The following is a 112789-nucleotide window of genomic DNA, read 5'->3' on the forward strand; positions in this document are numbered from 1 at the left end:
CGGCCGCGATGCCGCCGAGGCCGGACCACGCGCCGATCGCGCGGGCGCGGGCGTCGTGCGCGAAGGACGCCTGGAGGATCGCGAGCGACCCCGGCGTCAGCAGCGCGCCGCCGATGCCCTGCAGGATCCGCGTCGCGACGAGCATCTCGGTGGACGTCGCGGCGGCGCAGAGCCCGGAGGCGACGCCGAACCAGACGACGCCGACGAGGTACGTGCGGCGCCGTCCGTAGCGGTCGCCGAGCGAGCCGGCGACGAGGATGAGCGCGGCGAGCGCCAGCAGGTACCCGTCGAGGATCCATTGGAGCCCGGCGACGGAGGCGCCCAGCTCGGCGCCGATGCGGGGCAGGGCGACGTTGACGATGGTGCCGTCGAGCATCGCCATGCCCGACCCGAGGATGGTGGTGGCGAGGACGCCGCGCGCGGCGCGCGTCCCCCACCGGATCCCGGTGTCTTCGGTGGCAGTCACCCGGTCACTTCACCGCGACCGGGGACCGCCGTCAACCGGGCCGCTTACGGCAGCAGCGTGGTCACGAACTTGTAGCGGTCGCCGCGGTAGACCGAGCGGGCGAATTCGACCGGCTTGCCGTCCGTGGCGAACGAGTGCCGGGTCAGCATCAGCACCGGCATGCCGACGTCGGCGCCGAGCATCTCCGCTTCCTGCGGTCCGGCGAGCGACGTCTCGATCGTCTCTTCGGCGCGCTCGAGTTCGACCCCGTAGTGCTCGCGCAGAACGGCGTACAACGAGCCGCCCGCCGAGACGTGCTTGCGCAGTCCGCGGAAACGGCCGAGCGGGAGGTGCGTGGTCTCCAGCGCCATCGGCTGGGAGTCCGCGAGTCGAAGGCGTCGAAGGCGAAGAATTTTCGCACCCGTGCGGATTCCGAGGAGCTTCGCGAGGTCACCCTCGACCGGCAGCTCCTCGACTTCCAGGAGCTTCGACGACGGCTTCAGGCCCTGCTTGCGCATGTCCTCGGTGTACGACGACAACTGCAGCCGCTGCGCGAGCTTCGGCTCGGCCGCGAAGGTGCCTTTCCCCTGCACCCGGTGCAGGCGGCCCTCGGCCGTCAGGTCCGCCAGCGCCTGGCGCACGGTGGTGCGGGAGACCGTGAACTCCCCGGCGAGCGCGCGTTCGGTCGGGATCGGCGACCCGGGCGGGAGGACGTCCAAGAGGTCGAGGAGGTGCTGTTTCAGTGCCCAATATTTGGGTTCGCGCTGCCCGCGCATCCCGGCGACGGTGCCCGCCTCGCCCGTGGTGGTGGTCTCCAACATGCCCGACTCCCTATGCCTTCCCTCATCGCACGCCACGTCCCCGTATGAAACGTACCCTTTTCCACCGACGCGCCGCCCCACTAACATTGGTCTAGACCTGACCGACGCCGCCTGAGTCCGGTACATAATGCCGGAGGTGGAGAGGAAAATGATGACCCAACAACGGCCCGGCGAGCACATGGCCGCGGAGATCGCCCAGCAGCCGGACGTCTTGGCGGGACTGGTGCAGCGTCAGTCGGAAATCGCCGGGGTGGCGGAAAAGATCTCACAACGGCCCCCGCGGTTCGCTTTGCTCGCCGCGCGTGGATCGAGTGACCACGCAGCGTTGTACGCGAAGTACCTGATCGAGGTACTCCTCGGCCTGCCGGCCGGTCTGGTTTCCCCGTCCACGGCGACGCTGTACGGCGCCCGGCCCGACCTGCGGGACGTGCTGTTCGTCACGGTCAGCCAGAGCGGCGGCTCGCCTGACCTGATCGAGGTCACCGAAACGGCGCGGCGCCAGGGCGCGCTGACCGTTTCCGTGACCAACACCCCGGACTCGCCGCTGCGGGCGGCGTCCGAGCTCGGCATCGACATCGGCGCCGGCGTCGAGCAGGCCGTCGCGGCGACCAAGACGTACTCCGCGACGCTGATGGCGCTCTACCTGCTCATCGACGCGGTGCGCGGCGGCAAGGCGGCCGACGCCGAGAAGATCGGCGAGCTGGCGCAGCAAACCCTCGACGGCTCCACCGAGGGCGTCCAGCGGGCGGTCGACCGGTACCGGTTCGTGAACCGGGTCCTGACCGCCGCCCGCGGCTACTCCTACGCGACCGCGTTGGAGGCGTCGCTCAAGCTCGCCGAGACGAGCTACCTGGCGGCCCGCGCGTACAGCGGCGCGGACCTGCTGCACGGCCCGGTGGCGGCGGTCGACGACCAGACCGCGGTGCTGGCGGTGACCAGCGCCGGGCACGGTGCCGAAGCCATGCGCGACGTCATCGACGCCGTCGCCAAGCGCGGCGCGGACGTCGTCGCGGTCGGTTCGGCGTCCGCGGACACCCCCGCGGCACTGCGGATCGACGTGCCGCAGACCGTCGAGGAGCTGGCGCCGATCCTGGAGATCCTGCCCGTCCAGCAGATCGCGCTGGGCCTGTCGCTCGCCCGCGGCGGCGACCCGGACAACCCGCGCGGCCTGCTCAAGGTGACCAAGACCCGGTGACCTCCGCGATCGGCGTCGACGCCGGCGGCACGTCGACCAGGGCCGCACTGGTCGACGCCGCCGGCGTCGTGCTCGGCACCGGGCGCGGCGAAGGCGCCAACCCCAACGCGCACGCGCCGGAGGTCGCCGCGGGCCGGATCGCCGACGCGATCACCGCGGCGCTCGGCGGCCGCGACCCCGGCGCCGTGCGCGCGTGCGTCGTCGGCATGGCCGGGGTCAGCAAGCTGAGCGATCCGGCGGTGGCGGCGGTGTTCGACGCGGCGTGGGCGCGGATCGGGCTCACCGGCGTGGTGCGGACCGTCGCCGACGCCGAAGTGGCGTACGCGTCGGCGACGTCGGCTCCCGACGGGACGGTGCTCGTCGCGGGCACCGGCTCGATCGCGGGCCGCATCCGCAAGCGGCGGCTGGCCGGCACCGCGGGCGGCTACGGCTGGCTGCTCGGCGACGAGGGTTCGGCGTTCTGGCTCGGCCGCGAAGCCGTCCGTTCCACTTTGGAGGCTCTCGGCCGCGGCCTGCCCCTCGACGGACTGCCGTCGGCGGTGCTCGCCGCCGCGCTCGGACCGTCCGGTTTGGACGTCCGGACCGACGCGGACCGGCTCGCCGCGTCCCGCGCGCTCATCACGACCGCGAACGCCGAGGCACCGGTCCGGCTCGCCCGGTTCGCCCCGCTGGTGAGCGCGGCGCACGACGCCGGCGAGCCCGCGGCCCGGGAGATCGTCGGCCGCGCGGCCGAGCTGCTCGTCGCGAACGCCCTCGCGGCGCGCGAGCCCGGCGAGTCGACTCCCGTCGTGCTCGTCGGCTCGGTGCTCACCGGCGACAGCCCGGTCGGCGCGCTCGTCCGCCGCGGATTGTCCGGCCTCGAGGTGCTGACCAGCTCCGATGGCGTGCTCGGGGCGGCGTGGCTGGCCGCCGTGGACGCCTTCGGCGAGGGCGCACCGAGACCCACGTCACCGCCTGATTGAGCAAAACGCGGCGCGAAACCGCGAAAACGTCGACTGAACCCGGGTAGGCCGGGTACCGTAGGCAGTGGCCCCCGGACCCTCCCCCCTCGCCGGGGGCCGCCTTATGCCCCGGGTACGTCGTCCGAGCTGGTCTCCGGCGCCAGGCGCAGGCCGGGGTGCTCCGGCGGCAACGCGCGGTAGAGCACCCAGCCGCTCACCGCGACGGTCAGCGCCACGAGCGGCCACGACAGCACCGTGCGGGCCACGCCGAGCGCCACGACCTGACCGGCCCACCACAGCAGGCCGTAAACGACCACACGCAGCACGTACTGGAGCACCCACACCCAGCTCGCCCGCGAGTACGCCTTCAGCAGCACCGCGTCCCGGCGCCAGCGCGCCTTCTGCCCGAGCAGCAACCCGACGACGACCCCGAGCAGCGGCCAGCGCACCACGATGCTGGCCGCCCAGAGCAGCGCGCTGGCCACATTGGACATCAGCTGCAAGAGGAAGAAGTCCTGCGCGCGACCGGTGTGCAGGGCGATCAGCGCGGCCGCGACGACGGCGGCCAGGCTGACCACGAGCGCGCGGACCTTGCCGCCCCGGACGACCCGGTAGACCCCGAGCGCGACGGCGACCGCGATGGCGGCCCCGGCACCCCAGGCGATGGACTGCCCGGCCACGAGCCAGCCGACGACGAAACCGGCGGGCGGGACGCTGGCGTCGAGCGCGCCCCGGCGGCCGCCGAGGATCTGCGCGAGCGACTCACGGGGTTCTCCGGGCACGTGTCCAGCCTGCCGGAAAGCGCCCGGGACGCTCCAAGCAGGGAGATCTTCGCCACATCGGGTGCCGGGTTTGCCTCCGAGTGTGCTGTTTCACGGCATGCCGAAGGTGAAGACTGCGTAATAAGGGAGCGGAGAAGGCCGACAAGATAAGACACTGTTACTCCGGGCTGAACAGCCGGGGTGGCGCGGGGGTGAACCCCGATTGTTAGTTGTGGTGTACAACTACATGTCGGGGAGTCGGTCGCAGGATGGGAAGGGGACCCAACGTGTACGGATTCGACAGCTATGTAGCCATAGGAGACAGCTTCACCGAGGGCCTCAACGACGCCTTGCCGGACGGCTCGTTCCGGGGCTGGGCCGACCGGCTCGCGGAGATACTGGCGGCGGGCCGGACGGACTTCCGGTACGCGAACCTGTCGCTGCGGGGCAAGATGCTCGACGAGATCATGGAAGAGCAGCTCCCGATCGCCCTGGAGCTGAAGCCCGACCTGGTCACCCTCTGCGCGGGCGGCAACGACATCATCGTGCCGGGGGCGGACGTCGACGCGGTGGCGGAGCGCTTGGAGGAGGGCGTCGCCAAGCTGCGCGAGGCGGGCATCCCGGTGCTGATGTTCAACGGCCCGGACACGAAGGTCCTGTCGGTGATGTCGGTCCTGCGCGGCAAGGTCGCGATCTACAACACCCACCTGTGGGCCATCGCCGAGCGCCACGGCGCCCGCATGGTCGACCTGTGGGCGATGGCTCCGCTGCACGACCGCCGCGCCTGGAGCGACGACCGCCTCCACTTCTCCGCGGACGCGCACCGCCGCATCGCCCTGAAGTCGGCGGAGGTCCTGGGCATCCCCGTCGAGGGCGACTGGCGCGAGCCGTGGCCACCGGAGGCGGTGCCGAGCCGCTGGATCGACTCGCGGCGGTCGGACCTGACGTGGACGAAGGTGCACCTGCTCCCGTGGATCCGCCGGCAGCTGCGGGGCGAGTCGATGGGGGACGGGCTGTCACCGAAGCGGCCGCAGCTGGCGCCGTTGGCCCCGTTGACGCCGCTGGCTCCGCTGGACGTGCTCGAGGTGCCGGACAACGCCCAGCAGGCCAGCTAGGGGTTCTTTGCCCGTGAGGGGCACCTTCGTGGCTCTTACGTCCACGGGGGTGCCCCTCATGGCGTTCGGGGCGGGTGTCGGCCGCCGGTCGCAGGTCGCGAATGACTCATTCGGGACGTCGGAGGTCCCGAATGAGTCATTCGCGACCTCTCCAGCCGGGGCGCACGGGGCTCGCGGGTTTCGGCGGGTCTTGAGCGCCACAGCCCGCCCCAGCACAGCCCGCCCCAGCACAGCCCGCCCCAGCACAGCCCGCCCCAGCACAGCCCGCCCCAGCACAGCCCGCCCCAGCACAGCCCGCCCCAGCACAGCCCGCCCCAGCACAGCCCGCCCCAGCACAGCCCGCCCCAGCACAGCCCGCCCTCCCTGGGGGCCGCCCCGTCTCCAGCCTATCCGTCACCACCGACGGAAAGTGCCCGCGCGATCACTGTCCCCGGAGTTGTCCACATGTCGACTTACCTGGGGACAACTTGTGGACGGACCGCCCCAGCCGACTCGCCAACCCGTCCCGCCCGGCTTACAGTCCCCTTATGTCCGGTCGGCGTCGCTGGATCCTCCTGGTCCCGATCGCGGCGCTGGTCACGGCGCTGCTCGCGGGGGTCGTGACCTGGGCGCAGGCCGGGAACGTCCAGCGTGACCTCACCGCCCGGACGCAGGCCGCGCTCGCCGCCGCCGGGTTGCCCGCCGGAAACGTCAGCTTCGACGGGCGGGACGCCACCCTCAACGGGTTCCCGCCCGGTCAGGCCCTCCGCGCCCTCGAGGTCGTCCAGGGCGTCGACGGCGTCCGGGCCGCGAAGTTCGAGGGCGACGTCGTCCCCGTGGCCCCGAGCGCGCCGCCGAGCAGCACGCCGCCCAGCAGCAGCACCAGCGCCCCGCCGCCGACCACGACCACCACCGCGCCGCCGCCGACCGACAAGGCCGGGGTGCAGGCCGAGATCGATCGGCTGCTCGCCGAGGCGCCTGTGACCTTCGTGCCGGACACCGCGCGGCTCACGCCCGAAGGGGAACAGGCCGCCCGCGGGATCGCGATCGCGCTCGCCAAGTCGCCGGAGACCTTCCGGTACCGCGTCACCGGCCACGTCGCCCGCGGGCCCGGCGGCGAGGGCGCCGCGCTGAAGCTGTCCCGGGACCGCGCGCGGGCCGTCGCGCGGATCCTCACCACCAACGGCCTCACGACCAAGCGCGTGACCTACCGGGGCCTCGGCGACACCCGGCCGGTCAGCGGCGGCGAGGCGGACCGGCGGGTCGAGATCACGGTCATCTGAAGGGGTGGTGCCGATGTTGTGGCTGTTCGGGCAGATCTGGCTGTGGCTGATCGTCGCCTTCGCCCTCGGCGCGCTCACCTCGTGGCTCGTCCTGCGGACCTCGAAGCCCACCGAAGCCGCCGAAGCACCCGAAGCACCCGAAGCCCGGTACGAGCCGGAACCCGAGCCGCGGTACGACGAGCCGCTCGCCGCCGAGCAGACGCAGTTCATCCCCGCCGCGTGGGCGCAGGGCCCGCCCAAGGAGCACCACGAGGCCGAGGACGAGCCCGAGCCGGCCGGTCACCGCGAAGGGCACCTGCCGCTGCCACCGCAGCGCGGGGCCGAAGCCGAGGACTGGCCGACCGAGGAGGAACCGGCCTGGCCCGAGAGCGAAGAGGCCACCCCGCGGTGGCCGCAGCAGCCTGGGCGCGGTGGCTGACACCCATCCTGGTAAATTCGGCTACGCACTGTGAGCGAGGCTGAGGAGGGAGTGGCGTGGCGCTCCCCCATTGGACGGCGCAGCAGGTCCTGCCACCGGGCCGCCACGCGGGCGACCTCGCCGACGTCTACGAGCGCCTGGTCTTCGACGCGCCGCACCAGAACGAGCGCGAGATCCTCTTCAGCGCGCTCAACAGCTACCTCGGCGTGGCCCGCCGGATCATGCCGTCCGGCCGCGCCTGGATCGGCGGCGAGCTGATCATGCGCACCGCGCACCCACCGCGCGGCCTCGACGTCGTCCTCATCCCGGACGAGTGGGGCGCGCTGAAGCGGCTCGACGACGCCGGCCGGTCTGCGCTGTACGGCCTGCTCACGCTCCGCGGCGTGATCGTCGGGCAGCCCGCGATGTACCTCGACCAGGTGCAGCCGGTCGGCGGCATGCTGGACGGCTTCCTGTGCCGCCCCGGCGACGAAGACACCTGGGCCGAGGTCTGGGCCGAAGGCGGCAGGGGCTACCCGGAGATGATCTGGTGAGGAACGAGTTCCGGCGCATCGCCGACGAGATCCCCGGTGGCACCTGGCTCGACGACCTGGCGCGCGCCTCGGCGATGGCCGCGAACGCCAAGTTCGAGCGGACGTCCCGCTCGCCGCTGCTGCACGTGTCGGTGATCGGCGAGCAGACCATCGACGCCTACACCTTCTCCGACATCAGCCGCGCACTGCAGGACGCGACGGCGAAGATCGGGCACATCATCCGGAACCCGTCCGGCGAGGTCACCCAGGTCCAGCAGGCCGACCGCGACAAGGCGCCGCTGATCCAGCGCGGCCAGGCGGGCAACGCGATCTTCTTCGGCTTCCCGGAGCTCGACGTCTCCGACGACGCGCTCATCCTCGACGGCATCGAGACGCTTTCCGAGCGCGCCGTCAAGGAACTGTGCGACTTCCTGCCGGCGAACGGCTCGGACGACGGCGCGCTCGACGCCGTGCTGCTGCAGCGCGACACCGTCCGCAACGCGGTGAGCGACATCGTCAACGCCGTCGCGAAGAACGCCGGCATCGGGATGGCGCTGACCCCGACCGCGGGCGAGCAGGTCACCCGCAGCATGACCACCGAACAAGCCCGGATCCTCCAGGGCAGCCTCCGCGAGTCCCGCGAGGCGGTCGGCTACGAGACGGTGCGCGGGCGGCTCGACGGCGTCCGCACCCGGCGGCGCATCTTCTACCTCGACCGCGAGTCCGGCGGGACCATCCAGGGCGCGGTGGCGCCGGACCTGCTCGACCAGATCAAGGAGAACCTCGACCGCCCGGTGACCGCCCGGTTGCGCGTCGTGCGCACGACGACGATCGACGGCCGTCGCGGACGTCCGGTGTTCGAGCTCCTCGAAATCACCCCTGAAGTGAGCCTTTTCGACTGAAAAGTCCAGCTTGCGACTTTCGTCTTGAACACCGGTACCGACGGTCGTCGTAGGCCACCCGGCCACGAAAACAGTGGGAACACCGATATTCTTCCCATTGATCACCTCGTCACACCCTGCGCGCGTTGTCAGGAAATACCGGTACTTGGCGCGAAATGGTGGGACAATGACTTTTTCCAGAATGTAACAATTTCGTTCGTGGGCACTCTTATGGGTTAACGTCGTCGCACTCCCACCCGAAGGGGCCCGCATGATGACCGACCCGCAGTACCCGCCGACCACCGCGCGCCACGGCAGACCCGCGCCGCCGGTGACGGCCACGGAGCGTCGTCAAGCGAACGCGAAGCCCGGGCGGAACATCCTGGCGATCGTCGGCCTGCTCCTCGGCTTGGCGGCACTGGGTGTCGCGTTCGTCCCGGACATCGGATTCGTCGCGTGGCCACTGGCCGGGCTCGGGCTGATCCTCGGGATCGCCGGGTTGGTCCAGGTCAAGAAGGGCACCACGGGCGACCGCGGGGTGGCGATCACCGCCGCGGTCGTCTCGGTCGCGGCACTGCTGTCGACGGCGGGGATGCTGCTGTACTCGACCTTCCTCGGCGGCGGCGAGTCCGGGCTGCACCTGCCCGCCGTCGCGAGCGACAAGCACGCGGTGGTCTTCGAGGTCACCTCGGCGGGCGGCGCGACCGTGCGCTACGGCAGCCTCAGCGACCAGCGCACCGAAAACGCGCCGGCCAGCACCGACGCGTGGCAGGGCCAGGCTTCTTACAACAATGGTTCGTACCTGTTGACGCTCACCGCGGACACCCGCAATTCGAACGTCAACAACGAAATTCGCTGCGCCATTCTGGTCGACGGCAAGAAGGTCGCGGAAAACAGCGGGACGACCATCGCCCTGTGCACCGCCAACGTGGGCTGACCCAGCCTGGCGACCGGCCGGCCTACCCCCACCTCGGCCGGCCGGATCGCCACGAGCCGCTCCTGGCGGCTCCCGGCCCCGTCGCGGTTTCCCGCGCGGGGCCCGGCGCCGGCGTCTCAGCCTGCCCCTCCCCTAGGGCTCTGCCGGCACCGCCGAACCTACGCGGACGCCGCCCGCGCCCACTAAGAATCCACTAAGGATTCACGGTGCGCGCCCGGCCGTGACCCATTCGCAACCGGATCATCGCCATGAATGCACCGCACCGACACCGAGTTGTCGCAGCTCCAAAGCGCGGGCGAATCTTCACTGCAGTTCGGCGAGTTCGGTGCGAACCTCACCGACGAGCTTCGGGTGCACCCGCTCGTAAATGCGCACCGACAACGCGAGTTGTTCGCGCGCGCCGTCGATGTCGCCGCCGGCCCGCAGCACCCGGCCCAGCGTCAGCCGCAGCGCGCCCTCCCGCGCGACGAACTCGCGGCTGATCGCGAGGTCGATCGCTTCCCAGACGTACCGCTCGGCCGCCTCGAGGTCGCCGGCCCGCAGGCTGAGGTCGGCGAGCTTGTCGAGCGAGACGACGACCCGGTCGTCGTCGCCGAGTTCGCGGTCGATGCGCAGGCCGGCGATTTGGTGGGCGACGGCCTCGGCGAGCAGGCCCGCCCGCTTCTCCGCCTGGGCGCAGCTGCTGAGCGCCTGCCCGCGCAGGGTGACGTCGCCGGCCTCCGCCGCGGCCTTGCCCAGCCGCTCGATGGCCCGCTCGTGCTCGCCGAGCCGGCTGAGCGCGCGGCCGAGGTGCAGGTCGGCCGACGTCGTCAGCCGCTCGTCGGCGAGCCCGGTGGCCAGCTCCGCCGCCCGCTCGGCGTCGGCGAGGCCGAACCCCGGCAGCTCGAAGGCCAGCGCGATCTCGGACCGCGCGAGTCGCAGCCAGCACTGCCCGGCGACGTCGCCCGCGGCTTCGGCGGCCGCGACGCCGAGGTCGGCCATCCGCGTCCACTCGTCCAGCAGCGGGCAGGCGACGCGGTAGCCGTGCCCGAGCCGGGCCAGCCGCCAGGCGTCGTCGTGGCGGCCCGCGGCGAACGCGGCGTCGAGGACCGCGAGGAGGTTCGGCCACTCGGCCGCGAACCAGTCGTGCGCCTCGGCGAAGCCGCGCAGCGGGGGCATCGCGTCGTCGGCGAGCACGCCGGTGAAGTCGAGCGGGTCCGCGACCGGGCCCAGCCGGCGCCGCGCCCGGTCGGCGACGGCCTGGTAGTAGCGGATGGTCCAGCCGAGCGCCTCGTCCCGTTCCTTCTCGCCGAGTTCCTGCTCCGCGAGCTCCCGCAGGTAGAGCCAGACGAGGTCGTGCGGGACGAAGACGTCCCGGGCGGTCTCGGCGATGAGGTTGTGCGCGGCCAGCGCCCGCAGCCGCCGCCGCGCCTCGGTGACCGGGATCTGCGCGACCGCGGCCATCACGTGCGGCCCGACCAGCACCCCGGGCACCGCGCCGAGCTGCAGGAACGTCTCGGCGATCTCGCCGGGCAGGCCGCGGAAGGAGACGTCGAACGCGGCGCGCACGCCGTCTTCGGCGCCCTCGACCTGCAGGCCCGCCAGCCGGGTGCGCTCGTTGCCGAGCTCGTCGATCAGCTCCTCCGCGGTGCGCAGCGCGCTCGCCGAGAGCCGCGCGCCCGCGATCCGGAGGGCGAGCGGGAGGTAGCCGCAGAGCCGCGCGAGGGCGTGGTTGAGGTCTGCCGGGCCGGCGAGCTCCTCGATCAGCCGGACGGCGTCGTCGGGCGCGAGGGTGCCGAGCACGCGCTGCTTGGCGGCGTTCGACACGGCGAGCCCGTCGAGGCGCGACCGGCTGGTCACCACCGTCATCGTCCGGGCGCTGGGCGGCAGCAGCGGGCGTACCTGCTCGGCGGTGCGGGCGTCGTCGAGCAGCACCAGCATCCGCCGCCCGGCGATCAGCGACCGGTACAGCGCGACACGCTCGTGCAGCAGCTCGGGGATCTTCGCGGTTTCGACGCCGAGGCCGAGCAGGAACTGGGTGAGCAGCTCGGCCGGCTCCAGCGGCGGGTGGTGCGGGTCGAACCCGCGCAGCGACGCGAACAGGACGCCGTCCGGGAATCGCCGGGCCACCCGGTGCGCCCACCACACGACGAGGGTGCTCTTGCCGACGCCGGCGGTGCCGGTGACCACGGCGATCGTGGTCTCCCCGGCTTCGGCGCGGGTGACCAGCCCGTCGAGCCAGGCCAGCTCGTCCCCGCGCCCGGCCAGGCTCGGCACGGCAGCCGGCAACTGCGAAATCGGCTTCGCGTCCTCCTCGGCCGCACTTTCACGTGAAAGTGCGGCCCCCAGGTGGGCACTTTCACGTGAAAGTGCCGGCAGGTCGTCGTTGAGCACGCGCTCGTGCAGCCAGCGCAGCTCGGCGCCGGGCTCGACGCCCAGGTTGCCGAGGGTGGCGCGGGAGACGGTCCGGTACAGCTCGAGCGCGTCCCCGCGGCGCCCGGCGTGGTACAGCGCCCGCATCAGCTGCCCCGCCGTCCGCTCGGCCAGCGGGTCGGCCCGCACGATGGGGCTGAGCTCGACGATCAGCTCCGCGTGCCGCCCTAGTTCGAGGTCGGCGTCGACGCGGGCACCGTGCACGGCGAGGCGGAGGTCTTCGAGTTCGGGGGCCCGCAGCGAGTCGGGGACGCCGCCGAGCGCGGGTCCCTGCCACAGCGCGAGCGCCTCGGTCAGCAGCGCGGCCGCGACCTCGGGGGTGGCCACCGAGGCCCGGTCCAGCAGCGCGTGCGCGCGGTGGACGTCGATCCGGTCCGGGTCGACGTCGAGCCGGTAGCCCGGCGGGGTGGTGAGGATGCTGGGGCCGTCGATCTCCCGCAGGATCCGCCGCAGGTGGGAGACGTTGCCGTGGATGATCGTGCGGACGGTCGCGGGCGGGTCGTGCCCCCACAGCGCGTCGATGATCTCGTCGAGGCCGACGACCTTCCCGGGCTTGAGGGCCAGCAGCGCGAGCAGGCCGCGGACGCCGGGCCCGCCGATCGGGACCGGGTCGTCGCCGTGGACGAGCTGGACGGGCCCGAGCAGCTGGAACCGGATCGGGGCCATGCTCGCGCCCACCTCCCCGGGGTCCGCTTTGCCGCGGAAATCAACCTACCGTGGTGACAGGGTGTCGAGCAGGTCCGGTACCAGGAGTTTTAGCGGTTCTGCGAATTCCGCAGCGCGGGTGTCCGCCCCCTGCGACATCCCCCGGACGTGACACGACCCCGTACCACCGGTCCCGATCCGTTGGTACGGGGTCGTGCGTGGAACTTCCGGCCGGGCCGCCAGGGGGCGCGGTCCACCCGTCGTCTTCGGCGGCGATCAGGCGGGTGGGCTCACCCCGAGCGAAGCACCCGCTGCCGTTCGCCGTCGAAGACGTCTGTTGCGCGGACCACACGCCCGCGCGGTGGCGACACGGTAACAAAGCGCACCGGGTCGGTCACCGCCGGGCCTGCCCCCTCAGCGCGAGATCGGCGACGAGTCGCGGCCGGCGATGAAGGCCGGCCTCGGCGCGCTCGCCGCGAACGGCTCCTGCAGCGCGTTCTCCACGCTGTTGAACACCAGGAAGATGTTCGAGCGCGGGTACGGCGTGATGTTGTTCCCGGAGCCGTGCATGATGTTCGAGTCGAACCACAGGGCCGAGCCCGCCTGGCCGGTGAACTGGTCGATGCCGTGCTCGGCCGCCATCTTGGTGATGTCGTCCTCGCTCGGCACGCCCACCCGCTGGTCCTTGAGCGACGCCTTGTAGTTCTCGTCCGGCGTCTCGCCGGCGCACTGGACGAACGTCCGGTGCGAGCCCGGCATGATCATCAGGCCGCCGTTGAACGGGTAGTTGTCCGTCAGCGCGATGGAGCAGCTGACCGCGCGCGGGGCCGGCATGCCGTCCTCCGCGTGCCAGGTCTCGAAGTCCGAGTGCCAGTAGAACCCGGTGCCCTTGAACCCCGGCATGTAGTTGACGCGGCTCTGGTGGATGTACACCTCGGAGCCGAGCAGCTGCCGGGCCCGGTCCAGCACGCGCGGGTCGCGCACCAGTTCGGCGATCAGGTCCGAAATCTCGTGGACGTCGAAGATCGACCGGACTTCACCGGTCTTCGCCTCGGTGATCACGCGCTCGTCCCGGGCGAGCTCCTTGTCGGAGGACAGCCGCACCAGCTCCTGCCAGTACGTCTGGACCTCTCCGACCGAGAGCGCGTCCTCGACCACGGTGTAACCCTTGGTCTCGTGGTTCGCCAGGGCGGCGGCGTCGATCGGGCCGTCGGCTTCGGTACCCCACACGGTGGGGTGCACGCGCGGCAGGTGCGCCGGCGTACCGGTGATCCGGGTCGGGTAAGTGTCGTCGACCCGGGTGTCCATCAGCGTCACGGGCTTCGCCTCCTGTTGTCCTCTCCGGTTTCCCCGTTATTCGGTGATCAGCGGGTACACGCCGTTTTCATCGTGGACCTCGCGGCCGGTCACCGGGGGGTTGAACACGCACACGCACTTGATCTCGGTCTTCGGGCGGACCTGGTGCTTGTCGTGGTCGTTGAGCAGGTACAGCGTCCCCGGCTTGAGCTCGTACACCTTGCCGGTGGCGAGGTCCTCGATCTCGCCTTCGCCGGAGGTGATGAACACCGCCTCGATGTGGTTCGCGTACCAGAAGTCGTTGACCGTTCCCGCGTACAGCGTGGTCTCGTGCACCGAGAAACCGACGCCCTCCTTGGCCAGGATGATCCGCTTGCTGCGCCAGTTCGGGGTCTTGATGTCGGCGTCGGTGTCGGTGACCTCGTCGAGTGTGCGGACGAGCACGGGCGTACTCCTTTACTTCTTCAGGACGGCCTTGATGGACTCGTCGATGATCGACAGGCCCTGGGTGAGCTCGTCGTCGGTCAGGGTCAGCGGCGGCAGCAGCTTCATGACTTCGCCGTCGGGACCGGAGGTTTCCATCAGCAGGCCGCGCGCAAACGCTTCCGCGCAGACGCGGCCGGCCAGATCGCCGCTCTGGAACTCGAGGCCGCGCGCCAGGCCGCGGCCCTTGGCGAGCAGCTGCGCCTCGGGGTAGGCCTCGACGATGCCGGAGAACGCGGCGGCGATGCGCTCGCCCTTCGCCTTCGTCGACTTCTCGAGCTCGTCGTCGCTCCAGTAGACGTCGATCGCTTCCTTGGCGGTGACGAACGCCGGGCTGATGCCGCGGAACGTGCCGTTGTGCTCGCCGGGCTCCCAGACGTCGAGCTCCGGCTTGATCAGCGTCAGCGCCATCGGGATGCCGTAGCCGCCGATGGACTTCGACAGGCAGACGATGTCCGGCGTGATCCCGGCGTCCTCGAAGCTGAAGAACGGGCCGGTGCGGCCGCAGCCCATCTGGACGTCGTCGAGGATCAGCAGGATGTTGTGGCGCTTGCAGAGGTCGTCGAGACCCTTCAGCCACTCCAGGCGCGCGGCGTTGATGCCGCCTTCGCCCTGCACGCCTTCCACGATCACCGCGGCCGGCTCGTTGAGCCCGCTGCCGGAGTCTTCGAGGAGCTTCTCGAAGTAGAGGAAGTCCGGCATCGCGCCGTCGAAGTACTTGTCGTACGGCATCGGGGTGGCGTGCACCAGCGGGACGCCCGCGCCGCCGCGCTTCATCGAGTTGCCGGTGACCGACAACGCGCCCAGCGTCATGCCGTGGAAGGCGTTGGTGAAGTTGATGACCGATTCCTTGCCGGTCACCTTGCGCGCCAGCTTCAGCGCCGCCTCGACGGCGTTCGCGCCACCCGGACCCGGGAACACGACCTTGTAGTTCAGGTTGCGGGGGTCGAGGATCTTGTCGCGGAAGGTCTGCAGGAAGTCCCGCTTCGCCACGGTGAACATGTCCAGCGCGTGTGTGACGCCGTCGCGCTGGATGTAGTCGATCAGCGCCTGCTTCAGCTTCGGGTTGTTGTGCCCGTAGTTCAGCGCACCGGCCCCGGCGAAGAAGTCGAGGTAGGCCTTCCCGCTCTCGTCGTAGAGGTGGCTGCCCTGCGCGCGGTCGAACACGACCGGCCAGCCGCGGCTGTAGCTGCGTACTTCGGATTCGAGCTCTTCGAAGATGCTCATGACGTTTCTTTTCTCCTACTCGCCCGGATCTTTGCGTGGCGTCAGCGGACCGATGCGGTAAAGCTCTTCGGCCAGGTGCCCGGCTTCGGGGAAATCTTCCCCAGCGAACAGCACACTGGTTTCCATCGCGGCGTTCCACCGCTTCGCGAACGACGCGAAGAGCCGGATGGACGCCTCGTTGTCCGGGGTGATGGTGGTCTCGAGGTAACGCACACCGTCGGCGACGAGTCTCGTGTAGAGCGCGTCGAGCAGAGCCCCGGCCAGGCCCTTTCCGCGCTGCGACGCGTCGACCGCGACCTGCCAGACGAGCGCTGCCTCGGGCTCGTCCGGCCTGCGGTAGGCGATGACGAATCCGACCGCCTTGCCGTCCTCACGCGCGACCACCGAGGACTCGGCGAAATCGCGGCACCACAGCATGTATGCGTACGGCGAGTTGAGATCGAGCTTGGCGGAATCACGCGCGATTCGCCAAAGCTCCGCGCCGTCCGCCTTGGTCGGGGATTCGATCAAGTGCGTTACGGACATACTCAGGAAACGTAACAGAGAATTTTCGGCTCGCCAGCGACGCAGCTCACGACCCCCGTGATGACCTGCGGCGACGCCGGGTACCCGGTGAGGAGTCCCACAAACATGTTTGAAGTGGACGGTGCCTGGGCACACGCGCGCCTGGGTCGCTCGCGCGTGGCTCGCGACCTATCCGCACCATGAACCTTCGCGCCCGTGATCGCAAGGCGACGGGCCGATCACGCGCCGGCGCGGCCGCGAACGGTCAGGCGCCGGCGCCGGTCGCCACCGGAGTGCCGCCCGGCCCCGCTCGACGCGGCTCTCGTCAGCTTCCGCGCGGCCCGCCGGTGCGGCAGGCGCCGCACGATCCCGCTCACCGGCAGCACCGCCGCCGGCAGGATCAGCAGCCCCGACACGACCAGCCACCACACCGCGCCGTCCCCGCGGCGCCAGCCCGCGACGACCCCGCCGAGCCAGCCGAAGAACGGCTGGGCCAGCGGTGGCAGGAACGCCGCCAGCAGCAGCGCCGCGACCACCAGCACCCCCAGCGCGGCGAACAGCCGCCGCGCGAGGTGGCCCATCGTGAGCAGCGCCGTCGCCAGGTAGACGACCGCGCCCGCCAGCACCGGGAGGCCGATCCACTGCAGCACCGCGCCGCCGTTGTTGCCGAGCACCAGGCCGGCCAGCAGCGCGAGGACCCCGGCGGCGAGCGAGCCCGCGGTGCCGAGCCGTGACGCGCCCTGGGAGACCTTCGCCGTGCTCCTGGCCACCGTGCGCAGGATGCCCGCGACCGTCCGCGGCCAGCCGCCGGGCAGGTGGAACGCGACCGTCCCCGCGTTCACCGTCGCCGCGCCGAGCGCGACCAGCGTGCGGGTCAGCCGTGCGGTGCCCTGTTCGCCGGCGAGCTTTTCCGCCGAGACGCGGCAGGCCTGGAACCGCGCCTGCGCGCCGCCCACGTCGACCGGGTCGCGTTCCGCCGCCAAGGCGTCCCCGAGGCCCCGGCGGTCGTCGGCGTCGTAGCGCGAGGCGAGCGTGACGACCGGCAGCTCCTCCGCCGCGATCTCGGCTTGCCGCGCCCTGGCCAGCACCATCGCCGTGACCGGCAGGCCGATCGGCCGTTCGGTGCCGAACTCGGCCGGCTTCAGGTCGGCGTCGAGACCGAGGAAGGCCAGCTCGGCGGTCAGCTGGTCGCGCAGCTGCGCCGCCTCGGCGGGCGTGCAGCGGTCCCGCTCGTCCGGCGGGCGCCAGTCCGGGCCGAACGCGGTGACGAGCTCGTCGCGGAACCGCTCCCGCCCGAGGACGTCCCGCAGCGTCTCGAGGCGGACCGGGTCGAGCAGGCACTGGACGAGCCAGCCGGCGCCGTCGACGCGGCCCCACATCCAGTCGCTGGCGCGCCACGACGCCTTGTAGAACGCGCCGAAGTAGTTCGCCTGCATCCCGGTCAGCTTGTCCTCGGCTCGGGTGCGCGTCATGTCCAGCAACGTCCGCGAATCGGCGCTGACCTGCACGAGGTCGACCCGCTGGTCGACCGACGGCGCCTGCGCGAGCAGCCCGCGCGTCGCCACGTGCAGCGCCACCAGCCGGGCCTGGACCACGTCGTCGGCCACATCGGGCGCCAGCGCGAGCCAGTCCAGCAGGGTGGTCACCGTGCCGGCCTCGTCCCCGGCGGCGGTCAGCGCCCGCAGCGTCGGCGCGGCCGCGCGCAGGCCCGCGACCACGGCCGGCCACGCCTCGGCGACGGCGGCCGAGCGCCCCAGCCCGGCCCACTCCTCGGCCAGCTCGCGGATCCACACCTCGAGCGTGCTGCTCGCGCCGGGCCCGGCGTGCGCGGCCACCCACTGCCCGAGCCGCACCCCGCGCGAGGCCGTCGAGCGCGCGGCGTGCAGCTGGGCGCGAGCGTCGTTGAGCGCCTTCGCGGCGGTGGCGTCCGGCTGGAGCCGGAACCCGGCGTTGACGAGCTGCAGCCCGGTCGCGACGGCGTCGTCGAGCGCCGTCGTCCGGTAGCCGACCAGATCCGCGACCGCGAGGCTCGCGGCCGGCGGCCCGGCCGGGACACCGCTGCTCAGCCCGGTGACGGCGATCGCGCGCAGCTGCCGCGACATCCCGGACGCCCAGTCGCGGTCCGGGGTGTCCGCTTCGGACAGCGAGTACCGCCGGGCGGCGACCCGGACCAGCTCGGCGGCGTCCTCGGCGGTCCGCCGTTCCCGGTACGCGGTCGCGATCCGCGCGTCGACCAGGCACTCGGGCCCACCGCGCAACCCCAGCGCGGCCAGCGAAACCCGGGTGTCCCTGGCCCGCAGCACGGCGTCGTTGTGGCGGGTCAGGTCGTCCAGCTCGGCGCTGATCGACTGGCTCATCACGGTGTTGACGACCTTGGCCATCGCGTTCGACAGCAGCGGCGGGTGCGCCGGATCGCACTCGACGGCGTCGGTGACCTTTTCGCCGGTCGGCACGACGTAGAGCAGCAGCCGCCGGACGTCCGCGTGCGACGTGCGTTCGAAGATCTCGCGCAGCGCCGGCCGCAACGGCTTGTTCAGCAGCACACCGCCGTCGGTCAGCCAGTGCGAGCGGGTCAGCTCGGTGTAGGGCGTCATGTCGGGGTGCAGCCGGTCGGTGCCGTCGGTGCCGATCGGCATCCGGGACAGCTCGAACGCGCCCGGGAACGACGCGGTGGAGCGGGCCGCCAGCGCGAGCGGTCCCTCCACCCCGGTCGTCCACAGTGGACCGCAGAACCGGAACAGCATCCGGTGCTCGGTGTCCCGCACCAGGTTCCCGAGCGCGTCGTCGAACCGGGTGGTCTCCCCGTCGATCATGGTGCCGGTGAGCAGCACGGTGACGTCCGGCTCTTCGGCGGGCAGCGCGCCCGTCCCGGTGATCTCGCGCAGCACCTTTTCGAGGTCGTCGAGCAGCACGCGGTCCCCGTCGAGCACCGACCGCGGCTCCGCCTCGCGCGCGTCCCGGATCAGGTTCTCCAGCGAGGCGGTGCTGATCCAGGTGTCGCGCAGCACGCCCGGCGAGGAGCCGAAAGCTTCGGCGAGCCCCAGGCAGGCGGCGTTGATCCCGCCGGCGCTGGTCCCGGTCAGGACGTCGAGCGAAACGGTGGCGCGCAGGAGGTCGAGCAGCTTGCGGTAGCGCCCGGCTTCGGCGGTCCGGCGCGATTCCCGGAGCAGCTGCGAGGTCTCGGTGGCGACCCCGCCCATCCAGATCGCGAGGCTGGCACCCCCGGTCATGGTCACCGCCAGCCGGATCTCCTGCGGCCAAGGTTCGGCAGTCATGGGCTCCCCCGCCCGGTCGTGGTCCTGACGCAGAGTAGAGGCGCAAGGTGAGCACGGGGATACGTCCGGGTGTACGGCCGTTCGGGTGGACTTGCTCGCCCGCTCAGCCCCCTGCGCTGACCACCACCTTCCCGAACTGCCCGTTCGCTTCGAGGTACCGGTGCGCCGCGGCGATGTCGGCGAGGTCGAAGACGCGGTCCACGCGCGGCCGGAACGTCCCCGCCCGGACGCCGGCGCGGATGAAGTGCTCCGCGCGGGCCAGCCGTTCGGGGTCCAGGGTGAGGTCGAAGGCGTTGAACTGCCGCATCGTGGGCACGAACCACAGCGGGAACGGCGTTTCCTTCGTGTCGAGCGCGCCGTAGACGACGAGGGTGCCGCCCTTCGCGGTGGCCGCGGCCAGCTCGCGGACGCCCTCGCCGGCGATGGCGTCGAAGACGAACTCCGCGCCCCGCTGCCCGGTGATTTCGAGCGTGCGCCCGGTGATGTCTTCGTCGTCGGTGACGATCACGTGCGCGGCGCCGGCGTCGAGCAGCCGCTGCTTCTTGGCGGCCGTGCGCGTGGCGGCGATGGGGATGGCGCCGATGTGGTTGACGACGTCGATCGTCGCCAGCCCGACACTGCTCGAAGCGGCGGTGATCAGCACGAAGTCCCCGGGCCGGACGTTCCCTTCGTCGACGATCGCGCCGTACGCGGTGAGGAACGGCCCCCACAGCGCGACGGTTTCGGCGGCGTCGAGCCCTTCGGGGCGTCGCAGCACGGCGGACGCCGGGACGACGGCCGCCTCGCCGTAGACGCCGTAGTCCCGCATCGAGAAGCCGGCGATGGTGCTCACGGCGTCGCCGACCGCGAACCCGGTGACCCCGTCGCCGAGGGCTTCGACGATCCCGGACGCCGAGTACCCGAGCTTCGCGGGAAACCCGCCGGGGCGCTCGAAGTAGGTGCCGGAGCGGAACATCGCCTCGGCCCGGTTGAGCCCGATCGCCTCCACCCGCAGCCGCAGTTCCCCGGGCCCGGGCTCGCCGAGGTCGACGTCCACGAGCTCCAGCACATCCGGCCCGCCTTCGACGGCGAACCGCACTGTCTTCGTCATTCCAGGTTCCTTTCCGGTGCTTGCCGGAATCGATCGTGGACCGCCGGCGTTCCCGCAGGAAGACGGCACTTTCCTGGTACGACGGCACACCCCTGTTACGAACGAGGTCACAGCGATGGACAACGGCGAAGTTCTTCCGGCGGAGATGTGTTCCCTGCGCGAAGTCCTGGACCTGGTGGGCGACAAGTGGGCGATCCGGGTCCTGGTGCAGCTGGGCGACGGACCCCGCCGGTTCAGCGAACTGGAGCGCGCGCTGACCGGCGTCTCCCGGCGGATGCTGTCGCTGACGCTGCGGGGCTTGGAGCGCAACAGCTTGGTGACGCGGAAGGTGTACCCGGAGGTCCCGCCGCGGGTGGAGTACACGATGACCGCTCACGCGGCGGAGCTGGACGAGCCGTTGCACGCGCTGTCGGCCTGGGCGGCGAAGCACCGGGCGAAGGTCGCCGAAGCCCGCCGGGCCCACGACGTCGCCTAAGCCGCCAGGTGCTCCAGCACCAGCACCTGCGCTTCACCGACCGCGAAGCCCAGCACGGCGCCCGTCGCGATCAGGATCCACTCGTCCTGTTCGAAAGCCGGTCGCAGCAAGCGCTCGAACTCCTTCGGGGACAGCTGCTTCATCTTCGAGACCAGTACGTTCCGGATGTCCATCGCGTCCGTCGCGTAGTCCTCGATGTACCGCATCGTCTCCGGCAGCCGCGACATGATCTGCTCCGCGATCGCCAGCTTCACGTCCTGGTACTTGCGGCTCCCGACCGCGAACACCAGCAACGGCTTCGCGACGCTCCCGAGTTCCCGGTCCAGCTGGCGCTGGATCAGCGCCAGCACGCGGTCCGAGAGCGGCCCGTGCAGGATCGCCTCGATGACGTTGTGCGGGGTGATGATCTCCTTCGCGATCAACGACCCGTAGGCTTCCGCGACCTCCGCCCGCCGCTTCAGGAACAGGCCCTGCCACTGGACTCCGAAGTACCTGCGCGGCTCGATCGGGTAGAAGATCATCCGCAGCGCCAGCCAGTCCGTGAACCAGCCGGTGAACAGGCCGAAGACCGGCATGATCGGCGGGAACTTGAACAGCACCCACGCCACCATCTGGATGACGCCGATCGCGCCGCCGAAGACCAGGCCCGACCGCGCGATGAACTTGAACTCCTTGGCGCCGGCCTCCTGGAAGATCCGGTTGAGCAGGCGCTTGTCCTTGACCAGGCTGGTGACCACCATGCCCTTGAGGTCGAACACGCTGTCCACATCGGACTTGATCAGGTCGAGCACGGCCGCGACCATCCGCGGCGACTCGTGCTGGACGCGCTCGATCACCAGGCGCTGCACGCGCACCGGCAGCGACTCCCACAGGCCCGGCTGGTAGTGGCCCGCCACCTCGCGGACGATGTCCTCGACCCCGGCCAGCAGCGGTTTCTCGATCTCCTGGGCGATCCGGGAAGCGTCCAGCCGCGCGACGACCTCGGCCGGCTTGATCAGCTGCTCGGTCATCGTGTCGCAGGCGATGCTCGCCATCCGCGCGGCGCGCTTGGGCACGATGCCCTGCCAGCCCAGGAACGGCTTGACGCCGATGAACTCCACCGGCTGGAACATCATCCGGATCGCGACGAGCTTGGTGCCGTAGCCGATCAGCGCGGCGACGACCGGGATCGAGACGTAGAGGGGCCAGTGCTGCGCGAAGTCGGCGACGATGCCGGAGAGGAACGACCCCATCCGGTCAGCCGAGGCTCGGGTCGCAGGCCTGCCAGAACTGCGCGCCCAGGCGCGAGATGTGGATCGTGCGCCGGACGAACTTCGCGCGCTTGACGTGCTTCTCCGCGTCGCGCACGGTCTCGTCGGTCAGCAGGATTTCGTACTGCGTCTCCAGCGACGGCACCTCTTCGTCGAGGTCGACCAAGCCCAGCCCGATCAGCCGCGTGACGTAGCCGGGCACCTGGTCGGGCAGCGACACCCCGGCCGCCTTGCCGACCGTGGACGCGTTGCGCAGCGCGACGCGGCCGGTGCTGCCCAGGCCGGTGCGCTCGACGACGTCGACCGCGGGGAACGGCGAGCCGTCGGACAGCGCGGACAGGATGCGGGCCTCGTCCGGCGTCAGCTGGCGCAGGATGATCGCGTAGAAGTATTCGCGGGCCCGGTCGCGGCCGAAGCCGATGGAGTGGTTGAGCAGCTCGGCCATCGCGGCGCGCAGCGGCTCGACGGCGTTGTCGCGCGCGGGCACGATCGTCACGGTGGCTTCGACGGTCCCGGGCACCGAGGGGCGATTCATCGCCGACGCCGCGGTCAGCGCCGCGTGGTACGGGTCGTCCACCTCGTCGAGCCGGCGGCGCAGCTCGGTCAGCAGCTGCCGTTCCACCTGCCGGACCCCGCGTTCGGCGGTCTCCACGCCCGGGAGCTTGCGGCCGAGCGCGAACCCGGTGCGCGCGGCCCAGCCGGCCAGCTGACCGGCGCGGCGGGCCAGGTCGGCCACCTCGTCACCGGTACCCCGGCCGTTCGGTCGCTCTGCGTTCACGAGCCCACTCCCCTCTGCGTACGGGGTGATGCTACCTGCGGGTAGGCCGAATGACCCCATCCTGGGGGTCCGGGTGGCAGAGCCCCCGGCCCGGGGCGAAGCCCCGGAGCAACACGGTGTTTGGATGCCCACATGAGTCCGACGCGCTGGGGCCCGCCGATCGACGTCCTCCCGTACTTCTCGAAAGAGGAGCAAGCGCTGATGACGCTGCTCGGCGCGCTGACCGGCGAGGACTGGGAGCGCCCGACCGCGTGCGCGGGCTGGACGGTCAAGGACATCGCCGCCCACCTGCTGGGGGACAAGGTCGGCCGGCTCTCCCGAAGCCGCGACGGGCACGCGGCCGAAGCCCCCCGCGCGGGTGAGTCCTTCCCCCGCTTCATCGACCGGATCAACGACGAGTGGGTCGTCGCGTGCCGCCGCCTCTCGACGGACGTGCTGCTCACGATGCTGTACGAGTTCATGGGCCAGACGACCGAGTACTGGGCGAAGCTGGACCTCGACGCCGACGGCGACCCGGTGAGCTGGGCCGGCCCCGAGCCCGCGCCGCGCTGGCTGGACGCGGCCCGGGACTATTCGGAGTTCTGGGTCCACCACGTGCAGCTGCGCGAAGCGCTGGAGCACACGCCGCTGGAGGCGGAGTACGCCGAGCCGATCGCCGACACGTTCGTCCGCGCCCTGCCGCACACCCTGCGCGACGTCGACGCCCGCGTCGGCAAGCAGGTCGGCTACACGGTCACCGGGGCCGGCAAGTGGTACGCGCGCCGCGAGCGCGACGGCTGGGTGCTGGACCGCGGCGCACCGCCGTCACGCACCCCGCTGGCCACCGTGACGACGGACCTGGACACGTTCTGGCGGCTCTGCACCCGCAACACCGCCGACGTCGGCCGCGTCCGCACAACCGGAGACGAAAACGTTTGCGAGGTAATGCTCACCATGACCTCAATCATCGCCTGATCCGCACTTTCACGTGAAAGTGCGGGCCCCAGGTGGGCACTTTCACGTGAAAGTGCGGCTTCAGCGGCGGCGGGCCTGCTTGCGCAGTTGGAGGATCCGGGCGCCGCCGATCAGCGCGACCAGCACCGCGCCGCCGATGGCCGAGAACAGCATCGCGATGGCCAGCGGCAGGCTGCCTTCGGCGCCGAAGAAGTGCACCGTCGCGGGGTCGAGGTTCTGCAGGATGAAGACCAGCAGCACGATCAGCACGACCAGGCCGGCGATGACCGCGACCCAGGTGCCGCTGATCCGCGTCGGCCGGGCCTTGCCCACCGGTTTGGCGGGCGCCGGACGCACCGGCGTCGCCTCCTCCGCGCCCGGCCGGACGTCGCCGGCGCGCAGCTCGGCGGGCTCGAGGGCACCCTCGGGCACCTCGCCGCCGAGCGGTTCGTGGTTCGTCGGGCCGGTGGGGTGGCCGGCCGCGTCCCCGCGCGCGTGCGTCATGTGACCAGTGTCCGTCCGGCACGCGGGGAGCGCCGTGTCAAACCCCCTAACGGGCGAAGCCGTCAACCTCCCGGAGGACGCGGAGGGTGTTCTTGCCGGCCAGCTTCACGCAGTCTTCCTCACTCCACCCGCGCTCGAGCAGCGCCGCGAACAACACCGGGTACTTGGACGTGTCCTCCAGCCCTTCCGGCAGCGAGCCGACGCCGTCGTAGTCGCCGCCGAGGCCGATGTGGTCGACGCCGGCCACCTCGCGGGCGTGCTCGACGTGCGCGACGACGTCGTCGACCGTGGCCTTCGGCTTGACCGGGCCGTCCCACTCCTTCACGAACTCGCCGCGCTGGGTCAGGTTCCGGTACTCCCGGCCCGCGGCCTCCATGGCGGCCTTCAGCTCCTGGTCCCACGCCGCGACCTTCGGCGAGATGAACGCCGGCACGAAGGTGACCATCGCGACGCCGCCGTTGCCGGGCAGCTTCGCCAGGACGTCGTCGGGGATGTTGCGCGGGTGGTCGTTGACCGCGATGCACGAGGAGTGGCTGAAGATCACCGGGACCGAGCTGACCTCCATCGCCGCCCGCATCGTCGACGGCGCGACGTGGGAGAGGTCGACCATCATCCCGATCTTGTTCATCTCGCGCACCACGTCGCGGCCGAAGTCGGTGAGCCCGCCGTGGGCCGGCTCGTCGGTGCCCGAGTCGGCCCACGTGGTGTTGAAGTTGTGCGTCAGCGTCATGTAGCGGACGCCGAGGCGGCGCAGGATCCGCAGCACGCCGAGCGACTCGGCGATGCTGTGCCCGCCCTCGGCGCCGAGCAGCGACGCGATCCGGCCGTCGGCGAACGCGGCCTCGGCCTCGTCCGCGGTGTCGACCAGCCGGAGCCGGTCGGGGTAGCGCTCGGCGAGCTGGTGGACGACCTCGATCTGCTCGAGGACGGCGGTCACGGCGCTGTGGCCCTCGAACTCGCACGGCACGTAGACCGACCAGAACTGCATGCCGAGCTTCCCGTCGGCGAGCTTCGGGAAGTCGGTGTGCAGGGCCGGCTGCCGGACGGTCAGGTCCAGCGACGCGGCCGCCTCGACCGGGTTCGGGCCGCCGTGCTGCCGAAGCTCCCACGGCAGGTCGTTGTGCCCGTCGGCCAGGATGGCCGCGTCCAGCAGTTTGCCGGCACGCTGTAGTGCCTCGTTAGTCATCGCCCGATCGTAGGGCCGGCCGATATACGCTCCGTACAAACGTTAAGTCCTGATCCATTCGGCCGCGGCCCGGACACCGTCCACAGTGATCTGGTGACCACCGGGATGGCGCTGCGTGACGACGTCGGCACCGCGCTCGCGCAGCAGCCGGACCAGCTCCTCGGTGGAGGCCAGCGGCGCCATCGGGTCGCGTTCGCCGTTGACCAGGAAGACGCGGGCGCCGCCGAGGTCGTGCTCCGGGGGCTCCGGAACCGGCGACATCGACGCGAACAACACGGCTTCGCGCACGACTTCGGGCCGCAGCAGGACGACCGCGGCCGCGATGTTGGCCCCGTTCGAAAAGCCGACCGCGACCACGCGCCGGCCACCGAACCCGTACTCCTCGCGGGCTTCGAGCACGAAGTCGGCGAGTTCGTTCGCGCGCTTGACGACGTCTTCGTGGTCGAACACGCCCTCGGCCAGCCGCCGGAACCAGCGCGCGGCGCCGTGCTCCGACACCGGTCCGGCCGGGGCCAGCACCGCGGAGTCCGGGCTGAGCTCGCGCGCCAGGCCGAGCAGGTCGTCCGGGCCGCCGCCGGTGCCGTGCAGCAGGAGCAGCACGGGCGCGTCCGGCGCGCCTTCGACGTACTTGTGCCGCAGCGTCATCACAGCTCCGGGTTGTTCTCGGCGGGAAGGTTCAGCTTGGGCAGCATGTGCTGGATCTCTTCGCGGCGCGGCTCCAGCCACGGCGGCAGTTTGAGCGCCCGGCCGAGCTCCAGCAGCGGCTCGTCGATCGCGAAGCCGGGCTCGTCGGTGGCGACCTCCAGCAGCGTCCCGCCCGGCTCGCGGAAGTAGATCGAGCGGAAGTACTGGCGGTCCAAAATGGACGTCACGTGCACGCCCCGGTCGACCAGCTCTTCGCGCCAGGCCTTCTGGGTTTCTTCGTCGGGCGCGCGCCAGGCCACGTGGTGGACGGTGCCGGCGGCGACCAGCCCGCGCGGCGCGTCCGGCGTCACGAGGACGTCGACCAGCGCGCCCGGTCCGCCCGCACCGGCGGCGAAGCGCAAGCGATTGCTTTCCTGTTCGGCGAAGCTGAGGCCGAGGCCGTCGGTGAGCATCCCGGCGGTGGCGTCCTCCTGGTTCACCGAGAGCGTCACCGAGTGCAGGCCGCGGATGGCGTGCTCGGCGGGGACGAGCTCGGTGTCCCACGGGTCGCGCGGGTCGCCTTGCGGGTGCGCGACCAGTGCGAGCTTCAGGCCGTCGGGGTCGCGGAAGGTCAGCGTCTCCTCGCCGTCGGCGGCGCGGACCTCGCCGGTCTCGATCTTCTGCGCCGCGAGGTGCTGCTGCCACCAGCCGATCGAGGCTTCGGGCACGGAGAACGACGTGGTCGTCGCCTGGCCGGTGCCGTGGCGGCCGCTCGGCGCGTCGGGCCAGGGGAAGAACGTCATCAGCGAGCCGGGCTTGCCCGAGCTGTCGCCGTAGTAGAGGTGGTAGGTGCCCGGGTCGTCGAAGTTGACCGTCGTCTTGACCAGCCGCAGGCCCAGGGTGCGCAGGTAGAAGTCGGCGTTGCGCTGCGGGTCGCCGCCGATGGCCGTCACGTGGTGCAGGCCGGACGTCTTGATCGACATGGTTGCCTCCTGGGCTCAAGGTATCCCGATAACCTCTCGCGCGCAAGATATATTCCAGCGAGGTAAGGTGGGCTCCGTGGAAGCGACCGACGACGACGAGATCGTCACCTGGTGGGGCCTGGTGATCGAGGGCTACCTGGCCACGCAGGACAAGCTGATGGGCGAGATCGCCGACCGGTTCGGGCTCGCGCCGGCGTCGTTCGACATCCTGCTGCGGCTGGTCCGCTCGCCCGAGCACCGGATGCCGATGACGAAGCTGGCGACCGAAGCGGCGCTGTCCAGCGGCGGCTTCACGAAGGTGGCCGACCGGCTGGTGGCGGCGGACCTGATCTGCCGGATCCCGAGCCCGGACGACCGCCGCGTCACCTTCGCGTCCCTGACCGAGCACGGCCTCGAAGTGGCGAACAAGGCTCGTGAGGCGGCCGCGGACATCCTGCGCCGGATCGTGCTGACCCCGCTCGGTGACGACGCCCCGGCACTGGCGGAAGCGATGCGGACACTGCGCGCGTTCAACACCGACCGTTGAAAAAGTCGAGGTCACAGCGGTGCGCGCGACGGCGCACCATGGACCCATGCTGACCGAATCGACGATCACGACGATGCTCCCGGTGACCGACAGCGAACGCGCCGGCCACTTCTACGCGGACTCCCTCGGCCTGAAGCAGTCGGGGAAGGGCGAAGACGGAACGCTGTACTTCGAGGCGGGCGCGGGCTCGATCGGCCTCCGCGCCATGCCGGCGGGCGCGCAGAGCGAGAACACGGCGCTGAGCTTCGAGGTCACCGACCTGGAGGGCGAGATCAAGACCCTCGAGGGCCGCGGGGTCCGGTTCCAGGACTTCGAGATGGAAGGCCTGAAGACCGTGGCCCACATCGCGGAGCTGGGCAGCGAGCGGGCCGCGTGGTTCACCGACTCCGAAGGCAACGTGCTGTGCCTGCACCAGGTCCTAGGCTAACCCCGGCATCAGCTTGACCGCGTTGCCCGACAGGACTCCGGTCAGCACGTCATCCGGCAGGCCGAGGCCGATCAGCGTCCGCACGTTCTTCGCCACCGACGGCACACCGGGCCAGTCCGTCCCGAAGACGAACTTTCCGGCCAGCCGGGTGAAGTCGAAGCGCTGGTAGTACTCCTTCAGCTTCTTCGGCGGCAGCCCGGCGAGGTCGAGCCAGACGTTGTCGCGCGCCAGCGCCAGGAACGCGGCCACGTCGTACCACCACCCGCGGCCGCCGTGGGCGAAGACGAACTGCAGCGAAGGGAAGTCCTCGACCACATCGGACAGCAGCTCCGGGTTCCCGAAACTGGCCCGGGAACCCGGGAAGCTCGACGTGCCGGAGTGGAAGATCACCGGTACCCCGCGCTCGACGCACCGCTGGTAGACCGGGTAGAGCTCCTTCTCCGCCGGGGAAAACGCGCCGTGCACCGGGTGGATCTTCAGCGCCACCGCGCCCAGGTCCAGCTGCCGCTCGACCTCCGCCACCGCCGGGTGGTGCAGGTACGGGTTGACGTTGGCCACCAGCCGGAACCGCGTGGGGTTGTGCTCGACCAGCGGCAGGTTGTCCTCGATGGGCTGGATCCCGGTCGCCCGCGGGCTGTACTCGCAGAACAGCAGCACCCGGTCGACGCCTTCGGACGCCATCAAGTCGTCCATCGCCGCCGGGATCACCGTCCCTTCGGCGTCGTACACCGAACGCCACGGGTACGTCCCCGCGAAGTCGTGCGCCCACTGCAGCCAGGCGGGTTTCAGCGTCGGCAGCCGCGGCGCGTGGACGTGCGCGTCCACCACGAAGTACCCGTCGATCACGGACTGGGCACCACCCGCAGCACGTCGCGGACCTGCTCGCGGATCACGTTGCGGCGGATCTTGCCGGTCGCCGTCTTCGGCAGCTCGGCCAGCTCGACCACCCCGCGCGGCCGCTTGAACGCCGCGAGCCCCTCGCGGCAGAACTCGATCAGCTCCCCCGGGTCCACCGCGAAGCCGGGTGCGGCCACCACGCACGCGACCGGCTTGTCGAGGCCGTCGGCGTCCGGCGCGGCGACGACGGCGACCTCGGCGACCGCCGGGTGCTGCCGCAGCCGTTCCTCCACTTCGGACGGTGACACCCAGATCCCGCCCGCCTTGAGCATGTCCCCGAACCGGCCGAGGCAGGTGTACGTGCCGTCGTCGTTGCGCACGTAGCTGTCGCCGGTCCGCAGCCACTCGCCCTGGAAGACGAGCTTCGTCGCGTCGTAGCGGGCCCAGTAGCCGGTCGCCGTCGACGGCCCGGCGACGAACAGCTCGCCGGGCTTGCCGGCGGCGTCGATCACCGCGCCCGCCTCGTCGCGGATCTGCACGGAGTACCCGGGCACGGCGACGCCGGTGCTGCCGGGCCGCACCGAACCGGGCTGGTTCGACAGGAAGATGTGCAGGGCCTCGGTCGACCCGATGCCGTCGAGGATCTCCAGCCCGAAGCGGGCGCGGAACCGTTCGAACAGCGACGCGGGCAGCGGTTCCCCGGCCGAAACCGCGTGCCGCACCGAGGCGAAGGAGTCGTCCGGGACGTCGCTGGCGAGCAACGCCGCGTAGAACGTCGGTACCGCGAAGAAGAGCGAAGGCCGCTCCTCACGCGCGCGCCGGGCGAACAACGCGGGTGTCGGCCGCGAAGGCTCGAGCAGCACGGTGCCGCCCGCGCCGAGCGGGAAGAAGCAGGAATTCCCCAGCCCGTAGGCGAAGAAGAGCTTCGGCACGGACAGGAACCGGTCCGCCGGCGTGGTCGCCAGCACCGCACGGGCGTACGTCTCGCAGACCGCGCGGATGCTCGCGTGGCGGTGCATCGCGCCCTTCGGCTGCCCGGTCGTCCCCGACGTGTACAGCCACAGCGCGGGCGAGTCCTCCCACGTCCGTCCACTTCGGAACGTTCCGCCCAGCGCCGGCCACTCGTGCGTCCGGACGCCGAACTCCGCCGCGTCGGCCCGGTCGAGCAGCACGTCGGTGACCTCGGGGGCGAAGCCGAGGGCGGTGGCGGCCTGCTCGGCGAACTCCCCGGACACGCCGAGCACGCGCGCCCGCGAGTCGGCCAGCACCTTGCCCAGCTCGAGGCCGGTGACCATGGTCGACACCGGGACCGCGACGGCGCCGGCCAGCATCGCGCCGAGGATGCCGGTGAGCAGCTCGACGTCGTCGACCATGCAGAACATGACCCGCTCTTCGGGCCGGACGCCGAGCTCGAGCAGCCCGGCCGCGACCCGGCGGGACTCCGCCGCCAGCTCGGCGTAGGTCAGCGAACGGCGGGGCGACACGACCGCGGTCGCGTCCGGGTGGCCGGCGGAGAGCAGGTACTCCGCCGCGTTGAACGCTGTCGCCACCAGACCTCCTACGTGAGGTACACGTACTCGTAGTCGAAGGGCTTCCCGTTGATGCCCTGCCGCGGTGGCGCGACCCAGCTCGCGATCTTCCCCCGCTCGTACACCGGGTGCATCAGCGAGCGGACGAACGTCAGGTCCTCGGTGGTGGGCAGCCACTTCCGTTTGCCGGCCTCCCAGGTCGCCTCGTCGACGATGGTGCCGTCGGGAGTGACGTGGTGGCCGGAGTTTATGCCGACTTCGCGGTTGAAGCCAGGGTGCGGCAGGCGGAACGCGAAGTCGATGCCGGCGTCGGCGAGGATCTTGTTCCAGCGCTTCACGCCGGTCTGGCAGTCGGCCACGTACTCGCTGCGCAGGTCGAGGTTGAGCAGCAGGATCGCCTGCAGCTCCTCGGTCGTCCACGTGCCGTCGCCGGTGGGCCGCTCCAGCGTGCGGGCGTCCTCGGTGAGCTTGTGGTCGTCGCGGCGGCGGGTCTCCTGCCAGCGGCCCTTGAGCCCGGCGGTGTAGTAGTTCGCCGCGTTCGTCGACGTCTCGCTGCCGAACAGGTCGAGCGAAACGGTGTAGTGGAAGTTGATGTACTTCTGGATGAGGTCGAGCGGGACGCCGCCGTGCGGGCCGATGTCGAGCGTGTCGTGCTCGCGGATCAGCTCGGCGCTGCGGATCACCACGCGGTCGACGCCGGTGGTGCCGACCATCATGTGGTGCGCTTCCTCCTTCAGCATGAACTCGCAGGTGCGCGAGAGCGGGTCGAAGGAGGACTCCTTGAGCGTGCCGAGCTGGTACTTCCCGTCCCGGTCGGTGAAGTAGGTGAACATGTAGAAGGCCAGCCAGTCGGCGGTCTCCTCGTTGAACGCGCCGAGGATGCGGGGCGCGTCCGGGCTGCCGGAGTTGCGCAGCAGCAGCCCTTCGGCCTCGTCGCGGCCTTCCCGGCCGAAGTAGGCGTGCAGCAGGTACACCATCGCCCACAGGTGGCGGCCTTCTTCGACGTTGACCTGGAACAGGTTGCGCAGGTCGTAGAGGCTGGGCGCGGTCAGCCCGAGCAGTTTCTGCTGCTCGACCGACGCCGGTTCGGTGTCGCCCTGGATGACGATCAGCCGCTGCAGGTCGGCGCGGTACTCACCGGGCACCTGCTGCCAGACCGGCTCGCCCTGGTGCTCCCCGAACGCGATCCGCCGGTCCGGGTCGCGCTCGGCGAGGAAGATGCCCCAGCGGTAGTCGGGGACGTTGACGTGGTCGAAGTGCGCCCAGCCTTCGCGGCCGACGCTGACGGCGGTGCGCAGGTAGACGCCCTGGGTCTCCAGCGTCGGGCCCATCTCGCCCCACCAGTGCATGAACTTCGGCTGCCAGCCCTCCAGCGCGCGCTGGAGCCGCCGGTCCTCCGAGAGGTTGACGTTGTTGGGGATCTTGGCGTCGTAGTCGATCTTCTCGGGCATCTGCGCTAGACCCGCTTCCTGTCGAAGACGGCCTTCTGCCCCGTACCGTATCGGCGCAGCGCACCTTCCGGTCCGGCTGCGTTCGGCCGGGTGAAAATCCAGTTCTGCCAAGCCGCCAGCCGGCCGAAGATCTTGGTCTCGATGGTCTCGGGACCGACGAACCGGTGGTTGGCCTCCATCCCGGTGAGGGCGTCCGGCGAGAGCGACGCCCGGCCTTCGAGCGCGATCCGGATCTCGTCCTCCCAGTCGAGGTCGTCCGGGGCGTCGGTGACCAGGCCGAGTTCGACGGCTTCGGCGGCGCTCAGCTCGTGGTCCTTCTCCCGCGCGAGCCAGGCGAGGTGGTCTTCGTCGCCGTAGAAGCGCGTCTGCAGGCGGGTCAGGCCGTTGCCCATCGGGAACGGGCCGAAGTTGGCTTCGGACAGGCGGATCGTGGCGCGTTCGTCGCTGTCTTCGTCGTCGATCGGTGGTCCGTCGAGGATGTACTGGCGGTCGGCGGCGAGCGCGAGTTCCAGCAGTGACCCGGCGAAGCAGCTGCCGGGCTCGATCAACGCGATCAGCGTGCGGCTGGTGACGTCGAGGCGCTTCAGCGTGCGCTTGAAGTAGTGCGTGATTTCGTTGCCCAGCCAGTCCTTCGCGCCGAGAACGGCCTGTTCGTGCGCGAGCACCTTCTCCGGATCGCCGACGGTCTTGAGGATCCACGTGCCGGCCTCGACCTCGTTGGTGCGCAGCCGCAGGATGGCGTCGTCGAGCTCGCGGGTCATCGCGAGGAACCAGCCGTTCGCGCCCTCTTCGTGCAGGTCACCGGGGTCGTTTTCGGGGCCCTTGACGGTGATCGTGACCTGGCCTTTCGCCACTTCCATGTCGACATAGCGATGTTCGAGCGGCGTCAGCTCGATGCCGCCCTCGCCGGTCCGGTCGGATTCGCGCGCGAGCTCCCGGGCCCGCTTCTCCACGGCTTCGCGGAACCCCTGGCGCGGGACCAGTTCGTCGACCAGCCGCCAGTCGACCGCGGTCTTGCCCTTGACGCCGTCCGGGCGCGTGGCGAAGACGTCGGCGAGGTCCTTGCGCACCCGCCGCTTGTCGACGACCCGGGTCAGCCCGCCGGTGCCGGGCAGCACGCCGAGCAGCGGCACCTCCGGTAGCGCGACGGTCGAGGAGTTGTCGTCGATCAGCAGGATCTTGTCGCAGGCCAGCGCGATCTCGTAGCCGCCGCCGGCGCAGGTGCCGTTGACCGCGGCGACGTAGATCTGGCCGGAGTGCTCGGTGGCGTCCTCCATGCCGTTGCGGGTTTCGTTGGTGAACTTGCAGAAGTTCACCTTCCAGTGGTGCTCGGACGCGGCCAGCATGCGGATGTTGGCGCCGGCGCAGAACACCTTGTCCTTGGCGCTCGTCACGACCACCACGCGGACTCCGGGGTGCTCGAACCGCAGCCGCTGGGTGGCGTCGTAGAGCTCGATGTCGACGCCGAGGTCGTAGGAGTTGAGCTTGAGCTCGTACCCCGGGACGAGCCCGCCCTGCTCGTCGACGTCCAGCTCCAGCCAGGCCACCTCCCCGTCGACGCGGAGGCGCCAGTGGCGGTACTCGTCCGGACGGCGGTCGAAGGTCACCGGTGTGGTGGTGGTCACTCACCCGAGTGTCTACACAGGTTCGACGAACGTCAATGTTGTGTAGAAACTTGATCTCGCGAAGTCACCCGGTTGAGCACCGCCCACGCCCACGTCACGAAGACCCACAGGGCCAGCGCCGCCGCCGAGTCGGTGAAGATCGTGGCGAACCAGAACGCCGGGACCTGCGGGACGCCGGCCAGGAAGTGCCCGGCGCTGGCCAGCCCGGACAGCGAGTAGACCAGCAGGAACGCGAGCGCGCGCGGATAGCTCCCCCGCTCGTAGGCGCGGTAGCCGAGCCAGCCGAACACCGTGAACAGCACCCAGCCGAACGCGACCACGACCTGCGTGACGAGCAGGGGAACGCCGGGGAGCGGCGGGTAGTCCGCCGCCCGGATGACGTTGTGCGCGTAGTGCAGCGTGGTGGTGAGCAGCGAGAAGCCGAGGATCGCGCGAAGCGGCGTCAGCCCCTTCTCGTGCAGAACGTCCATCCCAGCCCCCTGGATTTGATAGATCGCTCTAGCGACGATACTGCCGCCTCTTTCATAGGGAAAGTGCCGGGCGGCACTTTCCCTATGAAAGAGACAACTCAGACCAGGTCGATGCGGTGCTGCGTCACCGGGTAACCCGCCTTCGCGAAGGCCTTGGCCATCGGGACGTTGCCGACGTCGGTGCCCGCGACGATCCGGTCGGCGCCGTGCCCGACCAGTTCGTGCGTGGCCTCGACCAGCAGGTCGTACGCGTAACCCCGCCCGCGGTGCTCCGGCACGACGGCGATGTAGCCGACCACCGGGTCGTAGGCGTTGCGGCTCGGCAGGCTGAGCCCGACGAGCTCGCCTTCGGGCGTGTACGCCAGCCGCCACCAGTCCCGCGGGGCCGGCATCCACTTCATGATGTCGAGGTCCTCCCGGGCCGCGGCGTCGAGGCCGTGCTCCTCGACCGTCTTCCGGACGTGCGCGTCGAGGCTGCCGACGTGCACCCGCTTGAAGACCTCGAGGATGACGTCGTCGTCCGGCTCGGGCCGGAAGACGAGCCGTCCGGGACGTTCCGGCAGGCCGTTTTCCGGCGTCCAGCGGAACCGGTAGCGCTCGACGAGCTTGCGGTAACCCGCCCGCTCCGCCGCCTCGACCCGCGTGGTCACTTCGTGGGCGACGTCCGGGTCGTCCTGCCACGCGGGCGGCGTGGTCAGCGCGTACTCCGTGCGCAGCGGCGCCGTCTTCAGCAGCTCGACGCCCGCGTCGAAGTCGGTGAAGTCGAACCAGTCCAGCGCGATCGGTTCGTCGTCCACCGGCCGGGCCCACCAGGCCGCCCGCGCCACGACGACGTCGTCGCGCAGCGCGACCCAGGTCCATTCGGGCCGGTATTCGCCCTGCTTCGCCATCTCGGTGAAGTCGTTGCCGAGCAGCGTGCGGCCGACGAGACCGCGGTCGGGCAGGGAGGTGAAAAGTGCTTCTTCGCCCGCTTCGAGCGGGCGCACGACCAGTTCGGTCATGGTGGTCCTTCCAGGAGTGCTGCGCGCTCCCGGTCAGACAGCCGGCACCCTCGCTGCGAGGTGGGAGCGCGTGATCGATTGGGTGATCATCGGTCCCACCTCCTTTCGCCCGGTCGAGGGTGCTTCCGCCACCCTAGGGGACCGGCCGGCGGTGATCAACGGATTTTCTGGAGGACGATCCGCGTGCTCAGCCGCGGCTCGGCGTAGGAGTGCGAAGCCGCCAGGACGTACTCGCCCGCGATGTGCTGCCAGCCGTCCCGCCAGACTTCGGCGGACCGCGGCGCGATGACGATGTCGGTCTCGACGGCTTCGCCGGGCCCGGCTTCGACGCTCGCGAACCCCGCGAGCCAGCGGTCGGGCCGGTCGCCGCGCTCGGTCGGAGCCAGGTAGAGCTGGACTACTTCGCGTCCCCGCCGCTTTCCCGTGTTGCGCACGCGGACCCGGACGCGGGCCCCGCCTTCCTCGTCCGGGTAGCCGTCCAGTTCCTCGTACGCCCAGGTCGTGTAGCCCTGGCCGTGGCCGAACCAGTAGGCGGGCGGCCGGTCGGCGCGGGCCCAGGCGCTGTAGCCGATGTGGACGCCTTCGCCGTATTCGAGCACGCCTTCCCGCGGGGTCACATCGGTGACCGGCGCGTCTTCGAGCTTCGCCGGCCAGGTCGTCGGCAGGCGGCCGCCGGGTTCTTCGCGGCCGAAGAGGACGTCGGCGAGCGCGTCGCCGCCGGCCTGTCCGGGGAACCAGGTGAGCAGCACCGCGGCGACGTCGGCGCGCCACGGCAGTTCGACCGGGGACCCGGCGTTGACGACGACCACGGTGTTCGGGTTGGCCTCGGCGACCCTCGCGACCAGCTCGTCCTGCCGGCCCGGCAGGGCCAGGGAAGTCCGGTCGAAACCCTCGCTCTCGACCTCGGCGGTGGTGCCGACCACGACGACCGCGACGTCCGACTTCCCCGCCAGCGCAACGGCTTCGGCGAGCGCGGCGTCCGGGTCGGGCACCGGGCCGCGGTGACCGAGCGCGAACGTCACCCAGGCGAAGCTGCCCCTGGCGAACTCCGCCATCTCCGACGGGATCCAGTACGTCAGGCTGACGTCGACGAGTTCGCCCGCGGTCAGTTCGATCTCCCGGCGCTGCTCGTTCACCTGCATGACCGACGTGAAGACGTCCCCGCCGGGCGGCAGGTTCACGCCGTCGAAGAGGGTCTGGCCGGCGACGGTGAGGCGGAGGTCGCCGGGGCCGGTGACGGCGAAGGTGTGCGTGCCGCCGCGCTCCGGCAGGTAGGTGCCTTCGATCTCGACCGACGCGAGGGTGCTCAGGTCGAGCCCCTCCGGCAGTTCTCCGATCCAGGTGATTTTGGCTTCCCGGAGCGGAAATTCAGCCAACCGGGTGCCATCGGCGGCTTTGGCGATCGCGCGGAGCCGGAAATTGTCGGTGGCCGGCGGTAGCGTCGTCCGCGGATCGGCACCGGTGGCGAACGCCAGGTCGGTGCCCCGGGGAAGGGCCTTGCGGAGGCCGTCGAGAGGGGAGACGACGTGATCGGGGAACACGGTGGCACTGCCGCCGCCGAGGATCTTCGGGTCCGCGGCCAGCGCGCCGATGAGCGCGACGCTCTGCGGTTCGCGCAGGGGCAGCAGGCCGGTTTCGTTGCTGAGCAACACGAAAGACCGGTGCGCGACCTCGCGCGCGGTCGCGTCACCGTCCACAGGGGAGTGTTTCGGGGCCGGTGCCGCGCCGAGCGCGCCGGCCCGGTGGGCGAGCAGGAGCACGCGGCGGACCATTTCGTCGACGACGCTCTCGTCGACTTCGCCACCACGCACGGCTTCGGCGAGCCGCGCGCCGAAAACCGTGCGGGGGCCGGGCATCGCCACGTCGAGGCCGCCGTTGGCGGAGGCGACGGTGTCGCGCGCGGCCAGCCAGTCGGAAACGACGAAGCCGTCGAAGCCCCATTCGCCGCGCAGCACGCCGTCGAGCAGTTCGGCGTGCTGGGTCATCGTGGTGCCGTTGACGCTGTTGTAGGCGGCCATGATCCCCCACGGCTTCGCGCGCCTCACGATGAGTTCGAAGGGCGCGAGGTAGAGCTCGCGCAGCGCGCGTTCGCCGACGTGGACGTCGGCGGTGAAGCGCTCGGTCTCGAAGTCGTTGGCGACGAAGTGCTTGACCGTGACGCCGACCCCGCCGTCCTGCACGCCGGTGACGTAGCCGGCGCCGATCATCCCGGTGAGGAGGGGATCTTCCGAGTAGCACTCGAAGTGGCGGCCGCCCAGCGGTGAGCGCTGGAGGTTGACCGTCGGGGCGAGCAGCACGTGCACGCCCTTGCGGCGGGCTTCCTGCGCGAGCAGGCGGCCGACGCGCACGGCGAGCCGCGGGTCCCAGCAGGCGGCGAGCGCCGTCGGGCTGGGGAGCGTGACGGAGGGGTCGTCCTGGCTCCAGCGGACCCCGCGGACGCCGACCGGGCCGTCGGAGAGGACGAGGGAGTCCAGGCCGATGTCCGGCAGGGCGGGCAAGCTCCAGACGTCCTGGCCGGCGAGCAGGCTCGCCTTGGCGTCCAGGTCGAGCTCGGCCAGCAGCGCGTCGACGTCGAAGCTCATGGGCCCACTCTACCTGGCGGTGAGTAGTGAAAGTTATGGTTCCGTGACAGCCTGTCCCGTAGGCTCGGGATCATGACCCGGGCCAGGGGCGCCGACCGCCGAGCGAGCATCGTCCGAGCGGCCTTCGAAGTGATCGCCGAACGCGGCTACCGCGGCACCTCACTGGCGGCGGTCGCCGAGCGCGTCGGCCTGACCCAGCAAGGGCTGATGCACTACTTCCCGACGAAGGAAGACCTGCTCACGGCCGTCCTGGAAACCCGCGACGAGTGGGACCTGCTCCACTTCGGCCACGCCCCACCGGGCGACGAGTCGGCGATGACGGTCAACCAGCTGGCCGACCTGGTCGACTACAACGCCACGCGGCCGGGCATCGTCCAGACGTACACGGTGCTGTCCGCGGACAGCGTCACCGAAGACCACCCGGCCCGCGCGTACTTCCACGACCGCTACACCCGCGTGCGAGCGGGCATGACGCAGATGCTGGAACGCCACCGCGACGAGCTCCCGCCGGGGACGACCCCGGAGCAACTGGCCCCGATCGCCATCGCCGTCCTCGACGGCCTCCAGCTGCAGTGGCTGCTGGCCCCGGACGAGGTCGACATGTCCACGAGCTTCCGCACGTTCCTGACGATGCTGGGCATCAAGCCCGACTGACCCACCCGCCGCCCGCGAGGTCATGAACGACCCTTTCACCTCGTCCGACGCCATGAAAGAGTCGTTCATGACGTCCGCCGAGCCCTCGGCCGCCTCACCGCAGCCAGGGCTGGGCCGCCAGCTCCCGCAAGCGCCGCAACGTGCGCAGCGTCGTCTCCAAGTCCTCCTGCGACACCTCCGCCGCCACCCCCTCGGCCCACTCGACCTGCGACCGCCCCAGCTCCCGCATCGCGGCCTTCGCCCGCCGCGTCAACGACAACAGCGGGGCACGCGCGTCCCCCGGGTTCGGCAGCCGGTCGAGCATCCCGTTGCGCAGCAACCGGTTCACCGTCTCCTGCACGCTCTGCCGGCGCAGCCCCCGCCGCCGCGCGACCTCCGCGGCGGTCGCCGGGCCGTCCTCCAGGAAGCCGAGCACCTGCCACTGCGCCGCCGTCAGACCGACCGGTTCGGTCAGGGCGTCGCCCGCCGCGAGGAAGCCGCCGTTGCAGGCGAAGACCGCGTCGATCACCCGGGTGAACGTTTCGGCTCGATGGGACCGCATGCGTGCTAGTCTCGCACAACGACAGGCACCTGTCGAAATGGAGACGACCATGGACATGCCCACCCCGGGTTCCGCCCACGACGCGCTGAAGGCCCTCGTCGGCGACTGGACCGGCACCGAGGAACTCGCCGCCTCGCCGTGGGCGCCGGCTTCGACCGCGCGCGCCGACTGCGGATACCGCTTGGCGCTCAACGGGTTAGCGGTGATCCAGGACTACCGCCAGCGCCGCGAAGACGGGTCGGAGTTCCTCGGCCACAACGTCTTCACCGCCGACCCGGCCACCGGCGAGACGCTTTGGTACGGCTTCGACAGCTACGGCTTCCCGCCCGATTCACCCGCCCGTGGCGACTGGACCGGCGCCACCCTGACCCTGGAGAAGAAGACAGCCCGCGGGGTGGCCCGGCACCGGCTCACCCCGGACGGGGACACGCTGACGCACGAAATCGACGTCAAGCTGGGCGAAGACCGCGAATTCAGCCCATTCCTGCGCGCCCGGTACACCCGCGCCGAGGGGTAGGAGGAAACGGGTGACACCCCTCCCCCCGTGCACGAGGACGTCACCCGTTTCCGGTCTCTGCCAGCACATCCGCGGCCCTGTCGACCCAGGACGATCCGCGGCGCGCTATTTCACAACAATGATTACTTATTCGGTGTTGCGCACTTTCGAGCCGTCCAGCGAGTGTGTCCTCCAATAGTGCCGGAGGCCCAGGGAAAACGATTACTTTCACCCGAACGGCCCAGCCTCGATCACCGCCCGCACCCGCAGCCGCACGCAGCGGGCTCCCGGAATTGTCGGACCCCCGGAGTACAGATGAGGGCGTGTCCAGACCCGCCGAACCGAAGCCGACGGACTCGCCCCCGCTGATCGGGGTCGAGAACGTGAAGATGCCCGAGTGGGCCCGCGTCGACGAGCGCGTGGCCTCCGCGGGCTTCGGCCAGGCCGTGCGCGCGCTGCCCACGGCGATCTCCGTCGTGCTGCGGCTGGCGTGGCGGACTTCACCGCGGCTGACGTTGCTGGCCGGCTTCGTGCACGTCGTTTCGGGCTGCGTCACGGCGTTCGGGCTGCTCGCCACCGCGAACGTCTTCACCGCGCTGCTCGAACAGGGCCCGACACCGGACCGGGTGCTGCAGTCGCTGCCCGCGATCGCGGTCGTCACCGGGTCGTACGCGGCGCGCGCGGCGCTGGACGCGGCGGTCGCCGTCGTCGAGGGTGCGCTGCGGCCGCGCGTCACCGCGGAGGCGGACGACGCCGTGACGGCGGCGGTGGTGCGCGTCGGGCTGATCGCGTTCGAGGACGCGGACTTCCGCGAACTGGCGCGGCAGGGCGCCCGGTTCGGCGTGCGGGCCATCGAGACGAGCCTGCGCCGGCTGGCCGACCTGACGTCCTCGGCGATCTCGCTCGCGGCGGCGATGATCACGGCCGGCCTGCTGAACCCGTGGCTCGCGCCGGTGCTCCTGCTCGCCGCGGCGGCCGACGGCTGGGCCGCCGCGCGCGTCGCGAAGCTGAACTACCGGCACTTCCTCGACACGGTCGGGCGCAACATCCGCAAGTCGGTCGTCGAGGAGGTCGCCACCTGGCGGACGATGGCCCTCGAGCGGCACGCCTTGACGCTGCAGGAGCCGTTGCTCGGCGAGTACCGGCGGATCTCGCGCAGCCTCGCGCGGGAGGAGATCCGGCTGGCGCACCGCAGCAACCTGGTGCGCACGACCGGCCGGGCGGCAGCCGGGCTGGGCACGGCGGTGGCGTACCTGGTGCTCGGCTGGCTGCTCTACAGCGGCGCGATGGAACTGGCGCTGGCCGGCACGGCGGTGCTGGCGATGCGCACGGCGTCGACGGCGCTGTCCAACACCATGCGCGCGGTCAATTCGCTGTACGAAGACTCGTTCTACATCGGCTTCTACAACCAGCTGCTCGCGGAATCGCGGAAGCGCCGGCCACCGGAGACGTCGCTGGCCGCGCCGCCCGACCCGGACGAGATCCGGCTGGCGGGCGTCACGTTCACCTACCCGGGCCGCGAAACCCCGGCCCTGCGGGACGTTTCGCTGACCATCCGGCGCGGCGAGGTGGTCGCGCTGGTCGGCGAGAACGGCTCGGGCAAGACCACGCTCGGCAAGCTCCTCACCGGCCTCTACCCGCCGGACGAGGGCACGGTCCACTGGGACGACGTCGACCTGGCCCGGGCCGACCCGGCGTCGGTGCACGCGAACATCGCGGTGATCGCCCAGGAACCGGCGGAGTGGCCGATGACGGCGGCGAACAACATCACGGTCGGCCGCCTCGGCCGCGCGGACCCGGACCGCCGCGCGTGGCGGGAAGCGGTGGGCTACTCGGGCGCGGACGAGGTGATCGCCGCCCTGCCCGCCAAGGAGAACACCATGCTGTCGAAGAAGTTCGACGAGGGCCACGACCTGTCGGGCGGCCAGTGGCAACGCATGGGCATCGCCCGCGGCATCTACCGCGACGCCTCGGTCCTGGTGGCCGACGAACCGACCGCGGCCCTCGACGCCCGCGCCGAAGCGCGGGTGTTCGCCGGCCTCCAGCACGCGAGCACGTCCCACCGCGGCCGCCGCACCACGGTCCTGGTCACCCACCGCCTGGCCAACATCCGTACGGCGGACCGGATCCTGGTCCTGGAGAAGGGCAGGCTGATCGAGGAGGGTACCCACGACGACCTGATCCGCGCCGGCGGGGTCTACCACGAGCTGTACGAGATCCAGGCCCGCGCCTACCGGAACGGCCCTGCGGTGACACGTGGCGGATCGGACGGCGCCGTGGTCTCCTGAAATCCCCGACCCCGGAGGCCCGATGACCGAGCTGTTCTCGCGCGTCAACGGCATCGAGCTCTGCCACGAGTCCATCGGCGACCCGGCCGATCGGCCCCTCCTGCTGGTCATGGGCCTGGCCGCGCCGATGATCTGGTGGGACGAAGAGTTCTGCGAAGCCCTGGCCGCCCAGGGCTTCCACGTGATCCGCTTCGACAACCGGGACGCCGGGCGCTCGACCCGGCTGCGCGGCCGGGCCAACCTGGCGCAGGCCTACCTGCTCCGCACGTCCCCGTACTCGCTCGCCGACATGGCCGACGACGCCGCCGGGCTGCTCACGGCGCTGGGCATCCCGGCCGCCCACGTGGTCGGCGCCTCCATGGGCGGGATGATCGCGCAGACCCTCGCCATCCGGCACCCTTCGCGGGTCCTCTCGCTGACGTCGATCATGTCCAGCACCGGCGGCCGGTTCGTCGGCCGGCCGAGCGCCCGCGCGATGTCGATGCTGCTCGCCGCGCCGCCGCGGGATCGCGAAAGCTACGTGGAAACGCTGCTGCGCACCTTCCGGCTGATCGGCTCGCCCGGCTATCCGTTCGACGAGGACCGCATGCGGCAGCGGGCCGAGCGCACCTACGACCGCGGGGTGCACCCGGGCGGCGCCGTCCGCCAGCTCGCCGCGATCGTGGCCGACCGCGACCGCGCCCCGCGGCTGCGGCGGACGACCGTCCCCAGCCTGGTCGTCCACGGCGCCCGCGACCCCCTGGTGCACGTCTCCGGCGGCCGCGCCACCGCGCGCGCCATCCCGGGCGCCGACCTCGACATCGTCCCCGGCATGGGCCACGACCTCCCCCGCGCCGTGTGGCCCCGCGTCATCCGGGGCATCGAGCGGATCGCGGTCAAGCGGACAGCGTGATCGACCCCAGGTGGGAGAAGTGGGCCGCGACGCGGGAGCCGCGGCGGAGCGGCACCGCGTCCGTCATGCCGCCGGTCAGCACCAGCCAGCCCGGCTCGAGGGCCAGGCCGCGGGCCGCGAGGGCGTTCGCGGCCAGGGCGAGCGCCTCCGCCGGGTGGCCCTGGACCGCCGCGCCGGTGGCCGTGTCGACGATCTGGCCGTCGACCTCCAGCAGCGCCGCCTCCAAGGACAGGTCCAGCGCGGCGGGCGGCAGTCCCACCGGGCCGACGCCGAAGTACGCCGACGAGCCGTTGTCCGCGACCGCGTCCGGGAGGGTGAAGCGGTAGTCCGCGTAGCGGCTGTCGATGACCTCGATGCCCCCGTACACGCGGTCGACCGCGGCCAGCGCTGTCGCCGCGGTGACGCCGGGGCCCGCCAGCCGCTTGCCCAGCACGAAGACCAGTTCCGGCTCGGCGCGCGGGTGGATCAGCGCGTCTTGCGGCACCGGCACGCCCGCGGGCAGCACCATCGCGTCGGTGAGCCAGGCCAGCAGGGGCGAGTCGATGCCCATCCGCTGCTGCTTCGCACGTGACGTCAGGCCCAGCTTCACGCCGATCAGGGTTTCGCCGCGGGCGCGCCGCTGCCGCAGGGCCTCGTCCTGGATCGCGTACGCCGTGTCGACGTCGAGGCCGGGCCACTCCTCCGACAGCGGTGAGCGCTCCGAAACCGTCCCCAGCAGCGCGGCGGCCGCCTCGCGCACGTTCATGATTCCTCCGAGAAGACCGCGGTGACGCTGCCGAGGCCGGCGATGGTCGCGACGATCGTGTCGCCCGGCGACACCGGGATCGCCCGGGTCATCGACCCCGGCAGCACGACGTGCCCCGGCTCCAGCGTCACTCCCAGCGGGCCGACCGTGTTCGCCAGCCACACCAGCGAGTTCAGCGGCGAGCCGAGCACCGCGCCGCCCGCGCCCGTCGCCGCGACCGAGCCGTTCTGGTACAGGATGCAGCCGGCCAGCCGCAGGTCCACCGCGCCCAGCGCGGTCGGGCTGCTGCCCAGGACCACGCCGCCGGACGAGGCGTTGTCGGCGATCGTGTCGAAGAGCGAGATCTTCCAGTCCCGGATGCGGGAGTCGACGATCTCCAGCGACGGCAGCACGAAGTCGACCGCGCGCACCGCGTCCGCCACCGTTACGCCGGGGCCGCGCAGCGCCGAGCCGAGCACGAACGCGATCTCCGGCTCGATGCGCGGCTGCAGGAACGCCGACGTCGGGATCGGCTGGTGCTCCAGGTGGAACATGCCGCCGGTCAGGTGCCCGTAGTCGGGCTGGTCGACGCCCATCTGCCGCTGCATCGCCGCCGAGGCGAGGCCGACCTTGTGCCCGCGGACGGCGTCGCCGTCCGCGGTCCAGTGCCGCACCTGTTCCTGCTGGATCCGGTACGCGTCCTCGACGGTCGCGTTCGGGAACAGCTTGATCAGCGGCTCGACCGGCTCGCGCGTCGCGTAGGCCCGCGCCAGTACGGCGGCGGCCTCCTGCACCTTGCTGACGTCCACGCCCCGGACTCTGCCCGGCACGCACCCCGCACACAAGGCCGGATGTTCCACCCAACGGAACTCTCGCTAGACAACCTCTTGCGCGCGAGATAAATCGGGCGTACCGTTCGAGGTACCACCAGGAAGGGACGTGAGGGACATGGCACCGACCCAGGCCGAGGTCACCAAGCTCGCCGAAATCCGCGACGAGCTGCGCGAGCGCCACCTGCGCCCGGCCGCCGACCGCCCGGCGACGAACGGGCGCGGCATCCACCACACCGCGCTGATCTCCAGCGACGTCGAGCGGACCATCGAGTTCTACCAGGACGTCCTCGGCTTCCCCCTCACCGAGCTGATCGAGAACCGCGACTACCCCGGGTCGAGCCACTTCTTCTTCGACGTCGGCAACGGCAACGCGGTCGCCTTCTTCGACCTGCCCGGTCTGAATCTCGGCCCGTACGCGGAAGTCCTCGGTGGACTGCACCACCTGGCCCTCTCGGTGACGCCCGAACGGTGGAGCGCCATCAAGGACAACCTCGACCGGGCCGGTGTGCGGTACCTGCTGGAGAGCAAGACCTCCATCTACCTGTCCGATCCGGACGGTGCCCGCGTCGAGCTGATCTCCGACCCGCTGGGTGAGATGTACGGCGAGAAGATCGGCTGAAAGCGTGTTCCCGGCGTCGCGCGCCGCATACCCTGTGCGCGACGTCTGGAGGTCCGATGTCCGACTGGTCCCTGTCCCGCGCGAAGGCACGGCTGGATCGCCGTGAGCAGCTCGACGAGCTCACCGCGCGCACCCGGTTCGAGGTGCGGCTGCACTTGAACGAGCCGGCCACGAACGGCAGCTACGACGAGCTGACCAGCATCTTCGCCATCGGGCACGGCGAGTGCGCCGCGCTGCTGGCGCACCACCGGCTGCTGCCGTGGTGGGAGCGCTCGCTGCTGCTCCGGTACGCGCGCCGGATGCACGGCAAGGCGATCACGCGCAGCGTCGGCGTCGTGCCCGCCGAGGTGGCGCCGCAGGCGGCCCGCGCGTTCGGGGCCGAGATCGCCGAACTCGCCCCCGATTCCGGGGACACCGGCGCGAAGTACGACCTGCAGGGCCGGGGCCTGCTGACGGTGTTCCGCATCGCCGTCGGCACCAAGGGCGAGTCCTGGCCGGACCGCCACGAGGTGGCGACGACGTCCGCCCGCAACATCCTGACGTGCGCCGCCACCTTCGCCCGCCGCAAGCCGTGGCACGTGCTCTGGCCCGTCTACCGCGTCCGCGGCCTGCGGCTCTGGAAGCTTTGACGGCCGCCGGGCGTTCTGCCGGTATGAACGCAGAGGAAATCCTCGCCGGCGCGAACACCATCGCCGTCGTCGGGCTGAGCCGCGACCCGGCCAAAGCCGCGCACGGCGTCCCGGCGGTCCTGCAGGCGCACGGCTTCCGGATCACCCCGGTGCACCCGACCGCGACCGAACTGCTCGGGGAGAAGGTCTACCGCTCGCTGAAGGACATCCCGGAGCCGGTCGACCTGGTCGACGTCTTCCGCCCGGCCCCCGAGGCACCGGGCATCGCGCGGGAAGCCGTCGAGATCGGCGCGAAGGCGCTGTGGCTGCAGCAGGGCATCGTCTCCGCCGAAGCGCGCCGCATCGCCGAGGAAGGCGGGCTCGCCTACGTCGAGAACCGCTGCACCGCCGTGGTCCGCGCGACGGCCGCGATCTCGAAGAGCTAGCCCGGCGCTCCGAAGTGGACGATCCGGTGGTTGCCCGTGTCGGCGACCCAGACACCGCCCGCGCCGTCGCCGGCGCTGTCGCGCGGTGAACCGGCCCACCCGGCGGCGTCGGGCAGCGCCGCGCCGGTCCGGGTATCGAACCGCGCGACGCGGCCGCCGTCGTCGACCAGCAGCCGCCCGGCCGGGTCGACCGCGACCGCGCGGGGCCGGCCGAAGTCGCCGAACCCGCGCACGAACCCGCCCCACCACGTGTACTGCACGACCCGGCGGTTGCCGGTGTCTGCGACGTAGACGTTGCCCGCGGCATCGACCGCGATCCCCTCGGGTGCCTTGAGCCGCCCGGCGATCACGCGCACGAGCTCGCCTTCGCGGGTGAACGCCTGCACGCGGTCGTTGCCGGTGTCGGCCACCCACACCCGCCCGCGCACGTCGACCGCGATCCCCGACGGCGCGCTGAACCGGCCCGGCCCGGAGCCGGGCCCGCCGATGGCGGCGAGCTCACTGGTGGTCACAGCGCCAGGATCACCGATCGCGGGCGGTCACGACCAGTACCGAAAAGAGTGTTCAACAGCTGTTCCGCCCGCGCTCACCAGCTCCAGCGGGAGCACGTCCGCCGATCGAGGAAGCTGTACGCGGGCAGCGGCCCGAGCCAGTCGGCCTGGACGCCGCCGCCGTGCCCGAGCCCGGCGACGGTGTCCCGGACGACGAGCAGGTCGCCGAGCCCGACGAGGAACGCCCACCGCTCGTCCGCGGATTCCCCGGCCGGCAGCGCCACCGAGTCGCGGGCCCGCTCGGCGACCTCGGACAGCAGCCCGTCCGAGCGCGCCGAGCGCCACGCCGACCCGGGTTCGGTGAACCGCAGGCAGACGTGCACCTCGGCCAGCCCGTCGAGCCGGTCGAGGTCGGCCCGGTAGGTGCCGGCGGCCGGGGCGAGCACCTCGCTGCGGACGGCCTCCTCGTCCTCGGCCACGGTGCCGAACCGGACCGGCAGCACCGGGCCGCCCTCGACGAGCGCGGACACCACCGCGAGGTGTGCCGCCGGGTCGGGTTCGGGGTCGCCGACGACCATGGCCAGGTCGTCCCAGCGCACGGTGCGTGACGCCCGCGGGTGCCCGGCGCGCACGACGCCGTAGAGCTGCAGCGTCACGGCTGTTCGACGGGAACGGCCGGTTCGACGGGCACCGCGACGGCCGGCGTCGGCGGCGGGGGCGGGATCAGCCCGGTCGTCTGCCCGAGCCCTTGCGAGATCTGGCCGGGCACGGGCGTGCTCTGCAGGCGCTGCATCGCTTCGAGGTAGCGGATGTAGGTGTCGACGCTGGCGATCACGATCCGGGCCTCGATGGCCAGCAGCTCGATCCCGATCACCGACACCCGCACCGACGCGTCGATCACGAGTCCCTTGTCCAGCAGGATGTCCAGCGTGTCGGCGAGGCCGCCGCCGGTCTGCCCCGGTCTGGTCACTTAGGTCCTTTCGTCGAGGGCGGCCCGGATCTCCGCGAACCGGAGGTCCAGGTCGATCAAGGCCTGCCCGAGGTCTTCGACCTGGGCGGGGGTGAGGGTGTCGAGGCGCCGGAGCGCCTGCCGTTCGAGCACCTCGCGCAGGATGTCGAGCACGGTGACGACGAGGTGCCCCAGCCCGCGCCCGGCGTCCGCGGGCAACCGGACGGGCTCGCTCATCCCGGTGCCTCCTCGAGCCCGAGCAGCAGCAGCCGCAAGTCGAGCCGGACGAGATCGATGCCGGCGAGCGAGATGATCACGTCCCCGGTGACGACGGCACCGCGGTGCACGACCCGGTCGAGCAGGTCGGCGACGGCTTCGGCGGGCGAATCCCCGGTCAAGCGCACCACTTCCGCGTCAGCCATCCGCGGCCCCCAGCTCCACGTCGGTGAACGAGTACGGCGGCCACGGCCCCGACGTCTCCACCGTCGCGCCCACCGCGCGCAGCTCGCGGGCGAACCACTCGAACTCCGCGTGGAACGCCGCTTCCCGGCCGGTTTCCACGAGGTAGGCCGTGTTGACCAGCACCCCGTGCGGCCGGGCCCGCCCGATGCTGTCGGTCGCGTGGCGGCGCAGCGCCTCCTCGAGCCGGCCGGCCGCCGCCAGCACTTCCTCGCGGCCGCGCTGGATCGCCTTCAGCCGTTCGCGGCGGCGGACCAGGTACTGCGTTCCGGTCAGGCCCGTGACGTCCGGGCGGCTGGTCGCGGCGGGTTCGGCGTGGCGGACGCGGACGCCCCACTCGCGGTGCCCGTCGACCTCGTCGAGGCAGCTGCGCGCCTGCTCGTACCCGGCTTCGAGGAGCCGGACCGCCGCGGCCTCACCGTCCAGGACGGTCCCGAACCGCAGGGGCAGCACGGGTTCGTGGCGGAACACCGCGCGCACCACGGCGTCGTGCTCGCGGGCCAGCTCGGCGAGCGCGCCGTCGACCGGGTCGAGCGTCTCGATGCGGTCGAAGCGGGCGGGCGACGCCTCGGCGACGACCACCCCGAGGTCGCGGTAGCCGATGAGCCGCGGCGACTCCCCGATGTCCAGCGCGGGCCGGTTGCGCGTGATCGCGTACGCGCACAGCCAGTTCCGGGTGCTCACCGCGGTTGTTCCCCTTCCGGCAGCAGTGGCTCGGGTCCGGTTTTCCCGAGTTCGGCACGGGCGGCGTTGGGGGCGAAGAACGGGTCGCCGGTCCACCAGTCCATGCCCATTTCCTTCGCGGTCTGCGCGGAAGCGATGAAGAGCCGGATCCGCAGGGTAAGCAATTCGACGTCGACGACGCTGACCCCGATGTCACCGGCTATCACGACCCCCTTGTCGAGTACGCGTTCCAGAACGTCCGCCAACGAATCGGACGAAGCGGCCAATCGTGTCACCTCTCCTTTCACAAATCCGTGGCGCCGCGGGTGAAGCGCCGCAGCCGCTCGCACGCGCCGAGCTCGCCCGACCCGTCGATGTCCACCCGGTAGGTGGCCATCACACTGGTGGAGTCGGGGATGCGGGCCAGTTCGACGACGTCGACGAGCACGGACCAGCCGCCGTCGGCGCGACTGCGGACGCCCGTCACGGCGTGCGGGATCAGCCCGGTCACGACACCGAACTGCTCCTTCGCGGCGCCAATGGCATCGGCGGCGCGCAACCGGGGAACGGATTTCCCCGGACTGTCCGTAATATTGTTGTTTGACGCAAGGAACGGCTCGGGCGATTCACTCATCGCTTTCCTGGGTCGCGGGTGGGTGCCCACCGTAGCAACGGGCACAACTCCCCGAGGAAGCGTTGCGGGACGGTATTTTTCACCGGTTCGCGGTAACGAATGGGCGCAATGCGGCAACCGGCGGAGGCAAACGGCGCAGCGCGGGACGCCCAGCGGAACCAATGCGCCGGATCCGCCCCCGAGGTTACGATCGAGTAACGTCCACGAGCCGGTACCCGACGCCCCGGACCGTCTCGATGGTGCGGGTGCCGAACGGCGTGTCGATCTTGCGCCGCAGGTACCCGATGTAGACCTCGACGACGTTCTCGTCGCCGTCGTAGTGCGCGTCCCAGACGTGGTTGAGGATCTCGTTCTTCGTCAGCGCGGTACCCGGCCGCCGCAGCAGGAACTCCAGCAGCCCGAACTCCCGCGCGGTCAGCTCGATCCGCACTTGTCCTCTGTGGACGGTCCGGGCGGACGGGTCGAGCCGCAGGTCGCCCGCCTCCAGCACGGCCGGGCGGGCCGGCGCGCCGCGGCGCAGCAACGCCCGCAGCCGGGCGATGAGCACGACGAAGGAGAACGGCTTCGACAGGTAGTCGTCGGCGCCGAGGTCGAACGCGTCGGCCTCGTCGTACTCGCCGTCCTTGGCCGTGAGCATCAGCACCGGCGTCCAGTTTTCCGCCGCCCGCAAGCGTTTGAGCACTTCGTAGCCGGACAGCTCGGGCAGCATGATGTCGAGCACGACGACGTCGTACTCGTGCTCGGTCGCCCGCCAGAGCCCCTCCCGGCCGGTGTGGGCGACGTCGGTGGTGAAGCCCTCGGCGACCAGCCCGCGCCGCAGCGTCTCCGCGAACTCGCGCTCGTCCTCCACGATCAGCAGGCGCACTACTCCTCCTTCGGCACGGCGATCACCGGCAGCTCGATCACGAACCGCGCGCCCGGCTCGCCGGGGTCCGCGCAGCGCGCCCGGCCGCCGTGGCGGGCCGCGATGCCGGCCACGATCGGCAGCCCCAGCCCGGTACCGCCGTGGCCGCGCTGCCGCGACGCGTCGAGCCGGACGAACCGTTCGAAGATCCGGTCCCGGTCGGCTGCCCCGACGCCGGGCCCGTCGTCGCTCACCTCGACCACGGCGAGGTCGCCGCGCACCGCGCTGCTGACGCGGATGCGCGAACGCGCGTGCCCGCGGGCGTTGTCGACCAGGTTCCGCACGGCCCGCCGCAACTGGGCCTCACTGCCGTGCACCTTCGCCGGCCCGGCCCGGACCTCGACGTCCAGCGCGCCTTCGCCGCGGACCCGCTCGGCTTCGGCGCGGACGATGTCGTCGAGGTCGACCTCGGTGCGCTGCGGCCGGTCGGTGGCGTCGTCGGTGCGGGCCAGCATGAGCAGGTCGTCGACGAGCTCGCGCAGCCGCGCGGTTTCGCGGGCGATCACCGGCACCAGCTCGCCGGTGCTCTCCGGGTGCCGCCCGGAGACGTCGAGCGCGGTGCTGATGGTCGACAGCGGCGACCGCAGCTCGTGACTGGCGTCGGCGACGAACCGGCGTTGCGCGGCCTGCGCGGACGCCAGCCGGGACAGCATTTCGTTGAGCGTGACGGCCAGCCGGTGCACCTCGTCCCCGCCCGGCGGCAGCGGCACGCGCGCGGCGAGGTCGCGCGTCGAGATCTCCGCGACGGTCCGGCGCATCCGCTCGACCGGCCGCAGCGCCGAGCCGACCGCGCGGTACACGGCGAGGCCGGAGATCGCGAGCAGCGGCACGGCGATCAGGCCGAGCAGCAGCGTCAGCCGGGTGGACGCCTCGGTCACCGGCTCCAGCGAGCGCGCGGAGATCACCGTGAACGGCCCGCCCGGCCCGTTGACCTCCTGCGAGACCACGCGGTAGTCGTCGCTGTCGCCGTTGAGCCCGAGCGGCAGCGTCTCGATGGTCTCGTGCCCGACGACCGGCCGGGCGGCGGTCAGCGGCGGGTGCCCGACGATCGCGGGGTCGCTCGCGATCGGCACGCCCCGCGCGTCCAGCACCTGCGTGACAGCTTCGGTGTCACCGGTGCTGGCGACGTCGCTCGCGCTGAGGTCGCGCGCGCCTTCGCGGACGAGCTGGATGGCGACCTGGCGGCCGGTGCTGCGCGCACTCTCGGTGACGCTGCGGTCGAGCGACTCCTCGAGCAGCAGCACGACGACCACCCCCGCGGCGGCGATGGCCAGCGCGAGCGCGAACACCGCCACGGCGGTGGTGCGCATCCGGACCCCGGTCGCGGCGACCACCCTGCCCAGCTTCACCAACGCAGCGTAACCGCGAATCACCGCCACCGGCGGTTCCGCCGCGATCACGTCCACCGCCCGAAGCACCCCAATGTGGCGTTGGGTGCGTCCAGCGCACCCAATGTGGCGTTCGGTGCGTCCAGCGCACCGAACGCCACATTGGGGCGCTTGCCGGGGGTGGCAGCGGCGGGCGGGGAAGGGGGCACCGCGGTCACCGCCGTCGGCGGGTGGCGGTGAGGCGCTCGGTGCGCAGGCGGTCGACCTCCGGGAGCTCCAGCGGGGGCAGCGGGTGCCCGGCCACCCAGCTCAGCAGCAGGTCCGCCAGCGCCGGGTTCCGGGCCAGCGCCGGGCCGTGCAGGTACGTGCCGACGACCCGGTCGGTCACCGCGCCTTCCGTTCCGTCCCCGTTGCCCGTGCCCCGCACCACTTCCCCGAGCGGCGCGCTGTCCGCGCCGAGCTTGCTCACGCCCAGGTGGTTCTCGAAGCCGGTGAGCGGTTCGGGGAGCAGCCCGGCCGACGTCGCGACCAGCTCGGCCACCGCGCGCCGCTGGCCGGGTTCCGTGGTGACGTCGAGGAGGCCGAGACCGTCGTGGTCGACGCCGTCGAGGCCGCGGAAGCGGGTGCCGAGCACCTGCAGGCCCGCGCAGACGCCGAAGACCACCGCGCCGCGCGAGCGTGACCGCCAGTGCTTCCGCAGGTGGGCGGCGGCCAGCGCCTGCGCGCCGTCCTCGCCGCCGCCGAGCAGGTACAGGTCCAAAGTGGACGGGACCGGCTCGCCCAGCCCGACCGGCACCACCTCGGCGTCGAACCCGCGCCACCGCAGCCGGCGGCAGAGCACCTGCGCGTTGCCGGTGTCGCCGTACGTGCCGAGCACCTCCGGCAGCAGGAGTCCGATGTGGACGATCGAGTCAGCCACCGGGCAGCCGCCCGACCAGGTCGCGGAAGGCCGTGTAGTTGGCGACCAGCTCGACGCCGCCGGGCGGGAGGCCGTCGATCGCGGCCACCGGGTCGGGCTCGGTCCAGTGCGCGACTTCGGCGTAGCAGAGCCGGACGGCGAGATCCGCGCCGCGCTCACCGGTGACCACCACCTGACGCCCGCGCAGCCGCTCGAAGTGCACGTCCCAGAGCCACGACAGGTCCCGCCCGTCGGCTTCCTGCGCGTTCACCGCGACGACCACCGGCGTGTCCTCGTCCAGTACGCGCAGCGTTTCGACCCAGCCGGCCGGGTTCTTCGCCAGCATCAGCCGCACGGAGTGCCGGGACCGGCGGATCGTGCGGTAGCGGCCGCCGATGTCGGTGATGGTCCGCAGCCGGGCGGCCGCGGTGTGCGGCGGCACGCCGAGCCGGTGCGCCGCCGCCAGCGCGAGCGCCGCGTTCGCCCGGTTCGCGTCGCCCGGCAGCCGCAGGTCGAGGTCGACCTGGCGGCCACCGGGCGTGCGGACGAGGTCGCCGTCGAGGGTCCAGCCGGGTTCCGGACGGGAGAGCCCGCAGCCGCAGCTCCAGTCCTTGCCGCGGAACCCGACGAGGCCGTCGCACCGCGGGCACGCCGTCGAGTCGCCGGTCCAGCGCCGCCCGGTGCTCACCCACACCGGCCGGTCGGCCGCCGCCGCGGCGGACGTCACGAGGACGTCGTCGCAGTTCGCGACGACCACGGTGCCCGGCAGCTCCGCCAGCGCCGCCCGCAGGTCGCGTTCGGTGGCCCGGACCTCGCCGACGCGGTCGAGCTGGTCGCGGCTGAGGTTCAGCAGCACGAGCACGGCGGGCTGGAGCTGCCCGGCCACCCACGGCACGTGGGCCTCGTCGACTTCGAGGACCGCGTAGGGCGCGTCCGGGCGGGCGGTCAGCGCGGCGAGGACGCCGTCGGGCATGTTCGAGCCGTCGCTGTTGGCGGCGACCTCGGCCAGCGCTTCGAGCGCGCGGGTGAGCATGAGCGACGTCGTCGTCTTGCCGTTGGTGCCGGTGACCAGCACGACGGTCCGCTCCCGCCCGAGCCGGCGCAGCGCCCGCGGGTCGAGCGCGAGCGTGACGCGGCCGCCGATCATGCCGCCGCGGCCGAGCCCCGAGCTGCGGGACAGCCAGGCGGTCAGCCGGCCGGCGGCCACGGACGCGCGGGTGCGAAGGGGGTTTCGGACGGTCATCGGTGCGGATGGTGCCTCGCGGGCGCTGTGAGTTCCCTGAGTCCGTGGCCCGCGTCTCGCCTCAGAGCGTGACGACGACCTTGCCGTGCACGTGCCGCCCGGCCTGCAGCTCGACCGCGTCCCGGATCTTCTCGACCGGGAACACCGCGGCGACCGGCACGGTCAGCTCGCCACCGGCGATCGCGGCGGTGATCCGCGCGAGCTCGCCGGGCTCCGCGTCGGCGCCACCGGTGGCGCGCACGCCGCCGGGCGGGTTGGGGCCGGCGGCGATCGTGGAGATCCGCTCGGGTGACACGCCGAGCGCCAGCGCGGCCTCGGCCGTCTCGGTGCCGAACAGGTCCGCCGCCGCGGTCACGCCGAGCGTGCGCACCCGGTCCGCGAGCCCGGGGCCGTACGCGACCGGCTCCGCGCCGAGTTCCCGCAGGAAGCCGAACGTGCTCTCCGACGCCGTGCCGATCACGGTGGCGCCGGCGAGCTTGGCGAGCTGGACGGCGAAGATGCCCACGCCGCCGGCCGCCCCGCCGATCAGGACGGTGTCACCGGACCGCAGGCCGATCGCCGCCAGCGCCGCGGCCGCCGAGGAGCCGGCCACCGGGAGCGTGCTCGCCACCTCGTCGCTGACCCCGTCCGGCGTGGGGAAGAGCGCGCCGGGCACCTCGACGACGACGAAGTCGGCGACGGCCCGCCCGAGCGCGCCGCCGTGGACGCGGTCACCCGCGGCGAACCCCGTGACCCCGGTCCCGACCTCGTCGACGACGCCGGCGAAGTCGTACCCGAAGCCGGACGGCACGGTGATGCCGAACCGCGCCGCCGCTTCGGCCGAGGCGGCGAGGCCCCAGTCCATCGGGTTCAGCCCGGCCGCTGTCACGCGTACGCGCACTTCGCCCGGGCCGGCGTGCGGCTCGGGCACCTCACGCAGTTCCAGGACTTCGGGACCACCGAACTTCTCGTAGACGACGGCTCGGCTCATGGTGACCTCCAACGCGAGTGATGAGACTTGGTCCCATCACCGTACACCGATGACGGGACCAAGTGCCGTAAAGTGGTCCCATGGCCCGCTGGCAACCGAACGCCCCGGAGCGGCTGAGCAAGGCCGCCCTCGAACTGTTCGCCGAGCGCGGCTACGAGAACACGACGGTGATCGACATCGCGGAGCGCGCCGGGCTGACGAAGAGCACCTTCTTCCGGCACTTCCAGGACAAGCGCGAAGTGCTCTTCGGCGACGGCACGCTGGCCGGCCTGCTCACCGAAGCGATCGCCGCCGCGCCGGAGACCGCGGGCCCGCTCGAAGCGGTGGCCGACGCGATGGCCGCGGTCGGCGGCCGGACCTTCACCCCGGAACGCCGCGAGTTCGGCGCCCTCCGGCGGGCGGTGATCGACGCCAACCCGGAACTGCGGGAGCGCGAAGCCCTGAAGGGACTGACCCTCGTCGCGGCGATGACCGACGCACTCAAGCGACGCGGCGTCCCGGAACTGACGGCGTGCGTCGCCGCGGAACTGGGCGCACTCGCGATGAAGCTCGCCCACGAGCGCTGGAGCGACGGCGGCGACTTCGCCGAATCCGCGCGGCAGGCTCTCGACGAGGTGCTGGCGGCCGTTCCGGCCTTCGTGACATTTCCCCGCTGAACGCACCCGATTCAAGTCCGTGAATGCGCATTCACGGACTTGAAAGACAACGTTGTCGAAGTTGTCGAACGCGTCCGTCCGCGTGCCCGCAACCGCCGTAGGTAGGAAACTTAACCATCGGAGGTTGTACCAATTAGCATCCTCAACTAACCGCGTTTCTCCTGAGACGTTTCAAGATCTTCCGTACATACATCGGAGGTGTTACCGTCCAAACCCACCCAGCGGAAAGGCGTACCGCTGAGCGAAAACCGGGAACGTCCAACGGAGGGCAACGTGGGACCGGAGCGCGGGCTGGAGAACAGCGGAACTCTCGAACGCGGACTCGCGGTGCTGGAGCACGTGGGCCGGCACCAGGAGATTTCCACCAATGCGATCGCGCGGCAACTGGGGCTTTCCCGCAGTGCCGCGTACCGGATCGTCGGCACCTTGAAGAACCTCGAGTACCTCGAAGCCGACCAGATCACCGGCCGGGTGCGGCTGGGCACGCGGCTGGTCGAGCTCGGCGCCCGCGCGATGGCGGCGACCGACCTGCACCGGTGCGCGCCGCGGTACCTCGCGTCGCTGGCGGAGCGCTCGGGCGAGACGACCTACCTCGCCGTGCCGGACAACGACACCATGGTCTACGTCGCGACCGAACGCAGTGCCAGCGCGGTGACGCTCGCCTGCCGCCTCGGCACCCGGCGCCCGCAGCACGCGACGTCGCTCGGGAAGGCGTGGCTGGCCGCGCTGCCGGAGGTCGACCGCGCCGAGCGCGTCCGCCGGATGAAGCTGGATTCGCTGACGCTCAAGACGATCATCGACCCGCACCGGCTCCTCGACGAACTCGCGCGGACGAGCCGCCGCGGCTGGGCGATCGACGAAGTGGAGAACGAGCCGGACGTCGGCTGCGTCGCGGCCGCGGTCCGCGACCACTCGGGACGCCCGATCGCGGCGATCAGCATCGCCGGCCCGGCCCCGCGGGTGCTGCGCCGCCTCGACGAGCTGGGCGCATCGGTGGCGGGCACGGCGGCGGCGTTGTCCCTGCGCCTCGGTTTCGTGCGGAGCCGGCCCGCCTGATCTCCCCGTCGCGCATTCACCTGGCGCGGCCGGGGCTCGCCATCCCGCGGCGACCCACCTCGACCCCGCGGCTCGGCCACCACCCCAGCCGCGCGGCCGACCCACACCGCCGCCACGGCTCGCCACCCCCGCAGCTGCGCGGCCCAGCCCGCCGCCCGCGTTCCGCGCCCCCGCCCAGTGTCTTGAATGAGTCATTCAGGTCACCGGAGGTCCTGAATGACTCATTCAAGACCGCCGCGCCCTCGCCCACCTGACCGCGTTCCCACGACCCGGCGAAGGAGCCGACCGTGACCTGGATCCAGGACTACCAGCCGGCGGGCGGGCTGTGGGTGTCCGCGCTGCTCGCCGCGCTGCCGATCGTCGTCTTGCTCGTCGCGCTCGGTGTGGTGCGGCTGTCCGCGCACCTCTCGGCCGCGCTCGCGCTGGTCACCGCGCTCGGGGTGGCCCTGCTGCTGTACCGGATGCCGGCCGCGCTGGCGTTCGACTCCGCGGCCATGGGCGTGCTGTTCGGCGTGTGGTCGGTGGCCTGGATCGCGTTCCACGCCGTGTACTTCCACAACGTCACGGTGGCGACCGGCCGGTTCGACAGCATCAAGCGCGTGCTCGCCGGGTTCAGCGAAGACCGGCGGCTCCAGGCGCTGCTGATCGCGTTCGCCTTCGGGGCGCTGCTCGAAGGCGTCGCGGGTGGCGGGTCGCCGATCGCGATCACCGCGGCGATGATGGCCGCGCTCGGGTTCCCGCCGGTGAAGGCCGTCGTGCTGGCGCTGCTGGCGAACACCGCGCCGGTCGCGTTCGGCGGGCTCGGCAACCCGCTGATCGTGCTGGGGCGGCTGACCGCGCCGATCATGCACCTCAAGCAGGACCAGGCGACCGAGCTGTTCTCGGCGATGGTCGGGCGGCAGGTTCCGGTGCTGGCGCTGATCATCCCGGCGTTCCTGGTCGTGGTCCTGGCCGGCTGGAAGCGCATGCTCGAAGTGTGGCCGGCCGTGCTGACCGCCGGGCTCGCGTTCGCGGCCATGCAGTTCGTCGCGTCCAACTACATCAGCGCCAGCCTGGTCGACGTCCTCGCCGCGCTCACCGCGATGGCCGCGCTCTGGATCCTGACGAGGTTCTGGCAGCCTGCGAGCGTGTGGCGGTTCGACGGTGAAGAAAGCGCTGTCTCGGGGGCAAACCTCGGCGCCGCGAAAGCCGAACGCGGTGCGCTCTACGCGTGGATGCCCTACGTCATCCTGATCCTGGCGATCTTCCTGTCGCGGATCGGCACGATCTTCAAGAACCTCCCCGCCTGGCTCGACCTGACGAAGCTGCTGCACCAGGCGGACTGGATCTTCGCCTGGCCCGGCCTGCACAACCACGTGGTCCAGCACCCGCCGATCACGGCGAAGAACGCGCCCTACGCGGCGACGTTCACGGTGGACTTCCTGTTCTCGCCGGGCACGGTGGCGCTGATCGCGGCGGTCATCGCCGGCTTCGCCATGGGCGCGCGGCCGGGGCTGCTGCTCAAGACGTACCGGTCGACGCTCGTCCAGATGCGCTGGGCGCTGGCGACGATCTTCATGATCCTGGCCATCGCGTTCGTGATGAACTACTCGGGCGCGACGCAGACGCTGGGCCTGGCCCTGGCGACGACCGGCGTGGTCTTCCCGCTGTTCTCGGCGTACATCGGCTGGCTGGGCGTGTTCCTCACCGGCTCGGACGCGTCGACGAACAGCCTCTTCGGCCCGATGCAGGTGATCTCGGCCCAGCAGCTGAACCTCAACCCGATCCTGGCGGGCGCGACCAACACGTCCGGCGGCGTGATGGGCAAGATGATCTCGCCGCAGAACTTGTCGATCGGCGCGACGGCGATCGGCCAGAGCGGCAAGGAGGGCTCACTGCTGCGGCAGACGTTCCTGTGGTCCCTGCTGCTGACGGCGGTGGTCGGCGTGATCTCCCTCCTGCAGGCGACGATCCTGACGGCGATGATCCCGTCGCCCTAGGCTGGGCGGCATGACCTCTGAAGCGCTGGCCTCGTTCGGCTACGAGCTCGGCCTCCTCAAGCGGATCCGGCGGTCGGGCTGGTGGCACGCGGGCGTCCGCGACCCGGAGTCGGTCGGCGAGCACAGCCTCCGCGCGGCCCAGCTGGCGGCGCTGATCGCCGCCGAGGAGGGAGCGTCCCCGGAGCGGGCGGCGTTCCTGGCGCTGTGGCACGACACGCAGGAGACACGCACGGGCGACCTCCCGCTGACGGCGGTGGAGTACCTGCGCAAGCCGGAACCGCGGGAGATCACGGCGGACCAGACGGCCGCGCTGCCCCCGCGGTCCCGCGAGCTGGTGCGCGAGGCGGTGGACGAGTACGAGAGCCGCGCGTCGGCGGAGGCGTTGTGCGCGAAGGACGCGGACAAGCTGGAGATGCTGCTGCAGGCGCTGGAGTACCGCGACATCGGCGTGCGGCCGGTCGACGAGTGGATCGCGTCGGCGACGAAGGGCCTGAAGACCGAGACGGCGAAGAAGATCGCGGAGGCGGCGTTGACGTTGTCGCCGCTCTCGTGGCGGGGTCGCTAGGCGCCCACGGCCTTCGCGCGATTGAGGAGCAGTTCGCGTTCGCGGGCGTTCTCCGTCATCTCCGCCGCGCGCCGGAACTCCCGCTCCGCCTCCTCCAGCCGCCCGAGCTTCTCCAGCAGGTCGCCCCGGACGCTCGGCAGCAGGTGGTAGTCCTTCAGCGCCGCGTCCGACGCCACCGCGTCCACCACCGCCAGGCCCGCTTCCGGCCCGTACGCCATCGCGACCGCGACCCCGCGGTTCAGCTCGATCACCGGGGACGGCTGGAGCTTGCCGAGGCCTTCGTACAACGCGGCGATCCGCGTCCAGTCCGTCTCCTCCGGGGTCCGGGCGCGGGCGTGGCAGGCCGCGATCGCCGCCTGCGCCGAGTACGGCCCGTACGCCCCTTCGGCGATCTGCTCCGACAGCGCCAGCGCCGCCGAACCGTGCTGGATCAGGAAGCGGTCCCAGCGGGAGCGGTCCTGGTCCAGCAGCAGCACCGGCTCGCCGTCCGGCTTGGTGCGGGCCTTCGCGCGGGACGCCTGCAGCTCCATCAGCGCGACCAGGCCGTGGACCTCCGACTCGCCCGGCATCAGCGCGGCGAGCACGCGGCCGAGGCGCATGGCCTCCTCGCACAGCGCCGGCCGCATCCAGTCGTCGCCGCGGGTGGCCGAATAGCCCTCGTTGAACACCAGGTAGAGGACCTCGAGCACGGACGACAGCCGGGCGACGCGCTCGTCGCCCTCCGGGACCTCGAACGGGACCTTCGCCGCCGCCAGCGCCTTCTTCGCCCGGACGATCCGCTGGGCGATCGTCGACTCGCGGACCAGGAACGCGCGCGCGATCTCGTCGGTCGTCAGGCCGCCGAGCATGCGCAGCGTCAGCGCGACCCTGGCCTGCGTGTTCAGCACCGGGTGGCAGGCGACGAACAGCAGGCGCAGGACGTCGTCCTCGATGTGGTCGTCGAGGGCCGCGTCGAAGTCCGGCAGCACGCCCTCGCCGAGCTGCTGGTCGCGGCCGACCTCTTCGAGCTTCTCCGCGTACCGCTCGTTGCGGCGGAACTGGTCGACCGCGCGGCGCTTGGCGATGGTCATCAGCCACGCGCCGGGGTTGCGCGGCACGCCGGACTCCGGCCACTGCTCCAGCGCCGCGACCAGCGCGTCCTGCGCCAGCTCTTCGGCGAGCCCGACGTCGCCACGGGCCATCCGGGCCAGGCCCGCGATGAGCCGCGGCGACTCGATGCGCCAGACCGCTTCGACCGTGCTCCGGGTGTCCGCAACCGTCACCCGGCCATCAGACAGGGTGATCGGCCGCGGTGCAAGCCGCTACTCGGCGATGGTGCGGATCTCGATCGCGCCGATCTTGGCCTCGGGGTTCGGCGCCTGCTTCATCAGCTCGACGACCTCCTCGAGCGATTCGCCGTTGAGCACCCAGAAGCCGGCGATGAGCTCCTTCGTCTCCGCGAACGGCCCGTCGATCAGCTTCGGTTCCGCCTCCCCTTCGAAGACGACCCGCACGCCGTCGGCGCTCGAAGTCAGGCCTTCGGCCATGACGATCCGGCCCTCGGAGAAGAGCCGGTCGTTGAACTTCGCCATCTCGGCCAGTTCTTCGGCGGCGGGCTGGAACCCGGGCGCCTCGGACTCCGGGGTGGCCTTGACCATCACGAGGAACCGCATCACGCCTCCTGGGCGCTCTGCGCGCGGAGCCGTCCTTCCAGCTCCTCGACCTCGGGCGTCATGTTCTCGAAGTCGGACGCCTCGGCGACCCGCCGGATCTCGACCTCGCCGTGCTCGCCTTCGGGGTTGGGCATCCGCTTGATCCACTCGATGCACTCTTCGCGGTCGCGGCACTGGAGGATCCAGAAGCCGCCGACGAGCTCCTTCGACTCGGTGAACGGGCCGTCGACGACCTTCGGCGCCTCGGTGCCGTCGAAGACGACGCGGGCCCCTTCCGAGCTCGGCGTGAGGCCCTCGCCCGCCAGCAGGACGCCGGCCTTGACCATCTCCTCGTTGAACTTGCCCATCTCAGCCAGCAGCTCGGCGCTGGGGGCCTTGCCGTCCGTCTGCTCGTTCGTCTTGACGATCACCATGAACCGCATCGCGGTCTCCTCTCGGTCGGTCTTGCCAACGCGTCGAACGGCACGGCCCCGGATCGACAGCTCCGGCAAAAAAGTTTTCGCGCCGGAAAACTAGCAGCTCAGGATCGCCTCGGGGGATGATTCGGACGCGGGGACGGCTCCCGCGAGGGGTGGGGACATGGATCGGAAAGAACCGCGCCGCTACATCGTCCGGCTCTCGGGCGAGCCCGGCTTCCCGGTGTGGGACACGTCCCTGGGCAACGTCCGGCGGCGGTACCCGCGCGCGGTGAAGATCTGGCGGGCCACCGAAGACCGGCCGGGGCTGCCGCGGCCGCTGCGGCGAGCCGGGCAGGTGCTCCGGCAAGGCTTCGCGCGCACCTGGCGCTGGGCGCGCGACCGCGACGCCAAACCCTGGTGAAAGCCCGGCTAACCTGCCGTCGTGGCGGTACTCCCCGACGACCTCTCCTCCGCGCTCGACGAAGAGCTGGCCAAGCACCCGGTGGCCCAGCTGACCCGATCCGTCGACCGGCTCAGCGCGCGCTACCGCCAAGGTGACGCGGCGACCTCCCCCATCCTGACCTCCGAAGCCGACGTCGCCGCGTACGCCGGCTACCGGATGCCGGCCACCTACGCCGCCGTACACGCGGTGCTCGCCGAAGCGGCTTCGCGGGCTCCTGGCTTCGAGCCGCGTACGCAGATCGACGTCGGCGGCGGTACGGGGGCGGCGGTGTGGGCGGCCGCGGCGGTGTGGCCGTCGCTCGCGAAGTGCACCGTGCTGGAGCAGGTCGCCGGCGCGATCGGGCTCGGCAAGCGGCTGGCCGGCGGGGCCGGGCTCGCCGCGGTCCGGGACGCGGAGTGGCGGCGCGGGTTCGTCGACCCGGCCGCCCCGGCGCCGGAGGCGGACCTGGTCACGCTCTCCTACGTGCTGGGCGAACTCCCGGACGGCACCCGCCCCGACGTCGTGCGCTGGCTGGCGGCGAAGGCCCGGGCGGTCGCGCTGATCGAGCCGGGCACCCCGGCGGGCTACGAGCGGATCCGCGCCGCCCGCGCCCAGCTGATCGAACTCGGCCTGCACGTCGTGGCGCCCTGCCCGCACGACGCGGCCTGCCCGATCGTGCCCGGCGAGGACTGGTGCCACTTCGCCGCGCGCCTCCCCCGGTCGGGCCTGCACCGCCGGCTGAAGGCGGGCACGCTCGGCTTCGAGGATGAGAAGTTCGCGTACGTCGTCGCGGCCCGGTTCACGCCGGAGCGGCCGGACGCGCGGATCATCCGGCACCCGAAGAAGCACAAGGGCTGGGTCGCGCTCGACCTGTGCACCGAGGACGGGCTGAAGCCGGGCGTCGCGGTCTCGAAGAAGCAGGGCCCGCGGTACCGCGCGGCCCGCGACGCCGAGTGGGGCGACAGCTGGTGAAGGTCATCGCGGAAATCAGCGTGTCGGCCGACGGGATCGTGGCCGGGCCGGGAAGCAGCACCGAACACCGGCTGGGCGAGGACGGCGGCCTGCTGCACGAGTGGCTGCTCGACGGCACCGACGCCGACCGCGAAATCGCGGCGAAGCTGTTCGAGGGCACCGGCGCGTTCGTCCTCGGCCGGACGATGTTCGAAGTCGGCGTCGGCATCTGGGGCGACGACGGCACCTTCGAGAAGCCGGTCTTCGTCGTCACGAACCGGCCGCACGAGCCGGTCGTGAAGGGCCCGACGACGTTCACCTTCGTCACCGACGGCCTCGAAAACGCGCTGAAGCGGGCGAAAGCCGCCGCCGGGGAGGACAACGTAGTCGTCATGGGCGGCGGCACGACCCTCCGGCAGTTCCTCAGCGCCGGGCTGGTCGACGAGCTCCGCCTGCACGTGGTCCCGCTGCTCTTCGGCCACGGCGTCCGGCTCTTCGACGGTCCGCCCGGCGAGCACGTCCGGCTGGAGCGCACCGCGGTGGCGGAGACGCCGAACGCGACCCACCTGACCTTCCGCGTGCTCCGCTAAGGCATCCGCACGGTCCGCAGGAACGCCGGGAGCAGCCACGGCCGCCGCCCGCTGATCCGCACTCCACCCGTCAGGACCGCCCTGGGCTTGGAGATCCGGCCGAACATCATCGGGACCAGCACCGCCGGGTCGAACCGCAGGCGCACGTCCGCCGTGCCGTCCGGTTCTTCGAAGCGCAGCCGGCCGTGCTGCAGCGCCAGCACGCCCGGTTCCGTGTACGCCGACCGGAATTCGACCGCGATGCGGCGCGGGGACGGCGTCGCGTCGTCGAGCAGGCTGCCCATGTCGTTGCGCACCATGCCGAACAGGAACAGCTCCAGGAACATCGCCTCGTACCGCGCCGGGATCGGCCACGGCCGCCCGAGCGCGCGGGCGATGTCGAGGCCGTGCAGCAGCATCTCGTTGACCAGGTGCGCGAGGACGCCGGCCACCGGGACGCGCGAGCCGCCCAGCCACCACACCGGTTTCCCCGGGTCGAGGTCCGCGCTGACCAGCAGCACCTCGGCGATGTCCGCGCGCAGCCGCTCGGCCAGGCGGACCGGGTCGCGTTCGGGGTAGAGCTCGAGGGCGAGCGCGTTCATCCGCGAGATCGTGTCGACGCTCGCCGAGTCGATCGGCTCTTCGAGGCCCGGCAGCGGCAGCGGGCCGCCGTCGCCGCGGATCATCGCGGTGTACATCAGCGCGATCATCCCGACGTGCGACGCCGTTTCGGCGATCGACCACTCGCCGAGCGAGCTCGCGTGCGCGTCCGGAACGCCCGCCACCAGGTCCGCGAACCGGCTGCCGACGTCCGGCAGGGCCGCGCGCACCGACTCCCATTGTTCGACCGTCACAGCTTCCGACGCTAACCCGAGGCCACGTCGTCCCGGGTCTCCGAAGGTGCGGTTATGTTCTGCGGATGGCCCGGTTGCTGCCCCGGTCGACCCGGTGGCGGGTCGCCCTCTTCGCCTCGCTCGCCGCCGCGCTCGCGCTCGGCATCGGGTCGTACTGGTTCGTGAACGCGCTGCGCGACGGCCTCGAGACCGCCGCGTACCGGCTCGCCAGCGAGAAGGCGGGCGCGGTCGCCTCGCTGCTCGACGCCGGGGTCAAGCCGCCCGACGTCGCCAAGCAGCTCGAGTACGGCGGGTACCGGATCAGCCGCGACAAGGGCACGGACGACGGCTGCTCGGACACCGGCACGAAAGTCGGGCAGGCCTACGTCTACGGCCCCGACTGCGTGCTGGGCCGGCCGTTCGGCGGCGAGAACACCGTCGAGTCGCAGTCCGGGACCACCGACGGGAAGCACTTCGTGCAGGCGTCGGCGCCGCTCGACCCCGTCGGCCTCGAAACCGTCGCCACCGCCCAGCGGATCCTCTGGGGCGGGGTGCCCGCCGCCGCGCTGCTGATCGGCGGTGTCGCGTGGTTCGCGGTCCGGCGGTCGCTGCGCGCGGTGGGCTCGATCCGCGCCGAGGTCGACGGGATCCGCGCGCGGGACCTCGGCCGCCGCGTGCCGGTGCCCGACTCCGGCGACGAGATCACCGAGCTCGCCGTGACGATGAACGAAATGCTGGCCCGGCTCGACCGGTCGGTCCAGCGGCAGAGCCGGTTCACCGCGGACGCGTCGCACGAGCTGCGCACGCCGCTGGCGTCGATGCGCACCCAGCTCGAAGTGCAGCTGGCCCACCCCGACCGGCTCGACTGGCGGCACAGCTTCGAAAACGCCGTGCTCGACGTGACGCGGATGGAGGCGCTGGCCGGCGACCTGCTGCTCAGCAAGCTGGACGCGGATCAGCCCGCCGGCCGCGAACCGGTCGCGCTGGCGGACCTGGTGACCGGGCACGTCGCCGCGCGGCCGCCCCGGGACGGTGTCGAGGTGCGCGCGGAGGTCGAAGCCACGCCGGTGGTCCGCGGCCACGCGGGACGGCTCGAGCGCGTGCTGCGCAACCTCGTCGACAACGCCGAGCGGCACGCCGGGAGCCGCGTGACGATCGCGCTCACCGCGGTCGGCGGCGAGGCCGTGCTGACCGTCCAGGACGACGGTCCCGGCATCCCGGCCGAACACCGCGAAGACGTCTTCGACCGGTTCGTGCGGCTCGACGCCGACCGCGCCCGCGAAGACGACGGCGGCTCCGGGCTGGGCCTGGCCATCGCCGCCGAGATCGCGCGGACGCACGGGGGCGCGCTGCGCGTCGCCGACAGCGCGTCCGGTGCACGCCTGGAGTTCCGGCTGCCGCTCGCCTGAAGGCTTCTTCAGCTCGCTTAAGCTCCGGTTCAGCGTGGCGCCAACAGCATCCCGCCATGCTGATCGACTTCGCGCCTTCCCCGGCGCGCACGCGCGAAACCCGCGCGCTCCCCTACGCCGTCGCCGCGATCGCGTTCGCCGGGTACGCCGCCTGGTCGCTGCAGCGGCTCCGGACGTTCGACGCGAGCGGGTTCGACCTGGGGATCTTCGAGCAGGCGGTGCGGTCCTACGCGCACGGGCACTGGCCGGTGTCGGACCTGCTCGGCCCCGGCGCGCCGGCGCTCGGCGACCACTTCCACCCGATCCTCGCGCTGCTGGCCCCGTTCTACCTGCTGTGGCCGTCACCGGGGTGCTTGCTGGTCGCGCAGGCGCTGCTGTTCGCGGTGTCGGCCGTGCCGGTGACGCGGTGCGCGGTCGAGGTGCTCGGCCACCGCCGTGGGGTGGTCGTGGGCGCGGGGTACGTGCTGTCGTGGGGCCTGCTGTCCGCGGTGAACTTCGACTTCCACGAGGTCTGCTTCGCCGTCCCGATGCTGGCGTTCACCGCCGAGCACCTGCTGCGCGAGCGGTGGCGGGCCGCGGTCTGGTGCGCGCTGCCGCTGGTGCTGGTCAAGGAGGACCTGCCGCTGACGCTCGCGGCCGTCGGCGTGGTGCTGGTGCTCAACCGGCAGCGGCGGCTCGGCTGGACGGTCGTCGCGTTCGGCGTCGTCACGTCCGCGGCGCTGTTCCTCGTGGTGCTGCCGGCGCTGAACCCGGCGGGCGCATACGCGCACAACGGCGGCTTCGACCCGTTCGGCGGCGCGATCGTCAAGGTCTCGATGCTGCTGGCCCTGCCGGCGCCCACGGCGTTCGCGGCGCTGCGGTCGCCGCTGCTCCTGCTGGCGGTGCCGACCCTGGCGTGGCGGCTGGTGTCGGCGAACGACCGGTACTGGGGCATGGGCTACCACTACAGCGCGGTGCTGATGCCGATCGTGTTCCTCGCGGGCCTGCACGGCGCCCGGCGCGTCGCCCGGCTGCTGCCCGTGTGCGCGCTGGTCGCCGGACTGGCGTCGCTGGCGCTTCAGGCGGCGCACCTGACCGGCGGCGTCTGGACCCCGGCGCAGCGCGCGGGCATCGACGCGGTCCTGGCCCGGATCCCGGACGGCGCGACCGTGCTGGCGTCCAACCGGCTGGCCCCGCGGCTGACGTCCCGCCGGACGGTGCTGTTCTTCGACGGCGTGACGGCGTCACGGCCGGAGTGGGTGGTGGTGGCCGAGCCGGAGCAGTCGTGGCCGACCACGCTGGCGACGAAGGCCGCGGCGCTGGCGGAGCTGGAAGGCACGGGGTACCGGCGCGTCGACGGGACGGACTCCGTCGTGCTGCTCCACCGTGAGTAGGGAACTCGCAGCGGTAACCGGCCAGTCGGGGGGCGTGCCGGCCGGTTACCGCCGCAGTGAGGAAGAGGGGGCCGCACGCCAGGAATGACGCACGGCCTCAGGCATCACCCGATCGAGTGAAGAGCACCCCAATGTGGCGTTGGTTGCGTCCAGCGCACCCAATGTGGCGTTCGGTGCGTCTGACGCACCGAACGCCACATTGGGGCGCTTGGCCGGGGAGGTCAGGCCGGGTCGGCCAGGATGCCGTTCACGTACGAGCCCGGGTGGGTCGCCGCGTCCTGGCGGAGGACCGGGAGGTCGGGCGGCCAGGCCGCGGACAGCGGCCGCGTCGAGCCCGGCGGGATCGTGTTCAGCTTCGCCGGCGTCCAGGTCGGCTCGCCGGCCGCCGGCTTCACCACCGTGATCGTCGCCGAGGCCGTCGTCCCCGCGGTGACCTCGTTGTACTTCACGCCGTTGTCGACGCGCGGCAGGTGGTACACCGGGCCGAACGTCGGCTCGTCCGGGCCGACCAGGTCGACACCCGGGACGCCGTACAGGCCGCACGTGTGGTCCGTCGTGTTCCGGTACGTCAGCGGGATGTCGTACTGGCCCGGCGCGTCGTTCTTCTCCGCCGGCTTGCCGAGCAGGACCTCCAGGTCGGCCGTGGTGCACCGCGGGGTCGCGGTCGACGCCGCCGCCACACCACCCCCCGCCGGAGCCGCCGCCGCGCCGTTCGCGGAACCCGCCGCGGGCGCGGGTGCCGGAGCCTGGGCGGCCGGGGCCGCCGTGGACGTGCCGCACGCCGCCAGCACGAAGGCCCCCACCGCCGTGCCGATCCCCATCAAGATGCGCTTCATCGGAAATCCCCTCCCGTGGTTCAGCTGCTGACCGGCGTGACCTGGACGGTGTCGCCCTTCACCGGCGCCCCCGCCGGCCAGGCGACGCTCACCGGCTGGCCGTACGGCCCGGTCGGCAGGTCGAACGTGACGAAGTCGGCGGCCGACGGCGCCGCGGCCGAGCGCTGCACGATCCGGGACACCGCCGGGTGCCCGTCGCGCAGGTTCACCGGGACCGCCTCGGCCGCGTCCGTCGTTACCGCGATCGGCAGCCGCTGCCCGCCGGCGAGGAAACCCACCGCCGTCGGCGCGCCTTCGAGCTTGCAGTTCGTGGTCGGCGACGCCGCCGTGTAGGTGAGCACGTAAGCCTCGTGCCCGGCCGCGTTCGACGGGTCCGGGGCCACGGTCACGTGGACGTCCGAGGCGCCGCACGGGTGGTCGCTCGGCATGGCGTTCGCCGCCCCGCCTGCCACCAGCAGCCCACCGGCCGCCAGACCCCCGACGATCAGCGCGGTACCAGCTCGCTTCATGGTCATCCTCCCTTGTTCCGTGATCGACTGGACTCACCGGGAGAGATGCCCAGCCGCCCCTCGGGGATGCGCCGGGATGCGATCGATCACCGGAAAGCAACCTTCAAGATCGCGGAACGTCGGTAAGGGAGTCAGTCAGCTGCGACCGAAGCAGACGAACGGCATCAGCGGTTCCGCCGTGGCCGCGTCCGCCAGCGCCCGCGCCGGCGGCGTCCCGGCCGCCAGCGCGCGGTGGAACGCCAGCATCACCCCGCCCGCGGTCCGGTCGTCGACCCGCGCCACGCTCGAGACCACCGTGCGGCTGCCGCCGTAGAGCAGCGCCGCCGTGAAGCCGAGGACCTCGTCGCCCGCGCGGACCACGGTCTGGCCGACGTCGCACGAAGACAGCACCACCTGCTCCGGCGCCGTCGCGAGCTGCTGGACGTCGTAGGCCATCAGCGGCCCGTCGGCCAGGTTGAGCCGGGAGAACAGCACGTTCTCCTGTTCGTGGTGGCCGTGCGCGGCGAAGTGGGCCAGCCGGCAGCCGTCGAACGCCTTGAGCGTCGCCGCGACCGTCGCGTCCGGGCCGGTCAGCACCTCGGCCTCCGGGTACAACGGCGCCAGCGACGAGATCTCGGTTTCCGCGTGGGTCAGGTCCGAGCCCGCGACCAGCAGCGGCGCCCCGCCCGCGCGGCGGGGGCGGCGGCCCGCGTCGAGCCAGGCCGACGACGACGGCGTGACCGTCACCGGGCGGCCGCGCAACGTCGGCAGCAGCCCCCACGGGATCGCCGACAGCGCACCGGTCGGCACGACGACGACGTCGAGGTCGCCCAGCCGGGCCGACAGCGGCGCCAGCAGGATCGCGTCCAGCGCGGTGACCTGCGTCCGCACCGACCGGCGGATGACCTGGTCCAGCTGCGGCGGGAGCTGGCGCCCGCACAACGCGTCGAGGTCGCTGTGCAGCCGCGCGACCGGTTCGGCGACGGCCGACGCCGGGCCGAGCTCGATCAGCGCCACCCGGTGGTTCGCGATCACCTGCGCGCACAACGCGCCGTGGTCGGCGAGGAAGCAGACCATCGCGCTGCCGCTGCCGGCCAGCTCGTCGCCGATCTCGCGCAGCTTCGCCTCGGGGTGGTCCTCGTCGGTGCCCTCGGCCTGCCAGCCCTTGGCGCGGATTTCCCGTTCCAGCGCGGCGCAGCGCTTCGCGGCCTGAGCGTCCGGTTTCCCGGACAGCTCGCCGGCGCGGATCTGCATCGAGAGGTACCGCAGTTCGGCGACGGCGTCGACGGTCTCGGGGTGCGCGGGCGGGCGCACCGGCCGGAACCGGAACGCCTGCGCGCGCGAGCGGTCGAGCCACCGGAACACCACCCCAGGCGAACGCTGGGCGAGCGCGGCGGCGAGACCGGCGTCGGCGAGTTCCTTGCCCAGCGACGTCGTCGCGGTCTGCAGGTCGACGCTGCCGAACCGGCTGCGGTGCCGCTGCAGCTGGGCGAGCCCGGCCCGCGCGTTCGCGAACGTCAGGCGCCGGTGGCCGGTCGCCGCGCCGAGTTCGGCCAGCGCGAGCCGCCGCACCAGCCGGTTTTCCAGCGGCGCGGCCCGGCGGTCGCGCGGGGCGATGCCGGCGCGGGCACCGTCGAGGTCGCCGAGCGCGATCCGCGCCCGCGCGGCCAGCAGCGCCGCGATTTCGGCGTCGTTGCGCAGGCCCAGACCGGTGAGCCGACCGGCCAGCGCGGTCGCTTCCGCGGCGACGCGGGCGATCCGCCGTCCGGCCGCGAAGTCCGCGCGCAACGCGGTCAGCTGCGCGACCGCGGCCCAGGTTTCGTTGCCCCGGCGGCGAAACCGCCGTTCCGCGCGGCCGGCCCAGCTGCGCGCGGTGGCCGGGTCACCGCTCGCGAGCGCGGCCAGCGCGCGGGTGAGTTCGGCTTCGGCGTGTTCCTGGTTCATCCGCAGCCGCGGGAACTGCTCCAGCGCGGCGTCCAGTTCCGCGGCGGCTTCGTGCGGCACCCCGGCGGCGAGCAGCGCCCGCGCCTTGTCGACGGCCAGCACGGGCAGCATCCCGACGCTCTGCTCGGCGTAGAACCCGCTCGCCGCGTCGAAGTCGCGCAGCGCGCCCGGGATGTCACCGGTCAGCACCCGCGCCTGCCCGCGACCGTGTGCGGCTTTCGCGAAGATCCTGGCCAGGCCTTCTTCTTCGGGCTGCCCGGCGCCGATCTGCTCGCACTGGTCGAGGTCGGCGAGCGCGAGCCGCACGCGGCCGGCGTACTGGTGCAGCATCGCGCGGTTGAGCAGCGTCCGGGCCAGCACGACGAATTCGCCGGCCTGCCGCAGCAGCGGGATCGCCTCGTCGAAGCACGTGAGGGCCTCGTCCATCCGTCCGATGAGGATGAACACCAGACCGCGTTGCTGCCGCAGGATCCCGCGCCCGGCGTCGGAGACGAGGGCGTCGGCCTCGTCGAGCAGAGCGAGCCCGCGAGTGCTGTTGCCCAGCGCGGTTTCGACGGCCGCGTAGGTGCCGAGCACGCGCGTGGCGAGGTCGGGCCAGGCCGGCCACCCGGGCGGCGGCGCGGCCGCGGGCAGCCCCAGAAGCCGTGCGGCAGAACGGATCAGGCGCCCGCCGACCACGGGCTGGCCGTTGTTGGTCGCCGCGACCGCACGCCGATGCAGGTCGCGCACCCGGTCTTCCGCCCTCGGCGACGCGACCACAGGCTGCCCTCCCGGCCGGAGCCGTCCCCCTCGGCCGAGAAGGACGTCCCGGATCGTACCTCCGGGCCCGTGCGGTCCGGGAGTTCTCGCGGGAAGGGCAGATTTTCACGTCACAGCGCGATATCCGGGGCGCGGATGACATGAACGAGACGGTCACGACGTCGGGCGCGGTGAGCGACCCGTTCATGACTTCGGCGGGCGGCGCGGGCGGCGTCGCGAATGAGTCATTCGCGACCACCACGGTCCCGAATGAGTCATTCGCGACCTCCCACCGCCCGAGCTCAGAGTTCGATGGCCGGGGTGCTCACCGTCCTCGACCTGCCGAGCGTGCGCACCAGCACCTGCACCATCCCGTGCGCCACTCCGCTCACCGCGAAGCGCCCCTCGGCGTCCGACGTGGTCGTCAAGGGGCCGTTCGCCGTGCGGACCTCGATCGGGTGCTCGGCGGGCGGTGTCAGCCACCCGTCCAAGCGGATCGTGCCCGCCGCTTCGGGACTCACGTTCACCATGATCGTGAGGCTCTCGCTGTCGAAAGTGATGAGCCGTCCCTGCTCGGCGGCGCTTCGCGCGACGGCGAGGCCCTCCTGCTCGCGGATGCGCATCACTTCCAGGTCGACGTCCTCCAGCGCGATGGCGAAGCGGATCTGCTCCACCAGCGTGGCGGGCATCGGGTCGGCGTCTTCCCACAGCTCGCGCACGCCGGCGAGGAGCCGGAAGTCGAGCTCGTCCAACGGCTCGTTCGCGCCTGGTGGTTCGACGGTGGTCACAGCCAATCTCCTTCGCCGTTGGCGAGTAGCTGCTCGCGCAGGCGCGCGAGGCAACGTCCCCTGGTCGGGCCGATACTCCCCCTCGGCATTCCCAGCCGGGCGCCCACTTCGGCGTAGTCCGGCCGGTGCACGAACGCCACGATCCGCAGCAGGCTGCGGCAGCGTTCGGGCAGGTTGTCGACCGCGCGCCAAAGCCGCACGCGCTGGTCTTCGCGCAGCACCCCCTCCTCGGGTGCCGGTGACGCTTCGGCAAGCCGCTCCGGGAGCTCCGGCAGCGGCCGCTCGACCTGGCGCTTTTCCCCAGTCCGCCAGGCCTCCCGCTTGGTCACGGTGATCAGCCAGCCGGTCAGCGCGACCGGCGAGCGGATCTCCGCGAACGAACCGAGCAGGCGCAGCCACGCCGTTTGCACGACGTCACCCGCCTGATCGGCGTCCAGCCCCTGATCGCGCGCCACCTGCCAGAGCAGCGGCGTGAGCAGGGAAACCAGTTCGTTCAGCGCCGCGCGGTCGCCCTGCCGCGCGGCGTCGAACAGTGCCGCTACCTTGCTGTGGTCGGTTTTGGCCACGTTCACAGCGAACCCAGCGCGGACCAGGCCCGCTTGACGACCGTTTCGCGGTCGACCGTGGCGAGGTCCCCGGCGTTCTGCAGCAGGGCCTTGCCGATCTCGGCGGCGGCGAGCGGCGCGGCGAACGACGTGCCGTCCCAGACCGCGAAACCGGCGCTGTAGTCGTCCGGGTCGAACGAGTTGCGGCCGTGGTCGGGCACCTGGTGGTCGGCGGCCGCCGTGCCGCGGACGTCGGTCGGGTAGGTGCTGACCACGCCGGCGCCGGTCGCCCAGCAGCGCACCCACGGTCCTTCGTTGGAGAACAGCGCCTTGCTCGTGGTGACGTCGGGGTTGAGCGCGCCCACGCTGATCACCTGGGGGCCGCAGCCGGAGCCGAGCGGCTGGTCGGCGAACGCCGCCGGGTAGAAGCGGCGGGTCGTGGCGTCGTTGCCCGCGGCCGCGACGACCAGCACGCCGAGGCCGAGCAGCTCGGCGATGACCGTGCCGAACTGACCGGTGAACACGACGTCCGCCGGGTCCTCGACGTAGTAGCCCATCGAGATCGAGACGATGTCGACCAGGTCCTGCGGCCGGTTGTTCGCCTGCGCGTTCCGGACGCGGTCGGCGAGCAGGTGCAGCGCGAGCAGCACGTCGCCCTCGTACGCGACGCCGTCGCTGTGCACGACGCGGATCGCGAGCGTGTCGGCTTCGGGGCAGGCCTGCCGGATGATGCCGGCGATGAACAGGCCGTGCCCGGTGTCGGTGTCGATGTCGCCGATCAGCGGCTGGCCGGTCGTCGGCGCGTCCCAGTAGTCGCTGAGCAGCTGCGTCGGCACGGTGGTCCCGGAGTCGATCTCGGCCTGCAGGATCGCCGCCTGGATGTCCGGTGCGACGGCGAGCCCGGAGCCGGGGGCGGGCGGGCCGGAGCGGTCGGCGAGCCCGAACCACGGGTGCGGCCCGATGCCGGTGTCGAGCACGGCGATCACCGGCCGCCGGTGTGCGGGCTTGCGGCTGCGGTACGGCGGTTCGGCGGCCAGCGTCACCGGGATCCGGTTGGCGCCGTGGGTGCGGCCGTACGAGCTGCCCGCGCCGAACCCGCTGGTCTCCCACGGCGTGCCGCCGAGACCGCTGGTCTCCCACGGGACCCCGCCGAACACCGGCGACGTGAAGAGCAGGTGCTCGACGGACATCTCCTTGACGATCTCCGGGTCGAGCTCGGGCTTCTCGCCCGAAGCGGCGGCCCGCAGCAGCTGCAGCGCCTTCCAGCAGTCGACGACGACCGGGTCGGAGTCGTCGCGGACCCGCAGCAGCGCGCGGACGGGTACGTCGGCGAGCTCCCGGACGCGGGCGTACTCCTGGCTGTCGCCGCCGCGGTCGGCCGGCGTCGCGTAGATGCCGATGCGCGCGAGCACGCGGTTGATCGCGGCCAGGGTTTCGGGGTTGCGCAGGTACCGGTTGGGCAGGAGGAACGTGCCCGGGCGGTACACCGTCGTGCGCGGCACCGGCTGCCCGGCGGCGACGACCGCGGTCGCCGGGTCCAGCACGCGTGCGCCGTGCCGGTCGAGCAACTGCCTCGGCGGGGTCGGGAGCTCGTTCAACGTGCTCGCGTCCTCCGCCGCCACTTCCGCGCTCTCGTCCCGGACGAACTTGACGACCATCGGGTCCACCCTCCGCCATTGATCACTGATGGCACCCGGGAAAGACCCGTGGGCCGCCACTGGAATACGACACGGACGTCTCGAATGGGTAACGACGGCGGCAAACGGGTGAAGACGTATCTGGCGCGACCGGCTCACCCACTTGGCCCTCCGGAAGTCACGGATCCATGCGGGGAGATCACCATGGTTGGGCTCCGGTCGAGCACGCGGGAGGCGACCCGGCCGGCACCGGTCCGGGGGCAGGGCGGGACGTTCGCCCCGGACCCGGCCACCGGCGGCGGGCGGTTCGCGGTGCCGCTCGACCTGCCACCCGGTCCCGGGGGCAGCGCGCCGGCGTTGGCGCTGCGCTACACGACCGGCGCGCCCAACGGCCCATTCGGCGGCGGGTTCGCGCTGCCGCTGCCGCACGTCCGGAAGACCGACGGGCACGCGCGGTCCGGGACGGCGGGCCGGCTCACCCGCCACGGCGACGGCTACGTCCTGACCACCCGCTCGGGCACCCGGCACTTCCTCGGCCCCGCCGACGGCGACGGCTGGTACCTCGACCGGACCGAGGACGCGCTGGGCGCGACGGCGACGTTCGGCTGGGCGCACCACAGCGGCCAGGCGTACCTCGCCCGCGTCGCCTACGGACCGTACGAAGTGGACTTCGCGTACGAGCCGCGGCCGGACGTGCTGCGCTGGGGCCGCGGCGGCACCCTCGTCACGACGGCGTTGCGGTGCGCGCGGATCGACCTGCGGGTGCCCGCCGACCCGCGGCCGCTCGTCCGGCGGTGGACCCTCGGCTACGACCCCGACGACGTCACCGGCGCTTCCCTGCTGACGTCGGTGGCGCTCACCGCGTTCGACGCGCGCGGGGCCGAAGCCGCCGCTCCGGTGCTGCGGCTGGCCTACACCCAGGTGGAAACCCCGGTGGCGCGACGGGTCCAGCTCGCCGCCAGGGCTCGGTCCGGCGGCGGCGTTTCGCTGCTCGACGCCGACGACACCGTGCCGTACTTCGCCTTCGAAGACCTCCCCCGCGCCGGGCGGCTGAGCGGGATCGACAACGGCATCGGGCTGCGCACGGAGATCGAGTACACGACCGTCGAGGCGGTCCCCGTGGTGCGGCGCGTCTCCCGCCGCGAAACGGCCACCGGCCACCTGGGCGTGACCGAGTTCGAGTACCACGACAGCCGGTCGCCGGGCTTCGGCCGCGTCGTCCAGGACGAACTCGGCGACGCGCACGCGCCCACGCTGCGGACCGTGCGCTGGTTCGGCGACGACGGGCGGCTGACCAAGGAGGAGACCTACGGCCTCGACGACTCGCCCGAGCGGGACCGGCCGTACCGCCGGGTGGTGCACCTGCGCCGTCCACAGTGGACCCGTTCGGTGGTGAGCGAGTTCGACCGGCGGCCGGACCCGGTCTCGGTGACCACGACGGAGACGGAGCTCGACGCCGCCGGGAACCCCGTCCGGGAGGTGGCGACGACCGAGCGGCCCGGCCGCGCGCCCGTCGTGCGCGAAACCCGCACGACGTACGCGACCGACCCCGACGGCCGGTTCGCGGCGCTGCCCGCGCGGATCCGCGCGGTGGACGGCAGCGGGAAGGTGCTCTCCGACCGGCTGTTCCGCTACGACGAATGTCCCGACGGCCGGGCCGGCGCGCACGGGCTGTGCACCGCGCGGGAGGAGCTGGTGCTCACCGACGCGCTCGTCGCCGAGGGCTACGGCCCGGTCCCGCCGGACCTGCGGTATCACGGCTACCACCGCCGTCCCGGCGAGGACGGCTGGTGGATCACGACGTTCCACGGGCGGCTCGACACCGTCACGGGGTTGCGCACCACCACGACCGACCCGCTCGGGCACACCACCGAGGTGCGGTACTCGGCCGACCGCTGCTTCCCCGAGGTGGCCACGGACCCGCTCGGGAACGTGACGATCACGCGCCACGACGTCCGGACCACGCGGGTGCGCGAGCTGATCGACCCGGCGGGCGCGGTGACCACGGTGACCCACGACCCGCTGGGCCGCCCCGAAACCGTCGTCCGGCCGGGCGATTCGGCGGAGCTGCCGACGATCCGGTACCGCTACGACCTCACCGGCCCGGTCCGGGTCACGACCGAGCAGCGCGCGGTGTCCGGCGAGGCGGAAGTGCTGCTGACGACCGAGGTGCGCGACGGTGACGGCCGGCTGCTGGAGCGGCGGCACGCCGAGCTGCTCGGCGACGTCGTCGACGAGCGCCACGAGTACTGCGCACGCGGCTTCGTGCGCGGCACGAGCCGGGCGTTCCGCGACGGCGACCGCCCGCCCCCGCCGGAGGAGTTCCACCACGACGCCCTCGGCCGGCCCCTCTCCGCTGTCCGTGAGGGGCACCCTGATGGACGTGAAGGTGGCCTTCACGACCTGCTCGGGAGGGAGCTGCGGGGCGAGGACGGGGTCGTGGTGGTGCGGGACGCGGCCGGTAATCCGGTGGAGACGCGGACGCCGGACGGGCACACGGTGTACCGGGTCCACGACGCCGTCGGCCGGCCGGCGGCGGTGCTGGTCGACGACCCGCACGGCACCCCCGTCACGACGTTCACCCACCACGACGGCGGGCTCCCGGTGCCGCAGGGCGCCGGGCCGCACAGCTGCGGCAGGCTGGTGCGGGTCGCCGACGAATCGGGCGTGACGCTGTTCGGCTACGACGCGCTCGGCAACCCGGCCGAGAAGCGCTGGCGGCCGGCGCACGTCGCCGTCGAGTACCGCCTGGACGTGGCGCGCCGCGCCGACGGGCGGCCGGCGAAGGTGGTCTACCCGGACGCCGGCGACGGGCGGCTGACGGTCCACCACCAGTACGACGAGGTCGGCAGGCTGGTGAGCGTGCCCGGCTTCGTCGACGCGGTGCACTACGACCTGCGCGGTCACCGCACGGCGGTCCACTACGCGAACGGCGTCACCGAGGCGTGGACCGGCGGCCGCCACGTCGTCACCGGCCCGGGCGGCGGCTGGACCCGCGAACTCGGCGCGGCCCCGGCCCCGGAACCGTTGTGCGGCACCGAAATCCGCGACGCGTTCGACCGCCTTCGCGGCGTCCACGGCGACGACGGCGTCAACGCGCTCTACGGCTACGACCACACCGGCCGCCGGGTCCGCACCCTGATCACGGACGGCACGCGCATCCACGAGGTCCTGACGCCGGACGAGCTGTACGCCATCGAGGACGGCGAGCTGGTGGCCGTGGTGGCGGGCGCGGTCCGCCGCCACGCCGACAGCAGGCAGCGGTACCTGCACTTCGACGGCGAGGCCGGGGTGGCCCTGGTGACCGACGAGACCGGCGCGGTGGTCACGGAAACGCCGTGAACGACTCGTTCACGGCCTCCGGCGTTCCGGTTCCGGAAGCGCCCCAATGTGGCGTTCGGTGCGTCCAGCGCACCCAATGTGGCGTTCGGTGCGTCCAACGCACCCAATGCCACATTGGGGCGCTTCCGGGTCAGTCGAGGACGGACAGGTCCAGGCGGTCGAGGCGCTCGGGGTCGGCCAGGATGTCGATCTCCACGATCCGCCCGCCGGTCACCGTGAAGCCGAGCACCGAGAACGGCCGGCCGTCGCGGGTCGCCACCACGCCGGCCGCGCCGTTGACCAGGGCTCGGTGGACCACGCCGCCGCCTGCGCCGAGGCGGGAGAACGTCAGTGCCTGGTTCGCCACCGCCGCCGCACCGCGGACCTCGTCCGAGCCGCCGTGCGCCGCGCCGCGGTCCGCGCGCAGCACGACGTCGGGGTCCAGGACCGAGACCAGGGCGTCGAAGTCACCGCCGCGGGCGGCCGACAGGAAGGCATCGACCACTTCGCGCTGGCGCGCCAGGTCCGGGTCCGGTGCCACCGGCGCGCCCTGCACCCGCCGCCGGGCGCGGCTGGCGAGCTGCCTGGTCGCCGCTTCGGAGCGGCCGACGATCGGGGCGATCTCCTCGAACGGCAGCGCGAACATGTCCCGCAGCACGAACGCCAGCCGCTCGCCCGGGGTGAGCGTGTCGAGGACGACCAGCAGTGCCAGGCCGACCGAATCCGCCAGCAGCGCCTCGTGCTCGGGGCCGTCGTCGTCGCGGCTGACGATCGGGTCCGGCACCAGCGCGTCCCACGACTCCTCGCGCCGAGCCTTCCGCGACCGCAGCATGTCGAGGCAGACCCGGCCGACGACCGTCGTCAGCCAGCCGCCCAGGTTCTCGACGGCGGCGCTGTCGCTCCGGCTCAACCGCAGCCAGGACTCCTGGACGGCGTCCTCGGCCTCGCTCAGCGAGCCCAGCATCCGGTAGGCGACGGCCCGCAGGTGGTCGCGGTGGGTCTCGAAGCTCCGGGCCAGCAGATCGTCGTTCACGGGGTGGTCCTTTCGCGTGCGTCACCACCTTGACGTACCGCGCCGCGAAGATGTGACACGTCTGATGATTTGATCCCGCTCAGCGACATCTCCCCTTGACGTACGATATATGAGCTAACAATCATCGGACCTCTCCGGATGAAGGAGAGGCCAATGAGGGTCCGAGCCTGCCTCGCCGCGGTCATCGTGCTGCTGGCGACCCTGATCACCCCGGCGAACGCCGAAGTGCGGCACCCCCGCCAGGACTGGCTGCGCGCCTCGACAGCCGGGTTGTTCCTGCACTGGGGCATGTTCACCGCGCCGCGGCACACCGACTGCGCGGCCTGGGAGCACGACGTCACGGCCGGCGGCTGGACACCGGGCTACTGGATCGACGAGGCGAAGAAACTCAGCGCGTCCTACGTAGTGCTCACCACGTTCCACAGCCGGCTGGGCTACGCGCGGCCGTGGCCGTCGGCGATCCCGGGCAGCTGCTCGACGCGGCGCGACTTCCTCGGCGAGCTGATCGCCGCGGGCCAGGCCAACGGCGTCCGCGTGCTGCTCTACCTGACCGACGATCCCCAGTGGCACAACGAAACCGGCCACGAGTCGCTCGACTCGGCCGCCTACTCGGCGTACAAGGGCAAGCCGGTCGACCTGACGACCCGGCCCGGCTTCGGCGAGTTCAGCTACGACCTGTTCGACGAGGTCATGGACCGCTACGCCGGCCTCGCCGGGTTCTGGATCGACAACGACAACGAGTACTGGGAGCAGCACGGGCTCTACCAGCACATCCGCGAGAAGCGGCCGTCCTGGTTGCTGAGCAACAACAACGAGGACACGCCGATCATGGACACGGTCAGCAACGAGCAGAAGACCGGCATGACGCCGTCGTACGACTACCCGCAGGCGGTCTACACGCCGATGCCGCGGCTCACCGAGGCCGACTACAAGCTGCCGACCAACGGCGACTGGTGGTACAGCGGCGGCGACCAGGCCGTCGACTTCCGGCTCTCCACCGGCCGGTACATCACGAACGCGGGCTCGTCGATCAAGTCGCTGATGGCCGAAACCGCGATGCTGAACGGGAAGTTCCCGCCGCAGCAGGAGGCGTTCAACGACTTCATGGCTTCCTGGATCCAGCCGATCAAGGAGTCCTTGCAGGGCACCGAAGGCGGCGGGTACCTGTACGGCGGCATGCAACCCGGCTTCTGGAACGACGGCGCGCACGGCGTGATCACCATCAAGGGCGACACGCAGTACGTGCACGTCGTCACGCGGCCGTCGACGAACCTCGTCCGCCTGCGCGACAACGGTTACCGCGTCACCGGCGTGTCGGACCTGCGCACCGGTAAACCGATGCGCTTCGCCCAGTCCGGCGGCTATCTGTCTATTCTGGACATCAAGGACTGGGACACGTACGACACCGTGTTCGAAGTGGACACCGCCGGGCAGCAGTACTTCTACGACAAGAGCACGATCAAGGCGACCGCGTCTTCCAACGCGGCTTCGGCGGCGAACCTCGTCGACGGCAGTTATCTGAACTACTGGGACGCCGGCGGTCAGCTCCCGGTGTCCGTGACGCTGGACCTCGGCCGCAAGCGGTCGACGGCCTACCTTGCGGTGCACGAGCGGGAGTCGTCGCCGACTTACGCGCGGGAATCCTTCGGCCGGGCCGAGGATTCCGCGCGGATCAAGGACTACCGCGTCTACGCGAGCGACGACGGGGCGAACTGGGGCGCCCCGGTCCGGACCGGGGCCCTGCCCAGCACCCGCGGGGTGCAGTTCGTCGACGTCGGCGAGGTGCACGCGCGCTACCTCAAGCTCGAGGTGCTGAACACGTGGTCCGGCCCGCAGGCCAAGCCGTACTTCCACCAGCTCGCGCTCGACGAGGTCGACGTCGCCTACGGCTACCCGGACCCGCGCGGCGAACTGCCGCTGGAGGCGGAATCGTGGCGCAACGGCTTCGCGGGCAAGGCGTCCGCGGTGTGGTGCGAGGCGTGCTCGGGCACTGCCGCCGTCACCGGGCTCGACCGCGGCGCCGTCGTCTTCCGGAACGTCCAGGCCTCAGGTCCTTCGCGCCTGCAGCTGGACACGACCGGGCCGGGCACGCTTTCGGTGCGCGTGAACGGCGCGGCGTCCATCGCGGTCAGTGCCCCGGCGGCCATCGCCGTGCCGTTCACCGCCGGGCCCAACACGGTCGAGGTCTCCGGGACGACGGGTCTCGACCGCATCGCGGTGGCGCCGCTGCCGCCCGAGTCGTACACACCGAAGACGACGCTGACGGTCGAACCCGCGGGCGTGCAATGGGTTTCGCCGGGACCGCGATCGATGACGATCACCGCGTCGCTGCGGCTCGACGTCGACGACCCGATCGACGACGTGGCACTGGCGCCGGTCGTCCCGGCCGGCTGGACGATCGAGGGAGCGCCGGTGACCGCGTCGAACCTGCGGCTCGGCCAGGTCCTGAGTGGATCGTGGACGGTGACCGCCCCGGCGGCCCAGGACGTGACCATCCCGGTGACGGCGGCGTTCCGGACGCTCGGCCGCGCGAAGTCGGTGAGCAAGCCCGTGCAGGTCAAGCTCCGCCCGGCGGACCGGGTGTTCATGCGCGAGGCGGAAGACTCGGCCAACGACATCGGTGACGCCGGCGTCACCAGCTGCTCGCCGTGCTCGGGCGGGCAGAAGGTCCGCAACATCGGCGGCGGCGCGGGCGCGGCGGTGACCTTCCCGGGCGTGACGGTGCCGTCGGCCGGGCGGTACCAGCTGTTCCTCGACTTCACCGTCAACGGCGACCGGTCGTACTTCGTGTCGGTGAACGGGGGCACGCCGGTGGAGGTGAAGGTCAGCGGCGCCGGGAACAGCACCCCGGACACCATTTCGGTCCCGGTGACGCTGACCGCGGGCGCCAATGCGATCCGGATCGGCAACGACCGCGCCGGGGCCCCGGACCTGGACCGGATTTCACTGGGTCAGCTCGCGTAGCACCCGCACCGGGTCGATGTCGACGGCGCGGCCGGGGTCCCCGTCCGGCCCGCTCCAGGCGACGGAGACCCACAGTTCGGCGTAGTCGCCGCGCTCGACACCGGGCAGCTGCCAGGTGAGCCGGGCACCGTCGAGCTCGACGGCGGCACCCAGGTGCTCCGACCAGTAGGGCGGCACGTGCTGCCCGGTCCGCGAGCAGTGCAGCAGCATCTCCGCGCCGGGACCGCCGACGCCCACTGCGGCGTCGGCGGTCCCGACGGTGAAAGCGCCTTCCCCGCCGCGGGGGTCCGACGGCGGATCGGCGAGCTCGGCCTGGACGACGAACTCGCTGAGCGCTTCCCGGGCCAGCACGCGGAAGATGACGGTTTCCCGGGTGACGCCGGGCTGCTCGGGCGTGGTGGCTCCGGAGAGCACGTCGAGCCGCACGGACCGGTGCCGCCACCGGCACAGCCGCGAGCCGGAGCCGAGACCCCAGGTCAGCTCCGGTCTCGCCGGCACGTCCCAGCCACCGACGCGGACGGCGAAGCGCACGTCCCCGAGCGGGGTGACGACGTCGAGCACCCTCGGGGGCGTCCGCGACAGCAGCTCGGTGTCCAGCATGCAGTCATCCTTACCCCGCACCGGGAGCCCGCATGCAAAGGTCACCCGTCCGTGGCATGTGGACAGTGGCGTCGCGAATGACTCATTGGGGACCTCCGCGGTCCCCAATGAGTCATTCGCGACCTCGCACTCAGAACCCCGAGGTCCCGTGCGGCGTGCCCAGCCCGGTCGGCCCGTCGTACCCGGTGCCCGCGGTGCAGAGGTACGTCCCGCCGCAGCTGCCGTTCGAGCCCGACGTCACGTCGTACAGCCCGTCGGTGTGCGCGTACGGGTAGGACCCCGAAGTCACCGAGTTGCCCGCCAGCGCGTACACGCTCGCGATCACCGGCGACGACAGGCTCGTACCGCCGACCTGGAGCCAGCCGTCCGCGCCCTGGGCGAGGCCCAGCGACAGCAGCAGGTCGCAGAACGACGAGCTGCCGCAGCTGTTGTACGTGTCGTAGACGCCGAGCCCGGTGGCCGGGTCCGCGACCGCCGAGACGTCCGCGACCGTCCGCTTGGCGCACCCGGTGTCGTGCTGCCACGCCGGTTTCGCCTCCAGCGTGGAACACCCGCTGCCGCTGCCCTTCCAGGTCGTCTCGGTCCAGCCGCGCGCGGTGGTCGTGGCCTTCTTCAGCGTCGTGCCGCCCACCGCGGTGACGTACGGCGACGAGGCCGGCCAGCTGACGCCGTAGCCGGAGTCGCCCGAAGACGCCGTGACCGCGATGCCCGGGTGGTTCAGGTGCGCGTCGGCGGCGAGGATCGTCGAGTCCTCGGTGCCACCGTAGCTGTTGGAGATCGCCACCACGCCCGGCGTCGCCGCCGCCGTGTCGACCGCCGTCATCAGCGGGTCCGTGTCCGGGGAGTTCGCCTCCACCAACAGGATCTTGCAGTCCGGGCAGGTCGCCGACACCGCGTCGAGGTCGAGGCTGATCTCCATCGCCCAGCCGTAGTCGGGCGCGGGCAGCGGGCTCGCCGCGCCGTTCTGGTTGACCTTCTTGAAGCAGCCGTTGGCCGTGGTGCACGGCGAAAGCCCGCGTGCGGAGCGGAACTTGGCCAGGTCCGCTTCGGCGGTCGGGGCGTCCTGAGCGTCCACAATGGCCACTGTCCTGCCGTTCGCGTGCAGCCCGCCGAGGTTGTACGCGGCTTGGATCTCGGCCGGGCCGTAGCCGACCGGGGTCGAGGTGAGCAGCGGGCCGGAGCCCTTCGGCGACCGGATCGACTTGCCGAGGCAGTGGAACTTGCCGGCGGCGGCGCAGCCGAAGTTCACGACGCCGCCGCTTCGCAGCGGGGCGGCTTCCGCGGTGGAGGTGGCGACGGTCAGCGGGGCCGCGATGAGGGAGAGGACGACGAGGGACCGGAACAGCCGTGGAGGTGCCATTGCCTACTCCTCGGTAGGGGACGAGGTGTGGCACGGGATCGTCGCATGTCACTCGATCGAGGTCACCCGGCAAACGCATGTTTCTCGGTTCAGTCATTCGCCCACCGGACCGCCAATCAGACGAAGAGCCACGAACCGCTTCACCCGTTCGCGTATTGGTCCAGACAAGTGTTATCGAAAAGTGATCGAAGCACCGCTGACCGGGAGCTACTTTGTTGTGACTCGCAACAAATGCCTCGTGGATCCCCAACGGCGGAGGTGTCACGGCGTGAACCGGACCTTGGACAAGCTTCGACGACGCGGCCCGAGGCTCGCGTTCGTCGCATCCGCACTGCTGGTGGCGGCCGGGCTGAGCGCCCCCGCCGCCCTCGCCGCGGACGACTACACGCAGAGCGTCAGCCAGCTCAGCTCGACGCAGGTGCAGCTCAACTTCACCCCGACGACCCCCGCGCTGTACGTGGACGTCCACTACACCGGCGTGCCCGGCGTCGGCCAGCAGAACGTGCGGATGGTCAACGGCTCCGGCACCTGGCGGACCACCGTCGGCGGCCTGAGCACCGGGAACACGCTGGACTACTGGTTCACCTACGAGAAGAGCGGCCCGCAGTACGACACCCCGCACTTCACCTACACCGTCGGCGGCAGCTCCACGACGGTCGCGGCGCCGACGTTCAGCCCGCCCGGCGGCACGTACTCGGCCGCCCAGACGGTGACGATCAGCAGCGCCACCGCCGGCGCGACCATCCGGTACACAGTGGACGGTTCGACGCCGACCGCCTCCTCGACGCTCTACAGCGGACCGATCAGCGTGCCGAACTCCCGCACGGTCAACGCGATCGCGCTCAAGTCCGGCTCCGCGACGTCCCCCGTGTCGAGCGCGACCTACACGATCGGCACCCAGGCCGGCTGCCCGACGCAGTCCGACACCCCGAACTTCGGGCCCAACGTGCGGATCTTCGACCCCGGCATGTCCGCGGCGACGATCCAGGCGCAGCTCGACACCGACTTCAACAACCAGAAGGACACGCTGACCGCGCAGATGGCGGACCGGCGCGTCGCCCACCTGTTCAAGCCGGGCACGTACAACAACGTCCACGACAACGTCGGCTTCTACACCTCGGTGGCCGGCCTCGGCCAGAACCCCGGCGACGTCCTGATCAACGGCGACGTCACCGTCGACGCCTTCAACGCCTCCGACAACGGCGTCGCGCTGCAGAACTTCTGGCGCTCGGCGGAGAACATGGCGGTCAACCCGTCCGGTGGCAACGAGCGGTGGGCGGTGGCGCAGGCGGCGCCGTTCCGCCGGATGGACGTCCGCGGCGGGCTGCAGCTGTACCCGGCGAGCTACGGCTACGCCAGCGGCGGCTACATCGCCGACACGAAGGTGGCCGGCCAGGCCGCGTCGGTGTCGCAGCAGCAGTGGTACACCCGCGATTCACAGCTCGGCAGCTGGGCCGGCGGCGTTTGGAACATGGTCTTCTCCGGCACCAGCGGCGCGCCGGCGAACACGTTCCCGAACCCGCCGGAGACCACGCTGGCCACGACCCCGGTCTCGCGCGACGTGCCCTACCTCTACGTCGACGGCACCGGCAAGTACCGCGTGTTCCTGCCTTCGCTGCGCGCAGGCGCGTCCGGCCCGAGCTGGGCGAACGGCAGCACCCCTGGCACGTCCGCGCCGATGAGCCAGTTCTACGTCGTCAAGTCCGGTGACACGGCCGCGTCGATCAACAACGCGCTCGCCGCCGGCTGCAACCTGTTCTTCACGCCGGGCATCTACCACCTGAACCAGACGCTCAACGTGACCCGCGCGAACACGACGATCCTCGGCATCGGCTACCCGACGCTGGTGCCCGACAACGGCGTCAACGCGATGCAGGTGTCCGATGTGGACGGCGTGCGGCTCAAGGGCCTGCTCTTCGACGCGGGCACGACGAACTCGCAGGCGTTGCTCACCGTCGGCCAGTCCGGCTCTTCGGCGTCGCACGCGGCCAACCCGACGACGATCCAGGACGTCTTCTTCCGGATCGGCGGCGCGATCGCCGGCAAGGCGACGAACAGCCTGATCGTCAACAGCGCCGACACGATCATCGACCACATCTGGGCGTGGCGGGCCGACCACGGCAACGCGGGCACGGTCGGCTGGACCACGAACACCGCCGACACCGGGCTCGTGGTGAACGGCGCGAACGTGCTGGCCACCGGCCTGTTCGTCGAGCACTACCAGAAGTACCAGGTGATCTGGAACGGCCAGGGCGGGAAGACGATCTTCTTCCAGAACGAGATGCCGTACGACGTCCCGAACCAGGCGTCGTGGAACGCGCCTTCGGGCGTCGCCGGGTACGCCGCGTACAAGGTCGGGGCGAACGTGACCTCCCACGAGGCCTGGGGTCTCGGGAGCTACTGCTTCTTCGACACGAACCCGGCGGTGTCCAGCTACCACGCGTTCGAGGTGCCGAACACCAGCGGCGTGAAGTTCCACAACCTGCTGACGGTCTCGCTCAACTACCGCGGCACGATCACGCACGTCATCAACGACGCCGGCGGCGTCACGCCTTCGGGCACGGTGCCGGTCAACGTGGTGAACTACCCGTAAGCAGTCTGCCGACGCCGGTCGTGAGTGAGAAACAGGGTTAGAACCGTTCTCACTCACGACCGGCGTGCGTTCAGGCGACGTGCAGCACGGCGTCGGCCCGCTCGAGCAGCTCCCGGGTGAGCGGTGCGTACCTCCGGTCGGTGTCGTCCCGGGTGCGCCCGGCCGGCATCTCGGCGGTCAGCCGCCAGGTAGCGGTGCCGCGTTGCAGCACGCCTTCGTAGGTGTCCGCGGCCGGCTCGCCGAGGCCGAGGGCCTCGCTGTGGCCGAGGCTGCCGGCGATGAAGGTGTACCGGTCGCCGAGCCGCGCCGCGACGATCTCGCCCGCGCCGGCCCCCAGGTGACCGTTGTGCGCGAACACCAGGGTCCGGCCGGGCTCCGAAACGTGGATGTCCAAGAGGTTCCGGGCCATGATCACCGCGCGGGCTTGCGCGAGCCGCGCGATCCTCGTGTCGCGGTCGCCCGGTCGAGCCGACGCCGCGTGGTAGCGCAGCAGGTCGAGCCCCGCGAGGGCGTGGATCCGCGCGCGGTGCCACCCGGCGGTCCCGACGCGGGCGTCGAGGGCCGTGAGGAGGTCGTCCGCGATGACACGCAACTCGCGGGCCTCGGGTGACGCGCCCGGTGAAGCGGCCGGGTCGAGGATCGCTTCGGCGCGGCTCCACCGTTCGTCGTCGCCGGTCAGCGTCGCGATGTCGACGTCGAGGCCGAGGTGGTCGCGGGCGTGTTCGAGGTAGGTGCGCGGGCTGGGTGCGCTGAACATCTCCGTCGGCGCGTCGAAGCCGTGGCAGGTCAGCGGCTCGTCGGCGGTCTCGTTGTACTCGCGCACCCAGGCGAGCAGCTGCTGGTTGGCGTCCAGCTCACCGAAGCCGTGGGAGAACCGGCCGTCGAGCGCGGCGACGCGGTCGGTCTCCAGCGCGATCGACCGGAACCCGTGCTCGGCGAGCCGCGCGAAGAGCTCGTTGCGGATCCGCGCGAAGGCCGGTTCGAAGTGGGTCGGCTCGCCGATCGCGAGCAAGTCGGCCGTGCAGTCGGTGATGTCCATGTGGTTGAATCGTATCCTTGAACACTCGGTTGAGACCCGCTGACCTGGCCCGCGAGCACGGCCTCTCCACGCAGGCGGTCCGCAACTACGAGCAGGACGGCTTCCTGCCGCCCGCGTCACGCACGGAGAGCGGCTACCGGGTTTACACGGAGGTGCACGCGGCCGCGCTGCGGGCGTTCCTGGCGCTGGTCCGGGCCTACGGGCACGCGACGGCGGGCGGGATCATGCACGCCGTCCACGACGACGACCTCGACCGCGCGCTGACGCTCGTCGACCGCGGCCACGAGCAGCTGGCGCGCGACCGCGAAACCCTCAACACGGTGCGCGCCGCCATCGGCGACCTGACGAGCGAGCCCACCCCGGAACTCGCCGGTGAAGAGTGGTCGATCGGCGAGCTGGCGCACCGGCTCGGCGTCACCGCCGCGACCGTGCGGGCCTGGGAGCGCGCCGGGATCCTCGTCCCGGAGCGGAACCGGGCGACCGGCTACCGGGTCTTCCGGGCGGCCGACATCCGCGACGCCGAGCTGGCCCACCTCCTTCGCCGCGGCGGCTACCCGCTGGCGCACATCGCGACGGTGGTCGAGCAGGTCCGCACGGCGGGCGGCACCGAATCGCTGGCCCGCGCGCTGGCGGGCTGGCGGGAACGGCTCACGCAGCGGGGCCTGGCCATGCTCGACGCCGCCGCCCGGCTCGGGGAGTACCAATCCGGCCGAAAGTAGGCGGACGCGGTCCGCAGCCGGTCCGCACGACGCGACGGTTTCCGCCGTGGCTGCCGTCGGATTGGTACCCGACGGCACAGTACGTGAAGCTACGGCCGTGACTTCGGGTGCAGGCGGTCGTACTCCAGCGCGGCCGTGTGCTGGGTGCGCACGGGCAGGGACTGCTCCTTCTCCGCGTCGTCGATTTCGTTGAGCCCGAGCTGCACGGCCAGCCGGATCTGCTCGCGGTTGTCCCGCACCACGGCGGAGAAGAAGTCGTCGATCCGCGGGTCCAGCAGGACTTCGAGCAGCACGCGGAACGAGGTGTCGACGCACGCGCGCACGATCTCGTCGTGGAACGGCAGCCGCTTGAGCTTGCCGAGCTGCGGGTCCGCGGCGATCTTCTCGGTGATGATCGCGCGCAGCTCTTCCTTGTTGGCCCCCAGCGACTTCGCGAGGTTTTCCGGGTAGTTCCCGGTTTCCAGCACCTTGACGACCTCGTCGAGCACGGCGATGGTCACCGGTTTCTTGATGGCCTTCACGATCGGCTCGGACAGCTTGTCCACGAGCCGGTAGGTGAACTGCTCCCCGACGGCCCGGTCCGCGGCCCGCCCGATCCGGATCAGCAGCAGCACGACGCTGACGAACTTGTGCGCGGCCATCGCGGGGTGCGCGACCGGGATCATCGCGAACAGCTCGTACCAGTTGCGCACCAGGAACTTCTTGGCCCACCGGCGTTTCCGCCACCGCCACAGGAATTCCAGCAGGAACACGCCGCAGATCCCGCAGTCGACGTAGAAGATCACCAGCCCGGCCTCCCGCGCCGGCGGGCTGAGCACCATGAACCCCAGCAACCCGACCGACCCGGCGGCGAGGATGAGCATGATCCAGTCGTCGGCGCGCACGTTCCCGGGCAGGATCCCGCTGTTGAGCTCCGGCTCGCGGGCGTCGCGAAGGGTGGCCATGCCCGATCATGGCACGCACCCGCCCGATCAGCCGCTTCACCACCGGCGCAGCTAATCAAACGAATGGTTGACACAGTCGTTTGTCTATATGATTATCGGTCCGACCGGGACGGACGGGGGACGAAGTGGACAAGCACGCACTCAGGTGGTGGGCACTGGCGGTCGCCGTGCTCGCCGTGCTGGTGGACATGATCGACAACCAGATCGTGGCGGTGGCCCTGCCGACGATCCGGCGCGAGCTCGGCACCGGCGAGTCGGCCCTGCAGTGGGTTTCGGCCGGTTACGCGCTGGGGTTCGCGCTCACGCTGATCACCGGTGGCCGCCTCGGCGATCGGCACGGGACGAAGAAGCTGTTCGTGGCGGGCATGCTCGTGTTCACCGTCGCGTCGCTGGTCGCCGGCCTCGCCGGGCACGTCGGCGTGCTGATCGCCGCGCGCGTGGTGCAGGGCGTCGGCTCCGGCCTGATGGTGCCGCAGGTGCTTTCGTTCATCCGCGCGGAATTCGACGAGCGGGAGCGGCCGAAGGCGATGACCTGGTACGCGGGCGCGTTCCCGGTCGGCGGCCTCGCCGGGCCGCTGCTGGGCGGCGCGCTGACCGAGGCGGACCTGTTCGGCACCGGCTGGCGGGCGATCTTCCTGGTGAACGTCCCCGTCGGCGTGCTCGCGCTGCTCGGCGCGCTGGGCACGATGGCGAACCGGCCTGGGTTCGCCCGGCACCGCACGGACCCGGTGGGTCTCGCGCTGCTGACCGCCGCGGCGGCCGCCGTGTTCTACCCGCTGGTGCAGGGCCGCGAGCTGGGCTGGCCGATGTGGACGGTCGCGCTGCCGGTGGCGGCCGTCCCGCTGTTCGGGCTTTTCGCGCTGCACCAGCGGTTCCGGTTCCGCCGCGGCGGCGAACCCCTGGTCCCGCCGGACCTGCTGCGGCAGCTCGCCGGCGGTCAGGCGGTGCTGTTCTGCGTCACCACGGCGACCGGCGTGTTCTTCGTCCTGACCCTGCACCTGCAGCTGGGGCTCGGGTTCACGCCGTGGGAGGCGGCGCTGACGTTCGCGCCGTCGACGCTCGGCATCGTCGCGGGCAACGTCCTCGCCATGCGCCTCGCGCCCCGCTTCGGCCGGGCGTTCACCGCGGGTGCCGTGGGCGTACTGCTGGCCGGGCTGGTCGCGATCGCCTTCCTGGTAACGGATCCCGCGTTGCGCGGCTGGGAACTGCTGCCTCCGGTGGTCGCCGTCGGGCTGGGGATGGGCGCGGTGCTGAACGCGCTGTTCGGCGCGGCCATGGCGGACGTCCGGCCCGAGCGGGCGGGTGCGGCGTCCGGCGTCGTCAACACGACCGTCCAGCTCGGCACGGCGACCGGGATCGCCTTGTCCGGCACGGTGTTCTTCGCCCGGCTCGACGGCGGATCGGGCCCGGCGACGGCGGGCGCGCTCACGGTCAGCGCGGCGGTGCTGGTGCTCGCCCTCATCCTTCTGGTGAACAGAGTCAAGCAACCGGCTGACGTATAGTCGCGGCGTGACCGCCTCGAAGCCGCGCCGTTCCCCGAAGCCCCAAGAGCGGCAACGGGATCCGGAACGCACCCGCCGCCTGATCCTCGAGGCGGCGGGTGCGGAATTCGCGGCGAAGGGCTACGCGGGCGCGCGGATCGCCGCGATCGCGGCGCGGGCCGGGGTGAACCAGCAGCTGATCTCGTACTACTTCGACGGCAAGGAAGGCCTGTACCGGGCACTGTCGGAGCAGTGGACGCAGCGGCAGGGCGAGCTGGTCTCGCCGGACATGCCGCTCTCGGAGCAGGTCCGGCGGCACGCGCTCGAGGGGACGACGGGCCGCGACGGCATGCGGCTGGTGGCGTGGTCCGGGCTGGAGTACGAAGGCGCCGAGTCGGACCCCGACCACGGTCCCCGGACCGAGCGCCTGACTCCGACGGTGGCGCGGATCGCGGAGCTGAAGGAAGCGGGCCGCCTGCCGGAGTGGATCGACCCCGAGTGCCTCACGATCCTGCTGATGTCGGCCGCGATGGCCCCGGTGACGCTGCCGCACGTGGCCGAAGGACTGACCGGGACGGACCCGGCGTCCCCGGAGTTCGTGCGGCGGTACGCCGACCAGCTCGCGAAGCTGGTCGAACACCTCGGGGCCTAGCCCGCCAGCACCTCGCGCAGCTTCGCGGCGAAAGCCTCCGGCTGCCCGGCGTAACCGTGCTCCCCGCCCAGGAAACCACCGTGGTGGCTGGGGAAGACCGTCGCTTCCCGCCCCAGCACCGCGGCTGTCGCGAGTGCGGCGCGCCCGGTCATCTCCTCGATGGACTCTTCCCCGACGCCGATGACGATCCGGGTCGAAGCCGCCGTCAGCGCGTCGACGTCCGGCCAGTACGCCGTCACCGCCAGGGACCGGTCGGACAGCAGCGGGTCGTCGCGGCGGCCGTCGTCCTCGGCGGGCATGCCGAACTGGGCGGGGTCCGCGGGCGGGAGCGCGAAGAAGTCGTCGGTGAACTCGCCCTTCCACGACGCCAGCGTCATGAAAGCCGCCATCCCCGCGCCGAAACCGCCGGCCTGGTAGGCGTCCCGCATCAGCTGCCCGGCCCGCTCGGCCGCGGCCGCGTCGGGCAGCACCCCGGTCAGCGGCGGCTCGTGGGCGACGAGCGTGACGACGTCGTCCGGGTGCGCCGTGACGAGCGCGAGCGAGGCGACCGCGCCCCCGCTGCTGCCGAACACGTCGACGGGACCGGCGCCGAGCGCCTGGATCACGGCGTGGATGTCGCCGGCCTGGACGTCGGGCACGTGGTCGACGCGGCCGTCCTTGCGGACGCTGCGCCCGATCCCGCGCGGGTCGTAGGTGACCACGGTCCGGTCGGGGAAGTGCGAGGCCAGCGAGCCGAAGCCGTCGGCGGCCATCGGCTGCCCGACCAGGACCAGCGGCCGGCCGGCGGAGGCCGGGCCGTGCACGTCGTAGACGATGTCGGCTTCGGGCGTTTCCAGCGTGTGTGTCGTGGTCATCGGGTCACTCTCCCAGAGCCAGGCCGCTCGCGACGGCTTTGACGCGGCTGAGGCCGGGCACCTGGACCGGGACCGTGGCCCACCACGGGTACGCCGTGACTCCTTGCCCGAGCTCGAGATCCTGGTTGTCGCCCCAGCCCCAGACGGTGCCGTCGGTCTTGACGGCGTACGCACCGCCGTTGAAGATCCCGATCGCCTTGGCGCCGGTCAGGCCGGACACCGGCACCGGCACCGCCGACGTGCAGTTCGGCGCGGTGTCCGTCGATTCGCAGCTCACGCCGTTGCCGAGCCGCCCGCGGTCGTTGGCACCCCAGGCGACGACGGTGCCGTCGGTGCGCAGCGCGTACGCGGCCGACCAGTTGCCGGTCACGGCGGTGACTCCGGTCAGGCCGGACACCGGCACCGGGGTGCGGGACAGGCAGCTCGAGGTCGTGCACGTGACGCCGTTGCCGAGCTCGTTGCGGGTGTTGTCGCCCCACGCCCACACGGTGCCGTCGGTCTTGACGGCGTAGGCGCTGTAGCCGTCGCCGCTGCCGATGGTCTGGACGCCGCTCAGCCCGGCGACGCGCACCGGCGTGGCGGAGCTCGCCGCGGTGGAGCCGGTGCCCAGCTCGCCGCGGGTGTTGCCGCCCCAGGCCCAGACGGTGCCGTCGGACTTCAGCGCGTACGCGGTGTCGCGCGCGGCGGCGATGGCGGTGACGCCGGTGAGGCCGGCGACCTGCACGGGTGCGTCGACGGTCTGCCCCCACTGCCACACGGTGCCGTCGGAGCGCCGGGCGAACCCTTCGGCGTCGCCGGCCGCGATGGCCGTGACCGAGGTGAGCCCGACGACCGGGACCGGCGCGCGGGAGGCCCCGCTGAACCAGCCGTTGCCCAGTTCACCGGTCCAGTTGTGGCCCCAGGCCCGGACGGTCCCGTCGATGCGCAGCGCGTACCCGTGGGAGATCGAGCCGGCGATGGCGACGACGTCGCTCAGCCCGGTCATCGTCTTCGGCGTCCCGATGTACCCGGTGCCCTGGTGCCACGAGTAGCTGTTCCACGTCGAGACGCACTGGTTGAAGCAGTCGGCGAGCGGCAGGGTGAAGTAGCCGGCCAGGTCGGCCGTCACGTCGACCGTGCCGGCGCGGTTGTGGACGTAGACCGAGCGGGTCGTGTCGTAGGAGGCGTTGACCGCCGGGCCGACCGCGGACACGACGGGGGCGGCCGCCACCGAGATGGTCTGCCCGGGCGCGAGGGACAGGCCGGGGTCCGGCTGGCTGCTCGACGGGAGGTCCCACGCCGTGACGGCGGTGGTGGCGGTGGCCGAGTAGCCGGTCACGTTCAGGGCGACGGCGAGCGCGTTCGAAGGGATCGACGGCTGCAGCCGGTACGCGAGGTCGCTGTTCGCGCCGATCTTCCGGGGCTTGCCGTCCTGGGTGCCGAGCCCGGTGCGGCTGTCCAGCACCCGTTCCGGGGCGACCGGGGTGAAGTAGGCGCCGTAGTCGGTGGCGTAGAAGCCGACGAGGTCGGCGTACGACTCGACCTGGCCGGCCAGGTTGTAGAAGTCGATCGACCGGTCCGCGCCGATCTTGACGGTGACCAGGTTCGTGCCCTGCCCACCGGGGTAGGCGGCGACGTTGGCCATGGTCGGCCGCGGCGTGCTGTGCGGGAAGACCGTGGCGTAGGTGGCGGCGGACGGGTTGGTCAGCGTCAAGGCGAACGTCACGGCGGTGGCGGTCGCGGGCACCTCGTCGGCCAGGCTCAGCTTGGTCGTGGTGCCGTTCCCGAGCCAGTCGATCAGCAGCCGCGAGGGGCTGACCGGCGTGTAGCGCGAGCCGGCGTCGGTCGTGTAGTAGCCGACGATGCTGGCGATGAGGTGCACGGACCCGGCCTCGTTGTAGAAGTCGACGGTCCGATCGGCCCCGACCTGCACGGTGACCTGGTTGGACCGCCGCTTGCCCGCCTGCACCTGCAGGCTCGGCAGCGCCGGCCGCGCCTGCCCGTGCGTGAAGGCGGTGACGGCGGAGTCGGCGGTCGGCCCCTCGACCCAGAGGTTGACGACCACGGCGGTGCTGTTGACGGGCGCGAGCGAGGCCGCACTGCCGGTCACGGTGGTCTTCGCCCCGACCGGGCCGACGGGGATCCCGACCCCGCGAACGGTGTCGAGGAACCGCGTGGGCTGCACGGCGGTGAAGGAGGAGGCGGGCGAAGTGACCGCGGCGGCGGCCCCGCCGACTCCGACGACCCCCGGAACGAGCGCGGCCACGAGAGCGACGACGAGCGCGAGTGGACGTGACACGGCCATGGTTTCCCCCCAAGGACCCCCAGAACGGACCTGGCGGGACTCTATGCCGGTTCCGGGAGGAGGGGTAGCGGCCGTTCGGCGGTTCCTCGAGTGGTCCCTCGACCAGGCTCGAGGGACCAGTGAAAAGAGGAGCCGCCAAGGGGGCTCGAACCCCTGACCTTCTGTTTACAAGACAGATGCTCTACCAGCTGAGCTATAGCGGCCTGGCGCCGGAGCGCCGGCCTCAGTGTATCGGCCTGCTCCCAAGATCCGTCCGAGAGGCACGATCCCCAGCTCCAAGCCACTATGGAGGGACGTGGGCAACGCCACTGCAACGATCACCACACCGGTGTCGATGGTCCGGGAGGAGCAGAGCGAGGAGGTGGATGGATCATGAAGATCAACGAGCGCACCAACGGGGGCAGGGCGGCCAGATGGCCCCTGCTGGAGCCGCCCGAGCAGCGGCCGAAGGTCCACCGGCCGAACCTGCTCAAGCACCGGCCGTGGCACGTGCTCGAGGCGCCCACCGGGGAGCTGCCCGCCGTCGAGGCCGAAGCGGCCATGGGGCCGCAGCTGCCCGATGAGACCACCGTCAACTTCGTGCTCGACCTCTCGCTGCGGATCGGGGAGGTCCAGATGGCGAGCGGGGCCGGTGCCTCCGACGTCACCGCGACCATCCTCGCCATCGCCGGGGCGCTCGGGCTGCCGCACTGCGAGGTCGACGTCATCTTCACGTCGATCACCGTGACCTGCCACCGCGGGACCGAGCTCGCGCCGGTCACCGCGCTGCGCGTCGTGCGGAGCCGGAGCCTCGACTACACCCGGCTGACCGAGACCGAGAAGCTCGTCCGGAAGATCGTGCGCGGGCACATGGGGGCCGAGCAGGCGCAGACCGAGCTCGAGCGGATCACGTCGGCGCCGCACCCCTACCCGCGCTGGACCGCGACGCTGGCCTGGGGCGGTGTCGCCGCGTTCGTGACGCTGCTGCTCGGCGGCGGGCTCGACATCGCGCTCGTCGCGTTCCTCATCAGCGGGGTCATCGACCGCATCGGCCGGTTCGTGAACCGCTACGGGCTGCCGTTCTTCTTCCAGCAGGTGATCGGCGGCCTGTTCGCCACGCTCTCCGCGATGATCATCGTCAGCAGCAACGTCCTGACCACCGACAAACCGACGCTCGTCGTCGCGGCCGCGGTCACCGTGCTGCTGTCCGGGCTCTCCACCGTCTCCGCGGTGCAGGACGCCATCACCGGCTACAACGTCACCGCCGCCGGCCGCACCATGGAAACCGTCCTGATGTCGGCCGGCCTGATCTCCGGGGTGGTGCTCGCCCTGCGGATCGCCGTCATGCTCGGCCTGCCGCGCACGCCGCTGCCGGAGCTGCCGACGTCGACGGCGCTGCAGCTGCCGATGGTCGTCATCGGCGGGGCCGGCGCCGCCGCCTGCTTCGCGCTCGCGAGCTACGCCAAGATGCGCGCGATGCTGGTCGCGGCGGCCGCCGGGGGCATCGGCGCCGCCGTCTACGGCTCGCTCATGGTCGCGCAGCTGGACGGCGTGAGCTCGTCCGCGATCGCCGCGACGCTGGTCGGGTTCTGCGGTGGCGTGCTCGCGCGGCGACTCGGCGTTACTCCACTGGTGGTCGCCGTGTCCGGGATCACTCCGCTGCTTCCCGGCCTCTCGACCTACCGTGGTCTGTACCAGATCGGCGTCGAGCCGGGCGGCAACATCTCGATGCTCATGACGGCCGTCGCAATCGGGCTTGCGCTGGCAGCGGGCGTGGTACTCGGGGAATGGCTCGCTCAGCCGGTGCGCACCGGACTGGGCAGGCTGGAGCGCCGGTTCGCCGGACCACGCATGGCTGGTCCGCTCGAACCGACGGAACGAAGCTTGGAGTAACGCTGCGGTCACCGGCTGTTCATCGCTCACGCGATAGGGTTTCACTCTGGGGCCGCGACCCAGAACGCGAGGAGCAGTCGACGTGGGTGAACCGAAGGAGAACGGGAACCAGGCCGATTTCGTCGTGGTGGCGAACCGGCTACCAGTGGACCTGGAACGCACGACGGACGGCGAACGCCGCTGGACGGCCAGCCCGGGCGGGCTCGTCTCCGCGCTGGAGCCGTTCCTGCGGTCGCGCAAGGGCGCCTGGGTGGGCTGGCCGGGTGTGCCGGACGTCGACGTCGACGAGTTCGACGACGACGGTCTCGTGCTCCACCCGGTGTCGTTGAGCGCCGACGAAGTCCGCGACTACTACGAAGGTTTCTCCAACGCGACCCTCTGGCCGCTCTACCACGACGTCGTCGAGCGCCCGGTGTTCGACCGCGTGTGGTGGAACAGCTACGTCAAGGTGAACCGCCGCTTCGCGCAGGCCAGCGCCGAAGTCGCCGCCCCGGGCGCGACCGTGTGGATCCAGGACTACCAGCTGCAGCTGGTGCCGGCGATGCTGCGCGAGCTGAGACCGGACCTGCGCATCGGCTTCTTCCTGCACATCCCGTTCCCGCCGGTCGAGCTGTTCATGCAGATGCCGTGGCGCGCCGCGATCATCCGCGGCCTGACCGGCGCCGACCTCGTCGGCTTCCACCGCCCCGGCGGGGCGCAGAACTTCCTGTGGCTGTGCCGCCAGCTGATCGGCCTCGAGTCGACGCGCGGCGCGGTCGGCGTCCGGTCGCGGCCGGGCACCATGCAGGTCGGCGACCGGACCGTCCGGGTCGGCGCCTTCCCCATCTCCATCGACGCCGCCGGCCTCGACAACCTCGCCCGCACCAAGGGCGTCCAGGAGCGGGCCGCGCAGCTGCGGCGCGACCTCGGCAACCCCAAGACCGTCATCCTCGGCGTCGACCGCCTCGACTACACCAAGGGCATCGACCTGCGGCTGCAGGCGCTGCACGAGCTGCTGCACGAGGGCAGGCTGCAGCCGGACGACGTCACGTTCGTCCAGCTGGCCACCCCGAGCCGCGAGCGCGTCGAGCACTACCAGCGGATGCGCGGCGAGATCGAGCAGATGGTCGGCCGGATCAACGGCGAGTTCGCCCGCGTCGGCCACCCGGTCGTGCACTATTTGCACCAATCCGTGGACCGCACCGAGCTGGCCGCTTTCTTCTCCGCCGCGGACGTCATGGTCGTGACGCCGTTGCGTGACGGCATGAACCTGGTGTGCAAGGAGTACGTGGCCGCCCGCCACGACCTGGGCGGCGCGCTCGTGCTGTCCGAGTTCGCCGGCGCGGCCGCGGAGCTCTCTAGCGCATTCCTCGTCAACCCCCACGACCTGGACGGGGTGAAGGACGCGCTAGTGGCTGCCATTACCCTCGACCCGGCAGAGGGCCGTCGCCGGATGCGCGCCATGCGTCGCCAGGTCCTCACGCACGATGTCGATCGTTGGGCGCGCTCTTTCCTACAGGCGTTGGGTGCCGAGGCGGTCGACTGACCCGAACGACCAAGCACGAGCTCCTGAGGAGGAGTGTTGACTGCCGAGGCCCTGCCCGCCGAGCTGCGGCGTGCGATCGTCCAGATCGCCCGCACGCCGCGCCTGCTGGTCGCTTGCGACTACGACGGCACGCTGGCACCCATCACCCTCAACCCGGACGAGGCACGCCCGCTGCCCGAGTCCGTGGGCGCCCTCAGATCGCTCGCGGGGCTGCACGAGACCACCACCGCGGTCATCTCCGGCCGGGCGCTGCGCGACCTCGCCACGCTGTCGCGGCTGCCGTCCGAGGTGAACCTCGTCGGCAGCCACGGCTCGGAGTTCGACATCGGCTTCATCCACGCGCTCGACGAGCAGGCGCGTGAGCTGCACCGACGCCTCGAAGCCGAGCTCGAGCAGCTGGTGCTGGACGTCCCGGGCGTGTCGCTGGAGGTCAAGCCGGCGAGCATCGCGGTGCACGTGCGCCGCGCCGAGCACGAGGCCGGGCGCCGCGTGCTGGCCGCCGTCCACTCCGGACCGTCCAAGTGGGAAGGCGTCTCGACCACCGACGGCAAGGAGGTCGTCGAGCTCGCGGTCGTCCAGACGGACAAGGGCCGCGCGCTGGACATCCTGCGCCACCAGGTCGGCGCCACCGCGGCGATCTTCCTCGGCGACGACGTCACCGACGAGAAGGCCTTCGCCCGCCTCTCCGGCCCGGACCTGGGCATCAAGGTCGGCGACGGCGAGACCCTGGCCGGCTACCGCGTGCCCGACACCGTCGACGTCGCGCTGGTGCTCGGCTTCCTCCTGGAGGAGCGCCGGAACTGGCTGTACGGCGAGTCGGCCCCGCCGATCGAGCGGCTGTCGATGCTGGCCAACGAGCGGTCGGTCGCGCTGGTCACGCCGGACGCGAAGCTGACCTGGCTGTGCCACCCCGGCCCGGACGCGCCCGCCGTGTTCGCCGACCTGCTCGGCGGCGAAGGGGCCGGCCACTTCTCCATCAAGCCGCACCGCAACGGCCTCCCGCTCGGCCAGCGCTACCTGCCGAACACGATGACGGTCGAGACGCGCTGGTCGCGCCTGCTCGTCACCGACTACCTCGAGCCGGAGAGCCCGCAGCACCGCACGGACCTGGTCCGCGTGATCTCGGGCGAGGCGGTGGCGAGCGTCAAGTTCGCGCCGCGCCCCGAGTTCGGCGGCGTGCCGGTGAAGCTGGAGGTCACCGAGGGCGGCGTCCGGGTGCTCGGCACGTCGGAGCCGTTCGTGCTCTATTCGCCGGGCGTCGAGTGGACCATCACCTCCGACGGCCTGCACGACACCGCGACCGCGCTGGTGCAGCCGACGCCGACCCAGCCGGTCGTGCTGGAGCTGCGCTGCGGCACCACGGACCTCGGCCCGCACGAACTGTCCGAAGTGGAGCGACGCGACCGCGCCGGCCGCTACTGGAGCGAGTGGACGTCGAAGCTGCAGCTGCCGAAGGTGCAGACCGACCTGGTGCTGCGCTCGGCGCTGACGCTGCGCGGCCTGGTCAACACCGACACCGGCGGCGTGCTGGCGGCGGCGACGTCGTCGCTGCCGGAGGAGATCGGCGGCGTCCGCAACTGGGACTACCGCTACTGCTGGATCCGCGACGCGGCGATGACCGTGCGGGAGCTCGTGCACCTGGGCTCGATCGAGGAGGCCGAAGGCTACCTGCGCTGGCTGCACGGCGTGCTCGCGACGCTGGCCGGCCCGGAGCGGCTGCACCCGCTGTACACCTTGGCGGGCAGCGTGATCGGCGCCGAAGCGGTGATCGAATCGCTGCCCGGTTATGCCGGTTCTCGCCCGGTTCGCGTCGGCAACCTGGCGAACCACCAGGTCCAGCTGGACGTCTTCGGCCCGGTCGTCGAGCTGGTCGGCACCCTGGCCGCGGCGCGCGGTGACCTGCGCGACGAGGACTGGCAGCTGGTCCGCGCGATGGCGGAAGCCGTGACGCGGCGCTGGAACGAGCCGGACCACGGGATCTGGGAGGAGCGGCACGTGCCGCGCCACCGGGTCTACTCGAGGGTCATGTGCTGGGTGACGATCGACCGCGCGGTCAAGCTGGGCGAGCAGTACGGCCGGGGCGTCCCGGGCGCTTGGCCCGCCCTGCGCGACCAGATCAAGCAGGACGTCCTCGAACACGGCTGGAACGACGAGGTCCAGGCGTTCACCACGGCCTACGACGGCACGGACCTGGACGCGGCGTCGCTGTTCGTCGGGCTCACCGGGCTGATCGACCCGGCCGACGAGCGCTTCCAGCACACGGTGACCGCGATCGAGGCGGAGCTGCGCAGTGGGTCCACTGTGTACCGTTACCGCCGCGACGACGGTCTCCCGGGTGGCGAGGGCGGCTTCCACATCTGCGCGGCGTGGCTGATCGAGGCGTACCTGCTCACCGGGCGGCGCACCGAGGCCCAGGAGCTGTTCGACCAGATCGTCGCGGCGGCGGGCCCGACCGGCCTGCTGCCGGAGCAGTACGACCCGATCGCGGAGCGGTCCCTCGGCAACCACCCGCAGGCCTATTCCCACATCGGGCTCATCCGGTGCGCCAACTTGCTGGCGGCCAGTTAGCCCTTTCGGTCCGAATCTTCGTGAAGGCCACCTTGAGGAACCACAAGTTCCTTATGGTGGCCTTCACGGCGTTCGGAGGTGAGTGCGGTGCAAGGGACGTTCGGCCAGGTCGAGTTCGTGCCGCTGCCGCCCCGGTTCGCCGCCCGGGTGCGCTGGGGGTCGGTGGTCGTCGGCTGCTCGATGATCGCCGGGATGGTGCTCCTGTTCGGGCTCACGACGTTCCTGCAGGGCATCGTCCACGGCCACGCGTTCCCGGACACGCTGCTCGGCAAGGCCGCCGCGGTGCTGCCGCCGCTTGGCGTGCTGGCGATCGCGGTGCTGGTGCTGTCGTCCCGGCGCTGCCTGCGGGGTGACTACCTGGTCGTGGCGAGCGCCGCGTCGGCCCGCCACGCGCTGCTGTTCACGTACGTGCTGACGCTGGTGCTGATCCTCGGGTCCTTCGCGGTGCCGATCGTGTTCCGGGTGTGGCGCGACGCGCCGGATCTGCGGGCGCCGGACCTGCTCACGGTGTTCTCGACGCTGGCCTTCGCCACCACGGGTTTCCTGGCGGGCATGTTCTACGTGCGGCCGAGCATGCAGACGCTCAGGAAGTTCAGCGACCACCCCATCTGGTGAGTCCACAGTAGACACTCCTTCGGCGCACACCTCTGCACAGAGTTACAGAGATTTCTTTGCACAATTTCCTTTGCATGACTACCGTGGGGTCATGACCAGCGCTCCACCACCGGAAGAGCTCGACCCGGACGCCCTCAAGGCCGTCACGCACCCGCTGCGCCGCCGCATCCTCGGCGTGTTGTCGGCGGGCCCGGCCACGGCCACGAAACTCGCTCGGGCACTGGGCGAGAACACCGGCGCGACCAGCTACCACCTGCGGGAACTGGCCCGGTTCGGGTTCGTCGAAGACGCTCCGGAGCTCGCGCGGGGCAAGGAACGGTGGTGGCGGACGCGGCCGCGGGACATCCGGTGGCCGCGCCGCAGCGAGCAGAGCGCCGAAACCCGGGTGCTGTTCGACGACATGCAGCGCCAGGGGTTCGAGGAAGACCTCGAAAAGCTGAACCGGTTCGCGGAAACGCGAGAGGACCTGCCCGGCGACTGGCCGGACGCGCTGCTCTACGCGCGCGGCGGCACCTGGCTCACCGCCGAGGAGCTGCAGCGGTTCTGGAACGAGTACATGGAGCTGTTCCGCCGGTACTGGCGCGCCGAGGACGACCGGTCACCGGAAGCGCGGCGCGTGCTCGTGCGCCTGCTCGCGTTTCCGGAACCAGGGGAAAGACCATGACAGGGGATCTCGAATGCGAAGAGGGGCTCTACCACTGGCCGGGGTGATCCTGGCGATCACCGCGCTCGCGCCACCGGCTTCGGCCGCGGACGGCTCGGACGTGGTGTTCACGAACGGCGGGGTGACCTTGCACGGCACCGTCGTCGCACCGCCCGGCGGGTCGAAACTGCCGGGCCTGGTGATGGTCCACGGCTCGGGGGCGCACAGCCGGGAGGACTACCGCGATCAGGCGGAAGCCTTTGCGCGACAAGGCATCGCGACACTCATCTACGACAAGCGCACCGAGGGCTACTCGCAGTTCTCGCGTTCCTATTCCACGCTGGCGGACGACGCGCTCGCCGCCGTGGAAGCGCTGCGCAAGCGGCCGGACGTCGACCCGGCTCGGGTCGGCGTCTGGGGGCTGAGCGAAGGGGGCTGGGTGGCGCCGCTCGCCGCCTCGCGGTCGGCGGACGTCGCTTTCGTGGTGACACTGGGAGCGAACGGCGTCGAGCCGTCGCGGCAGCAGGCGTGGGCGATCGAGAACCAGTTGCGGCGCTTGGGGATGGACGGCTCGATGGTGCGGATGGCGTCGTCGACGATGATGCGCCAGCTCGTCGGCGGCGGCGTGTTCCCGGAGGCGCACTACGACCCGGTGCCGGTGCTGAAGAGCCTGCGCCAGCCGGTGCTCGGGCTGTGGGGCGCGAAGGACGCCCTGACGCCGCCGGGGGAAGCCGTCCGGATCTTCCGGGAATCGCTGGCCAGGTACACCCTGCGGGTGTTCCCGGACGCCCAGCACCAGCTGCGGCGCACGACCGACGGCTTCGACAAGCTGCCCGGCTACGCACCGGGCTACCTGGAGCTGGTGGGCACGTGGGTGCAGCACCCGCCCACGGCGTCGAGCGCCGACGCGCCACCGGCGCAGGACCGGCCGAGCGTCCGGATCACGCCGTTGAGCTGGTACGAGCCGGCCTGGCTCCAGCTCGCCGTGCTGGTGTTCCTGCTCGTGGCGTTCGCCTGGTACCCGCTCTTCCGGCGGGGCCCGGCGGCGAAACCGGCACGGTGGCTGTCGGCGACCGGGCTGCTCGCCGTGCTCGGCTTCCTGGCCGTCGACGTGCTGATCCAGGTCACCATGGGCAAGGGGCTGGGCCCGGTCGTCGCCGGCCGCCCGCTGCCGTGGCTGATCTTGCAGCTGCTTTCGCTGGGCGCGGTGGCCGCCGCCATCGGCACGGCGGTGGCGTGGCGGCGGCACCGGACCCCGCGGCTCGGCGTGCTGCTCGCCGGCGGCGTCGTGTTCGTCCCCTGGGCGGTGCATTGGGGACTGCTGGGGATCTAGGCGGAGTACCCCTTCGGCGGGATCAGCGTCGCGAGCTGGTCGAAGCTCAGCCAGTAGATCTGGTTCCCGCCGAAGCTCGCCGGGTCGGCGATCTTGACCGTCATGTCGGAGCTGTCGTAGCCGATCACGGTGAAGTAGTGGTAGATCGTGTAGTTCGGGTAGCCCGGCGGGTGGTTGTTAGCGGGGGCGACGATGTTCGCGACGATCGGGTAGCCGTTGTTTATGTCGAGCGTGATGTCCCGCCACAGCAGGTCGCGCTGGGCCTGCGTCGGCGGGTCGTTCGGCATCTCCTTCGTCTCGTACCAGGAGGTGCCGAGGTCGGCGTTGAGGACGCCGGTGACCTGCCCGATCCAGTCCGTGCCGTTGGTGGTCGTGCCGAGCTGGGCGGCGAGCGTCGCCTGGCTCGGCAGGTTGCCGGTGCGCGCGGACATGGCGATCCGGGTGGCGGCCGGGCCGCACCAGTAGCCGGTCTCCTGGACCTGGTACTGGATGTTCAGCACGGCTTCGGTGCTCGCTTCGGCGACCGCGGGCAGTGAGACGAGCCCCATCGCGGCGACGAGCGTGACGAACCCCAGGCGGAATCTGCGCATGACGTTCCTTCCCCAGTTTCAGCGTCGGTTGGCCAACGCCTTACCGATGGATGATCTCGGCAAGGTCCGACGTTTGTCCCTCACCCACCCCGAACGGATCACGACGAAGGTAGGTTCGCCCGTGAACGCTCGTGCGCGCTGCGGGCAACTGGGGGCATGCAGGTGATCCACGAGGGATCGGAGATCTGGGGGCACGACCGCCCTGACCTGGGCGGAGCCGAGCCCGGGCCGGCGTTCGGCCGGCTCTTCGACGCCCACGCCACGCAGCTGCGCCGCTACCTCGCCCGCCGGGTCGGGCCCGAACCGGCGAACGACCTCGTCGCCGAGACGTTCCTGGTGGCGTTGCGCCGGCGCGAGAGCTACCGGCCGGAGCTGGGCACGGCCCGGTCGTGGCTGTACGGCATCGCGACCAACCTGCTCCGCCACCACGTGCGGTCCGAGCTGCGCGGCCTGCAGGCCACGGCGCGGCTGGCCCGCACCGGCGAAACCAGCCACGCGGGCCACGACGGCCGCGTGGCCGAGCGCGTCGACGCCCAGGTCCGGGCGGCGCAGCTGGCCGGGGCACTGGCCCGGCTCAGCCCGGCCGACCGCGACACACTGCTGCTCGTGTCGTGGGCCGGGCTGGAACCGGCGGAGGTGGCCGAAGCCCTCGGCATCCCACCGGGTACGGTCCGCTCCCGGTTGCACCGGATCAGACGCTGGCTCAGGACGAACGCCCCGGCCCAAGAGGAGGTGCAGGACCTTGCGTGAAGACAACGTCCGGAAGATCTGGTCCGAAGCCGAACTCGACGCGGCTTTGGCCGATCTGCACGGCGACGTCGACGACGAGGACGGGCTGGCGTTCGCCCGCGCGTCCCTGATGGCGGCGGCCGACGGGCCCGAGGCCCCGGCCCCCCGCCGCACCGGCACCTGGCGCTGGCTCGCCGTGGCGGCGGCGGTCGTCACACTGGTGGGCGGCCTGGCGGTCCTGACGTCGCTGCGGCCGTCGGACCCGGAGCCGGCCCGCCCGGCGGCGACCCTCGCCGACCTGGACCGGCCGCTGGAGCCGGGCGAGTTCCGCTACGCGCAGAAGCTCAGCTGGGTCCCGGAAACGGCGAACGGGAAGCCGTTCCAGGTCCAGCGCAAGGTGGAGCTGTGGATCCCGGCGGACCCGAAGGGCCTGTGGCACCGGCGCACGTCATCGACGGGCGCGGTGCGGGAGCTCCGCCCCGGCGAGGCGGTGCGGATCGACCAGACGCCCACCGACGAATACGGCCCGGGCGGCCGGTTCCCCGGCGAGCCCGCCCGGCCCGGGACGACGATGCCGCACTGGAACACGCCGTTCCAGAACTGGCTGAGCCCCGACGCCGCGCTGGTCGCCTCCCTGGTCCCGGACCGGGCGACGCTGGCCAAGCGCCTGAGCTACGACACCATCGACACCACCGACGACGGCCGGATCCACACCGCCACGGAGTCGCTCACGATGGTGCGCATGGTGCTGGAGCTGGGCCTGGTCCCGAAGGACGTCCGCTTCGCCCTGCGCGAGGCCCTCACCGAGGTCAACGGGCTCTTCGAGACCCCGGGCCGAGCCCCGGACGGCCGCCCGGCCACGGTGATCGGCGCGAAGGACACGGGCCAGCACCTCTACCTCGACCAGATGACGGCACAGCTGGTGGCCTGGGACTTCCCCACGGGAACCCCGACGACGACGACCACCCGGCCGGACGGAACGCCGAACTCCGTGGAGGCCCCGGTGAGCAGTGCCCACCGCCCACCCAGCTCGGCGATCTCGGCCCCGCTGGCCACGACGATCCCCCTCGCACCCCCGACACCACAGTTCCAGGCGCCGGAGACGGTGTACTCGTACGCGATCACCCGCACATCGGGCTGAGCGGCGCTCCGGGTTCCGGGGGGCAGCGACCCGAGCCAATCGACACCGGCGACCGAGCCCAGCACCCGGGACTGGCAGCAGCCCAAGCCAGTCGACACCGGCGACCAAGCCCAGCACCCGGGACTGGCAGCAGCCCAAGCCAGTCGACACCGACGGCCGGCGGCCTCCGAGCCAAGCCAGCTCGGCGGCCGCGGCAACCCGAGCTCGGCGCCCGGGGCCGCGGCAACCCACGCCGAGCACCGCAAGCCCGGCAGCGGCCCAAACCGAGCACCGCGGTCAGCGGCACCCCGAAGTTCGGGGTGCGCCGAGCACCGGAGTCAGCGCGCGTGGCTGGCCGCGTTCAGCGCGTCCGCGACGTTCGCCACTTCCAGTACCCGGATGCCCGCCGGTGGCTTTCCCGAGTCCGGTGGGACCAGCGCGTGCGTGAAGCCCAGCCGGGCCGCTTCCGCGAGGCGGCGGCTCACGCTCGGCACGCGGCGGATCTCGCCCGCCAGTCCGACCTCACCCACCGACACCAGCCGTGGCGACAAAGCGACATCGCCGAACGAGGACGTCAGCGCCAGCACCACCGCCAGGTCGATGCCCGGCTCGGTGATCTTCATGCCGCCGACCGTGGCCGTGTACACGTCCTTGTCGCCCAGCTTCAGGCCGCCGCGCTTCTCCAGGACCGCGAGGACCATCGCCACCCGCGCCGAATCCAGGCCGCTGACCGCGCGCCTCGGCTGGGGCGCCGACGTCGACGACACCAGCGCCTGTACCTCGCCGAGCAGCGGCCGCTTGCCCTCCATCGACACCGTGATCGCCGTGCCCGCGACCGGCTCGGCCGTGTGGCTGAGGAACAGCCCCGACGGGTCCGGGACGCCGACGATGCCTTCTTCCTGCAGCTCGAAGCAGCCGATCTCGTCGGAGGCGCCGAAGCGGTTCTTGATGCCGCGGAGCATCCGCAGCGTCGAGTGCTTGTCGCCCTCGAACTGCAGCACCACGTCCACCAGGTGCTCCAGCACGCGCGGGCCGGCCACCGAACCGTCCTTCGTGACGTGCCCCACCAGCACCACCGGCAGCCCGCGCTCCTTGGCCAGCGCGACCAGCCCGGACGTCACCGCGCGGACCTGCGTCACACCCCCTGGCGAGCCGTCGACCTGCGGGGACGCCATCGTCTGCACCGAGTCGACGATCAGCACGCCCGGTTTGACGTCGTCGACGTGCCCGAGGATGGCCGAAAGGTCGCTTTCCGCGGCGAGGTACATCCGGTCGTGGACGTTGCCCGTCCGCTCGGCGCGCAGCCGGACCTGGCCCGCGGACTCCTCGCCCGTGACGTACAAGGACCGGTCGACCGTCTTCGCCCACTGGTACGCGACCTCGAGGAGCAGCGTCGACTTGCCGACACCCGGCTCACCCGCGAGCAGCACCACCGCGCCCGGCACCAGGCCGCCGCCGAGCACCCGGTCGAGCTCCGAGACGCCGGTCTTCCGGGCTCGCGCCGCTTCTACGTCGACTTCGCCGATCGGCCGCGCCGGAGCGCTGGGCGCCCCGGCCGCGACGCGCTGGATGGCCGGCCTGGCCGGCACCCCGCGCTCCTCGAACGAGCCCCATTCCTGGCACTCCGGACACCGGCCCAGCCACTTGGCCGCTTCGTACCCGCAGCTGCCGCAGCGGTAGGTGGTCCCTTTCTTCACCCCGCGAGGCTAGCGGCGACCACCGACAAAACCGGGGACCTACTCCTTGGCGTGCGCCGGCGCCGCCACCGGCAGCTCGACGGTGACCGGTCCGGCGTTCTTGAAGACGAACGTGACCTTGATGACCTGACCCGGCCACAGCGGCTGCTTCAGCGCGGGCAGCGTCACGGTCGCCTGGCCGACCTTCTCGGGCGCGGTCGGCGTCGCCGCCGGGCCGGAGGACGGGACCTCGGAGGTGGCCGTCGCGGTCAGGTTGCCCGGGCTGGCGGTCGCCGAGCTGCTGCCGGTCGGGGTCGACGACGTGGGCGCCCCCGAAGACGACGGCGCGGCCGGGGTCGAGGTCTGCACCTCGTTGGTGGATTCGACGGCGTCGTCCGGGCCGACCACGAGCGAGTGCGCCGCCACGACGTCCTTGGAGCCGCCGATGGTGGCCTGGGTGCCGTCCTCGGTCGTGACCGAGACGAGCGAGTCGTCCTGGGCGCCCTGGTTCACGATCGTCAGCGTCAGCGCCGGGGTCGCGCCCACCGGGTAACCGGGGCCGGACGTCGGGTACTGGACCGCGGCGTTGCGCAGGACAATGGTCTTGACCTGGGCGTACGTGCCGTTGACCGCGGGCTGCTGCGAGTCGGTCTGGGTGATCTGGCCGGCCCCGCACCCGGCGAGCACGAGCGCGGCACCGAGCGCCAGCACGCCCGCGCCGAGCACGCGACGATTCTGCAGCCTCACGTCGCAGTCCTTCCCTTTTCACGGCCTCGTCCCCGCGAAGACTAGCCGGGGTCGATCTCCGGCACCGAACCGGTCCGCGTTGCGCCCAAGATCAACCGTCCAAAATGGATTTCGCGGTACCCGCCGAAACGCTTCCCCGCTACCTGCGTGAGCACGGGGGTCCGACGTTTGTCAACCCCCGCTCAGGCCGCTGACCTGCGAGGACGAGTCCGGCCCGCTAGGTGGGCACTGGCGGCCCGTGCTAGGATGGAGTCAGCGAAAGGGGCAGAGGACACATGGTTTTCAAGGTCGGAGAGACCGTCGTCTACCCGCACCACGGTGCCGCACTCATCGAAGCCATCGAGACCCGCGTGATCAAGGGTGAGGAAAAGAAGTACCTCGTCCTCAAGGTCGCGCAAGGGGATCTCACGGTTCGCGTGCCCGCTGACAACGCCGAGATCGTAGGCGTGCGCGATGTCGTCGGGCAAGAAGGACTGGACAAGGTCTTCGACGTTCTGCGTGCTCCGCACACCGAGGAGCCAACCAACTGGTCTCGTCGGTACAAGGCCAACCTCGAGAAGCTCGCCTCCGGCGATGTGAACAAGGTGGCCGAAGTGGTGCGCGACCTCTGGCGGCGAGAGAAGGACCGCGGACTTTCAGCCGGCGAGAAGCGCATGCTGGCGAAGGCGCGGCAAATTCTGGTCAGCGAGCTCGCGCTCGCGGAGGGCACCGACGAGGACAAGGCTGAGGTCCTCCTCGACGAAGTTCTGGAAACCGCGACGGTCTGAGCCCAGGGCAGCCTGCTCGTGGCTGCCTCTACGATCGCGAACCGATGAACGTCGTCGTGATCGTGACCGTCGCACATCATGCCTCCGACTGGGAGCTCGCTCTCACGCCGGTCCATGGTGAGGCGCTACTCACGCACACCGTGCGGGGGCTGCTCGACGTACCGGAAATCTCTTCGGTGCTCGTGGCGGCCCCCCAGCGGTGTGCGAAGTCGTATTCCGAGGCCCTCGAGGGGCTTCCGTGCCGGGTCGTCCCCGGCTCGCTCCGGCAGGCCTTCGCCGTCGTCGAGCCCGAAGTTCCCCGTGACTCAGTTGTACTCCTCCACGACGCTCTGCGTGCCTTCATTCCTGCGCAAACCGTGCGTGACGTGATCGACACCGTCGGTGACGCGGAAGTCGTCGTTCCGGTGCTGCCGATGGCCGACACGGTGAAGGTGACCGACGACGCTTCGCTCATCGTCGGCACGGAGGACCGCACCCGCCTGCGCACGGCCCAGACACCGATCGGCTTCACCCTCGACGCGTTCCTCGCGGCCGGCTTCACGACGGCGGTCCCGGCGGGCGCGGCGACCGTGCCGGGCCACCCGGACGCGATGCGCGTCACGACCGATTTCGAACTTTCACTGGCCGAGGCGATCGCGGCGGCACCGAAGAACGAGGAGACGCTGTGAGGATCGGCAACGGGGTCGACGTCCACCCGATCGAACCGGGCCGCGAGTGCTGGATGGCGGGCCTGCTCTGGCCGGAAGCCGACGGCTGCGCCGGCCACTCGGACGGCGACGTCGCCTCCCACGCGCTGTGCGACGCCCTGCTCTCGGCGGCGGGCCTCGGCGACCTCGGCGCGGTGTTCGGCACCGGCGACCCGCGCATGGACGGCGCCCACGGCGCGGACATGCTCGCCGAGGTCAGGGCCCTGATCGAGGCGGCGGGCTGGCGCGTCGGCAACGCCACGGTCCAGATCGTCGGCAACGCGCCCCGGGTGGGCAAGCGGCGCGAAGAGGCCCAGGAGGTCCTGTCGGCGGCGGTGGGCGGCCCGGTGAGTGTGTCCGGCACCACATCGGACGGCCTGGGCCTGACGGGCCGCGGCGAAGGCATCGCGGCCTTCGCGACGGCGCTGCTGCTGGCGGCGGAGTAGCGCCCCAATGTGGCGTTGGTTGCGTCCAGCGCACCCAATGTGGCGTTCGGTGCGTCTGACGCACCGAACGCCACATTGGGGCGCTTGAAGCCGGGCCGGCCGGCCGCGGAATAGGGGCCCGTTCGCGCCGGTTCGGCGTGATATGTCCCTCACCCTCCCGGCCGCCGTCCGCGCGCTGATCGACGGGAAGAACTTCGCCACCGTCGCCACCCTCGACGCCGACGGCGGCCCGCAGACCTCCGTCGTCTGGGTCGGCCTCGACGACGGCGACCTCGTCTTCAGCGCGACCGAGGACCGGCGCAAGGTCCGCAACCTGCGGCGCGACCCCCGCCTCAGCGTTTCGATCACCGACGCCGAGAACCCGTACCGGCACACGCAGCTGCGCGGCACCGCCGAGATCACCCCCGACCCCGGCAAGGCGCTCCCCAAGGCGCTGAGCCACAAGTACCTCGGTCAGGACCCGCCGCCCGAAGGGCCCGAGGTCGAACGCGTCGTCGTGCGGCTGAAGGTCGAGAAGATCGCCGGGAACGTCAAATAGGGTCCAGACCATGGGTGTGACATTCAACGAGGCCACCAAGGCCCTGCTCGACGGCCGCAACTACCCGGTCGTGGCCACCACGAACGCCGACGGCTCGCCGCAGAGCTCCGTGGTCTGGGCGCGCCGCGACGGCGACACCGTGCTCTTCGTGACCGTCCGGGGGCGGCGCAAGGAGCGCAACATCCGCCGCGACCCGCGGGTGTCGCTCTCCGTCTTCGACCTGGCCGACCCGGAGAACTACGTCGAAATCCGCGGCCGCGCGGAGGTCACCGCCGAGGGCGGGCCCGAGCTGAACGACGAGCTGGCCCGCAAGTACACCGGCGGCGTCTTCCCGCCCGAGCCGCCGGAGGTGGTGCGCGTGCTCGTGCGCGTGGTGCCCGAACACATCACAGGGCATTCGGCCTGAGGATCCCGTTAGGCTGAAACCATGACGATCAGGGCGGTGTTGTTCGACTTCTCCGGCACCTTGTTCCGCCTGGAACAGGACGAGACCTGGCTCGCCGACCTCACCGACCACACCGGCTCGCCGCTCGACATCGAGGCGCAGACCGAGCTGATGCGCCGGATGACCGCCCCGGTCGGCCAGGTCGTCGAGCTGGACGCCGAGCACCAGCACGCCTGGCAGCACCGCGACCGCGACCCCGCGCTGCACCGGAAGGTGTACCTCGAGGTGCTCGGCAAGTCGGGCGTCCCGCAGCGCGACGAGGCCGTCGCGCTGTACGAGCGGCTCATCGATCCCAGCCAGTGGACGCCGTACCCGGACACCGAAGCCGCGCTGAAGGCCGCGTCCGAGCGGGGGCTCAAGGTGGGTGTGCTCAGCAACATCGCCTTCGACATCCGGCCCGCGTTCACCGCCCGCGGGTGGGACGCCTACGTCGACGAATTCGTGCTGTCCTTCGAGGTCGGCGCGGTCAAGCCGGAGCTGGAGATCTTCCGCAAGGCGGTCGGAGGCCTCGGCGTGCCGGCCACCGAGACGCTGATGGTCGGCGACAGCGAGGAGGCCGACGGCGGCGCCCGCGCGCTGGGCTGCGAGTTCGCGCTGGTCGACCCGCTGCCGACCGCCGAACGGCCGGATGCCCTGCTCACGGCGTTGCGCGGCTTCGGCATCGCTTGAGGGCCTGCGACGGGGCTCACGCCGACCCCGTACCCTTCCAGGGTGGCCCTACACCTTTTCGACACAGCGACCCGGAGCGTGCGGGAGTTCCACCCCGTCCGTAGCGGAGCGGCGTCGATCTACGTGTGTGGTGCCACCGTGCAGGGCGTGCCGCACATCGGGCACATCCGCGGCGCGCTGAACTACGACGTCCTGCGCCGCTGGCTCATCCACAGTGGACTGGACGTGCTGCTGGTCCGGAACGTCACCGACATCGACGACAAGATCCTGACCAAGGCCGCCGACGCGGACCGGCCCTGGTGGGAGTGGGCGGCGACGCACGAGCGCGCCTTCGAACAGGCCTACGACCAGCTCGGCTGCCTGCCGCCGTCGATCAACCCGCGCGCGACCGGGCACATCACCCAGATGGTCGAGCTGATGCAGCGCCTGATCGACCAGGGGCACGCGTACGCGACCGAGGGCGACGTCTACTTCTCGGTGAAGTCGTTCGACCACTACGGCGAGCTGTCGCGCCAGGGCCTCGACGACGTCCAGCAGGGCGAGACGCCGACCCGCGGCAAGCAGGACCCGCGCGACTTCACGCTGTGGAAGAGCGCGAAGCCGGGTGAGCCGTCGTGGCCGACGCCGTGGGGCGACGGCCGGCCGGGCTGGCACCTGGAGTGCTCGGCGATGGCCACGGCGTACCTCGGCGCGGAGTTCGACATCCACGGCGGCGGGATCGACCTGATCTTCCCGCACCACGAGAACGAGCGCGCCCAGTCGAACGCCGCCGGCGACCCGTTCGCCCGCTACTGGCTGCACAACGCCTGGGTGACGATGTCCGGCGAGAAGATGTCGAAGTCCCTGGGCAACACCGTGACGATCCCCGCGATGCTGGAGCGCTACCGGGCGGTCGAGCTGCGGTACTACCTGGTGCAGCCGCACTACCGGTCCAACATCGAGTACTCCGAGGCCGCGGTCTCCGAGGCCGCGCAGGGCTACCGGCGGATCGAGACGTTCCTGCGCCGCGCGGCCGGGTCCGGCGAGGTCACCATCGGCACGCTCCCGGCTGAGTTCGCGAACGCGCTCGACGACGACATGGCCACCCCGCAGGCGTTCGCCGTGGTGCACAACACGGTGCGCGACGGTAACGCCGCTCTCGACGCGGGCGACACACCGAAGGCACTCGAACTCGCCGCGGCCGTCCGCGCGATGACCGACGTGCTCGGCCTCGACCCGCTGTCCGCGCGCTGGTCCGAGGCGGGCGGTTCCGACACGCCCACCAAGGAGGCGCTGGGCTTCCTCGTCGAAGGGCTGCTGGCCGAGCGCCAGCAGGCCAGGGCCGAGAAGGACTTCGCCCGCGCGGACGCCGCCCGTGACCGCCTCCAGCAGGCGGGCATCGTGGTGGAGGACACCCCCAACGGTCCGCAGTGGACAGTCAAGTCCGACTGAGCAACGCAAGGAAACTTTCACCATGGCAGGCAATTCGCGGCGCCAGGGCGCGATCCGCAAGACGGGCACCAAGAAGGGTGCCGTCGTCGGTTCGGGCGGGCAGCGCCGCAAGGCACTCGAAGGCAAGGGCCCGACCCCGAAGGCGGAGGACCGCCCCGGGCACAAGGCCTACCGCCAGGCGAACGCCCAGACGAAGCGCGACCAGGCCCGGCAGAAGAAGGCCGACAAGCCGGAGCTGATCGCCGGGCGCAACCCGGTGGTCGAGGCGCTGCGCGCGGGCGTCCCCGCGACCGCGCTGTACGTCGCGCTGAACATCGAGATCGACGACCGCGTGAACGACGCCGTCCGGCTGGCCGGCGACAAGGGCATCTCGATCCTGGAGATCCCGCGCGAGGAGCTGGACCGCAAGACGAACCGGGCCGTGCACCAGGGCCTGGGCCTGCAGGTCCCGCCGTTCGAGTACGCCCACCCGGACGAGCTGATGGCGGCGGCCCGCAACTCGGGCGAGGTGCCCCTGTTCGTCGCGCTCGACGGCGTCACCGACCCCCGCAACCTGGGCGCGGTGATCCGCTCGGCGGCCGCGTTCGGCGCCCACGGCGTGCTGCTCCCGGAGCGGCGCAGCGCGGGCATGACGGCGGTGGCGTGGCGGACGAGCGCCGGCACGGCGGCGAAGCTCCCGATCGCGGTGGCGACCAACCTGACGCGGCAGCTCAAGTCGTGGGCGAACGAGGGCCTGATGCTCGTCGGCCTGGACGCGGACGGCTCGGTCGACATCGACGAGCTCGAGCTGGCGGCGGACCCGCTGGTCATCGTGCTGGGCTCGGAGGGCCGCGGCCTGTCCCGCCTGGTCCGGGAGACGTGCGACGCGACGGTGTCGATCCCGATGGCGGCGGGCGTGGAGTCGCTGAACGCCTCGGTGGCGGCCGGCGTGCTGCTCGCCGAGGTGGCGCGACGCCGCCGTGTCGCCGGTCGGGTCTGACACCACCACCCGGTCGGGTTAAGGTCACCGTCGGATAAAACCGAGGGGACCCGATGTCGTTCGTATCGCCACTTTTCCTGTGGTACTTCATGCCGACGGTGCTCATCGCCGTCCTGGTGTGCCCGCGGAGCTGGCGCAACGGCATCATCGCGGTCGGCAGCCTGCTGTTCTACACGATCGGCGCCGGCGGCTTCGTGTTCCTGCTGCTGGGCTGCATGGTCGTGAACTTCATGGCCGGCCCGCTGCTGGCCCCGAGCCCGTGGGACGTCCACGGCGTCCGGCGGCGCCGCATCCTGATCGCGGTGGTGTCGCTGGACGTCGCGGTGCTGCTGGTCTGGAAGTACGCGGGCTTCGCGACCCAGCAGATCGCGGCGGTCGCGCACTGGTTCGGCGGCAGCGTGCCGGTCGCGAGCCTGGTCGTCCCGATCGGCATCTCGTTCTACACGTTCCACCACATCTCGTACGTGGTCGACATCTACCGCGGCGAGCGGCCGGCGCTGCGCAACCCGGTGTCGTTCGCCGCGTACATCGCGATGTTCCCGCAGCTGGTGGCGGGCCCGATCGTCCGGTACCGGGAGATCGCCGACCAGCTCCCCCAGCCCAGGTCCCACCGCCTGGACGACGTCGCGGCGGGCTTCCCCCGCTTCGCGCTGGGGCTGTGCAAGA

At 71.7% G+C, this 112789-nt stretch carries 110 protein-coding genes and 1 tRNA gene (2 of these 111 cut by a window edge); 51 read left to right on the forward strand and 60 right to left on the reverse strand.

Features of this window, described 5'->3' with window-relative positions; genetic code table 11:
• Together AB5J73_RS07965 and AB5J73_RS07970 are read right to left on the reverse strand one after the other, a co-directional pair.
• Positions 1-466, reverse strand: partial view of an MFS transporter gene (locus tag AB5J73_RS07965; protein WP_370969045.1) — the beginning only. The gene continues 1058 nt to the left of window position 1, outside the view; 466 of the gene's 1524 nt are visible here — the first part of the coding sequence; the start codon lies at positions 464-466; its stop codon lies beyond the left edge, outside the window.
• A 44-nt stretch (positions 467-510) separates the two neighbouring features.
• Positions 511-1266 carry a GntR family transcriptional regulator gene (locus AB5J73_RS07970; RefSeq protein ID WP_247017758.1) on the reverse strand — a complete coding sequence of 252 codons (756 nt, stop codon included), beginning with the start codon at positions 1264-1266 and terminating at the stop codon, positions 511-513.
• A 148-nt stretch (positions 1267-1414) separates the two neighbouring features.
• Here AB5J73_RS07970 and AB5J73_RS07975 point away from each other — a divergent pair, with 148 nt between their 5' ends.
• Together AB5J73_RS07975 and AB5J73_RS07980 are read left to right on the forward strand one after the other, a co-directional pair.
• Positions 1415-2461 carry an SIS domain-containing protein gene (locus AB5J73_RS07975; protein ID WP_370969046.1) on the forward strand — a complete coding sequence of 349 codons (1047 nt, stop codon included), beginning with the start codon at positions 1415-1417 and terminating at the stop codon, positions 2459-2461.
• Positions 2458-3423: an N-acetylglucosamine kinase gene (locus tag AB5J73_RS07980; RefSeq protein ID WP_370969047.1), complete on the forward strand. Its 966-nt coding sequence runs from the start codon at positions 2458-2460 to the stop codon at positions 3421-3423. Before AB5J73_RS07975 ends, AB5J73_RS07980 begins: the two co-directional genes overlap by 4 nt.
• A gap of 101 nt (positions 3424-3524) precedes the next feature.
• On the opposite strand, the gene AB5J73_RS07985 is transcribed toward AB5J73_RS07980, so the two are convergent.
• Positions 3525-4184 (reverse strand): DUF3159 domain-containing protein, encoded by a 660-nt coding sequence (locus tag AB5J73_RS07985; RefSeq protein ID WP_370969048.1) that lies wholly within the window; start codon positions 4182-4184, stop codon positions 3525-3527.
• A 266-nt stretch (positions 4185-4450) separates the two neighbouring features.
• Between AB5J73_RS07985 and AB5J73_RS07990 the strand changes: the two genes are divergently transcribed.
• The 6 genes from AB5J73_RS07990 (at position 4451) to AB5J73_RS08015 (ending at position 9288) form a co-directional block, all read left to right on the forward strand.
• On the forward strand, positions 4451-5278 hold the full coding sequence (locus tag AB5J73_RS07990; RefSeq protein WP_370969049.1) for an SGNH/GDSL hydrolase family protein: 828 nt from the start codon (positions 4451-4453) through the stop codon (positions 5276-5278).
• A 527-nt stretch (positions 5279-5805) separates the two neighbouring features.
• The gene (locus AB5J73_RS07995; RefSeq protein ID WP_370969050.1) at positions 5806-6540 is read left to right on the forward strand and encodes an OmpA family protein; all 735 of its coding nucleotides are present in this window, start codon (positions 5806-5808) and stop codon (positions 6538-6540) included.
• Positions 6541-6553: 13 nt separating this feature from the next.
• Positions 6554-6958: a hypothetical protein gene (locus AB5J73_RS08000; protein ID WP_370969051.1), complete on the forward strand. Its 405-nt coding sequence runs from the start codon at positions 6554-6556 to the stop codon at positions 6956-6958.
• A 56-nt stretch (positions 6959-7014) separates the two neighbouring features.
• Positions 7015-7491: a hypothetical protein gene (locus AB5J73_RS08005; protein ID WP_370969052.1), complete on the forward strand. Its 477-nt coding sequence runs from the start codon at positions 7015-7017 to the stop codon at positions 7489-7491.
• Positions 7488-8372, forward strand: a complete 885-nt coding sequence (locus tag AB5J73_RS08010) for a hypothetical protein (protein WP_086862817.1) — start codon at positions 7488-7490, stop codon at positions 8370-8372. The genes AB5J73_RS08005 and AB5J73_RS08010 overlap by 4 nt, the downstream gene beginning before the upstream one ends.
• A gap of 250 nt (positions 8373-8622) precedes the next feature.
• Complete coding sequence (locus AB5J73_RS08015) at positions 8623-9288, forward strand: DUF4190 domain-containing protein (protein ID WP_370969053.1); 666 nt, start codon at positions 8623-8625, stop codon at positions 9286-9288.
• 303 nt (positions 9289-9591) lie between these two features.
• Here AB5J73_RS08015 and AB5J73_RS08020 read toward each other — a convergent pair whose 3' ends face one another.
• From AB5J73_RS08020 to AB5J73_RS08050, 7 genes are all read right to left on the reverse strand, one after another.
• Entirely contained in the window at positions 9592-12366 is a 2775-nt protein-coding gene (locus tag AB5J73_RS08020; RefSeq protein WP_370969054.1) for a BTAD domain-containing putative transcriptional regulator, read from the reverse strand.
• A gap of 393 nt (positions 12367-12759) precedes the next feature.
• The gene (thpD, locus tag AB5J73_RS08025; protein WP_370969055.1) at positions 12760-13662 is read right to left on the reverse strand and encodes an ectoine hydroxylase; all 903 of its coding nucleotides are present in this window, start codon (positions 13660-13662) and stop codon (positions 12760-12762) included.
• Between the two features lie 36 nt (positions 13663-13698).
• Entirely contained in the window at positions 13699-14085 is a 387-nt protein-coding gene (locus AB5J73_RS08030; RefSeq protein ID WP_370969056.1) for an ectoine synthase, read from the reverse strand.
• 12 nt (positions 14086-14097) lie between these two features.
• Positions 14098-15351 (reverse strand): diaminobutyrate--2-oxoglutarate transaminase, encoded by a 1254-nt coding sequence (gene ectB, locus AB5J73_RS08035; protein WP_370969057.1) that lies wholly within the window; start codon positions 15349-15351, stop codon positions 14098-14100.
• A 15-nt stretch (positions 15352-15366) separates the two neighbouring features.
• Entirely contained in the window at positions 15367-15921 is a 555-nt protein-coding gene (gene ectA, locus AB5J73_RS08040) for a diaminobutyrate acetyltransferase (RefSeq protein ID WP_370973001.1), read from the reverse strand.
• A 173-nt stretch (positions 15922-16094) separates the two neighbouring features.
• On the reverse strand, positions 16095-19130 hold the full coding sequence (locus AB5J73_RS08045; RefSeq protein ID WP_370969058.1) for a patatin-like protein: 3036 nt from the start codon (positions 19128-19130) through the stop codon (positions 16095-16097).
• A 103-nt stretch (positions 19131-19233) separates the two neighbouring features.
• Positions 19234-20220, reverse strand: a complete 987-nt coding sequence (locus AB5J73_RS08050; RefSeq protein WP_370969059.1) for a zinc-dependent alcohol dehydrogenase family protein — start codon at positions 20218-20220, stop codon at positions 19234-19236.
• A 115-nt stretch (positions 20221-20335) separates the two neighbouring features.
• Between AB5J73_RS08050 and AB5J73_RS08055 the strand changes: the two genes are divergently transcribed.
• Complete coding sequence (locus tag AB5J73_RS08055) at positions 20336-20695, forward strand: winged helix-turn-helix transcriptional regulator (protein WP_370969060.1); 360 nt, start codon at positions 20336-20338, stop codon at positions 20693-20695.
• Here AB5J73_RS08055 and AB5J73_RS08060 read toward each other — a convergent pair.
• Positions 20692-21927: a DUF445 domain-containing protein gene (locus AB5J73_RS08060; RefSeq protein WP_370969061.1), complete on the reverse strand. Its 1236-nt coding sequence runs from the start codon at positions 21925-21927 to the stop codon at positions 20692-20694. The two genes, AB5J73_RS08055 and AB5J73_RS08060, sit on opposite strands and share 4 nt — an antisense overlap.
• A 4-nt stretch (positions 21928-21931) precedes the next feature.
• On the reverse strand, positions 21932-22723 hold the full coding sequence (locus AB5J73_RS08065; protein WP_370969062.1) for an Abi-alpha family protein: 792 nt from the start codon (positions 22721-22723) through the stop codon (positions 21932-21934).
• 132 nt (positions 22724-22855) lie between these two features.
• On the opposite strand from AB5J73_RS08065, the gene AB5J73_RS08070 reads away from it, so the two are divergent.
• A complete protein-coding gene (locus AB5J73_RS08070; RefSeq protein WP_370969064.1) occupies positions 22856-23677 on the forward strand; it encodes a maleylpyruvate isomerase family mycothiol-dependent enzyme in 822 nt (273 codons plus the stop codon).
• Between the two features lie 60 nt (positions 23678-23737).
• Here the strand turns inward: AB5J73_RS08070 and AB5J73_RS08075 are convergent, their stop codons facing one another.
• Genes AB5J73_RS08075 through AB5J73_RS08090 form a run of 4 tightly spaced genes read right to left on the reverse strand, consistent with a single transcriptional unit; the run spans position 23738 to position 26953 of the window.
• Positions 23738-24160 (reverse strand): lipopolysaccharide assembly LapA domain-containing protein, encoded by a 423-nt coding sequence (locus AB5J73_RS08075; protein ID WP_370969066.1) that lies wholly within the window; start codon positions 24158-24160, stop codon positions 23738-23740.
• Positions 24161-24206: 46 nt separating this feature from the next.
• Positions 24207-25346 (reverse strand): dipeptidase, encoded by a 1140-nt coding sequence (locus AB5J73_RS08080; RefSeq protein WP_370969067.1) that lies wholly within the window; start codon positions 25344-25346, stop codon positions 24207-24209.
• Between the two features lie 42 nt (positions 25347-25388).
• Positions 25389-25991, reverse strand: a complete 603-nt coding sequence (locus AB5J73_RS08085; protein ID WP_370969069.1) for an alpha/beta hydrolase — start codon at positions 25989-25991, stop codon at positions 25389-25391.
• Positions 25991-26953, reverse strand: a complete 963-nt coding sequence (locus AB5J73_RS08090; RefSeq protein WP_370969070.1) for a ring-cleaving dioxygenase — start codon at positions 26951-26953, stop codon at positions 25991-25993. The genes AB5J73_RS08085 and AB5J73_RS08090 overlap by 1 nt, the downstream gene beginning before the upstream one ends.
• 76 nt (positions 26954-27029) lie before the next feature.
• Between AB5J73_RS08090 and AB5J73_RS08095 the strand changes: the two genes are divergently transcribed.
• Together AB5J73_RS08095 and AB5J73_RS08100 are read left to right on the forward strand one after the other, a co-directional pair.
• A complete protein-coding gene (locus tag AB5J73_RS08095; RefSeq protein ID WP_370969072.1) occupies positions 27030-27479 on the forward strand; it encodes a MarR family winged helix-turn-helix transcriptional regulator in 450 nt (149 codons plus the stop codon).
• A gap of 46 nt (positions 27480-27525) precedes the next feature.
• The gene (locus AB5J73_RS08100) at positions 27526-27906 is read left to right on the forward strand and encodes a VOC family protein (protein WP_370969073.1); all 381 of its coding nucleotides are present in this window, start codon (positions 27526-27528) and stop codon (positions 27904-27906) included.
• On the opposite strand, the gene AB5J73_RS08105 is transcribed toward AB5J73_RS08100, so the two are convergent.
• The 7 genes from AB5J73_RS08105 to AB5J73_RS08135 all read right to left on the reverse strand — a co-directional run bounded on the left by AB5J73_RS08105 (position 27898) and on the right by AB5J73_RS08135 (position 37401).
• Positions 27898-28752 carry an amidohydrolase family protein gene (locus AB5J73_RS08105; RefSeq protein WP_370969075.1) on the reverse strand — a complete coding sequence of 285 codons (855 nt, stop codon included), beginning with the start codon at positions 28750-28752 and terminating at the stop codon, positions 27898-27900. The genes AB5J73_RS08100 and AB5J73_RS08105 overlap by 9 nt on opposite strands.
• Positions 28749-30293: a benzoate-CoA ligase family protein gene (locus tag AB5J73_RS08110; RefSeq protein WP_370969076.1), complete on the reverse strand. Its 1545-nt coding sequence runs from the start codon at positions 30291-30293 to the stop codon at positions 28749-28751. Before AB5J73_RS08110 ends, AB5J73_RS08105 begins: the two co-directional genes overlap by 4 nt.
• 8 nt (positions 30294-30301) lie before the next feature.
• The gene (boxB, locus tag AB5J73_RS08115; RefSeq protein ID WP_370969077.1) at positions 30302-31723 is read right to left on the reverse strand and encodes a benzoyl-CoA 2,3-epoxidase subunit BoxB; all 1422 of its coding nucleotides are present in this window, start codon (positions 31721-31723) and stop codon (positions 30302-30304) included.
• Positions 31724-31728: 5 nt separating this feature from the next.
• Positions 31729-33348, reverse strand: a complete 1620-nt coding sequence (gene boxC / locus AB5J73_RS08120) for a 2,3-epoxybenzoyl-CoA dihydrolase (protein WP_370969078.1) — start codon at positions 33346-33348, stop codon at positions 31729-31731.
• A 32-nt stretch (positions 33349-33380) separates the two neighbouring features.
• Positions 33381-33818: a hypothetical protein gene (locus tag AB5J73_RS08125; protein WP_370969080.1), complete on the reverse strand. Its 438-nt coding sequence runs from the start codon at positions 33816-33818 to the stop codon at positions 33381-33383.
• A gap of 98 nt (positions 33819-33916) precedes the next feature.
• Positions 33917-34819: a GNAT family N-acetyltransferase gene (locus AB5J73_RS08130; RefSeq protein ID WP_370969081.1), complete on the reverse strand. Its 903-nt coding sequence runs from the start codon at positions 34817-34819 to the stop codon at positions 33917-33919.
• Positions 34820-34974: 155 nt separating this feature from the next.
• Positions 34975-37401, reverse strand: a complete 2427-nt coding sequence (locus AB5J73_RS08135) for a glycoside hydrolase family 3 C-terminal domain-containing protein (RefSeq protein ID WP_370969082.1) — start codon at positions 37399-37401, stop codon at positions 34975-34977.
• Between the two features lie 72 nt (positions 37402-37473).
• Between AB5J73_RS08135 and AB5J73_RS08140 the strand changes: the two genes are divergently transcribed.
• A complete protein-coding gene (locus tag AB5J73_RS08140; protein ID WP_370969083.1) occupies positions 37474-38055 on the forward strand; it encodes a TetR/AcrR family transcriptional regulator in 582 nt (193 codons plus the stop codon).
• Positions 38056-38149: 94 nt separating this feature from the next.
• Here AB5J73_RS08140 and AB5J73_RS08145 read toward each other — a convergent pair whose 3' ends face one another.
• A complete protein-coding gene (locus tag AB5J73_RS08145) occupies positions 38150-38596 on the reverse strand; it encodes a MarR family winged helix-turn-helix transcriptional regulator (protein ID WP_370969085.1) in 447 nt (148 codons plus the stop codon).
• A 49-nt stretch (positions 38597-38645) separates the two neighbouring features.
• Between AB5J73_RS08145 and AB5J73_RS08150 the strand changes: the two genes are divergently transcribed.
• From AB5J73_RS08150 to AB5J73_RS08160, 3 genes are all read left to right on the forward strand, one after another.
• Positions 38646-39113 (forward strand): DUF1579 family protein, encoded by a 468-nt coding sequence (locus AB5J73_RS08150; RefSeq protein WP_370969086.1) that lies wholly within the window; start codon positions 38646-38648, stop codon positions 39111-39113.
• Positions 39114-39415: 302 nt separating this feature from the next.
• Entirely contained in the window at positions 39416-41380 is a 1965-nt protein-coding gene (locus AB5J73_RS08155) for an ABC transporter ATP-binding protein (protein ID WP_370969087.1), read from the forward strand.
• Between the two features lie 22 nt (positions 41381-41402).
• Entirely contained in the window at positions 41403-42272 is an 870-nt protein-coding gene (locus tag AB5J73_RS08160) for an alpha/beta fold hydrolase (RefSeq protein WP_370969088.1), read from the forward strand.
• Here the strand turns inward: AB5J73_RS08160 and AB5J73_RS08165 are convergent.
• The gene (locus tag AB5J73_RS08165) at positions 42256-43017 is read right to left on the reverse strand and encodes a 2-keto-4-pentenoate hydratase (protein WP_370969089.1); all 762 of its coding nucleotides are present in this window, start codon (positions 43015-43017) and stop codon (positions 42256-42258) included. The genes AB5J73_RS08160 and AB5J73_RS08165 overlap by 17 nt on opposite strands.
• Positions 43014-43805, reverse strand: coding sequence for a 2-keto-4-pentenoate hydratase (locus AB5J73_RS08170; RefSeq protein ID WP_370969091.1), 792 nt, complete (start codon positions 43803-43805; stop codon positions 43014-43016). Before AB5J73_RS08170 ends, AB5J73_RS08165 begins: the two co-directional genes overlap by 4 nt.
• A gap of 139 nt (positions 43806-43944) precedes the next feature.
• On the opposite strand from AB5J73_RS08170, the gene AB5J73_RS08175 reads away from it, so the two are divergent.
• The 3 genes from AB5J73_RS08175 to AB5J73_RS08185 are packed head-to-tail and all read left to right on the forward strand — an operon-like array spanning position 43945 to position 45502.
• Positions 43945-44448, forward strand: coding sequence for a VOC family protein (locus AB5J73_RS08175; RefSeq protein WP_370969092.1), 504 nt, complete (start codon positions 43945-43947; stop codon positions 44446-44448).
• Positions 44449-44504: 56 nt separating this feature from the next.
• Positions 44505-45077 carry a hypothetical protein gene (locus tag AB5J73_RS08180; protein ID WP_370969093.1) on the forward strand — a complete coding sequence of 191 codons (573 nt, stop codon included), beginning with the start codon at positions 44505-44507 and terminating at the stop codon, positions 45075-45077.
• A 23-nt stretch (positions 45078-45100) separates the two neighbouring features.
• A complete protein-coding gene (locus tag AB5J73_RS08185; protein WP_370969094.1) occupies positions 45101-45502 on the forward strand; it encodes a CoA-binding protein in 402 nt (133 codons plus the stop codon).
• Here the strand turns inward: AB5J73_RS08185 and AB5J73_RS08190 are convergent.
• From AB5J73_RS08190 to AB5J73_RS08250, 13 genes are all read right to left on the reverse strand, one after another.
• The gene (locus AB5J73_RS08190) at positions 45499-46014 is read right to left on the reverse strand and encodes an NHL repeat-containing protein (RefSeq protein WP_370969095.1); all 516 of its coding nucleotides are present in this window, start codon (positions 46012-46014) and stop codon (positions 45499-45501) included. The two genes, AB5J73_RS08185 and AB5J73_RS08190, sit on opposite strands and share 4 nt — an antisense overlap.
• Before the next feature lie 74 nt (positions 46015-46088).
• Positions 46089-46649, reverse strand: a complete 561-nt coding sequence (locus AB5J73_RS08195) for a GvpL/GvpF family gas vesicle protein (protein WP_370969097.1) — start codon at positions 46647-46649, stop codon at positions 46089-46091.
• A complete protein-coding gene (gene gvpJ / locus AB5J73_RS08200) occupies positions 46646-46963 on the reverse strand; it encodes a gas vesicle protein GvpJ (RefSeq protein WP_192782753.1) in 318 nt (105 codons plus the stop codon). The genes AB5J73_RS08195 and gvpJ (AB5J73_RS08200) overlap by 4 nt, the downstream gene beginning before the upstream one ends.
• Positions 46964-47179, reverse strand: coding sequence for a gas vesicle protein GvpK (gvpK, locus tag AB5J73_RS08205; protein ID WP_370969099.1), 216 nt, complete (start codon positions 47177-47179; stop codon positions 46964-46966).
• Positions 47176-47364: a gas vesicle protein GvpJ gene (gvpJ, locus tag AB5J73_RS08210; protein WP_370969100.1), complete on the reverse strand. Its 189-nt coding sequence runs from the start codon at positions 47362-47364 to the stop codon at positions 47176-47178. Before gvpJ (AB5J73_RS08210) ends, gvpK begins: the two co-directional genes overlap by 4 nt.
• The gene (locus AB5J73_RS08215) at positions 47357-48085 is read right to left on the reverse strand and encodes a GvpL/GvpF family gas vesicle protein (RefSeq protein ID WP_370969102.1); all 729 of its coding nucleotides are present in this window, start codon (positions 48083-48085) and stop codon (positions 47357-47359) included. Before AB5J73_RS08215 ends, gvpJ (AB5J73_RS08210) begins: the two co-directional genes overlap by 8 nt.
• Positions 48082-48351 (reverse strand): gas vesicle protein, encoded by a 270-nt coding sequence (locus AB5J73_RS08220; RefSeq protein ID WP_370969103.1) that lies wholly within the window; start codon positions 48349-48351, stop codon positions 48082-48084. The genes AB5J73_RS08215 and AB5J73_RS08220 overlap by 4 nt, the downstream gene beginning before the upstream one ends.
• A 17-nt stretch (positions 48352-48368) precedes the next feature.
• Positions 48369-48698 carry a gas vesicle protein gene (locus AB5J73_RS08225; protein WP_370969105.1) on the reverse strand — a complete coding sequence of 110 codons (330 nt, stop codon included), beginning with the start codon at positions 48696-48698 and terminating at the stop codon, positions 48369-48371.
• A 184-nt stretch (positions 48699-48882) separates the two neighbouring features.
• Positions 48883-49563 (reverse strand): response regulator transcription factor, encoded by a 681-nt coding sequence (locus tag AB5J73_RS08230; RefSeq protein WP_370969106.1) that lies wholly within the window; start codon positions 49561-49563, stop codon positions 48883-48885.
• The gene (locus AB5J73_RS08235) at positions 49563-50951 is read right to left on the reverse strand and encodes a sensor histidine kinase (RefSeq protein ID WP_370969107.1); all 1389 of its coding nucleotides are present in this window, start codon (positions 50949-50951) and stop codon (positions 49563-49565) included. Before AB5J73_RS08235 ends, AB5J73_RS08230 begins: the two co-directional genes overlap by 1 nt.
• Positions 50952-51144: 193 nt before the next feature.
• The gene (locus AB5J73_RS08240; RefSeq protein ID WP_370969109.1) at positions 51145-51849 is read right to left on the reverse strand and encodes a type 1 glutamine amidotransferase; all 705 of its coding nucleotides are present in this window, start codon (positions 51847-51849) and stop codon (positions 51145-51147) included.
• Positions 51842-53071, reverse strand: a complete 1230-nt coding sequence (locus AB5J73_RS08245; protein WP_370969110.1) for a MurT ligase domain-containing protein — start codon at positions 53069-53071, stop codon at positions 51842-51844. Before AB5J73_RS08245 ends, AB5J73_RS08240 begins: the two co-directional genes overlap by 8 nt.
• A 61-nt stretch (positions 53072-53132) precedes the next feature.
• On the reverse strand, positions 53133-54041 hold the full coding sequence (locus tag AB5J73_RS08250; RefSeq protein WP_370969111.1) for an NADP-dependent oxidoreductase: 909 nt from the start codon (positions 54039-54041) through the stop codon (positions 53133-53135).
• Between the two features lie 80 nt (positions 54042-54121).
• On the opposite strand from AB5J73_RS08250, the gene AB5J73_RS08255 reads away from it, so the two are divergent.
• From AB5J73_RS08255 to AB5J73_RS08270, 4 genes are all read left to right on the forward strand, one after another.
• Positions 54122-54697: a TetR/AcrR family transcriptional regulator gene (locus AB5J73_RS08255; RefSeq protein WP_370969113.1), complete on the forward strand. Its 576-nt coding sequence runs from the start codon at positions 54122-54124 to the stop codon at positions 54695-54697.
• Between the two features lie 273 nt (positions 54698-54970).
• Entirely contained in the window at positions 54971-55753 is a 783-nt protein-coding gene (locus AB5J73_RS08260) for an IclR family transcriptional regulator (RefSeq protein WP_086860412.1), read from the forward strand.
• A 287-nt stretch (positions 55754-56040) separates the two neighbouring features.
• Positions 56041-57732: an L-lactate permease gene (locus tag AB5J73_RS08265; protein ID WP_370969115.1), complete on the forward strand. Its 1692-nt coding sequence runs from the start codon at positions 56041-56043 to the stop codon at positions 57730-57732.
• 10 nt (positions 57733-57742) lie between these two features.
• On the forward strand, positions 57743-58297 hold the full coding sequence (locus tag AB5J73_RS08270; RefSeq protein ID WP_370969116.1) for an HD family hydrolase: 555 nt from the start codon (positions 57743-57745) through the stop codon (positions 58295-58297).
• Here AB5J73_RS08270 and AB5J73_RS08275 read toward each other — a convergent pair.
• The 3 genes from AB5J73_RS08275 to AB5J73_RS08285 are packed head-to-tail and all read right to left on the reverse strand — an operon-like array spanning position 58294 to position 60371.
• The gene (locus AB5J73_RS08275) at positions 58294-59559 is read right to left on the reverse strand and encodes an RNA polymerase sigma factor (protein ID WP_370969117.1); all 1266 of its coding nucleotides are present in this window, start codon (positions 59557-59559) and stop codon (positions 58294-58296) included. The genes AB5J73_RS08270 and AB5J73_RS08275 overlap by 4 nt on opposite strands.
• Positions 59560-59598: 39 nt before the next feature.
• Positions 59599-59949, reverse strand: a complete 351-nt coding sequence (locus AB5J73_RS08280; protein ID WP_370969118.1) for a YciI family protein — start codon at positions 59947-59949, stop codon at positions 59599-59601.
• On the reverse strand, positions 59949-60371 hold the full coding sequence (locus tag AB5J73_RS08285; RefSeq protein WP_370969119.1) for a YciI family protein: 423 nt from the start codon (positions 60369-60371) through the stop codon (positions 59949-59951). Before AB5J73_RS08285 ends, AB5J73_RS08280 begins: the two co-directional genes overlap by 1 nt.
• Before the next feature lie 157 nt (positions 60372-60528).
• On the opposite strand from AB5J73_RS08285, the gene AB5J73_RS08290 reads away from it, so the two are divergent.
• From AB5J73_RS08290 to AB5J73_RS08300, 3 genes are read left to right on the forward strand one after another with little or no spacing between them, the layout of a single operon-like run.
• Entirely contained in the window at positions 60529-60768 is a 240-nt protein-coding gene (locus AB5J73_RS08290; RefSeq protein ID WP_370969120.1) for a hypothetical protein, read from the forward strand.
• Positions 60769-60789: 21 nt separating this feature from the next.
• Positions 60790-61761 carry a small ribosomal subunit Rsm22 family protein gene (locus AB5J73_RS08295; RefSeq protein ID WP_370969121.1) on the forward strand — a complete coding sequence of 324 codons (972 nt, stop codon included), beginning with the start codon at positions 60790-60792 and terminating at the stop codon, positions 61759-61761.
• Positions 61758-62330: a dihydrofolate reductase family protein gene (locus tag AB5J73_RS08300; RefSeq protein ID WP_370969122.1), complete on the forward strand. Its 573-nt coding sequence runs from the start codon at positions 61758-61760 to the stop codon at positions 62328-62330. Before AB5J73_RS08295 ends, AB5J73_RS08300 begins: the two co-directional genes overlap by 4 nt.
• Here AB5J73_RS08300 and AB5J73_RS08305 read toward each other — a convergent pair.
• On the reverse strand, positions 62327-63163 hold the full coding sequence (locus tag AB5J73_RS08305; protein WP_370969123.1) for a maleylpyruvate isomerase family mycothiol-dependent enzyme: 837 nt from the start codon (positions 63161-63163) through the stop codon (positions 62327-62329). The two genes, AB5J73_RS08300 and AB5J73_RS08305, sit on opposite strands and share 4 nt — an antisense overlap.
• Positions 63164-63228: 65 nt before the next feature.
• Here AB5J73_RS08305 and AB5J73_RS08310 point away from each other — a divergent pair, with 65 nt between their 5' ends.
• Positions 63229-64551 (forward strand): sensor histidine kinase, encoded by a 1323-nt coding sequence (locus tag AB5J73_RS08310; RefSeq protein WP_370969124.1) that lies wholly within the window; start codon positions 63229-63231, stop codon positions 64549-64551.
• A 56-nt stretch (positions 64552-64607) separates the two neighbouring features.
• On the forward strand, positions 64608-65924 hold the full coding sequence (locus tag AB5J73_RS08315) for a DUF2079 domain-containing protein (RefSeq protein ID WP_370969125.1): 1317 nt from the start codon (positions 64608-64610) through the stop codon (positions 65922-65924).
• A 221-nt stretch (positions 65925-66145) separates the two neighbouring features.
• On the opposite strand, the gene AB5J73_RS08320 is transcribed toward AB5J73_RS08315, so the two are convergent.
• From AB5J73_RS08320 to AB5J73_RS08345, 6 genes are all read right to left on the reverse strand, one after another.
• Positions 66146-66760 carry a DUF4232 domain-containing protein gene (locus AB5J73_RS08320; protein WP_370969126.1) on the reverse strand — a complete coding sequence of 205 codons (615 nt, stop codon included), beginning with the start codon at positions 66758-66760 and terminating at the stop codon, positions 66146-66148.
• A gap of 20 nt (positions 66761-66780) precedes the next feature.
• A complete protein-coding gene (locus AB5J73_RS08325; RefSeq protein ID WP_370969127.1) occupies positions 66781-67269 on the reverse strand; it encodes a DUF4232 domain-containing protein in 489 nt (162 codons plus the stop codon).
• A gap of 135 nt (positions 67270-67404) precedes the next feature.
• Positions 67405-69921, reverse strand: coding sequence for a CHAT domain-containing protein (locus AB5J73_RS08330; RefSeq protein ID WP_370969128.1), 2517 nt, complete (start codon positions 69919-69921; stop codon positions 67405-67407).
• 311 nt (positions 69922-70232) lie between these two features.
• A complete protein-coding gene (locus AB5J73_RS08335) occupies positions 70233-70718 on the reverse strand; it encodes a hypothetical protein (RefSeq protein ID WP_370969129.1) in 486 nt (161 codons plus the stop codon).
• The gene (locus AB5J73_RS08340) at positions 70715-71290 is read right to left on the reverse strand and encodes an RNA polymerase sigma factor (RefSeq protein WP_370969130.1); all 576 of its coding nucleotides are present in this window, start codon (positions 71288-71290) and stop codon (positions 70715-70717) included. The genes AB5J73_RS08335 and AB5J73_RS08340 overlap by 4 nt, the downstream gene beginning before the upstream one ends.
• Entirely contained in the window at positions 71287-72921 is a 1635-nt protein-coding gene (locus AB5J73_RS08345) for a S8 family serine peptidase (RefSeq protein ID WP_370969131.1), read from the reverse strand. The genes AB5J73_RS08340 and AB5J73_RS08345 overlap by 4 nt, the downstream gene beginning before the upstream one ends.
• Before the next feature lie 183 nt (positions 72922-73104).
• Between AB5J73_RS08345 and AB5J73_RS08350 the strand changes: the two genes are divergently transcribed.
• Positions 73105-76242: a SpvB/TcaC N-terminal domain-containing protein gene (locus AB5J73_RS08350; RefSeq protein ID WP_370969132.1), complete on the forward strand. Its 3138-nt coding sequence runs from the start codon at positions 73105-73107 to the stop codon at positions 76240-76242.
• 130 nt (positions 76243-76372) lie between these two features.
• Here AB5J73_RS08350 and AB5J73_RS08355 read toward each other — a convergent pair whose 3' ends face one another.
• Positions 76373-77254 carry a sigma-70 family RNA polymerase sigma factor gene (locus AB5J73_RS08355; RefSeq protein WP_370969133.1) on the reverse strand — a complete coding sequence of 294 codons (882 nt, stop codon included), beginning with the start codon at positions 77252-77254 and terminating at the stop codon, positions 76373-76375.
• Positions 77255-77407: 153 nt separating this feature from the next.
• Here AB5J73_RS08355 and AB5J73_RS08360 point away from each other — a divergent pair, with 153 nt between their 5' ends.
• Positions 77408-80218 (forward strand): alpha-L-fucosidase, encoded by a 2811-nt coding sequence (locus AB5J73_RS08360; protein WP_370969134.1) that lies wholly within the window; start codon positions 77408-77410, stop codon positions 80216-80218.
• On the opposite strand, the gene AB5J73_RS08365 is transcribed toward AB5J73_RS08360, so the two are convergent.
• Entirely contained in the window at positions 80198-80818 is a 621-nt protein-coding gene (locus AB5J73_RS08365) for a hypothetical protein (RefSeq protein WP_370969135.1), read from the reverse strand. The two genes, AB5J73_RS08360 and AB5J73_RS08365, sit on opposite strands and share 21 nt — an antisense overlap.
• Before the next feature lie 130 nt (positions 80819-80948).
• Entirely contained in the window at positions 80949-82178 is a 1230-nt protein-coding gene (locus AB5J73_RS08370; protein WP_370969136.1) for a peptidase S8, read from the reverse strand.
• 268 nt (positions 82179-82446) lie between these two features.
• On the opposite strand from AB5J73_RS08370, the gene AB5J73_RS08375 reads away from it, so the two are divergent.
• A complete protein-coding gene (locus tag AB5J73_RS08375; RefSeq protein WP_370969137.1) occupies positions 82447-84771 on the forward strand; it encodes a chitobiase/beta-hexosaminidase C-terminal domain-containing protein in 2325 nt (774 codons plus the stop codon).
• A gap of 70 nt (positions 84772-84841) precedes the next feature.
• Here AB5J73_RS08375 and AB5J73_RS08380 read toward each other — a convergent pair whose 3' ends face one another.
• On the reverse strand, positions 84842-85810 hold the full coding sequence (locus AB5J73_RS08380) for an erythromycin esterase family protein (RefSeq protein ID WP_370969138.1): 969 nt from the start codon (positions 85808-85810) through the stop codon (positions 84842-84844).
• 29 nt (positions 85811-85839) lie between these two features.
• Between AB5J73_RS08380 and AB5J73_RS08385 the strand changes: the two genes are divergently transcribed.
• Positions 85840-86529, forward strand: a complete 690-nt coding sequence (locus AB5J73_RS08385; RefSeq protein ID WP_370969139.1) for a TioE family transcriptional regulator — start codon at positions 85840-85842, stop codon at positions 86527-86529.
• An 89-nt stretch (positions 86530-86618) separates the two neighbouring features.
• Here AB5J73_RS08385 and AB5J73_RS08390 read toward each other — a convergent pair whose 3' ends face one another.
• Positions 86619-87473, reverse strand: a complete 855-nt coding sequence (locus AB5J73_RS08390; RefSeq protein ID WP_370969140.1) for an ion transporter — start codon at positions 87471-87473, stop codon at positions 86619-86621.
• 125 nt (positions 87474-87598) lie between these two features.
• Here AB5J73_RS08390 and AB5J73_RS08395 point away from each other — a divergent pair, with 125 nt between their 5' ends.
• Positions 87599-88975, forward strand: coding sequence for an MFS transporter (locus AB5J73_RS08395; RefSeq protein WP_370969141.1), 1377 nt, complete (start codon positions 87599-87601; stop codon positions 88973-88975).
• Between the two features lie 7 nt (positions 88976-88982).
• Positions 88983-89606, forward strand: a complete 624-nt coding sequence (locus AB5J73_RS08400; RefSeq protein ID WP_370969142.1) for a TetR/AcrR family transcriptional regulator — start codon at positions 88983-88985, stop codon at positions 89604-89606.
• On the opposite strand, the gene AB5J73_RS08405 is transcribed toward AB5J73_RS08400, so the two are convergent.
• From AB5J73_RS08405 to AB5J73_RS08415, 3 genes are all read right to left on the reverse strand, one after another.
• Positions 89603-90460 (reverse strand): alpha/beta fold hydrolase, encoded by an 858-nt coding sequence (locus tag AB5J73_RS08405; RefSeq protein ID WP_370969143.1) that lies wholly within the window; start codon positions 90458-90460, stop codon positions 89603-89605. The genes AB5J73_RS08400 and AB5J73_RS08405 overlap by 4 nt on opposite strands.
• Positions 90461-90464: 4 nt before the next feature.
• Positions 90465-92738, reverse strand: a complete 2274-nt coding sequence (locus tag AB5J73_RS08410) for an RCC1 domain-containing protein (protein ID WP_370969144.1) — start codon at positions 92736-92738, stop codon at positions 90465-90467.
• 136 nt (positions 92739-92874) lie between these two features.
• Positions 92875-92947 (reverse strand) — tRNA-Thr (locus AB5J73_RS08415).
• 169 nt (positions 92948-93116) lie between these two features.
• Here AB5J73_RS08415 and AB5J73_RS08420 point away from each other — a divergent pair.
• The 6 genes from AB5J73_RS08420 to AB5J73_RS08445 all read left to right on the forward strand — a co-directional run bounded on the left by AB5J73_RS08420 (position 93117) and on the right by AB5J73_RS08445 (position 101300).
• Complete coding sequence (locus tag AB5J73_RS08420; protein WP_370969145.1) at positions 93117-94616, forward strand: threonine/serine exporter ThrE family protein; 1500 nt, start codon at positions 93117-93119, stop codon at positions 94614-94616.
• Positions 94617-94698: 82 nt separating this feature from the next.
• Positions 94699-96141 (forward strand): trehalose-6-phosphate synthase, encoded by a 1443-nt coding sequence (locus AB5J73_RS08425; protein ID WP_370969146.1) that lies wholly within the window; start codon positions 94699-94701, stop codon positions 96139-96141.
• 36 nt (positions 96142-96177) lie between these two features.
• The gene (gene otsB, locus AB5J73_RS08430; protein WP_370969147.1) at positions 96178-98709 is read left to right on the forward strand and encodes a trehalose-phosphatase; all 2532 of its coding nucleotides are present in this window, start codon (positions 96178-96180) and stop codon (positions 98707-98709) included.
• Between the two features lie 87 nt (positions 98710-98796).
• Positions 98797-99324, forward strand: coding sequence for a hypothetical protein (locus AB5J73_RS08435; protein WP_370969148.1), 528 nt, complete (start codon positions 98797-98799; stop codon positions 99322-99324).
• A gap of 91 nt (positions 99325-99415) precedes the next feature.
• Positions 99416-99988 (forward strand): ArsR/SmtB family transcription factor, encoded by a 573-nt coding sequence (locus tag AB5J73_RS08440; RefSeq protein ID WP_370969149.1) that lies wholly within the window; start codon positions 99416-99418, stop codon positions 99986-99988.
• A 43-nt stretch (positions 99989-100031) separates the two neighbouring features.
• Positions 100032-101300: an alpha/beta hydrolase family protein gene (locus tag AB5J73_RS08445; RefSeq protein ID WP_370973003.1), complete on the forward strand. Its 1269-nt coding sequence runs from the start codon at positions 100032-100034 to the stop codon at positions 101298-101300.
• Here AB5J73_RS08445 and AB5J73_RS08450 read toward each other — a convergent pair.
• On the reverse strand, positions 101297-101890 hold the full coding sequence (locus AB5J73_RS08450; protein ID WP_370969150.1) for a C39 family peptidase: 594 nt from the start codon (positions 101888-101890) through the stop codon (positions 101297-101299). The two genes, AB5J73_RS08445 and AB5J73_RS08450, sit on opposite strands and share 4 nt — an antisense overlap.
• Positions 101891-102046: 156 nt before the next feature.
• Here AB5J73_RS08450 and AB5J73_RS08455 point away from each other — a divergent pair, with 156 nt between their 5' ends.
• Together AB5J73_RS08455 and AB5J73_RS08460 are read left to right on the forward strand one after the other, a co-directional pair.
• Positions 102047-102640: an RNA polymerase sigma factor gene (locus AB5J73_RS08455; RefSeq protein ID WP_370969151.1), complete on the forward strand. Its 594-nt coding sequence runs from the start codon at positions 102047-102049 to the stop codon at positions 102638-102640.
• Positions 102633-103760: a hypothetical protein gene (locus tag AB5J73_RS08460; protein ID WP_370969152.1), complete on the forward strand. Its 1128-nt coding sequence runs from the start codon at positions 102633-102635 to the stop codon at positions 103758-103760. The genes AB5J73_RS08455 and AB5J73_RS08460 overlap by 8 nt, the downstream gene beginning before the upstream one ends.
• 317 nt (positions 103761-104077) lie before the next feature.
• Here the strand turns inward: AB5J73_RS08460 and radA are convergent, their stop codons facing one another.
• Both radA and AB5J73_RS08470 read right to left on the reverse strand, forming a co-directional pair.
• Entirely contained in the window at positions 104078-105436 is a 1359-nt protein-coding gene (gene radA, locus AB5J73_RS08465; protein ID WP_370969153.1) for a DNA repair protein RadA, read from the reverse strand.
• A gap of 39 nt (positions 105437-105475) precedes the next feature.
• Positions 105476-106162, reverse strand: coding sequence for a hypothetical protein (locus AB5J73_RS08470; RefSeq protein WP_370969154.1), 687 nt, complete (start codon positions 106160-106162; stop codon positions 105476-105478).
• A gap of 275 nt (positions 106163-106437) precedes the next feature.
• Between AB5J73_RS08470 and AB5J73_RS08475 the strand changes: the two genes are divergently transcribed.
• From AB5J73_RS08475 to AB5J73_RS08515, 9 genes are all read left to right on the forward strand, one after another.
• Complete coding sequence (locus AB5J73_RS08475) at positions 106438-106929, forward strand: CarD family transcriptional regulator (protein WP_004559016.1); 492 nt, start codon at positions 106438-106440, stop codon at positions 106927-106929.
• 44 nt (positions 106930-106973) lie between these two features.
• Positions 106974-107597: a 2-C-methyl-D-erythritol 4-phosphate cytidylyltransferase gene (locus tag AB5J73_RS08480; RefSeq protein WP_370969155.1), complete on the forward strand. Its 624-nt coding sequence runs from the start codon at positions 106974-106976 to the stop codon at positions 107595-107597.
• Positions 107594-108061: a 2-C-methyl-D-erythritol 2,4-cyclodiphosphate synthase gene (gene ispF, locus AB5J73_RS08485; protein WP_370969156.1), complete on the forward strand. Its 468-nt coding sequence runs from the start codon at positions 107594-107596 to the stop codon at positions 108059-108061. The genes AB5J73_RS08480 and ispF overlap by 4 nt, the downstream gene beginning before the upstream one ends.
• Positions 108062-108203: 142 nt before the next feature.
• The gene (locus AB5J73_RS08490; protein ID WP_370969157.1) at positions 108204-108599 is read left to right on the forward strand and encodes a PPOX class F420-dependent oxidoreductase; all 396 of its coding nucleotides are present in this window, start codon (positions 108204-108206) and stop codon (positions 108597-108599) included.
• A gap of 10 nt (positions 108600-108609) precedes the next feature.
• On the forward strand, positions 108610-109005 hold the full coding sequence (locus AB5J73_RS08495) for a PPOX class F420-dependent oxidoreductase (RefSeq protein ID WP_370969158.1): 396 nt from the start codon (positions 108610-108612) through the stop codon (positions 109003-109005).
• A 21-nt stretch (positions 109006-109026) separates the two neighbouring features.
• Positions 109027-109713, forward strand: a complete 687-nt coding sequence (locus AB5J73_RS08500; RefSeq protein ID WP_370969159.1) for an HAD family hydrolase — start codon at positions 109027-109029, stop codon at positions 109711-109713.
• 42 nt (positions 109714-109755) lie between these two features.
• The gene (cysS, locus tag AB5J73_RS08505; RefSeq protein WP_370969160.1) at positions 109756-111144 is read left to right on the forward strand and encodes a cysteine--tRNA ligase; all 1389 of its coding nucleotides are present in this window, start codon (positions 109756-109758) and stop codon (positions 111142-111144) included.
• 22 nt (positions 111145-111166) lie between these two features.
• Complete coding sequence (gene rlmB / locus AB5J73_RS08510; protein WP_370969161.1) at positions 111167-112123, forward strand: 23S rRNA (guanosine(2251)-2'-O)-methyltransferase RlmB; 957 nt, start codon at positions 111167-111169, stop codon at positions 112121-112123.
• Between the two features lie 53 nt (positions 112124-112176).
• Positions 112177-112789 carry the beginning of an MBOAT family protein gene (locus AB5J73_RS08515; RefSeq protein WP_370969162.1) on the forward strand. 821 nt of this gene lie beyond the right edge of the window, so the window shows 613 of its 1434 coding nt (coding positions 1-613); it begins with the start codon at positions 112177-112179; its stop codon lies beyond the right edge, outside the window.

Origin of the sequence: Amycolatopsis sp. cg9, from assembly GCF_041346945.1 — a bacterium.
In the GTDB taxonomy this organism is placed as follows: Bacteria; Actinomycetota; Actinomycetes; order Mycobacteriales; family Pseudonocardiaceae; genus Amycolatopsis.

Excerpts from the sequence above, each read along its gene's own strand:
- AB5J73_RS07970 (WP_247017758.1), bottom strand. The coding sequence starts at position 1,266 with ATGTTGGAGACCACCACCACGGGCGAGGCGGGCACCGTCGCCGGGATG.
- AB5J73_RS07975 (WP_370969046.1), top strand. The coding sequence starts at position 1,415 with ATGATGACCCAACAACGGCCCGGCGAGCACATGGCCGCGGAGATCGCC.
- AB5J73_RS07995 (WP_370969050.1), top strand. The coding sequence starts at position 5,806 with ATGTCCGGTCGGCGTCGCTGGATCCTCCTGGTCCCGATCGCGGCGCTG.
- AB5J73_RS08000 (WP_370969051.1), top strand. The coding sequence starts at position 6,554 with ATGTTGTGGCTGTTCGGGCAGATCTGGCTGTGGCTGATCGTCGCCTTC.
- AB5J73_RS08015 (WP_370969053.1), top strand. The coding sequence starts at position 8,623 with ATGATGACCGACCCGCAGTACCCGCCGACCACCGCGCGCCACGGCAGA.
- AB5J73_RS08020 (WP_370969054.1), bottom strand. The coding sequence starts at position 12,366 with ATGGCCCCGATCCGGTTCCAGCTGCTCGGGCCCGTCCAGCTCGTCCAC.
- ectB (WP_370969057.1), bottom strand. The coding sequence starts at position 15,351 with ATGAGCATCTTCGAAGAGCTCGAATCCGAAGTACGCAGCTACAGCCGC.
- AB5J73_RS08045 (WP_370969058.1), bottom strand. The coding sequence starts at position 19,130 with ATGACTGCCGAACCTTGGCCGCAGGAGATCCGGCTGGCGGTGACCATG.
- AB5J73_RS08050 (WP_370969059.1), bottom strand. The coding sequence starts at position 20,220 with ATGACGAAGACAGTGCGGTTCGCCGTCGAAGGCGGGCCGGATGTGCTG.
- AB5J73_RS08055 (WP_370969060.1), top strand. The coding sequence starts at position 20,336 with ATGGACAACGGCGAAGTTCTTCCGGCGGAGATGTGTTCCCTGCGCGAA.
- AB5J73_RS08060 (WP_370969061.1), bottom strand. The coding sequence starts at position 21,927 with ATGGGGTCGTTCCTCTCCGGCATCGTCGCCGACTTCGCGCAGCACTGG.
- AB5J73_RS08070 (WP_370969064.1), top strand. The coding sequence starts at position 22,856 with ATGAGTCCGACGCGCTGGGGCCCGCCGATCGACGTCCTCCCGTACTTC.
- AB5J73_RS08075 (WP_370969066.1), bottom strand. The coding sequence starts at position 24,160 with ATGACGCACGCGCGCGGGGACGCGGCCGGCCACCCCACCGGCCCGACG.
- AB5J73_RS08080 (WP_370969067.1), bottom strand. The coding sequence starts at position 25,346 with ATGACTAACGAGGCACTACAGCGTGCCGGCAAACTGCTGGACGCGGCC.
- AB5J73_RS08085 (WP_370969069.1), bottom strand. The coding sequence starts at position 25,991 with ATGACGCTGCGGCACAAGTACGTCGAAGGCGCGCCGGACGCGCCCGTG.
- AB5J73_RS08090 (WP_370969070.1), bottom strand. The coding sequence starts at position 26,953 with ATGTCGATCAAGACGTCCGGCCTGCACCACGTGACGGCCATCGGCGGC.
- AB5J73_RS08100 (WP_370969073.1), top strand. The coding sequence starts at position 27,526 with ATGCTGACCGAATCGACGATCACGACGATGCTCCCGGTGACCGACAGC.
- boxB (WP_370969077.1), bottom strand. The coding sequence starts at position 31,723 with ATGCCCGAGAAGATCGACTACGACGCCAAGATCCCCAACAACGTCAAC.
- AB5J73_RS08125 (WP_370969080.1), bottom strand. The coding sequence starts at position 33,818 with ATGGACGTTCTGCACGAGAAGGGGCTGACGCCGCTTCGCGCGATCCTC.
- AB5J73_RS08130 (WP_370969081.1), bottom strand. The coding sequence starts at position 34,819 with ATGACCGAACTGGTCGTGCGCCCGCTCGAAGCGGGCGAAGAAGCACTT.
- AB5J73_RS08135 (WP_370969082.1), bottom strand. The coding sequence starts at position 37,401 with ATGAGCTTCGACGTCGACGCGCTGCTGGCCGAGCTCGACCTGGACGCC.
- AB5J73_RS08140 (WP_370969083.1), top strand. The coding sequence starts at position 37,474 with ATGACCCGGGCCAGGGGCGCCGACCGCCGAGCGAGCATCGTCCGAGCG.
- AB5J73_RS08145 (WP_370969085.1), bottom strand. The coding sequence starts at position 38,596 with ATGCGGTCCCATCGAGCCGAAACGTTCACCCGGGTGATCGACGCGGTC.
- AB5J73_RS08150 (WP_370969086.1), top strand. The coding sequence starts at position 38,646 with ATGGACATGCCCACCCCGGGTTCCGCCCACGACGCGCTGAAGGCCCTC.
- AB5J73_RS08160 (WP_370969088.1), top strand. The coding sequence starts at position 41,403 with ATGACCGAGCTGTTCTCGCGCGTCAACGGCATCGAGCTCTGCCACGAG.
- AB5J73_RS08165 (WP_370969089.1), bottom strand. The coding sequence starts at position 43,017 with ATGAACGTGCGCGAGGCGGCCGCCGCGCTGCTGGGGACGGTTTCGGAG.
- AB5J73_RS08175 (WP_370969092.1), top strand. The coding sequence starts at position 43,945 with ATGGCACCGACCCAGGCCGAGGTCACCAAGCTCGCCGAAATCCGCGAC.
- AB5J73_RS08180 (WP_370969093.1), top strand. The coding sequence starts at position 44,505 with ATGTCCGACTGGTCCCTGTCCCGCGCGAAGGCACGGCTGGATCGCCGT.
- AB5J73_RS08185 (WP_370969094.1), top strand. The coding sequence starts at position 45,101 with ATGAACGCAGAGGAAATCCTCGCCGGCGCGAACACCATCGCCGTCGTC.
- gvpK (WP_370969099.1), bottom strand. The coding sequence starts at position 47,179 with ATGAGCGAGCCCGTCCGGTTGCCCGCGGACGCCGGGCGCGGGCTGGGG.
- gvpJ (WP_370969100.1), bottom strand. The coding sequence starts at position 47,364 with ATGGCTGACGCGGAAGTGGTGCGCTTGACCGGGGATTCGCCCGCCGAA.
- AB5J73_RS08225 (WP_370969105.1), bottom strand. The coding sequence starts at position 48,698 with ATGAGTGAATCGCCCGAGCCGTTCCTTGCGTCAAACAACAATATTACG.
- AB5J73_RS08245 (WP_370969110.1), bottom strand. The coding sequence starts at position 53,071 with ATGACCGTCCGAAACCCCCTTCGCACCCGCGCGTCCGTGGCCGCCGGC.
- AB5J73_RS08250 (WP_370969111.1), bottom strand. The coding sequence starts at position 54,041 with ATGAGCCGAGCCGTCGTCTACGAGAAGTTCGGTGGTCCCGAAGTCCTG.
- AB5J73_RS08255 (WP_370969113.1), top strand. The coding sequence starts at position 54,122 with ATGGCCCGCTGGCAACCGAACGCCCCGGAGCGGCTGAGCAAGGCCGCC.
- AB5J73_RS08270 (WP_370969116.1), top strand. The coding sequence starts at position 57,743 with ATGACCTCTGAAGCGCTGGCCTCGTTCGGCTACGAGCTCGGCCTCCTC.
- AB5J73_RS08280 (WP_370969118.1), bottom strand. The coding sequence starts at position 59,949 with ATGCGGTTCCTCGTGATGGTCAAGGCCACCCCGGAGTCCGAGGCGCCC.
- AB5J73_RS08285 (WP_370969119.1), bottom strand. The coding sequence starts at position 60,371 with ATGCGGTTCATGGTGATCGTCAAGACGAACGAGCAGACGGACGGCAAG.
- AB5J73_RS08290 (WP_370969120.1), top strand. The coding sequence starts at position 60,529 with ATGGATCGGAAAGAACCGCGCCGCTACATCGTCCGGCTCTCGGGCGAG.
- AB5J73_RS08310 (WP_370969124.1), top strand. The coding sequence starts at position 63,229 with ATGGCCCGGTTGCTGCCCCGGTCGACCCGGTGGCGGGTCGCCCTCTTC.
- AB5J73_RS08315 (WP_370969125.1), top strand. The coding sequence starts at position 64,608 with ATGCTGATCGACTTCGCGCCTTCCCCGGCGCGCACGCGCGAAACCCGC.
- AB5J73_RS08320 (WP_370969126.1), bottom strand. The coding sequence starts at position 66,760 with ATGAAGCGCATCTTGATGGGGATCGGCACGGCGGTGGGGGCCTTCGTG.
- AB5J73_RS08325 (WP_370969127.1), bottom strand. The coding sequence starts at position 67,269 with ATGAAGCGAGCTGGTACCGCGCTGATCGTCGGGGGTCTGGCGGCCGGT.
- AB5J73_RS08345 (WP_370969131.1), bottom strand. The coding sequence starts at position 72,921 with ATGGTCGTCAAGTTCGTCCGGGACGAGAGCGCGGAAGTGGCGGCGGAG.
- AB5J73_RS08350 (WP_370969132.1), top strand. The coding sequence starts at position 73,105 with ATGGTTGGGCTCCGGTCGAGCACGCGGGAGGCGACCCGGCCGGCACCG.
- AB5J73_RS08360 (WP_370969134.1), top strand. The coding sequence starts at position 77,408 with ATGAGGGTCCGAGCCTGCCTCGCCGCGGTCATCGTGCTGCTGGCGACC.
- AB5J73_RS08365 (WP_370969135.1), bottom strand. The coding sequence starts at position 80,818 with ATGCTGGACACCGAGCTGCTGTCGCGGACGCCCCCGAGGGTGCTCGAC.
- AB5J73_RS08370 (WP_370969136.1), bottom strand. The coding sequence starts at position 82,178 with ATGGCACCTCCACGGCTGTTCCGGTCCCTCGTCGTCCTCTCCCTCATC.
- AB5J73_RS08380 (WP_370969138.1), bottom strand. The coding sequence starts at position 85,810 with ATGGACATCACCGACTGCACGGCCGACTTGCTCGCGATCGGCGAGCCG.
- AB5J73_RS08390 (WP_370969140.1), bottom strand. The coding sequence starts at position 87,473 with ATGGCCACCCTTCGCGACGCCCGCGAGCCGGAGCTCAACAGCGGGATC.
- AB5J73_RS08405 (WP_370969143.1), bottom strand. The coding sequence starts at position 90,460 with ATGACCACGACACACACGCTGGAAACGCCCGAAGCCGACATCGTCTAC.
- AB5J73_RS08420 (WP_370969145.1), top strand. The coding sequence starts at position 93,117 with ATGAAGATCAACGAGCGCACCAACGGGGGCAGGGCGGCCAGATGGCCC.
- AB5J73_RS08440 (WP_370969149.1), top strand. The coding sequence starts at position 99,416 with ATGACCAGCGCTCCACCACCGGAAGAGCTCGACCCGGACGCCCTCAAG.
- AB5J73_RS08450 (WP_370969150.1), bottom strand. The coding sequence starts at position 101,890 with ATGCGCAGATTCCGCCTGGGGTTCGTCACGCTCGTCGCCGCGATGGGG.
- AB5J73_RS08455 (WP_370969151.1), top strand. The coding sequence starts at position 102,047 with ATGCAGGTGATCCACGAGGGATCGGAGATCTGGGGGCACGACCGCCCT.
- AB5J73_RS08475 (WP_004559016.1), top strand. The coding sequence starts at position 106,438 with ATGGTTTTCAAGGTCGGAGAGACCGTCGTCTACCCGCACCACGGTGCC.
- AB5J73_RS08480 (WP_370969155.1), top strand. The coding sequence starts at position 106,974 with ATGAACGTCGTCGTGATCGTGACCGTCGCACATCATGCCTCCGACTGG.
- AB5J73_RS08490 (WP_370969157.1), top strand. The coding sequence starts at position 108,204 with ATGTCCCTCACCCTCCCGGCCGCCGTCCGCGCGCTGATCGACGGGAAG.
- AB5J73_RS08495 (WP_370969158.1), top strand. The coding sequence starts at position 108,610 with ATGGGTGTGACATTCAACGAGGCCACCAAGGCCCTGCTCGACGGCCGC.
- AB5J73_RS08500 (WP_370969159.1), top strand. The coding sequence starts at position 109,027 with ATGACGATCAGGGCGGTGTTGTTCGACTTCTCCGGCACCTTGTTCCGC.
- rlmB (WP_370969161.1), top strand. The coding sequence starts at position 111,167 with ATGGCAGGCAATTCGCGGCGCCAGGGCGCGATCCGCAAGACGGGCACC.